Source organism: Polynucleobacter sp. Fuers-14 (assembly GCF_018882045.1).
Classification (GTDB): Bacteria; Pseudomonadota; Gammaproteobacteria; order Burkholderiales; family Burkholderiaceae; genus Polynucleobacter.
This window is the reverse complement of sequence record NZ_JACVPG010000005.1, coordinates 226981-341303: the sequence shown is the minus strand read 5'-3', so window position 1 is coordinate 341303 and position 114323 is coordinate 226981. Positions and strand designations below refer to the sequence as shown.

Here is a 114323-nt window from a genome sequence, read left to right as displayed (position 1 = left end):
TATACCTTCCCGACGCTCTTAACCGAGTATGTGATGAAGAATACCCATGTGCCAGTTGGCCCATGGCGCGGCGTGAACACGAACCAAAATGGCATCTTCATGGAATGCTTTATGGATGAGTGTGCCAAGGCGGCAGGTAAGGATTCTGTAAAATTTAGGCAGGCCCTCATGCAAAGTCATCCAAAGCATTTGGGTGTACTGAATGCTGCTGCCAAAAAAGCGGATTGGGATAAACCATTGCCAGTAGGGACCTATCGAGGCGTTGCTCAGTTCATGGGCTATGCCAGTTACTCTGCATGCGTTGCTGAAGTGACAGTGCAGAATAATGTGGTGAAGGTTACACGCTTGGTATTTGCCTTAAATTCGGGGCATGTCGTCAATCCCTACTTAACCCGGGAGCAAATTGAAGGCTCTGTAGCGATGGCATTAGGCGCAATCTTCTTGCCGGAAATCTCTGTAGAAAATGGCCGCATCAAACAGCAGAATCTGGATACTTACCCGCTGTTGAAATTATCAGCTACGCCAAGGATCGAAACAGTCTTGGTCCCTAGTTTTGATTTTTGGGGTGGAGTAGGTGAGCCAACAATCTGTGTAGTTGGTCCCGCTGTTGCGAATGCCATTTCTGCTGCGATAGGTAGACCGGTTCGAAATTTCCCGCTGAGCAAGGAAGGGCTGAGTTTGGCTTAGTCCTAGCTTAAGTTCAGATTAAGCACGAAACGCACGGCAATTGATTAAACGACCCCATTGATTCTGAATCGCTGGGGTCGTTTAATATGGCTTATGAATTTGATTAAGACATCGGCCTTCTTGCTTTCTTTACTACCGCTAGCCCGTTTAGTTTGGCTTGGCGACCACGAGGGCCTAGGTGCTAACCCAATTGAATTTATTACCCGATCCACTGGTACTTGGGCATTGGTTTTTCTGTGTATTACGCTGGCGATGACCCCTTTACGCTTGATGACGGGATTGACTGTTTGGGTAAAGTTGCGTCGTATGCTGGGGCTTTTTTGTTTCTTCTACGCCTGCATCCACTTTTCGATTTGGTTTTGGTTGGATCAGAATTTAAATATTCAATCCATGTGGAGTGATGTTGTAAAGCGCCCCTTCATTACGATGGGCTTTCTAACCTTGGTATTACTTGTCCCATTGGCGGCGACATCAAATCGTTGGGCAGTTCGTCAGCTTGGCAGGCGTTGGACTTTATTGCACAAGCTTGTGTACTTAATCGCATGTACTGCAATAGTTCACTATTGGTGGCACAAGGCAGGTAAAAATGATTTGGGAACAGTCTCGATTTATGGGGCAGTTATTTTTCTATTGCTGATGTGCCGTATCCCAGCAGTCAGAAATGTTCTCCAGAGTTACCGAAGTAATTCGCTTGGATGAAGTAATGACTGCTGCCATACAATGGGCCTTATGAATACATTCTTCTCGAGGTTAAGTTCAGTTCTGTTATTGATGGGTGTTTTGGCTTGTTCTCAAACCCCTCCCCAGCCCCCTGGGTCTGATACTTTTTCCCCATATACCCCCCAGCAGATCCAGGGCTTTAATAAGCAAGCTCTGTCGCCGGTAGAGGGGCCATTTGGCCCGGTCGATCCAAGAGCAGAAGATGCTCGTATAGCTAAAGAGCGTGCATTGGATGCGAAATTTTACAATCAACCACAGGGTGAAGAAGAGGCTGAGACACCAGAAACGCAATCAGTCGACCCCAATCGAGCCACGAAATCAGTCATTACTTTCTAGGCTAGCGTTAGCTCAGGAATAGAGTCTATTTGCAATAGCGCTTGCGCTTCCTCTGGTGTGGCATTTAGCCATGCTTTAAAAAGTTCAGGTCGCAAGGGAACCACAGTACGTTTCTCATCTTCGGCCTTATGCATTCGTTGCATTACTGGGTGATTACTAGCATCGATAGTGAGCATGGAAAATGAAACGATCAGTTCACCAGTTTCGGGCTCAGTCCAGGTATCCCAGATAGAGGCAATTGCCATTGGTTCGTAATTGGCTTGCTTGATAGCAGTTCGAACTGCTTTTCCAGATTCATAACAAGGCTCATAAAAAGTATCCGCCAAGGCTAAGGCGTAATGTCGCCTGGTCCAGGCAAACTTGTAAGAGGGTTTTTCAGCTACCGTTTCAATTCTCGCGTTATAAGTTTTTCTGCCGAAGGTTTCTTCTTTAGCCCGGGATGGTAAAAGGCCAAAGCGTGCTAAACCGATTGCGGTACGGTCAGTATTATGACTTTTGAGGATGATGGGTCCCGGATAGCTTGGGAATACATCATGAGCCATTGATATGGGTAATTCGAGGTCAAAGTGGGTTTTTACCCAATCAACATTTACGGTAGTGAGATATTGAACACACATAAAGCTATTTTACTGCGCCTTATTGCTGTTGACCCCATGCCTGCTGGTAGTATTGAGGCTAAATTTTAGAAAGATATCTTCCTTATGAAACCTTTTGTCTCTGTTTTGAATCCAATGATCGTTCGTTTAATCGCTGCAGGCTTGTTGACCGGTGCACTTGTTGGCGGTGCTTATGCCCAGCAGAGTGGTTTACCCATTAATGCTGCAGCCTCTGTTAATGGAATCATTATTACTAATGATATGGTGGAGCAGGGAATTAAAGTGGCGCTTTCACAAGGGCAAAAAGATTCTCCAGAGTTACGCAAAGTGGTGATCGAGAAATACATTGAAGTACTACTGCTTTCACAACAAGCAGAAAAAGATGGTTTAGCAAACTCAGAAAAAGCCAATACACAACTGATGATGATTCGTCAAAATTATTTGGCAGATTTAGAGCTGTCAACTTATATGGCTAAAAATCCAATCACCGAAGCAGATGTTCAGGCTGAATACAACAAGGAGATTGCCTCCTTGGGCCCTCAGGGCATGATTGCCGAATATAAAGTGAGTGATCTTGCAGTAGCTAGCGAAGCCGATGCTCAAGCTGCCTTGGCACGTATTAAGAAAGGCGAGCCATTTGATAAGGTTGCCAAGAGTGTTTCATTGGCCCCAAACAAAGTACAGGGCGGTGCAGTGGGCTGGGTTCAGCCTGGTCAAGTGGCTCCACAATTAGCTTCTGTATTGGCAACCCTTTCTAAGGGCCAGGTTTCACCAGCGCCAATTCAGATGCAACAAGGTTGGTATTTAATTAAGCTGGAAGATAAGAAATCAAGCAAGCCACCAACATTCGAGCAAGCTAAGGCGGGTATTCTTGCCGGCATGACACAAAGAAAGCAGTACGAATTCTTGGGCCAGATTGCAAAAGATGCAAAGATTGTGGTTCAGTAAAAGCGGCAATGCTTTAATGTGAAGAAGGACTCCAAGGAGTCCTTTTTTATTTCCGTTCTAGTGTAATGAAGCTAAAGTTAACATCACCTTCGGATCCAGGGGTGCGCTCTACTTCTTTCCAATCCGATTCATTGGGAACTTCAAAAAAGGTATCGCCACCCTCAATATCCATATCGATCTCAGTAATATAGAGTCGATCTGCTTTCGGAAAGGCCTGCGTGAAGAGTTGCTCACCGCCAATGACAAAAACACGTGAGAACTCACTTAAGCTTTTTAAAGCTTCATCGAGTGATCCGACTAATTCGCCGCCAGTAGCTTGATAACTTGCATTGCGGCTTACTACGATGTTGCGACGTCCAGGAAGTGGGCGTCCAATGGATTCCCAGGTCTTACGACCCATGATCACAGGGTGCCCCATGGTCACGCGCTTAAAGAACTGCAAATCAGCCGAGATCTTCCAAGGCATTTGATTGTCGCGGCCAATGACGTGATTGCTTGAGCGCGCAACAATCATAGAAATAGCAGGTTGAGTCATAAGTAGGATTCTTAAATGGCTACAGGAGCTTTAATGTGAGGATGAGATTCATAGCCGACGATTTCGAAGTCTTCAAACTCATAATCAAAGATTGAATCAGGCTTGCGCAAAATATTAAGCTTAGGTAAGGGGAAGAAGTTCCTCGATAACTGAAGTTCCACTTGTTCTAGATGGTTACTATATAAATGACAGTCACCACCCGTCCAAACAAAGTCACCCACTTCCAGGTTGCATTGTTGCGCCATCATATGCGTTAGCAATGCATAGCTGGCAATATTAAAGGGCACGCCCAAGAAGATATCCGCACTACGTTGGTAGAGCTGGCATGACAACTTGCCATCGGCCACATAAAACTGAAAGAAGGCGTGACAAGGTGCTAAAGCCATGCGAGGAATATCCGCTACGTTCCATGCGGAAACAATAATGCGACGCGAGTCTGGATTCTTTTTAATGGTCTCCACTACTTCTGAGATTTGATCGATATGCTGACCATTCGGCGCAGGCCATGAACGCCACTGATAGCCATAGATGGGGCCTAAATCACCATCGGGTGCTGCCCATTCATTCCAAATCGATACGCCGCGCTCTTTCAACCAGTTATTGTTTGTGCTGCCCTTGAGGAACCAGAGTAATTCATAAATGATTGACTTCAGGTGAAGCTTTTTGGTGGTCACCATGGGGAAGCCATCGGCCAAGTTAAATCGCATCTGGTGCCCAAATACGGAGACTGTGCCAGTTCCAGTCCTGTCGGACTTTTGAACCCCTTTGGCGAGAACTTCTTTCATGAGATCGTGATATTGATGCATATAGATTGGCTAAAAGTGGTTATGTATTAACGAATTAAGGATAGCTTACTCGAATGTGGATGACTTCACCCCCAAGGCTTTGTGAAGCTTGGGGGAGGTGGTTGTGTACTGGAGTTGAATCTGTTTTTCGGGGTTTAGGTATGCTGCCGCAGCAAAGGCGGCAAGAGCTGCCTCATGAAATCCAGACAGGATCAATTTTTTCTTACCGGGGTAGACATTGATATCGCCAACAGCGTAAATCCCAGGAGTACTGGTTTGAAATTTCTCGGTATCAACGCAGATTTGTTTGCGATCGATATTTAGACCCCATTCGGCGATCGGGCCTAACTTAGGAGAGAGTCCATAAAATACCAAAAGATCATCTAGGGGAATATGTCTAGATTCGCCACCAATGTTGGTGAAGACTATTTCAGTGAGACGACCCTCTTTTGCTTCGAAGCCGGTCACTTGTCCGATGAGAAGGTGCAGCTGTTTGTTAGCGCAAAGTTCGCGCATTCTAGCAATCGATTTTGGCGTAGCCTTGAAGTCATCACGACGATGAATTAAGGTAACGCTAGCCGCAATTTCAGAAAAATGAATTGCCCAATCTAAAGCCGCATCTCCACCACCACAAATCACAATTCTTTTCCTCGCAAATTGCTCGGGATTTTTAACGTGATAGAAGAGTTGTTTGTCCACAAAGGCATCAATGCCCTCAAGGTTGATGGTACGTGGCTGAAAGGCCCCAACACCACCAGCAATGAATACAGATCTACTTAGAAAGTGATTGTCTTGCGAGGTGCTAATGAGAAAGCGGCCATCGGCTTGGGGTTCAACCTTGGTAACCTCTTGACCCAAATGAAATTGAGCGCCAAAGGGTGCAATTTGCTTTAGTAAATTGTTGGTGAGTTCGCGACCAGTACAGACTGGTATCGCAGGAATATCGTAGATGGGTTTATCTGGGTATAACTCAATGCATTGACCACCAACCTCTAGGAGTGAATCAATCACATGCGCTTTAATTTCTAAGAGGCCTAATTCAAAAACCTGAAAGAGACCCACAGGACCGGCTCCAATGATGACAGCATCGGTTTCTATAGGTTTATTCGACACCAATTTCTTTGGCTAGAAAATTACTTTACTAGCTGATCAAGTTTGTTTTTAACATCTTTCCATTCTTCGGCATCCGGAAGAGCTGCTTTGGACTTAGTAATCGAAGTCCAAGAAGGGGAAAGTTCAGCATTGAGTTTGATGAATGCCTGTTGGTCACCAGGGACATCATCTTCAGCGTAAATAGCGTTAACAGGACACTCTGGAACGCAAACTGCGCAATCGATGCATTCATCTGGATCAATCACTAAAAAATTAGGACCTTCGCGAAAGCAGTCAACTGGGCAAACATCAACGCAGTCGGTGTATTTGCAACGGATACAGGCTTCGGTAACAACGTAAGTCATGGTGGTTTTGTTTCAAGAGCCCCAAAAAGCCGGGTGCTTAGTTATAAAACCTCAATTTTAGCTGAAATAGCCTATTTTTCAGGCGAAAGGGTCTATTTAGTTGAGGTAAAGTTCCCACTATGAATACACAGCCCAATAGCCTAGTTAATCAGCAAAAACCCAAGATTTTGGTGGCAAGAGCCATTTTTCCAGAGGCATTAGCCAAATTAGAGGAATCTTTTGAGGTGAGATCCAATCAGGAGGATCGGATTTTTAGTCCTGAAGAGTTGCAAAAAGAACTCTCTGGGGTTGTAGGGGCTTTAGTTGCAGGTAGTGAAAGAATTGATGCAAACGCCTTAATGCATGCCAAAGATCTAAAAATTGTGGCCAATATTTCTGTGGGATATAACAATTTTGATGTTCCAGCAATGACTGCTGCTGGTGTGTTGGCAACGAATACGCCAGATGTTTTAACTGACACAACAGCTGACTTTGGCTTTGCCTTATTGATGGCGACCGCAAGGCGTATAACTGAATCTGAGCACTGGGTGCGGGCAGGGCAGTGGGACAAATGGTCGATTGTGAATAATCCCCTTGGCATGGATTTGCATCACAGTACAGTAGGCATTATTGGTATGGGCCGAATTGGTCAAGGCATTGCAAAGCGCGCATTGGGTTTTGGTATGAATGTGATTTATCACAATCGCAGTCATTTATCAGAAGCTGATGAAAAAGCCTGTGGCGCTACATATGTTTCTAAAGAAGAATTGCTTCGCACCGCTGATCACGTAGTTCTGGTGTTGCCTTATAGCGCCGAGAGTCATCATACGATTGGCGCCAAAGAAATTGCCCTTATGAAACCAACGGCAACCCTGATAAACATTGCCCGTGGTGGCATTGTGGATGATGCGGCTCTGGCTCAAGCTCTCAAGGAGAAAAGAATCTTTGCGGCTGGCTTAGATGTATTCGAAGGCGAGCCCAAAGTGCATCCCGAGTTATTGAAATTGAATAACGTAGTACTTGCTCCACACATTGCTAGCGCTACAGAAAAAACACGTAGAGCGATGGTGGATTTAGCGGTAGATAATTTACGTGCAGTGCTTGAAGGAAAAAAACCACCCAGTCTTATTAATGCAGAAGTCTACAAAGCTTAGTAAAAAAATAAAGCCGAGCATTACTCGGCTTTATTGCTTGGAAATAGCTCCGAATATTGAATTTTTACTCGGCGTCAATTTCTTCTGGCAATTCGCGTAACGCTAATTCAATACCGCCGAATTTTCCAGCAACCCAGTTATAGACTTTGCAGGCAATCCACAACAATCCAAACCCGAGCAGGGCATTGAGAATAAGCGCGGACAACACAGTAAATCCTGGGATAGCACCGTCACGAATGAAGGCTACAAATAGAGCCAACAATACAATCGGTACAGAGAAGCAGAGGTAAACCAAAACTAAGGTTTTGGCGGTATGCATTGGGTCTAGAAAGACGAGTTCTTTTTTGCTAAGTTTCATGATGACGCAATCTTAAAGCAGTCCATCAAAAAGCGCTATATCTAGCCAGTCTCCAGGGGCAACATTTCCCTGTTCGTGAGCTAGGATCACAAAGCAATTAGCTTCACTCATCGAGCGCAAAATCCCAGCGCCCTGGCTGCCAGTCAGAAGTACCGTTGGCTTGCCATCGGCTCCACGCCCCAGAATAGCGCGCTGAAATTCTGTTCGGCCTGGCTTTTTCCGAATGGGTGCTTCGGCAATAGCCTGGGTAAGAGGTGGTTCAGTTTGATTGGCACCATTGAGCTGTAAAAGTGCTGCTCGAACAAATTGATAGAAGGTCACCATGACCGCCACTGGATTTCCGGGTAAACCAAAGAAGAGTGTTTTGCGAGCAGGGAATTTTCCAGAGACTGGTTTGAGAACTCCAAACGCCATAGGGCGTCCTGGGCGCATAGCGATTTTCCAGAAACCGACATCACCCAACTCTTGCATGATCTGTTTCGTGAAATCTGCTTCACCAACCGAAACGCCCCCAGAAGAAATCAATACATCTGCTTTGCTAGCTGCCTCAATAAAGGCTTGCTTCAAAGAGACGGGATCATCGTGCACAATTCCGCAGTCAATGATCTCTAAATTCAGGCGATTGAGTAAACCAGTAAGACTGTAGCGGTTACTGTCATATATGCTGCCTGCATCCAATGCTTGGCCTAGCGCGCGCAATTCATCACCGGAAGACAAAATGGCTACTTTGAGTTTGCGCTTTACTGGTAAGGAGGCAATACCAAGTGATGCAGCTAGACCTAGATCAGAAGGGCGCAGTAAGCGACCCGCAGCAATTGCAGGTTTACCCTTTTTAAGATCCTCGCCACGTAGGCGTCTGTTCTCACCTGGTCTTAATTGATCTTGTTTGAATTCAATTACATTCTCATCTTCAGCGCTTGTGAATTCTTGTGGAATGACGGTATCACAGCCAGCAGGCATCACGGCACCCGTCATGATCTTTAGGCATTCCCCAGGACCAATGCTGCCTTCAAAGGGTTTGCCAGCAAGCGCTGTACCAATCACTCTTAAGGTGATGGCCGTGCTGTTGGTGTCGAGACATTTGCCATCAAATGCAAAACCATCCATAGCTGAATTGTCTGCAGCCGGAACATCAATAGGTGAAAGTAAATCGGCTGCCAATATCCGATTAATCGCTTGATCCAATGCAACAGTTTCAACATCTGCAGGATCATTAATCGTCTTAGATTCTTCAATGAGATCTTCTACCAACGCAGCAATTGCCTTACGTGCATCATCAACATGTAGTGACGAGGTCAAGAGAATTGCTTGGTTTGGGGAATGACTCATGCCGATACTTCTTCTAGTGACTTTAGCTCTTTAGGGGTATTTATATTGGCGAATACCTGCGGATCTTCAAAAACCACAGTGCTACTTCTCAACCCTTTAAACCAACGATCAATTTTGAGATCCCCTTTTTGGAGGAATTGATCCAATGAATCTTGCAAGTTACTACGCATAAGACAAAAAACAGGCTGCGCCCATACTTTGCCATCCGCTTCTTTGGTGGAGGCGTACACCAATTGAAAATCACCTCGCTCCATCTCAGCAATTAATAACTCTGCGAGATTATTGGGTAACAGGGGGGAGTCGCAAGGTGAAGTTAGGAGATAAGCCGTCTTGCAGGACTTCAAGCCTACAGAGAAGCCCGCTAATGGCCCTGAAAAATCTGGCGTTTCATCCATGATCACTGGATACCCATAGCTCGCATACTTTGTGATGTTGCGGTTGGCATTAATCACAATAGTTTGCACCTGGGGCTTGAGCTTTGTAATAGTTGACTCAATGAGTGGTTTGCCATGGAAAGGAATAAGACCTTTATCGATGCCACCCATGCGTTGCGCGCGTCCACCAGCAAGTATGAGTCCAGTAATGTCTTTAGTAGAAATCATTAACCACCAATGTAAGACATTTCAACCTTGCGGTTACCAGATAACAGATTCGCGGTATGCGAACCCCGAATTTCTGAATAGTGATCGTCGCGAGTTGACCAGGTATTCATTACCGCATTAGCGATTTCTAAATCACTCTTGCCAGAGCGCAATAGGGTTTTGAAATCAAAACCTTCATTGGCAAAAAGACAAAGATACATTTGCCCATCTGTCGAGATGCGCGCTCTAGAGCATTCGTGACAGAAAGTTTGAGTAACACTGGAGATCACGCCAATCTCGCCAGAGCCATCGACATAGCGCCAGCGCTGTGCAACTTCGCCGGTATAGTTGGCTTCAACAGGCTCCAGAGGAAAAGCTTCATGAATTCTGGCAATGACTTCTTTGGATGGAAGAACCTGCTCCATATTCCAGCCATTAGAGCTGCCCACATCCATAAATTCAATAAAACGCAGAATGACGCCGCTACCTTTAAAGTGCTTAGCCATTGCAATAATCTCATGATCGTTGGTACCTTTTTTCACCACCATATTTACTTTGATGTTCTGGAAGCCTGCTTCTTGTGCTGCGGCAATTCCGTCAAGTACATCGGCAACTGGGAAATCGACATCATTCATTTTCTTAAAGATCGCGTCATCCAAACCATCAAGACTCACTGTCAATCTTTGCAGGCCGGCTGTTTTTAAAGCAACGGCTTTCTTGCGCAAGATGCTACCGTTAGTAGTCAGAGTAAGGTCCAGCGCTTTATCTTCTGGTGTGCGCACTTTGGCCAACATCTCAATCAGCACTTCTAAGTTCTTGCGCAGCAAAGGCTCGCCACCGGTTAATCTAATTTTTTCAACGCCTAATGTGGCAAAGATAGAAGTGAGGCGAGTGATTTCTTCAAAGCCCAGTAATTCTTTATGAGCTAAGTAAGGATAGTTTTGGTCAAACACTTCCTTGGGCATGCAATAGGTACAGCGGAAGTTACAGCGATCAGTCACTGAGATACGGAGATCTCTTAGGGTACGTCCCCGAGTGTCTTTCGTATGACCGTGAGGAGTGACGAGTTCGACACCAATGGGTGGCGTTAGGCCTTTGCCTTCGTCTATTCGGATGGGGATTACTTTTTCAACCATATACGTAATTATGGCTGTGAAACGGGGTTTCTGCCAAACCGCCAAATATCCTTTTGGGATAAATGGCGGTCTGGAGAAAAAGCTTCAATAAGCGTTAAACCGTTTTTTCTTGGCCGCCGGTTTCTACTAAAACCATTGGACCATCGTGAAGACTAACGGCCGGTTTAGGTGCCCTACCCAAGTTATCAGCAACAGGCTCTGCCTGAATCTGACTTTGAGCATCAGCATGCTTTGAAGAGTCGGTAGCGACCCAAATCATGCCGGCTGATTGCACAACGCTGTGCAATGGAGTTTCTTCAAGCGCCTGGAAGGCAACCTTAGGAAGCTCTGGTGCAGGTTTGGCAATTACTTCTAACGTGGCAGCCGCAACAGCAACTGGTGCTGGAGTAGATGCGGGAGCAGAGTTTTGTGCAGGACGATTTGATTGACGTGGAGCACGTGGTGCGCGCTCTTGTCTTTCTTGTTTCTCTGCTACAGGTTTTGCGTTACCAAAGCTGTTCGCAATGTTCTGAATAGGCATGCTTGCAGATGCACCAGCCATACCTACTGGAGGGCCTGCAAATGGGCTTGCTGCCACAGCTGTTGCTGGTGTATTAGCAACATCATTGCCACCTTCAGTACGCTCGCCACGTTGACCACGACCACGACCACGACGGTTGCGACCACGACCGCGACGCTCTTCACCCTCAGCGCCTGGAGTAGTTTCGCTACCAGGAGCGGCTTCAGTTGCAGGCGTTACTGCTGCTGGATTAGCTTGATTGCGGTTCGCATCTTGACGTTCTGGCTTCGGACCATTTTGATTGCCCTGGTTACGATTGCCGTTACGGTTGTTGCGGTTGCGATTGTTGTTAGCACCTTCTGTTGGAGTACCTTCAGCTGCAGCCGCTGCTGGGCGCTCAGTACGCTCGCCACGACGGTTGCGACCACGATTGCGATCGTTACCATTGCGGCCTTGATTACGGCCACGCGGGTTGCTTGGTGCAGGCTTCTCTTCAACTGCTGGGGATGAGGAGAACAGCTTCTTGATAAATCCAAAGAGACCGCCAGAACTTTCAGTCACCACTTTTTCAGTACGTGCAGGACGTGGCTGACTGACTGGTGCAGGTTGTGTCGGAGTGATGCCTTTAACTGCTGCTTCTGGACGTACTTTTACATCCGCATCTTTTTTGCTAACTGTTGTGTCTGTCTCGAGTTCGCGAGCAGCTTCTTCCGCCATCACATAGCTAGCCTTCTGGTCGTCAAGACGTGGGTCGTCATGACGCAAGCGCTCTAGTTTGTAATGTGGAGTTTCTAAATGCTTGTTAGGAACCATCAAGACGTTCACTTTGAAGCGAGTCTCGATCTTGATGACTTCAGCACGTTTTTCATTCAGGAGGAAGGCAGCCACTTCGACTGGTACCTGTGTATGAATCGCTGCTGTGTTTTCCTTCATCGCTTCTTCTTGGATGATGCGCAGAACTTGCAAGGCAGAAGATTCAGTATCGCGAATGTGGCCAGTGCCGTTACAACGTGGGCAGGTGACATGGCTGCCTTCAGACAATGCAGGACGCAAGCGCTGACGAGACATTTCCATCAAGCCAAACTTGGAGATTTTACCCATCTGAACACGAGCACGGTCATGACGCAGAGCATCGCGTAAGCGATTCTCAACATCTTTCTGGGCCTTGCTCGATTCCATATCAATGAAGTCGATCACGATCAAGCCACCCAAGTCACGTAAACGTGCTTGACGGGCAATTTCATCAGCAGCCTCTAAGTTGGTACGAGTTGCAGTCTCTTCGATATCAGAGCCACGGGTTGCACGTGCTGAGTTGACGTCGACTGAAACCAAGGCTTCAGTATGGTCGATCACGATTGCGCCGCCAGATGGCAATGGCACAGTGCGTGAGTAAGCAGTTTCAATTTGATGCTCAATTTGGAAGCGAGAGAACAAAGGCACATCGTCTTGATAGCGCTTTACTCGTGGCAAATTGTCAGGCATCACTACAGACATAAATGCTGCAGCTTGTTCGTAGATGTCATCGGTATCGATGAGGATCTCACCAATATCAGGCTGGAAGTAATCCCGAATCGCACGAATCACTAAGCTAGATTCGAGGTAGATTAGCAATGGAGCAGAGTTGCCTTTAGCAGCTTCATCAATTGCTTTCCACAATTGCATGAGGTAACTTAAGTCCCACTGCAATTCAGTAGCATCACGACCAATACCAGCGGTACGAGCAATGATGCTCATGCCATCTGCTACTTCTAATTGAGCCATCGCTTCGCGGAGTTCTTGACGGTCTTCACCTTCAATACGGCGGGAAACGCCACCTCCACGTGGGTTATTCGGCATGAGAACCAAATAACGACCTGCCAAGGAGATAAAGGATGTGAGGGCTGCGCCTTTTTGGCCGCGCTCTTCTTTTTCTACTTGAACAATGATTTCTTGACCTTCGCGCAAAGCATCCTTAATGGAAGCATTGCGGACGTCGATACCTTCTTTAAAGTAACTGCGAGCTACTTCCTTAAACGGCAAGAAGCCATGACGCTCTTCGCCGTAATTAACAAAGCAGGCCTCAAGTGAAGGTTCAATACGGGTAATGACACCTTTGTAGATATTGCCTTTGCGTTGTTCACGGCCGGCAGCTTCGATATCGATATCAATGAGTTTTTGACCATCAACGATGGCAACTCGCAACTCTTCTTGTTGAGTTGCATTAAACAACATGCGTTTCATAACACTCTCCTATGGGGGAGGGCGTCGTTGCGCGCTGCGTTAGGGGACAAGTTAGATACCACTTGGGACTAAGCCCAAGGCGGTTTATGAGTGTGGATCATGCAAATCTAGACATTTTTTGCCTAGTTCACCAGCTTAACTGTTGGTTAATTTGGTGCCACACCTGACGATCGCCGCAGAGACCTCCTTTAGGTCATCAATGCAGGCGCGCGCCTGAAAACTGTCTTCTAATCGCGGGTCGCGGCATACGGCACACCAACCCTGCGCCTCATTAAACGGGGGAGGGGCAACCCCGGGAGTCTTTTAAAGGGCGACTCCAAGCTCCACGATTCAAACCTGACTTCAGGCTGGTCTCGGGCCAATAAATTGGCTAGAGCGTTGATTATACGGCACAAGTTGCGTGACAATGGGGTATTGTTGAGTCCCTTGTCATCCCCTGGTGGGGTCACAAGAGAGATAAATCATGAAATCCGAACCCATTTCCAAGCCCTTAAAGGCGAAAACACCCACTACTGCAGCGCCTGCTGCAGTGCATCTTCAGACCATTGGTCCCGAAGAGGCCGGTCAACGCCTAGACAACTATTTGTTGCGTTGGGCTAAAGGAGTTCCCAAAAGCCATGTTTACCGAATTATTCGATCTGGCGAGGTCCGAGTCAATAAAAAGCGGGCTGAGCCAACAACCCGTCTGATTGAGGGGGATGTGGTGCGGCTGCCCCCGGTTCGAATTGCTGAACCTGCCCAAATGGCTGCTGTCAATAGCGCTCAAACCAAATCTCGGGCACATGGCTACTCAGACAAAATGCCGATTCTTTTTGAAGACGAAGCACTCTTAATAGTAAATAAGCCAACGGGTCTAGCGGTGCATGGTGGCTCAGGCATCGCACTTGGTGTCATTGAGACCCTGCGCATTACCCGTCCAGAGCTCAAGTTTTTGGAATTAGTTCATCGCTTAGACCGTGACACATCAGGCGTTTTACTCTTGGCTAAAAAGCGGAGCGCTTTGGTGGAGCTGCATCGTCAAATTCGTGAGGGTCAAACGGATAAGCGCTATTACTTGCTTGCACATGGTGAAATTGTCCAGGGCGCTCAAACTATGCAACTCAAATATCCGCTGCATAAATATCTTCTGCCTAATGGCGAGCGTCGCGTTCGCGTGGATCCAGATGGATTACCAAGCCATACCTCTTTAAGAGTGACTAAAGTACTCAAGCGTGAGGGCGCATCAATTACTCTCGCTGAGGCGCAACTCAAGACGGGGCGCACTCATCAGATTCGGGTGCACTTGCAAAAATTGGGTCACGCAATTTTGGGTGATGATAAGTATGGCTTTGAAGATTTGGATAAAGTAGTTAAATCCAAGCGCTTGTATCTACACGCTCATCTGGCTGGTTTTACTCATCCGCGTACTGGCGAAAAGATGCGGATTGAGTCGCCATTGCCCGCAGAATTTACCGCCATGATGAAAACCTTTGAGCAGTAAATATCACAATGTCTCAAGCAAATAAATCGAATCGACCCTATGACCTGATTGTGTGGGATTGGGATGGAACCATCATGGATTCCACACCAACCATCGTGCATTGTATTCAGCAAGCCTGTCGCGATTTGGGCTTTAAAGCGCCTGACGACACATTAGCGAGTTCAGTCATTGGTTTGGGAATACAGGATTCATTGCGCAGAGCTGTGCCTTGGATAGAGCCGACCCATTTCCCAAAGCTGACTGAGCGTTTTCGTTATCACTACTTAGCCAAAGATCATGAGCTCGATTTGTTTGTAGGCATTCGAGAACTTTTAGAAGAGTTGTATGCTAAACAGTATTTACTAGCTGTTGCCACTGGAAAGTCACGCGTCGGATTGGATCGCTCGCTTGGGCATCATCAGATCGGCCATCTCTTTCATGAGACCCGTACAGCAGATGAATCTTTTTCTAAGCCTCATCCAGGAATGTTGCTTGAGCTGTCGGATGTGACTCAAGTGCCGACACGTCGCATGCTGATGATTGGCGACACAACCCACGACCTCGATATGGCGGCAAATGCTGGGGTTGATGCTGTAGCTGTGACTTATGGCGCTCACCCACCTGATACTTTAAAAGCTTCACCATCATTAACGCATGTGGATGATGTCGCGCAACTCTCGCAATGGCTTAAAAATAACCTGCAACACTAAGGAAGCAAAAAGATGGAAAACAACCCAAACCCGAATTGGGAGCGTCAAGCTCTCGAACATCTCTTGTTGGAGAATTTAAAAGAGACCCGTAAAGCGCGTCGTTGGAAAGCGGTACTGCGAGTACTTACCTTGTTAGTTATTGTTGGCGCACTGCTTTCGATATTTGACTTTCACCTTCCAGGCAAGGGCATGGGGGTAGAAAAGCACACTGCATTGGTAACGCTTGAAGGAGAAATTTCTTCCAGCTCGATGGCTAATGCAATGGATATCAATTCATCTTTACTATCTGCATTCGAGAATGAGCACAGTGCTGGGGTTGTGTTGCGCATTAATAGTCCTGGAGGTTCGCCAGTTCAAGCCGGCATGATCAATGATGAGATCCACCGCTTGCGCAAGCTCTATCCCAAAAAACCGTTTTATGTCGTTGTCGAAGACATCTGCGCATCTGGTGGTTACTACGTGGCAGTCGCTGCGGATCAAATCTTGGTTGATAAAGCCAGCTTAGTGGGATCTATTGGCGTGATCATGGAAGGTTTTGGTTTTACAGGCCTCATGGATAAGTTGGGCGTTACTCGTCGCATGATTACCTCAGGCTCTAATAAGGGCATGATGGATCCGTTTAGCAAAGAGAATCCAAAGCAAGTTGAAATGGTCAAGACTATGATTGATGAGATTCACCAGCAATTTATTGCCGTGGTGAAAGAGGGCCGCGGCGATCGCTTAAAAGACGTACCAGATTTATTTTCTGGCCGTATTTGGAATGGCGAGCAAGCAGTCAAGATTGGTTTGGCTGATGGGTATGGCACAGTAGATACCGTTGCCCGCGACATCTTTAAGGCGCCCGATATTCTGGACTACACCATGAAAGAGAATTTCGCTGAACGGGTTGCTAAACGCTTTGGTGCTGAAGCTGGAACTGCTGCTGGTAAAGCGTTGGTAAAGACACCTGACCTTAAATAGAAATAAGAAAAAAGCAAAACTAAAGCATTGAAGAGTTAGGCCAGCAGTAGAAATACTGTTGGCCTATTTTGCAATGAAGCACAATCGGCTTCATTCGGATAGCGTTTACGCCAATCTGCAATTGATAGGGTGGCAATCGTTTCTGATGGCAGACTAAGGTCCACACCGAGGCATAGCAGGCTTTGCGGTGCCAACGAATGGATACAAGCCATGAGCATGGCAGTATTGCGATAGGGTGTCTCAATCCAAATTTGAGTTTGTTGTAATTTACGAGATTCAACTTCGAGTTGCTTAAGTTTGGCAGTGCGCTCATTGGTGTCGTGAGGCAAGTACCCCTGAAAAGCAAAGCGTTGGCCATTGAGTCCGCTTGCCATCAGGCCTAACAAGATAGAGCTCGGTCCAACCAGTGGCTTCACTTGGGCGCCTAGCTTATGTGCCGCTAGCACTAACTCTGCACCAGGGTCTGCAACGCCAGGGACTCCTGCTTCAGACATCAAGCCCATATCGTTTCCAGCAAGCAAAGGCTTGAGTAAATCTGCCGGCTTAACCGCATCACCATACTTTGCATTGCGCGCAGCTCCACGCCATTCACTCATTTGCATGTCTTGAATAGTGCATGCTAACGGAGAGACAGAATCGATTGCTTTTAACAACGCTCGCGCCGTCTTGGCATCTTCAACAATCCAGTGCTTTAACTTGGCTGTTTGCGTAATCGTTTCAGATGGAAGTACCCATGGTAATTGCTCAGCCCGACCATCATCACCCAAGGTATTGGGAACTAAATACAGGGTGCCGAGTTTGCTCATGAATTATTTTTCTAATGAATCTAGTTATTAATTTTTACTTTATTTTTTTGATGGAATTGCATAGCCAGCATCGCGTAGCATGCTGGTTAATGCAATCAGCGGCAAGCCAATTAAAGCGGTTGGATCATCGCTCTTGATCGACTCTAGCAGGCTGATGCCTAGGCCTTCTGACTTGGCGCTGCCAGCGCAATCATAAGGCTCTTCAGCCAGTAGGTAAGCCTCTAGGGTGCTGTCTGGAAGTTTGCGAAAAGTCACTTCAGTAGGAACACATAAAGTTGTTTGGGTATCACCCTTCATCAAACATAGCGCCGTTTGAAAGGTCACCACTTGACCACGCATGAGTTGTAGCTGCGCTAAGGCTCTTTCAAAATTACCAGGCTTACCAATCGCTGCACCACAAAGATCGGCGACTTGATCAGAGCCAATGACCCAAGCATCAGGATGCTCTTTAGCAACTGCAGCTGCTTTTGCTTGAGCAAGTCGTAGTGCCAAATCAAGAGTGCTCTCTCCAGTAAATGGGGTTTCATCTACCTTTGGTGAGATGACTTCAAAGGGGATGCGTAGGCGCTCTAAAAGTTCACGACGGTATACCGAAGTGGATGCCAAGATGAGTCTTGGATTTTGAGGTGTATTTGTGGAGGTACTCATTTTTGCTGTGCTTTCTAAGGCGCCTTCATTTAGACTGATGCCATGAATCGTAATCAAGTTTTACCTCAAGTCGAACTATCTCCCGAGCCTAGCGCCTTAAAGAGGGTAGATTTTTGTGCCCCCCAATCTTATGCAGGCACCGGTTTTTTAAGCTTGTCAGACATGCCAAGGGTGGCCGAGGAGGCGTCAACCGTTAACCCAGCCGATGGCTTTAATTGGTCTGTGAGGACCCATTTTGAGGATTCCCCCGGGAGTGAACCCCATCAAATCCTCGAATTAGGGCTAAAAGGACGTCTGCACCTAGTTTGTCAGCGCTGTTTGCAAGATTGCGCGGTGGATTTGGACGAAAAACGTCGATTTATTCTGGTTTTGACAGATTCTGAAGCAGATGAATACCCTTTGGAGGATGAGGAGCAAGATCCTCTGGTCGTAAATCAGCACTTCAACCTCCTGGAAACGATGGAGGATGAGGTTTTGCTGTCTTTGCCCCTGATTCCAAAGCATCCAGATGGGTTTTGTGAACCTCATGCATCTACCTTTGGGGATGAGGCTGATGAGGAGCCGTCAAATGAGCGGGAAAACCCCTTTAACATATTGAAAAATATGAAGAAAAACTGAAATTAGGGGCCTGATTTCAGTTGTTGTTTTAAGTATCTTTTGTCAATAAATCAAGCATTTAGGCGCATTTCCATGCTAGAATATCGCCTTGCTTAGGAGTTCAATATGGCCGTTCAACAAAACAAAAAATCACCTTCCAAACGTGGCATGCACCGTGCGCACGACTTCTTGACCGCACCTGCTACGGCTGTTGAGGCCACAACTGGTGAGGCTCATTTGCGCCACCACATTTCACCTAACGGCTACTATCGTGGTCGTAAAGTTGTTAAAACTAAAAACGACTAATTTTTTAGTCTAAACAGATAGAAGCGGCTCCAGTAAAAGCCGCTTTTTTCTTGGATAAATCACTTGCAGCAATCAATGAGCTTATGAGCGTTACTCTTGCTATTGATGCCATGGGCGGAGATCATGGAGTCGTCGTGACGGTTCCGGCTGCCTGCGATTTTTTAGAAAAACACGCTGACGTGAAGATTACCCTCGTTGGTGATCCCGATTTAATCAAGCAAGTCTTGAGTAAATCCCCTAAAGCTCCTATGGAGCGAATTCAAATTATTTCCGCTAGCGAAGTTGTCTTAATGGATGATTCCATTGAGATTGCTCTGCGTCGCAAAAAAGATTCTTCTATGCGCGTTGCCATCATGCAAGTGAAGGAGGGCGCCGCCGATGCAGTGATCTCTTCTGGCAATACTGGCGCACTCATGGCGATCTCTCGCTACATTCTCAAAACGCTTGATGGTGTTGATCGTCCTGCGATTGCTACCGCGATCCCCAATGAATTAGGGCGCGGGACAACTATGCTGGACCTCGGCGCAAATGCCGACTGTGAACCAATGCACTTGGTGCAGTTTGCTCAGATGGCAAACGTGATGGTGCAAGTGGTGGATGGCAAACAAAACCCTTCAATTGGCCTTCTCAATATTGGTGAGGAAGTGATTAAAGGGAATGAAGTTGTTAAGCAAACCAGTGAGTTACTTCGCCAAACCTCTTTAAACTTTTACGGCAACGTAGAAGGCAACGATATTTTCAAGGGCACTACGGATATCGTGGTGTGCGATGGTTTTGTTGGCAATGTCGTTCTGAAAGCCAGTGAAGGCTTGGCAAAAATGATGAGTGGTTTGATTCGCCAAGAATTTAATCGCTCATGGCTTACCAAGTTAATGGCGATCTGTGCAATGGTGCCATTGCTAAGAGTACGTAAGCGTGTTGATCATCGTCGTTATAACGGCGCAGTATTGTTGGGTTTACGTGGTTGTGTAATTAAGAGCCATGGTTCTGCTGATCGCTTTGCTTTTGGCTTTGCCTTGGATCGCGCCTATGAGGCGGCTAAGAACCGCATGGTAGAGCGTATTGCTGCAGCCTTTGTAGTGGAGATAAAAGTATGAGTATTTTTGCAAGAGTAGCGGGTACCGGAAGTTATCTTCCTGAGTTGCGCTTAACTAATCAAGACTTGGTGGAGCGTCTTGCTAAAACTGGCTTAGAGACCAGTGATGAGTGGATTAAAACGCGTAGCGGTATTTCTGCACGTCACTTTGCCGCTGAAAATGAGTTAACTAGTGATCTGGCTGTCAAGGCGGCACAAGCTGCATTAACTAGTGCCGGCATTACCTCTGAAGATTTAGACCTCATCATTTTGGCCACTTCTACTCCAGATCATTTGGGTGGTTTTCCAAGTACCGCTTGCGTTGTACAAGACAAATTGGGCGCACACACTGCTTGTGCTGCTTTTGATGTGCAAGCAGTCTGTGCTGGTTTTACTTATGCGCTTGCCATTGCAGATGCATTTATTCGATGTGGCTCATACAAAAAAGTATTGGTCATTGGCGCAGAAACATTCTCCCGTATTCTAAATTTCCAAGACCGTGGCACTTGTGTCTTGTTTGGCGATGGTGCTGGAGCTGTTGTACTTGAGGCTTCTAAAGAAGCCGGCATTCTCTCTACTGCATTACATGCCGATGGTAGTCAACGCGATATTTTGTGTGTTCCTGGGCGTGCAGGTAATGGCGAAGTGTGTGGTTCCCCATTTATGACTATGGATGGTCCAGCGGTCTTTAAGCTTGCTGTGAAGGTCTTAGAGCAGGTAGCTCACGAGGCACTCGAAAAAGCAAACCTCAAGGCTGAGCAAATCGACTGGCTAGTACCCCATCAAGCCAACATTCGTATCATGGAAGGTACGGCTAAGAAGATGGGTATGTCCATGGATAAAGTCATTGTTACTGTGCATGAGCATGGCAATACTTCGGCTGCATCCATTCCGTTGGCATTAGATGCTGGCGTGCGCTCTGGGCAGATTCAGCGTGGACAACATCTCTTGCTAGAGGGTGTTGGCGGCGGGTTCGCTTGGGGTGCGGTTGCGATTAAATACTAAGAGCGGCACACTATTTTTATTCATTCATCTCTTTAATTTCTTTTCAGCGAATTAATCACATGACATTTGCATTTGTATTTCCTGGTCAAGGCTCTCAATCCGTTGGCATGCTCAATTCCATTTCTGAGCGTCCAGAAGTACGCGCAACATTGCAAGAGGCTTCTGAGGCATTAGGTGAGGACGTTGCAAAGCTGATTTCTGAAGGCCCTGCAGAGATGCTGTCATTAACCACGAATACTCAGCCTGTGATGTTGACTGCAGGCGTTGCTTTTTATCGAGCCTGGCTGGCAGCAGGTGGATCTGCGCCTAAGGTAATGGCAGGTCATAGTCTTGGTGAGTACACTGCCTTGGTTGCATCTGGCGTTATTTCTTTTAAAGATGCCGTTCCATTGGTGCGCTTTCGTGCTGAAGCAATGCAAACTGCTGTGCCGGTAGGTACAGGCGGCATGGCTGCGATTCTCGGCTTGGATGATGCAATCGTGATTCAGGTGTGTGCTGAAGCAAGTGCTGTTTCTGGTGGTGTTGTTGAAGCCGTCAATTTCAATGCCCCCGGCCAAGTAGTGATTGCTGGTGCAAGTGATGCCGTTACTAAGGCATGTGAATTATTAAAGGCTGCTGGCGCTAAGCGTGCTTTGCCATTGCCAGTTTCTGCACCGTTCCACTCTTCTTTGCTGCAACCAGCCTCTGAAAAATTGAAGGGCTACTTAGCCAGCATTGAATTTAAAGCACCAACCATTGCCGTGATTAATAACGTGGATGTTCAAATCTTGAATGACCCGATTGCAATTAAAGATGCCTTAGTGCGTCAAGCTGCTAAGCCTGTACGTTGGCAAGAAACCGTTCAGGCTATGGCCTCTCAAGGCATTACTCGGGTAGTAGAGTGCGGTCCTGGCAAAGTATTAGCAGGCCTTACCAAGCGCATTAATGATCAAGTCACTGGTGTGCCGGTATTTGATGAAGTCAGCTTGAATGAAGTTCTGGCAAGCTTTCAATAAAACAAACGTTATAGCGGAAGATAAAAATGAATCTCGACTTAAGCGGACAAATTGCTTTAGTAACTGGCGCCTCACGCGGTATTGGTCAGGCAATCGCGGATGAGCTAGTCAAGTGTGGCGCCAAGGTAATTGGAACGGCTACATCCGAGAGTGGAGCTAAAGCGATTGATGAGCGTTTAAAAGCTTCAGGCGGTGCTGGCAAAGTATTGAATGTGACTGCGCCAAATGCTTGTGAAGAAATTATTGATCTGATCGTCAAAGAGTATGGCGGCATCAATATCTTGGTGAATAACGCCGGCATCACTCGTGACAATTTAGCAATGCGCATGAAGTCTGAAGAGTGGACTGATGTGATTGATACCAACCTCAGTTCAGTCTTCCGTCTTTCTCAAGCAGTAATGCGTCCCATGATGAAGGCCCGTGGTGGCCGCATTATTAATATCACTTCAATTGTTGGTCATATGGGTAATCCTGGTCAGGCAAACTACGCAGCTGCAAAAGCAGGCGTTTCTGGAATGACCCGTGCCTTAGCCCGTGAAATTGGTAGCCGCAATATCACTGTGAATTGCGTAGCTCCTGGATTTATCGACACTGATATGACCCGCGCCTTGAGCGAAGAACAGCAAAATGCCCTAAAAGTGAACATTCCTTTGGCGCGTTTGGGTAGTCCTGAGGATGTTGCCCAAGCGGTGGCCTTTTTGGCCTCTCCAGCGGCTGGCTACATTACGGGTAATACCCTGCACGTCAATGGCGGACTCTATTTAGCCTAACGGCAAAGCCAGGATTTGGTCATTTTTAGGCGAATTTGCTAATTCGGTCCGCCAAACTGATAAAATCCTTTCATCGTTTTTACAACCCCTGGGGAAATTAATGGACAACATCGAACAACGCGTTAAGAAAATCGTCGCTGAGCAATTAGGCGTCGCAGAAGGAGACATCAAGAATGAATCTTCTTTCGTGAACGACTTGGGCGCTGACTCTCTTGACACTGTTGAGCTGGTTATGGCCTTGGAAGATGAATTCGGCATCGAAATTCCTGATGAGGAAGCTGAAAAGATCACCACAGTTCAGCTCGCGATCGACTTCGCTACATCAAAAGCTCAGGGTTAATTCCCTAGCCTAGGTATTACTGTGTCAGCATCAAATGGCCGACGCCGGGTAGTAGTCACCGGCCTTGGTCTTATCTCACCTGTTGGTAATTCAGTTGATGTAGCTTGGTCTAATTTGCTTGCGGGCAAATCAGGCATTGCTACCATCACTAAGTTTGACCATACTCCGCTTAGCGTTCATTTCGCTGGAGAGGTAAAAGATTTCAATGTCGAAGAATATGTTTCTGCCAAAGAGGCGCGCCACATGGATACCTTTATCCATTACGGCATTGCTGCTGGTACACAAGCTATTCGCGACAGCGGTTTAGAGATCACCGAACAAAACGCCGAGCGAGTTGGTGTCATGGTTGGCTCCGGTATCGGTGGCTTGCCAATGATTGAAGAAACGGGCGCTGAGTTATTGGCTCGTGGCCCTCGTCGTATCTCCCCTTTCTTTGTTCCAGGCTCCATCATCAATATGATTTCTGGCCACCTCAGCATCTTGTTTGGTCTCAAAGGCCCAAACGTGGCTGCGGTAACAGCCTGTACAACGGGTTTACACAGCATTGGATTGGCTGCACGCTTAATTCAGTACGGTGATGCTGATGTCATGGTTGCTGGCGGTGCTGAATCCACTATCTCTGCATTAGGGGTTGGTGGCTTTGCTTCTGCAAGAGCGCTTTCTACACGCAATGATGATCCTGCAACTGCATCACGCCCCTGGGATAGAGACCGCGATGGTTTTGTGCTGGGTGAGGGCGCAGGCGTAGTGGTGATTGAAGAGTATGAGCACGCTAAAGCCCGTGGCGCAAAAATCTATTGCGAATTACTGGGCTTCGGCATGAGTGGTGACGCTTATCACATGACTGCCCCAAATATGGATGGCCCCCGTCGTTGCATGCTTAATGCAATGCGCGATGCAGGCCTAAATGCTGATCAGATTCAATATATTAATGCTCACGGCACTTCCACGCCTTTGGGTGATAAGAATGAAACTGGCGCTATTAAGGCTGCTCTTGGCGACCACGCTAAGAAGACTTTAATTAACTCCACCAAGTCTATGACTGGTCACCTCTTGGGCGGTGCAGGTGGCTTGGAGTCTGTTTTCACGATTTTGGCTCTTCATAACCAAAAATCACCACCAACTATCAATATTTTCAATCAAGATCCTGAGTGCGACCTGGACTACTGCGCCAATACCGCTAGGGATGTGAGGATTGACCATGCAGTCAAAAACAATTTTGGCTTTGGGGGTACTAACGGTACCTTGATTTTTGGCAAACTGACCTAATATTCTTAATATCTTCATTGTTGGTTTTCACCAAGTAGGTCTATAGCATCATGAAAAAGTACTTCATTGCACTCTTGGCTATATTTAGTCTAGGACAAGTCGCCTTTATTCCATTTGCTTCTGCGCAAAATCCCCGGGTCACGATTCCTGACTTTGCGGATTTGGTTGAACGCGCAAGTCCTGCAGTTGTCAATATTCGTACCACTGAAAAAGTAGTAGTGCAGCAAGCGCAAGGTGGCATTCCCGGAATCCCAGAAGATCAGGCGGAATTTTTCCGCCGTTTCTTTGGTGTACCTATTCCAGGAACTCCAAATGGACCTAAACCAGCGCAACCTAATTTAGGCAAGCCGCAAGAAGCGGATCGTGGAGTAGGCTCTGGTTTCATTATCGAATCCAATGGTTTGATTTTGACTAACGCTCACGTTGTTGAGGGTGCCACCACTATTTATGTAACCCTGACTGATAAGCGCGAGTTCAAAGCAAAGTTACTGGGCATGGATAAACGTACCGACGTTGCAGTGGTCAAAATTGAAGCACGTGATTTGCCAAAGCTACCTTTAGGTGATTCATCGAGGGTGCGAGTAGGTGAATGGGTGCTAGCAATTGGCTCCCCGTTCGGCCTTGAGAACACGGTGACTGCAGGTATTGTGTCGGCGAAGAGTCGCGATACAGGCGACTACTTGCCTTTTATTCAGACTGACGTTGCTGTGAATCCAGGAAACTCTGGAGGGCCGCTTTTAAATACTGCTGGTCAAGTGATTGGTATCAACTCACAAATATTTAGTCGCTCTGGTGGCTATATGGGCATCTCTTTTGCAATTCCGATTGATGAGGCAATGCGTGTGGCAGATCAATTGCGTACTAATGGCAAGATGACTCGCGGCCGAATTGGTGTTGCTTTGGGCGAGATGACAAAAGAAGTTGCTGAGAGTCTCGGTTTAGGTAAGCCTCGCGGCGCATATGTACGCAATGTCGAGCCAGGTGGACCAGCGGCAGCTGGTGGTATTGAAGCAGGTGATGTGATTCTGAGTTTCAATGGTCGTGAGATTTCTAAATCAACCGACTTACCAAGAGTGGTTGGCGAAACGAAGCCAGGCACTTCGGTGTCAGTACAAGTTTGGCGTAAAGGTGGAACCCGTGATTTAACGGTTACCGTAACTGATACCGAATCTACTCAGGCAGCCAATAAAAAGACAGATGCCCCTGCGGCAAATGGCAATAGCGCTAATGCCTTGGGAGTTATTGTTAGTGAACTATCGGATGCCAAAAAGAAAGATTTGAATATCAAGGGCGGTGTTGAGGTGACCGGTTTAGGGGATGGCCCTTTGGCAAAAGCGGGGATTCGACCAGGTGACGTCATTATTCGGGTGGCAGATGCCGATATTACGAGCGTTAAGCAGTTTGAGGTTCTAGTTAAGAGTTTGGACGCCAATAAGGCTGTACCGGTCTTTATCCGTCGCGCTGACAGCACTTTAGTCGTTCCCGTAAGGCCTAAATAACCCCATTTTGGGCCTAAAAAGGGGTTTGGCGCCTTTTAGGCGCAACCCATTACAATCACTTTAAGACGACTTTTTGCAGCGCATCATCGTGGTGCGTTCTGACAAGGCGTTTTTTGAATGACCTATTAAGACGCTATGGATTTAATCCGCAATTTTTCTATCATCGCCCATATCGATCACGGCAAATCGACGCTTGCTGATCGCATTATTCAGCTCTGTGGCGGTCTCTCCGATCGTGAAATGGAAGCCCAAGTTCTAGACTCAATGGATATTGAGCGTGAGCGCGGCATCACTATTAAGGCGCAAACCGCAGCTTTAAATTACAAAGCCAAAGACGGCAAGATTTACCATATCAACCTGATTGACACCCCGGGACACGTCGACTTCTCTTATGAGGTCAGTCGCTCTTTGTCTGCCTGTGAAGGTGCGTTGTTGGTCGTAGATGCGAGTCAAGGTGTTGAGGCGCAAACGGTTGCCAACTGTTACATGGCGCTTGAGTTGGGCGTTGAGGTTGTACCAGTGCTCAATAAGATTGACTTACCCCAAGCCGATCCTGAGCGCGCTAAAAAAGAAATTGAAGATGTGATTGGTATTGATGCTTCTGAGGCCGTCACCTGCTCAGCCAAAACAGGTTTGGGTGTTGCGGATGTCATCGAGGAAATGATTGCTCGGGTACCGCCGCCAAAGGGTAATGCAGAAGATCCATTGCAAGCTTTGATTATTGACTCCTGGTTTGACAATTACGTAGGCGTAGTCATGTTGGTGCGTGTTGTGAATGGCACCCTAAAACCAAAAGAAAAGATTACCTTGATGGCCAATGGTTCAAGCCATTTAGTCGAGCATGTAGGCGTGTTTAGTCCGAAGTCAGTAGATCGTCCAGAGTTATCTGCTGGTCAAGTGGGTTTTGTGATTGCCGGCATTAAAGAATTAAAAGCTGCCAAGGTTGGCGACACCGTGACACATACGCCTGGGCAGCAAGGGCGAGTTCCTGCAGCCGAGCCACTGCCCGGTTTTAAAGAAGTGAAGCCCCAAGTTTTTGCTGGCTTATATCCAGTAGAGGCGAGTGAATACGATCAGCTGCGCGAGTCCCTTGAAAAGCTCAAGTTAAATGACGCCTCACTCTTATATGAGCCAGAGGTTTCACAGGCTCTTGGTTTTGGATTTCGCTGCGGCTTCTTGGGTTTGCTCCATATGGAGATTGTGCAAGAGCGTTTAGAGCGTCAGTACGGCATGAATCTCATCACGACCGCTCCAACGGTGGTGTATCAAGTGGAGCAGTCTGATGGCACGCTCATGATGGTGGATAACCCGTCGAAGATGCCCGAGGCTAGCAAGATCAATACCATTCTTGAGCCGATTGTGACGGTCAATTTATACATGCCGCAAGAGTATGTAGGGGCGATGATTACTTTGTGTGTAGGTAAGCGCGGCATTCAGATGGACATGAACTACTTAGGTCGTCAGGTCAAACTCACTTATGAGTTGCCGATGGCCGAGATTGTTTTGGACTTCTTTGACAAAATGAAATCCATCTCACGCGGATATGCCTCAATGGATTACGAGTTCAAAGAATATCGCCCGGCAGACGTAGTTAAGGTCGACATCCTCATTAATAGTGAGCGGGTTGATGCCCTCTCAGTGATTGTTCATAGAAGCAATAGCCAACATCGTGGGCGCGAAGTGGTAGCCAAAATGCGCGGCATTATTCCTCGTCAAATGTTTGATGTGGCTATTCAGGCGGCTATTGGAAGTAATATTGTTGCGCGTGAAAACGTCAAGGCATTGCGTAAAAACGTATTGGCTAAATGCTACGGTGGTGACATCTCCCGTAAACGTAAGTTATTAGAGAAGCAAAAAGAAGGTAAGAAACGTATGAAGCAAGTTGGTAACGTGGAAATTCCACAAGAAGCCTTCTTGGCTATTCTGCAGGTGGAGGATTAATGAACTTTGCTCTAGTCCTTTTTATCTTGGTGATTGTTTCTGGAATCGCTTGGGTTGCTGACAAATTGCTCTTTGCCCCGCAAAGACGTTTGGCTGGTATTGACCGTATGCCTTTGTGGCTTGAATACACAGCAGGTTTCTTCCCAGTAATTTGTGCCGTATTTGTATTACGCTCTTTTATCGCTGAGCCTTTTAAGATTCCTTCTGGCTCAATGATCCCTACATTGCAAATCGGCGACTTCATTTTGGTTAATAAATTTACCTATGGAATTCGTTTACCGGTGCTCAATCAAAAAGTCGTTGACTTGGGCTCACCCAAACGCGGTGATGTTGTTGTGTTTCGCTATCCACGTGATGAATCGGTGGATTACATCAAGCGCATAGTGGCCTTGCCAGGTGACGAAATCACTTATGAAAATAAGCGTCTGACTATTAATGGTCAGCCTCTGCAATATAGCGGTGGCGAGCCGTATCTCGATCCTGAGAATATGCGCTATGCCAAACGTTTCACAGAGACTTTCCCAGCAGACTTGGGCGGTAATCGTCATGACATCTTGAATGACCCTGATCGTCCGGCTACTGTATTTCCGACTGAGCGTTTTCCGGGTTCTGAGTTCTGCCAGTACCAGCAGTCTGGCGTGACTTGCAAAGTACCTCCAGGGCATTACTTCGCGATGGGCGATAACCGTGACAACAGTGCAGACTCACGTTATTGGGGCTTTGTACCGGATAAAAACATTGTCGGTAAGGCCTTCTTTGTGTGGTTGAACCTGGGTAATCTTGGCCGCATTGGCGGATTCGAGTAAATATTATGAATGCGCGCGCCGTTATCGAAACTGGACCGCTGCAAGAGCGCCTCGGCTATACCTTCAAGAAGCCAGAGCTACTAAATCAAGCCTTGACTCATCGCAGTCATAGTAAGAAAAATAACGAGCGCTTGGAATTTTTGGGGGACTCTATTCTGAATTGCGTTGTTGCTGAAATGCTCTATGAGCGTTATTCGGACTTAGATGAGGGCGACCTCTCTCGCGTACGTGCAAACTTAGTAAAGCAACAAGCTTTATACGAAATTGCCCAAACTTTATCCTTGTCGGATTACTTAAGACTGGGTGAAGGTGAGTTGAAGAGCGGTGGCTTTCGTCGCCCTTCTATTCTTGCTGATACCTTAGAGGCAGTGACTGGCGCAATCTTTATGGATGGTGGTTTTGAAGTGGCTAAGGCCAGTTTACGTAAGCTGTATTCCATTATCTTGGCAAACGTAGATCCTAAAACCTTAGGTAAGGACGACAAAACTTTATTGCAAGAATGCTTGCAAGGCTATCAATTGCCATTGCCGACCTATAACGTTACCGGCACTACTGGTGCTGCACACAACCAGCAGTTTGAGGTGGAGTGCTTGATCCCTAGCCATAAAGTGGCGGTCAAAGGTGAGGGTGCTTCGCGTCGTGCTGCTGAGCAAGCCGCGGCAAAGTTAGCCTTGATTGCTATGCTCAAGGCTTTGCCGCAAGAATCTCGTAAACCCAAGAAGACTCGATCGGCCAAAAAGAAGGCAGCCAAAAAAGAAGTGACCGAAGAGCAGTTCAATCTTAAGCTGAAGGGCTAATCGTGTTTAGATGCGGCACCATCGCCATTGTTGGGCGTCCTAATATGGGTAAATCAACTCTTCTGAATGCGTTGGTTGGTCAGAAGATCAGCATTACCTCTCGTAAAGCGCAAACTACACGCCATCGTATTTTGGGAATTCAGAATCGCGAAGAAGTGCAGTTTATCTTTATCGATACCCCAGGCTTTCAGACGCGTTTAATGAATACATTAAACAAGGCGTTAAATCGTACTGTCACCACTGCCTTACAGGACGTGAATGTCGCTTGCTTCGTGGTTGAGGCTGGCTACTTTGGTGAAGATGATAAAAAGGTATTAAAGCTACTGCCAGATGACTTGCCGGTTGTACTGGTTTTAAATAAATTAGATTTGTTTAATAGTCGCTTTCAGACTCCATCAGAACGTGACCAAGCACTCCTTAGCTTCATTAAAGAAATGGCTCGCCCTTGGTGTGAACTAGGTGGCCATGAAGATCAGAAGTGTGAGTTTGTTGAGATCGTGCCGATGAGCGCCAAGAGTCCTGGTGATATTGAAAGATTGTTAGATGTCCTTGAGGGCTACCTGCCTGAGGCTGAGGCTATCTATGATGGCGACACTATTACCGATCGCAGCGAGCGCTTCTTAGCTGCTGAGATTCTCCGTGAAAAAGTATTCCGCTTTACCGGTGAAGAACTGCCTTACACCAGCACGGTAGTCATCGATCAGTTCAAGATGGATGGCAAGATGCGTCGCATTGCCGCAACCATTTTGGTTGATCGGGATAGCCACAAGGCAATGATCATTGGTCAAAAGGGTGAGCGTCTCAAGAAGATTTCAACTGATGCTCGTATCGATATGGAAAAGCTCTTTGACGGCAAGGTCTTTTTAGAGACTTGGGTTAAGGTCAAACGTGGCTGGGCAGATGATCGAGCTGAATTGCGAGCTCAAGGTCTGGAATAAGTTTCATGGCCTCGATTCGTATTGCTGACGAGCCTGCTTTTGTATTGCATAGCATTCCCTATAAAGAGACCAGCTTAATTCTGGATGTCTTTACTCGGCAATATGGCCGTATGGCTTTAATTGCTAAGGGCGCTAAGCGTCCACACTCCACTCTAAGACCAGTATTGCAGCGCTTTCAACCGCTCCTCGTTTCTTGGAGTGGTAAATCAGAGCTCCGCACTTTAACGAAGTCAGAGTGGGTGGGGGGTACACCTTCTTTGGTTGGCGATGCTTTGCTCTGTGGCTTTTATCTCAATGAATTGCTCGTCAAGTTTTTAGCGCGTGAAGATGATTACGAAAAACTCTACGATCGCTATTTCGAGACTATTAATGCTTTATCGAATCTGGAGTTCGAGTCTAAGGGCTTAGAAGAGATTTTGCGTCCATTTGAGTTATCACTCTTGCAAGAGACGGGTTATGCGGCTGCCTTGGATCGCTGTGTTGAAACCAATGAGGCGCCCATGGCTCAAGAGCAATACATCTATCAACCAGAGCGGGGTGTTCGCCCAGTTCAAGCGGATGATCCAGGGCATTGGCCCGTTCTTACCGGTAAATCCCTTTTAGCGATTGCAGCGGGAGATTTCTCAGGCCCTGAGACTCTTTCTGAGAGTAAGCAATTAATGCGCTTTCTTCTTGGCCTACATTTACAGGATCAGGTCTTGACTACTCGTCAGATTTTGATTGATCTGAAGAAAATCTAGTAATCTACAGAGATGAGCAGCCATCCAAGCCTTGAACTGGGTATCAATATCGATCACGTCGCCACTTTGCGTAATGCAAGGGGCACGGTCTATCCTGATCCACTGAGAGCAGCAGCCCTTGCTGAGGAGGCTGGCGCTGATTTAATTACCCTGCATTTACGAGAAGATCGTCGCCACATTAAAGATGCAGACTTGCTGGCACTTCGCCCGCTCATCAAAACCCGTATGAATCTAGAGTGCGCAGTGACGCCAGAAATGATTGATATTGCGTGCCAAGTAAAGCCGCATGACGTCTGTTTAGTCCCAGAGAAACGTGAAGAGGTTACTACTGAAGGTGGATTGGATGTATTGGGTCACTTCGAGGCCGTTAAGGCTGCCACAAAAAAATTAGTAGATGCTGGTATTCGGGTATCCCTGTTCATTGATCCAGAAGAAAAACAAATTCAAGCGGCTAAAGAAGTTGGGGCAACCGTAGTGGAATTACATACCGGTCGTTACGCCGATTTATCTGGTACTGCGCAGTTGACAGAGCTTGAGCGCATTCGTAAGGCTGCAATCTTTGGGAAAAGTATCGGCCTGAGAGTCAATGCCGGTCATGGTTTGCATGAAGGTAATGTGAAACCGATTGCGGCAATTGCAGAATTATCCGAGCTCAATATTGGCCACGCCATTGTTGCTGAGGCTTTGTTCAAAGGGTGGCAAAAAGCAATCATCGATATGAAAGCCTTGATGGCCCAAGGCAGAGCCAGCGCTTAAGAGCTAACAACAAAACGATTTACATCACATGATCATTGGTATCGGCACAGACATTCTGCAGATTGAGCGCTTACAGGCAGCTTACGATCGCACTAATGGCCGCTTAGCTGAAAAAATTCTGGGGCCAGACGAGATGCTGGTATTTCAGCATCGCCTTGCCAGAAACCATAAGCGGGGCATTGCGTTCTTGGCCACACGCTTTGCAGCCAAGGAGGCCTTCTCAAAAGCGATTGGCTTGGGAATGAGAATGCCTATGACTTGGCGTTCACTCCAAACCCTAAATGAGCCTAGTGGCAAACCAATTACTTCTTACTTAGGAGCTTTGGCGCTATTTATGATAGAAAAAAATTGGGAAGCTCACGTTACTGTGAGTGATGAACAGGATATGGCAATTGCGCATGTCATCGTTACTCAAAAGTAAATAAAAAATACAGTTGAAATAGAGGAAGAAATGAGTAAGTCAACCATGGCCCCCGGCCCAGTCACTCTGGATGTAGTTGGTCTGGAATTAAATGCCGAGGATCGTCGACGCATCTTGCATCCCCTGACTGGCGGCGTTATTTTATTCGGTAGAAACTTTGCTAATCGTCAGCAGCTCATTAAATTAACTGCTGCCATTAAGAAGCTGCGCCCTGATGTGCTTATTTCCATTGATCATGAGGGTGGTCGAGTGCAGCGTGCAAGAACAGACGGCTTTACCCACTTACCAGCTATGCGTAAATTGGGTGAATTATGGAGCGCTAAAAATAAATCAACCCATGCTGCAGAATCCGCTGCTATCGCAATGGCTGCTGCAACAGCTTGTGGATATGTACTTGCTGCTGAACTGCGTGCTTGTGGAGTTGACTTCAGTTTTACACCGGTGCTGGATTTAGATTTTGGTCGCAGTGGAGTGATTGGCGATCGCTCATTTAGCCGCGATCCACAAATAGTCTTTGCGTTGTCAAAGAGCCTGAATGAAGGTTTGCGTCTTGCTGGCATGGCCAACTGCGGCAAGCATTTCCCTGGGCATGGCTGGGCTGAGGCTGATTCACACGTGGCCATCCCAGTGGATGAGCGTCCTTTAAAAGAAATCTTGAATGATGATGCCAAGCCTTACGAGTGGTTAGATCTAAGTCTGGCATCAGTAATGCCTGCACATGTAATTTATCCAAAGGTAGATAAGAACCCAGCAGGATTTTCTAAGATTTGGCTTCACTCCATTCTGCGTCAAGAGTTGGGTTTTGAAGGCGTGATCTTCAGCGACGACCTATCCATGGAAGGTGCAAGCGTTGCAGGATCGGTAGTGAAGGGTGCAGAAATGGCGCTAGAGGCTGGTTGCGATGCGGTATTAATCTGCAATCGCCCAGACCTTGCAGATCAGCTATTAAGTAAGCTAAAGGTATCAAAAGCTAAGCAGGAAGAGTCAAAAGCGCGTTTAAATAAGTTAATGCCGACAGCGCTTGCATTGGGTTGGGATGAATTGCAGAACGAGGCTCAGTACCAGCACGCTAAAGGCCTGCTTGTGCAGTTAGGTTTGATTGCTGAGTAAGTTAAATTCATTTGTAGAAATAAAAAAGCCCGGCATGCCGGGCTTTTTAACATCTGTAGCCAGCTAATTAGTTAGCGCGGCTACGATATTCGCCGGTGCGAGTATCGATCTCGATCTTATCGCCAGTATTGCAAAACAAAGGAACTTGCAATTCATAGCCAGTTGCTAATTTTGCGTTCTTCAATACCTTACCTGAGCTGGTATCACCTTTAACTGCTGGCTCTGTGTAAATGATTTCACGAACCAATGAGTTAGGCATTGCTACTGAGAGTGCTTTACCTTCGTAGAACACCACTTCGCATGGCATGCTTTCTTCAAGGTAGTTCAATGCATCACCCATGAACTCGGCTTCAACCTCGTACTGGTTGTATTCAGTATCCATAAACACATACATTGGATCTGCGAAATAAGAGTAAGTACATTCTTTCTTATCGAGAATCACAACATCAAACTTGTCATCCGCTTTGTAAACGCCTTCGTTCGGTGCACCAGTTAACAAATTCTTAAATTTCATTTTCACAACAGAGGAGTTGCGGCCAGAGCGGCTATATTCGGCCTTTAAAACGACCTGGGCATCGGTGCCGATCATCACTACGTTACCAACGCGGAGTTCTTGTGCTGTTTTCATCTTGCTATTCCTGGGGGCAGAGCTAATTTTCTGCGGTTTTTATCAAAAACAAGATTGTAACCGCCCGCAAGCCTTTATTGCTTGGGATTAGGCGACAAAGCGGATTAAACGCGCTGGCAAGCCGCCATCTGCTTGTTTTTCAAGTAAATGGGTGCGCCAGTGCTTGGCATGCGCATTCCAGCGGTTTAAGTCCCTAAACCATTCGCTGGGCATAGCCCAAGTCATGGCGGCAATCGTAGCTAGCCTCAATTCTTGGTTGGCCTCTTCCAGATAGAGATCCAGAAAAGCTGCTAATTTCACTTCATGGGCGCGGTCTTCTTGAGGGTAGATATGCCAAATAAATGGTTTGCCAGCAAGTTGAGCGCGCACAAAAGAATCTTCTCCACGCACAATATTAAAGTCGCATTGCGATAGCGCCCAGTCATATTCATCCTGAGATACAAATGGCATTGAGAGCAGTTGGAGATTGTTGGGTAGAGAGATGGGGTTCTCTCCATAAAGACTGAGTTGCTCAGCATGACCATGGGCAAGCAAGACATCAACATCTTCACCAAGACGGCCTAAGTCAGCTAGCCATTTTTTAAGTGGCGCACCTGGGTAGCAAAAGATGCTGATCCGTTTTGCACCAGGACGTAACTTGGACCATGTAGCCTTCAGATCGTCAGTAATATTTTTTGCCACAAGATGGCCTTCTGCTGGAATGGGGTCCAGCAATAGCCCACCCACCTCATCCTGAAAGCCGGGAAAGAAAAAATATTTCGGAATGCCGTGTGACTGAGGTGACGCTTTGCCATGAAAATCAATTACCCAGGGCTCTGCGCTCAAGTATTCCAAGTTAATGATGATAGGTTTGACCGGGGCGATAAATAGGCCTGCCAAGTAACGTTCTGGTAATTCACAGCCAAAGGCCTCAATCACAACATCGGGTATTTGTACTGGGTGACGAGCATTAGCATGGCTAGCCTCCCATGGCCGCATATCAATTTTTTGCTTAATGGATGGGTCTACTCCAGATGCGAGTAAATTAAGGGTTGGCAGATCATCGCAAAAAATACGAACCTCTTGCCCATGAATGCTTGATAAGCTTCGGGCTAGACGCCAGCAAACACCGGCATCACCATAGTTATCGACGATTTGGCAGAAAATATCCCAACGCATGAGTAATTCGCTTTTTGAAACCCTTCAGCAGGATGTTAAACGGCTACCCGGATTACCGGGGGTATATCGCTTTTTTGATGAAGCGGGACATATTCTGTATGTAGGCAAAGCGCGCAACCTCAAAAAGCGTGTCTCTAGTTATTTCCAGCGCACCCAGTTATCACCGCGTATCGAGCTGATGGTGGGCAAAATTGCCCGCTATGAGACAACGGTAACACGGACTGAAACGGAAGCCCTCATTCTAGAGAATAATCTTATTAAAGAGTTGGCTCCCCCATTCAATATTCTCTTTCGTGATGACAAGTCTTACCCCTATGTGATGTTAACTGGACATCAGTTCCCAAGGCTAGCCTCGTACCGAGGAAAAGTGGATAAGCGCAATCATTACTTTGGACCATTTCCGAATAGCTGGGCAGTGCGCAATAGCGTGCAGATTCTTCAAAAAGTATTCCGCTTAAGAACTTGCGAGGATTCTGTTTTCAAGAATCGCAGCCGTCCTTGCCTCTTGCATCAGATTCATCGCTGCAGTGCCCCATGCGTCGGTCGCCTTAGTGTTGAGCAGTATGGGCAAGATGTTGCTCAAGCTACCCGCTTTTTAGAGGGCGATCACAGCCGAGTGTTATCCGAGCTTGAAAAAGAAATGCACAAGCATAGCCAAGCAATGGAGTTTGAGATGGCTGCGGTGTTGCGAGATCGCATTGCTGACTTATCTAGTGTCTTGCAGCAACAGTCGATGGATACCGTTGCCGAAGGTGAGGGTGATGTGGATGTGATCGCTGTAGCACAAATGGAGGGTATGGTTTGTGTGAACTTAGCTATGATTCGTGGCGGCCGTCACTTGGGTGATAGAGCCTATTTCCCTAAAGGTTTGCGCTCCACTTCCGGCGAGTTGCCATCCCCAGCAGAAATACTAGAAGCCTTTATTACTCAGCATTATTTAGAAGAACATGCCGATGAGACTGCTGCGAATTTAATTCCACCGGTTCTCGTTCTAAATCATGCCCTGCAATCAGCAAGTGATGATTTGACTCAACTCAATGAATCTCCCCCAGAAGATTTACACGAGTTATTAAATGCACAAGCCGGCAGAAAAATTACTTTCTTGCACCAACCTCAAGGTCAAAGACGTCACTGGCTTGGAATGGCAGAGGGAAATGCGAAGATTGCACTTACTAAACGCTTAGTTGAGACGGGTGGGCAGTTGGCTAGGGCACGTGCATTAGCTGATATCTTGAGCCTCGAATTGGAAAGTCTTGAGCAGCTGCGCATCGAATGTTTTGATATTAGCCACACCTCTGGTGAGGCAACCCAAGCATCTTGTGTGGTGTATGCCAAAAACGCAATGCAGTCGAGTGAGTATCGACGGTTCAATATTAATGACATCACACCAGGTGATGATTACGCAGCTATGCGACAGGTCTTGCAAAGACGCTACGCCAATTTTCAAGAACTGCCTGTTGAAAAGATTCCTCAAGTGATTTTGATTGACGGCGGCAAAGGCCAGGTAGAAATGGCAAGACAAGTTCTTTCTGAATTTGGCATGGATGTTGGTTTGATTGTGGGCGTTGCTAAGGGTGAAGGCCGTAAGGTTGGACTGGAAACACTCATTTTTGCAGATGGACGTAAGGCGTTGGAGTTGGGTATAGATAGTGCGGCATTGCTATTAGTAGCTCAGATACGGGATGAGGCGCACCGCTTTGCGATTACTGGCATGCGAGCTAAACGCGCTAAGGCTAGGACAATCTCCCGTCTAGAGGAGATTGAGGGCATTGGTGCCAAGCGACGTCAAAAGTTGTTGGCTCGTTTTGGCGGCTTAAAGGGCGTCTCTAATGCCAGTATCGAAGAGATTGCCAGTGTTGAGGGTGTCTCCTTAACGCTCGCTGAACAGATATATCGTCAGCTTCACTAGGAGCATTGACCGTTCTTGGTTTATGCTTATCCAATGCCTTTTAATCTTCCGATCGCTCTAACCTGGTTGCGTGTTGCAGCGATTCCGCTGTTGGTAGCTATTTTTTATCTTCCCAATTCTTGGCTTACTCCGTTTGATAAGAATCTGATTGCAGCAATCATCTTTATCTCTGCTGCCATTACTGATTGGTTGGATGGTTTCTTGGCCCGCCGTTTAAAACAAGAGTCTGCATTTGGCCAATTTTTAGATCCGGTTGCAGACAAGCTGATTGTTGCAGCTGCACTATTGGTTTTATTGAATATGGATCGCGTTCAAGTTTGGGTTGCACTCATCATCATTGGTCGTGAAATCACGATCTCCGCCCTGAGAGAGTGGATGGCTTTATTGGGAGCCGGAAAAAGTGTGGCAGTTCATATGGTTGGTAAGCTCAAAACGACTGCTCAACTCGTAGCCATTCCCTTTTTATTGCTCAATGACACCTTATTTGGTTGGTTAAATTGTGCGCAAGTAGGTACCTGGTTAATTTGGATTGCCTCCTTTTTAACGCTTTGGTCGATGTTCTATTACATGAAAAAGGCCTTGCCTCAGCTCGCTGGAAAAATAGACTAAGCGTTCCAAATCCCAGCCAGTTAAGCTTTTCAGGGAGATTGGGTTCCCTTGGTTTTTTGGTTTTTCTGGGAATAATGCTTTCTTGCAGATTGTTTGTTAAACTACTGCCCTGTTATGCGGGAATAGCTCAGCTGGTAGAGCGATACCTTGCCAAGGTATAGGTCGGGAGTTCGAACCTCCTTTCCCGCTCCAAGTTCGATGGGAAGCCCTCAAAAGCTTCCCATTTTTGATTCAAGAGTATGGCGCGTTGGCCGAGTGGTTAGGCAGGAGCCTGCAAAGCTTCGTACGGGGGTTCGATTCCCTCACGCGCCTCCAGTAATTTGTCTTGACGAATTAGGTGCATCACCTAAAATACTTTTAACTATCGTAAGTAAAAAGTGTCAACCACCTTAATCAAGCACAACCCACATGATCACAATTCAAACTTTGAAAATCAGTGCCCTCGCATTATTTTTATCAGCACTCTTGGGTGCATGCGCTAGTTCGGGAGATTCTCCTACCGGTACAGCAGAAGAGATTCAAGAGGTGCAGTCCCAACTTTTGGGTGACATGCCTTTACCGCAAGGCGCACGACTGTCTGGTGGTGATTCCATCATTATTGGCCGTGGCAACGAATGGGTTGGTAGAGCGGTAGTCAATGCACTTCAAGGTGCAACTGATGTCTACGCATTTTTCCAATCAGAATATCCAAAGGGTGGCTGGACAATAGTGACTGCTGTGAAAGCAAAAACGAGTATTTTGGTTTTCACTAAAGGCGATAGAACTGCTACTGTTGAAATCGTCGATGGATCTCTCGGCGGTCCTAAGTCAGTCATCATCGTGACCTCTTCACCAAAGAATGCAAACGTAGTTGCTCCAACTCGTAAATGATTTGACTGAGTAAGGCGGTAAATAAAAAAGGCCTCTAACAAGAGGCCTTTTGCTTTAGGGGCTTGAGCTTAAAGCCCTTCAGCCCTTATCAAGCCAACTGCCTGGCCTTCAATGGCAAAGTTGGGCTGACGATCGTCAACCAAAATGTTTTTGAAGTCTGGGTTCTCTGCTTGTAATTCGATGACCATGCCGTTCGCAGTTTTCTTTTGTTGCCAACGCTTCACAGTCACTTCATCATCAAGGCGAGCAACAACAATGTCACCGTTGCGAACTTCGGTTGTCTTTCTTACGGCTAAATAATCGCCATCCAGAATGCCGGCATCGCGCATACTCATGCCTTTTACTTTTAATAAGTAATCAGCACCTTTGCTAAATAAATTTGGATCAACCGGAACATGCTTTTCAATATGTTCCACAGCCATGATTGGGGATCCAGCGGCAACACGACCAATTAATGGCAACGTGAGTTGTTGTAATGCGCCTGACGGTAAAGAAAGCTGGCGGTATTTATTGCTATTGTGCGATTGATTAAATCGTTGCGGAATCCGAATGCCGCGTGAAGTGCCGGGCGTTAATTCGATATAACCTTTTTTGGCAAGTGCGCGCAGATGTTCTTCGGCAGCATTGGCAGAGGCAAATCCGAGTTGGGTGGCTATCTCTGCACGGGTTGGCGGCAGGCCGCTTTCATCGATGGCCTTAGTAATCAACTCCAAAATCTCATTCTGACGTGGAGTGAGCTTGGGGAGGGCAGTCAGCTCCTCCGGAAAATCGACTGTGTTTATGTCCATACTGGGATTGTATACAGCAGTATTTGATAGATCAAGCTATTTAAGGGGGATAATGGGGCATGAGCTCCCAACAAAATACTCCCGAAACTTCACCCCACATCTTGGTGTTGGGTATGGGCGGCACGATCGCCGGTTTGGCGCCGAGCCCGGCAGATAAACCTATGCAATATGAAGCTGGCCAGGTCGAAGTCGCCTCCCTGCTTACCCATATTCAGTCTGCCGTTCCTGAGGGCATTAGCTTAGTTTCAAGGCAGGTTGCCAACATCAATAGTCGCAATCTGACAGAGCCCTTATTAACAATTTTGGGTGAAACTGTGAGAGAGGCCCTTGCTAATACCTTGGTTAAAGGCATAGTGGTCACTCACGGAACTGACACGATTGAGGAGGCAGGTGCCTTTTTGCAGCTGACTTGCGGTAAATATGCTCAAAATTTAGGCAAAAGAGTTATCTTAACGGGCGCCATGTTGCCGTCCAATGCCCCTAAAGCGGACGGCCCATCTAACTTGCTGGATGCTATTCGTTGGGCATCTAGCCCATTAGATGATTGCCCGGGCGGCATATATGCCGTAATGGATGGCAGAGGTTGTTTGGCCATGGACCTAGCAAAACGCCACGGTAGCGCCCTCAATGCGCCCATCCAAGCTTCTCCTAGCAGCTCAGTTGGGTTGATTAATCCATCCTGGTTGTCGGGCGTGAAGGCAGTTCAGGCCCTTTGGAGTGAGGATTTGCCTATTCCTAAGGAGGGTGAATGGCCTTGGGTAGAGATATTGACGAGCCATGCAGGCGCTCGCTCAGAAACGATTACCCATTGGCTAAACTCCAAAGTAAAGGGCTTGGTCCTTGCGGGTTCGGGTATGGGGGGGCTTCATGATGCGTGGAGAGATCCCCTGGGGGTAGCAGTAAAGCATGGAATTGCCTTGGTGAGAACTACTAGAACGGGCGCGGGTGAAACCCTGTCCGATTTGCCTGAAAAGGACATTGGCGGGTGTTTGGCATCAGGCAGTCTTACTGCTCCTAGGGCCAGAATTGCACTCCAGCTAGCGTTGAATGCCGAAAAACAGGCTCAAATAGCTGGTAAATCCTTGACTTGGCAGGATTTTTTTGCTAGAATAGCGGTCTTGCCTGTAATACGGTAAGTGCTGAAAAGCAGTTGTAAAAGTGTTGTTAGCAGTACCTACAATTTGTTACTACCTTGTCACACTGGCGCTGAGTTCACAACCATCAGAACTTAGCAAGACGCCCAGGTGACTCTATCCTTAAGGAGTGTTAGATGCGTCATTATGAAATCGTCTTTATCGTCCATCCGGACCAAAGCGAGCAAGTGCCAGCGATGATCGATCGTTACAAAGCTACATTAGCAGCTGCGGGCGGCAAAATTCATCGTATGGAAGACTGGGGTCGTCGTCAGATGGCTTACATGATCGACAAGCTTGCTAAAGCCCACTACGTTTGCATGAACATTGAGTGCGACCAGAAAACTCTGGAAGAGCTCGAGCATGCGTTCAAATTTAACGATGCTGTTTTGCGTCACCTCATCATCAAGACTAAGAAAGCTGAAACAGAGCCTTCCATCATGATGAAAGAAGTGCAACGTGAAGAAGCGCGTAAATCTGCTCAAGCCGACGCTCCTGTAGCGACAGCCTAAGTTAGAAATTTGAAGAGGAATACACAGACTAGAAAACGTATCAGAGAAGCGGAGCGGCGTTGAATCATTTCACCCTCACTGCAATCTTGGTATCTAAAGACGCGATTCGATTTACACCAGCAGGAATACCGGTGATGCATTGCCAGCTAGAACATAGTGGCCAAGCAAACGAGGTAGGAGTGGCAAGGAAAATTCAGATGAACGTTGAAGCCATCACAATCGGTCCGATACAAAAGGACTTAGAGCGAATGGATTTAGGAGCTGAGGCAGTGTTTGAGGGATTCTTAGCACCCAAGACTCTACGTAATCAAAGACTTGTTTTCCATATTACCCATATTCAATTGAAAAATTAAAGAGGAAATCATCATGGCGTTTGGAAAGAAACCCGATTTCAAAAAGAAACCAGCTCAGAACCCATTGTTCAAGCGTAAGCGTTATTGCCGTTTCACTGTTGCTGGCGTAGAACAGATTGACTACAAAGATGTAGATACATTGAAGGACTTCATTGGCGAAAACGCCAAGATCACTCCTGCTCGTTTGACAGGCACAAAAGCAAAGTATCAGCGTCAGTTAGACACTGCTATCAAGCGTGCTCGTTACTTGGCTTTATTGCCATTCTCCGATCAACATAAGAAATAATTGGGAGCCCTCAATGCAAATCATTCTTTTAGAAAAAGTAACTAACCTGGGCAACCTTGGCGACGTAGTTCGCGTTAAAGACGGTTTCGCTCGTAACTTTTTAATCCCACAACGCAAAGCCCGTCGTGCAACTGAAGCAGCAATTGCTGATTTTGCAGTTCGTCGTGCTGAGTTGGAAAAATTAGCTGCTGAGAAATTGGCTGCTGCTGAAGTAGTTGGCGCAAAGCTTAAGGACTTGGTTCTCGAAATTGGTCAAAAAGCGGGTGTTGACGGTCGTTTGTTTGGTTCTGTAACCAATCATGACATCGCTGATGCTTTGAAAGCTAAAGGCTTCACAATTGAGAAGTCTTCAGTACGCATGCCTACTGGCCCATTGAAAATGGTTGGTGATCACCCTGTAGCGGTTGCTGTTCATACCGACGTAGTTGCAGACATCACTATTCGTGTAGTTGGCGAGCAAGCTTAAGTTTTAGATCTGTAAACTAGCCACATGGCTGAATCCCGTTCACGTTCCGTTACGCTGAATCCCGGCATGATGGGTTCTGGGGATGCAGTCGTGCAGGCTTTAAAAGTTCCGCCGCATTCTGTAGAAGCCGAGCAATCACTGCTCGGCGGTCTACTGATCGATAACTCTTCTTGGGATAACCTGGGTGGAGTATTAAACGATAAAGATTTCTATCGCCCCGAACATGCTTTGATCTACAAGGCAATTGCTCGTTTGGTTGGCGACAATCATCCCGCTGACGTCATTACTGTTCATGATGCAATTAAATCTGAACAGGGTGGTGATTTGGTTGGTATTGATTACCTAAATTCATTGGCGCAAAACACTCCCAGTGCAGCGAACATTAAAGGCTATGCCGATATTGTTCGTGACCGCAGTATTTTGCGTCGCTTGATCGAAGTTTCGGACAGCATTGTTAATTCTGCATTCGTTCCTGAAGGACGTACGGTAAGAACTTTGTTGGATGAAGCTGAATCACGCATTCTTCAGATTGGCGAAGAAGGTAGTCGCAAGGCCGACTATCTAGAGATTGAACCTTTGCTGAAGGCTGTTGTTGCCCGCATTGATGAGCTCTATAACCGCCAAGGTGGAAGCGACATCACCGGTATTGCAACTGGCTTCATAGATTTAGATAAGCAAACTAGCGGCCTGCAAAAAGGTGACTTGGTGATTGTTGCGGGTCGTCCTTCTATGGGTAAAGCTCAGCCTCTAGATGCAAAAGTGAAAACGGTTGATGGCTGGAAGTTGATGGGTGATTTGCGTTTTGGCGATCGCCTGGCTTCCGTTGATGGCCAGCATTCGATGGTGACTGGCATCTATCCGCAGGGTATCAAGCAAATATATAAAGTAACTTTTTCTGATGGTCGTCAAGCTGAGTGTTGTGATGAGCATCTCTGGCGGGTGATGTATCGCGATTGGTCCGAGCCACGCGTTGTCAATACCACCCGATTAATGGAAATGCTGCAATGTGTTCGATATAAAAATAGATTGTGGATTGATCCTGTTTCGGGTGACTTTGGCCACTCGAATGCATTGCCAATTCATCCATGGGTTTTAGGTGCGTTGCTAGGTGATGGCACTCTAGCCCTTTCTCATGGATCAGTTATGTTTTCAACTAAGTCACCTGAGCTTGTAGAACGCATGAATTTGCTTGCGAACTATGAGATGGAGTTGGTGCATGCTAATGCATACGACTGGAGATTGGTTTCGAAAGAAAGAATTGCCGCTAATGGTCAAAGAGCAGCTGTAAAGACAAATTATTTTAGAGCTGCTTTAGGTGAATTAGGCGTACTAGGTTGTAGAAGTTTTGATAAAAATATTCCTGCTACTTATCTAGAGGCGAACAAGACTTCTCGTCTCGCATTATTCCAGGGATTGATGGATACCGATGGGTGGATTGAGAAGTGGGGTTCTATTCGTTTCTGTACGGCGAGTAAGCAATTGTCTGAAGATGTTGCAACTTTAGCTAGGTCATTAGGAGGCTTTTGCTCAATAGCACAAAAGCAAGCCAGCTACACCTACAAGGGTGAAAAGAAGCAAGGCCGCTTATCTTATGTTTTAAATATGAGTTTTGGTCCCGGTTTTCAAGCTTTTACTCTGCCCGAAAAGACTGAAAGATTAAGAGCAAGCTGGGATCGCCAACGTAGACTTTCATTTCAAAGTATTGAGCCTTCCAGGATGTCTGAGGCGCAATGTATTTCAGTTAGTCACCCACAACGAACTTACGTAACGAATGATTATGTCGTTACGCACAACACTGCATTTGCATTAAATATCGCCGAGAACGTTGCGCTTGCTGAAGGCTTGCCTGTTGTGGTGTTCTCTATGGAGATGTCAGGCGAACAATTGGCTGCCCGTTTGCTTGGATCAGTAGGGCGCGTAGACCAAGGTCGTATGCGTACTGGTAAGTTGCAAGACGATGAGTGGCCACGCGTCACAGATGCAATTGCTCGCTTAAGTAATACCCAAATTCTGATTGATGAGACTGGTTCTTTATCAAGCTTAGAGTTGCGTGCACGCGCACGTCGCATTGCCAGAAACTTTGGTGGCACCCTTGGTCTAGTAGTAATTGACTACTTGCAGTTGATGAGTGGCTCCGGTTCTGAAAACCGCGCAACCGAGATTTCAGAAATCTCCCGCTCACTCAAGTCACTCGCAAAAGAATTGCAGTGCCCTGTAGTTGCACTGTCACAGTTAAATCGTGGTCTTGAGCAACGTCCTAATAAGCGTCCGATCATGTCAGACTTGCGTGAGTCAGGCGCGATTGAGCAAGATGCCGACTTAATTATGTTCATCTATCGTGATGAGGTTTATCACCCAGACACTACCACCGATAAAGGTATGGCTGAGATCATCATTGGTAAGCAACGTAATGGTCCAATTGGAACTGTACGCTTAAGCTGGCAAGGTCCGTATACCAAGTTTGATAACTTGGCGATGGGCTCTGTTGGATATTCATCTGGTGGATACGAGCCGTTCTAAAAAAATTAAAGAATATTAATAAGAAGTAAGCAATAAAAAGCCTCGCATTGCGAGGCTTTTTTACTACAGAAAATGAATCGGATCAAAAAGGTTAAATAACCAATCTTATTTACCGCCTTCGCATTTCTTGATTGAAGCAGTTTTGGCTGCGCCATACAAAGGTTTGCCATCTTTGCTCACTGCTTTAGCTTCGCAGTCATTTGCTTGAGCTCCACCCATACATTTTTTAATGGAGGCATCCTTGGCTGCGCCATAGAGGGGTTTACCTTCTTTGCTAACTGCTTTGGCTTCACAGGCTGCTTGATCAGCAAAAGCGGAAGTAGAGAGTGCAAAACTAAATGCAATACTTAAAGCGATGATGATTTTTTTCATGACATCTCCAATTGTGAGTACTTCAGTTCGTGGACTACTTAATAAAATACTGTAATCTAAATTAAGATATTAGGAAACATGGGGAAAGTGCTATTAACCCTAAAGAATGTCAATATCAGGGCACCATACGACGTGCTTCAGTAAATTTAGCTGCCCAATAGGGTGATGTGATGTAGTCTAGGCGCACGGTTCCTCCGGCACTAGGGGCATGAACAAACCTGCCTTGCCCAACATAGATTCCGGCATGGGAATATTTTTCACCAGTGGTATTGAAGAATACTAAATCACCTGGTGCGGGAGGCTGCCCTTCAATGCTTCTACCTTTGGTGCTCATCAATTGAATAGTGCGCGGTAGTTTTACCCCAGCCGCTTTGTTATAGACATACACAATCAGACCGCTGCAATCAAAACCGCCTTTTGGGGTATTGCCACCATATCGATAGGGCACGTCCACTAAGCCTACGGCTGCAATGGAGATATCTTCAGTGCCGACACTAGTATCTTGCTTAAATTGAACAACTTTGGAAGGGGCTCCTGATTTACCGCTGAATGTGCTGCATCCGCTTAGGATGAGTAAGCTGCAAATAAAAATGCCGCACCCTAAAAGAGTGCGGCATGAGAGGGATTGCTTAGAGTGCGTCAGCAGCATGATCCGCAAGACGTGAGCGCTCACCGCGAGCCAATGTCACATGACCACCGTGACGCCAGCCTTTGAAGCGGTCCACCACATAAGTTAAACCGGAAGAACCTTCTGTTAAGTAAGGCGTATCAATCTGGGCGATATTACCTAAGCAAATGATTTTGGTTCCAGGGCCTGCACGGGTTACCAAAGTCTTCATTTGTTTTGGGGTTAAGTTTTGCGCTTCATCGATGATCACAAATTTGCTCACAAAAGTTCTACCGCGCATAAAGTTCATGCTCTTTACTTTGATGCGGGAGCGAATTAACTCTTGAGTTGCAGCACGACCCCATTCACCAGCGCCGCCATCTTCGTTGCGCTGTAATACCTCGAGGTTATCGTCAAATGCACCCATCCAAGGTTGCATCTTTTCTTCTTCGGTACCTGGGAGGAAGCCGATATCTTCACCTACAGGGACAGTGGCACGTGTAATGATGATCTCGTTATAGCGTTTGCTGTCGAGGACCTGCTCGAGGCCGGCAGCCAGTGCTAGCAAGGTTTTACCAGTTCCCGCTTGACCCAATAAAGTCACAAAATCCACATCTGGGTTCATCAGTAGATTCATGGCAAAGTTTTGTTCGCGGTTACGCGCAGTCACACTCCAAACATTATTTTTCTGATGAGAGAAGTCTCTGAGTGTTTGCAAGAGAGCAGTCTTGCCATTAATTTCTCTAACCTGAGCATAGAAAGGCGTGGAACCATCAGGATTTTCTTGATAGACAAACTGATTGACTAGCATGCTTTGTACGGAAGGTCCAGTCACTCGATAGAACATCGTGCCGGATTTAGAGTCAGCCCAGCTTTCCATATCCTTGCCATGTTTGGGCCAAAAGTCGGCATTTAGTTGCATGACTCCGGCATACATCAAGTCGCGATCTTCTAAAACTTGGTCATTGAAATAATCTTCAGCCGGTAAGCCAAGTGCGCGGGCTTTGATGCGCATATTGATATCTTTGGATACCAATACTACTTCTTGACCTTTGCGAGTTTTTTGCAGCTCACTCACTACCGCCAAAATCATATTGTCACCCTTACCTTCAGGTAAGCCTTCAGGTAATGCTTGTGTAGAGAATTTGGTTTGGAAGAAGAGGCGCCCAGTCACATCTTGGTTGCCTAGCTTATTTAGGGGGATGCCTTCATCCAGAGTGCCACTAGTACCAGCAATCAGTTGATCCAGGGATCTGCTAACAGTACGAGCATTGCGGGCTACCTCAGTCATGCCTTTCTTGTGATTGTCCAACTCTTCTAGAGTGGTCATCGGCAGATAGAGATCGTGCTCGGAGAAACGGAATAGCGAGCTTGGATCATGCATCAATACGTTGGTATCGAGAACAAATAAGCTCGGCGGTCCAGTACGAATCACGCGTTTTGGTTTTGCGGGTGTAGGTGCTTTGCTTTCGTTTCGTGCATTGGAAGTGGGGCGATGATCCGCTTTGATCTTCTCAAGAGCTACTTCTGCAGCGGATAAATCTTCCTCTGCGTCATTAGTCCAATCAACGGCTTCCACTACCACCGGTTTTGCTTGAGCAGGGCGTTTCTTTAAGTCGGGAGTATCTTTGCGACTGAGTTTGACTTGATCAGCAATTTGAGTGGGGATTGGGGGCAGTGGCATGGACTCTCCTAAAAGAAAAAACCGCCAAGCGGATTGCATTGACGGTTTATTACGAAACTGGTTGTATTAAGGTCTGAAAAACGGAGGGGGTTACTCCCCGTACCTGATCTGAGATATTCAGGTTTCTGATTCAAACGGATTGTCAGACTTTCCCGTCGTTTACGGTGCATATGAACCACTTTACCCCAAATTTTGGGGTTTGCAAGCACCTCAGATCAAATTATTGTAAAAATTATTTAGTAGCTTGAGCAGCTTGTAATACCTCTGTCACATGACCCGGAACCTTAAGGCCACGCCACTCTTTTGCTAGTTTGCCGGATGAGTCAAATAGGAAGGTGCTGCGCTCGACGCCACGAACTTGCTTGCCGTACATATTCTTCATTTTCATGACGCCAAAGATCTGACAAAGCGTTTCTTCGGTATCAGCAACCAACTCAAATGGGAGTTCTAGTTTGCTGCGGAAATTGTCATGTGACTTGAGGCTATCTCGTGAAACGCCTACCACCAGGGTATTGGCTTTGGTGAATGCTTCAATATTGTCTCTAAATTCTCCGGACTCAGCTGTGCAGCCCGGAGTCATATCTTTAGGGTAAAAATAAAGAACCAATTTTTTACCTTTTGCAGACGCAGGTGAAAACATCAATCCAGAGGTTGCTGGAATTGTGCACTGTGGCATAGGTTGACCGATGGCTACTGTCATGATGATCCTTCGTTGGTTGTTATCTCTGAGTTCTAGTTATTTTGAATGATTAAATCACCGCTACGATTGGGTATCTCTCCCCAGGTCAGCGGTAATACAGCTATTTTATCGAGTTGCTTGGTGGCTTCCCAGGATTTATGAAGCTCGCCCATAGTGACGAGCTCATGACCTTGATTTAGCCATCCAGCTAGCAGCTGCTCGAACGCAGGCAATAGCTTTTGCCCCTCTAGTTCAGCGTGCAGTGTGAAGACTTGGTCATTTGGATTGCTTTGGGTGATTTCTAATAACTTTTTGACTGCGCCAAATTCATCTGCGCCATCGATGCCAATAAGTTCATCAAAGGTCGGGAGTGTTGTTGGGTACTGAACATGCTTCGCTTTTCCTAAAGGCAGTGCAAGGCGATAAGGCATGAGATTGGGTTCAGCCCTACCATCAGAGGAGTAAGCAATACCCCATTGATCGAGTTGCTCAAAGGCGGCATCGTTCATTTGCCAACCAGCTGCACCATAGGTTACCGGTGCATGCCCAAAGATTTCTACAAAGCGATCCCAGCTTTTTTGCATCATCGCTTTTGTCCAAGACGCATCTTGGTCACGCACTGCATCTTGCCAAGCAACATGATCCCAAGTATGAATACCTGTCTCATGACCTGCTTTATCAATGGCACGCATTTCTGCAGCAGCTTTCTTGCCGATATCGGGGCCAGGAAGAAGTACGCCGTATAAGAGCGTCTTAATGCCGTAGTGCTCTACAACAGAAGTGCGGCTAACTTTTTTTAGAAAGCCAGGGCGGAAGACGCGCTTTAAGGCCCACCCTGTATGGTCAGGGCCAAGGCTAAATAGAAAGGTGGCTTTAAGGCCAAAACGCTCTAGAGTGCGAGCTAGATTGGGAACACCTTCTTTGGTTCCGCGTAAGGTATCAACATCAACCTTGAGAGCAATCTTAGCCATGTACCTTTGAATTTACTTTCGCTTATTCTTTATCAACTAAAGTGCGGGCTTTTTCTACGTCTTCACGATAGGCTTCAAAGATGTTCTTGAGCGCATCAGACATCGTAGTAGTAGGTTTCCAGCCTAGTTCACTCATCGTGTTATCTATTGCTGGAACACGATTTTGAACGTCTTGATAGCCTTCGCCGTAGTAAGCGCCAGAGGTAGTTTCTACAATCTTTACTTCATTCGCATTCTTTGCGTACTCAGGAATGCTGCGAGCGATTTCCAGCATCTGATTAGCGAGTTCGCGAATGGAGTGATTGTTCTTTGGATTGCCGATGTTGTAGATCTTGCCGTTAGCAACACCATCTTTGTTATCGATAATGCGCATCAAAGCATCGATACCATCATCAATATAAGTAAAGGCACGTTTCTGGGCGCCACCGTCAACAACATTGATGGATTCGCCGCGAACGATGTGACCCAAGAACTGAGTCACAACACGGGATGAGCCTTCTTTGGGTGTATAGATACTATCTAAGCCAGGGCCAATCCAGTTAAATGGGCGGAAGAGAGTAAAGCGCAACCCTTCCATGCCATAACCCCAGATCACACGGTCCATTAATTGCTTAGAGCAAGCATAGATCCAGCGTGGCTTGTTAATTGGGCCATAAACCATATTGGATTTAGTAGGATCAAATTCACCATCCTCACACATTCCATAGACTTCCGAAGTTGATGGGAATACCAAATGCTTTTTGTACTTAACAGCAGAGCGCACGATTGGGAGATTGGCTTCGAAGTCGAGCTCAAATACCTTGAGTGGTTGCTGAACATACGTAGCTGGCGTTGCAATCGCCACTAAAGGCAAGATGACATCGCATTTGCGAATGTGATATTCAACCCATTCTTTATTAATTGTGATGTCGCCTTCAAAGAAGTGCATGCGAGGATGATTAACTAAATCACCAAGACGATCGTTTTGCATATCCATGCCGTAGACATCCCAATCGGTTGTCTCAAGAATGCGCTTCGAAAGGTGGTGACCAATAAAACCATTAACACCAAGAATGAGTACTTTTTTCATCTCTACAGCCTCGTTTTAATCTAATTTGCTATTGCTGAATTTTCTGCTTATTTGCTTGCTGGAAACCATTCCAAAACTTCAACTGCTTGATGGTCGCCACAAATACCGAATACCCGATTATCAACCACTTGGATGCCGCAAACCCCAAGATCGAGCTTGTCTGGAAATGGCCCATTTAGGCTGGTGCGGGCCACAATCATGGTTTTGCCATCATGGTCGCAAAAGGCGCCTGGATAAGGGGGTGCGACAGCCCTAACCAAGTCGTGGACCTGTTTAGCAGTCTGATTCCAGTGAATTTGCCCGTCTGCAGGCTTTCTACCGCCAAAATAACTGCCTTTTTGGAGCTCGTTCGCCTTGCGGGGAACAATTCCTTTTAGAAGGCTGGGCAAGACTTGATCGATCACGCTGACGGCAGCCTGACTGACTTTAGCAAATACATCGGTAGCGGTCTCATCTGGGTCGATACTGACGGTTGCTTGCCCAACAATATCTCCTGCATCCGGTTTCGCTTCCATGACATGTAAAGTTGCGCCGGTCTCTGTTTCTCCATGCAGAATGGCCCAATTCACTGGCGCACGTCCACGATATTTTGGGAGTAACGAGCCATGCATATTGAGTGCGGCAATTTTGGCGCAAGCCAAAATCTGCTCCGGAACCATGAATCGATAGTAGAAAGAAAAAATGTAATCTGGTGCTAGCGCTTGAAACTTCGGAATTAAAGTTGCTAATTCATTAGCGCTTGGAGTGATGTAAGAAATATTTTTTTCTTGACAGAGCTTTTCAACGCTTCCAAACCAAACATTCTCATTGGGGTCATCTTGATGGGTAACGACTAGATCAACTTGTATGCCCGCATTGAGAAGTGCCTTGAGGCAGTTGACGCCAACATCGTGATAAGCAAAGACGACTGCGTGCAATTATTTTTTCTCTAAAACGGTTTGCACCACATAGCGTGGACGTTTACGGATTTGCTGGTAGATGCGACCAATGTACTCACCTAACAGTCCGAGCCCAAAGAGCATCACACCAATCAGGAAGAAGGTCAGGGCGAAGAGGGTGAATACCCCCTCAACCTCAGCACCTAGAAGGAAGCGGCGAACCAGTAGGTACGCGAACAAGCTACCAGCAGCAAGGGATAGCAGCATGCCGAGTATTGAGAAAATCTGCAACGGCATGACAGAGAAGCCAGTGACTAAGTCAAAGTTCAGGCGAATTAGCTGATACAAGCTGTATTTGGATTCACCCGCAAAACGCTCTTCGTGTTTGACAGTAATTTCTACTGGGTTTGCAGAGAAGGTATACGCCAGTGCTGGAATAAAAGTATTGCTTTCATCGCATTGACGGACTAAGTCAACAATGCGGCGACTGTACCCACGCAACATACAACCTTGATCAGTCATCGTGATGCGGGTAATGTTTTCGCGCAAGCGATTCATTGCGCGTGAAGCGAATTTTCTGAAGAAGCTATCGCGCCGATCGGCGCGAATAGTGCCTACGTAATCATGACCCTTTAAGAACTGCTCAGTTAAAGCATCAATTTCTTCGGGAGGATTTTGTAGGTCTGCATCCAAAGTAATGATGTGTTCGCCTTTGGCGTATTCAAAGCCAGCCATGATGGCCATATGTTGACCAAAGTTGCTGTGAAATAAAACTGCACGGGTTACATCAGGCCGTAACTCCACTTGCTTTGAAAGAATGCCGGCGGAACGATCTTTACTACCGTCGTTAACAAATACGATCTCATAGGTGATCTTGCGTTTGGCAGCCAGGGTATCCAATGCTGGATAAAGGCGATCAAATAGAGCCTTTAATCCGTCCTCCTCGTTGTAAACGGGAATAACAATGCTGAGTGTTGGGTTGGCAACTAAATTTGCGGTCATGCTGCAATTTTGCCTGATTCTTTGGGTTTAACCCAGGAACGCTAGTTTTTGCGGTATTTCTGCAAAATTCCGACCAATCCACTGGCTATACGGTCAATATCTTCATCTGCCATTGCCGGAAATAAGGGGAGGGTAAGAATGGATCGACCGATGCGTTCGGCAATCGGAGTATCTGAAGTTTTGTAGCCCTGGTTTTTATAGAGGGTGAACCCAGTAATTGCGGGGTAATGAACGCCAGTGCCAATGCCCAAATCTTTTAATTCCGTCATCACTTGAGCGCGATCCGTATTGAGCTGCTCGAGTGGCAAAACAACTTGAAACATGTGCCAGTTACTATCCGTGAAATTTTCTACTGGAAGCTCTAATTTCAAGCCCTCCAATCCAGCCGATTTTAATTTGGCGCGAAGCACATCAAAGTATTGGTGCGCGAGTTCAGCACGACGTGTTTGATAAGAGGGAAGTTGCTTGAGCTGTTCAAGACCGATAGCTGCATTTACATCGGTCAAGTTATCTTTGCCGCCCAATACATCCACATCCATACCATCCATGCCTTGACGGGTTAATCCTTGTAGACGGAATTTCTCAGCCAGTTTTGCTTCGTCTTGGTTATTGAGAACAAGGCAGCCACCCTCAACAGTGGTGAGGTTCTTGTTGGCCTGGAAGCTAAAGCTCACCAGGTCACCAAAGCTACCAATCTTCTTACCTTGCCACTGAGAGCCAAAGGCCTGCGCTGCATCCTCAATCACGCGAAGCTTGTGTTGTTTGGCTAGAGCATAGAGTTGATCCATATCAACAGGTAATCCAGCTAAATAGACTGGCATGATCGCGCGTGTCTTTGGTGTGATTGCAGCAGCCACTTTATTTAGATCAATATTGCGTGTAATGGGATCGATATCCACAAATACTGGTTTCGCGCCAACACCCAAAATCACATTAGAAGTTGCTACCCAAGAAATTGGAGTGGTGATCACTTCGTCGCCATCGCCAATACCAGCAACTTGTAGAGCGATTTTCATGGTTGCGGTGCCATTGGCAAAACAGCGTACCGGACGACCGCCAAAGTATTGGCTTAAAGCAGCTTCAAACTCGGCCAATTTCGGTCCAGATGTCACCCATCCTGAACGCAATACCTCTGAAACAGCGTCAATGGTTTCTTGATTGAAGCTAGGGCGCGTGAAGGGGATGAAGTTTGACATGGTGTCCTATATTACTGCGAGATATCTGGATGCTTGACAATGACCCTGCGTGAATCACGATCGACTTCCTGCATTGGGAAGCCCTGAGTATTAAGCGCATCAAATTGCTCTGGAACCATCATGGCATAAGCTGTTTGATCTTCTTCCCAGCGGGTAATAAAGGCGTCTAATGTCGGCATCCAAAGTTCTGGCTCTTGATTAACCCCAAACTCAAGCTCATCGGGTGATTCAACCATGATCATCGTTCTGCCTAAATAGAAAGGCACGGTGTGATCCAAAAGACGCACTGAATAGAAGTTCACTTTTTCTGGAATAGAGGCTTTGACTCGCTCGACTAGGTCGATACCAGAAACTGCGCGGCCCAATGTCTCGTGACCTGTTCCTGTGATGATCGCGCAGAGAAAGAACCCACAAGCAAAGCTGACGATGCTTTGAATGCCATTGCGCTTGCTTTGCCATGCAGCGTAAGCGCTAAAACTGACAAGCGCTACTAATGCAGCAATCACCCAATAGGTATATTGCGCATAAGCTTTAATCTCATCAGGTCTTGCTTGTTTACCAATGGCATCTAAAAAGAAAAATCCAACACACCCCAAAATTGCAAAGCAAAGTGTCTGTAATTTCCATGGTAATGCCATGGTGTTAGTGTGACCCAGTAAGCGATCTAAACGATTGCCAATAATTAAAGCGAGCGCTGGGAAAACGGGGATGATGTAACCCGGTAGCTTAGAGTGCGATACGCTAAAGAATGCAAAGATCACAGCAAACCAGCAAACTAATAACCAGCCCGCTGAGAATTCGCGACGGCGCTCGCTCCATGCTTGTGCAAACGCCCCAGGGACCTGCAGAATCCAGGGGAGTAGGCCAATGAGGAGGAGTGGTACAAAGTAGTAAATCGGGCCAGTTCTACTGTGATCATCTTGTGTGAAGCGTTGTAGATGTTCATGAATAAAGAAGAACTCTAGAAACTCGGGATTGCGTTGCGCTACCAATACAAACCAAGGGGCAGTGATAGCTAAGAACAAAATAGTTCCACTAAATAAACGCAAGCGAGCCCAGATTTTCCAGTCCCATGTACTAATGGAGTAAGCAATAAACACCATTGCAGGAATCGCTACGCCAATAACACCTTTGGATAGTGTTGCTAGCGCCATAAAAATCCAGCAAGCCCACATCCAGTTGCGACAGTTATTTTTGTTATGCGAAGTTTGTGCAAGCAAGAGGCTACAAAGAGCCGCCACTAAAAATGAGGACAAGCCCATGTCGAGCGAATTGAAGTGACCACTGATAATCCACATCGGACTCGATGCCAATACAACAGCAGCCAACCATCCTGCTCTCGCGTTGAAGATGCGCGCACCAGTAAAGCCGACCAAAAGAATAGTTAGGAAACCCGTTAGCGCTGTCCAAAGGCGCGCTTGCCAATCGCCAATACCAAATGCCTGAAATGCGGCGGCAGTTGCCCAAGCTTGAAGAGGGGGTTTTTCAAAATACTTATAACCGTTGTAACGCGGAGTAATCCAATCACCGGTAACCAGCATTTCTCGTGCTATTTCTGCATAGCGGCCTTCGTCGGATGGGATGAGGTGGCGGTAATTGAGGGTGCCAAACCAAAGCAGGCCGTAAATAATGACCAGCAGCAAAATCTTGCCTGGGTGCAGGGCTGATGACTGCCGAATCTGGCCAAATTGCATTAAGTGGGTTCCACAATCAGGGCAAGCACGACCTGACGACCCTCACCGACTAGGATGTTGTAAGTGCGGCAGGCGGCTTGAGAATCCATGATTTCAAAGCCAATTTTGGCTTCAATCAAGGATTTAAGGAGTTCTGGCTTAGGAAAGCGCTGGCGGCTACCGGTCCCGATGAGGATTAATTCTGGTTTTAAATCAACCATTTGCGCGAAATGACTAGCTTCTAAGCTATCAAATGTTTGCGCAGACCAGTTAGAGATGGCGCCGTCCGAGCTGAGTAGGACCGCATGGTCGTAAGGGATCTTATTGATCTCTACGTAGCCATCGCCATAGCCAGTGATCGTATTCGCTCCGGAATGGGGGTCAGATTGAAGCTTCAAGTGGACTCTCTGTCATAATTATGTGGATTATAGCTAGCTGTTTTTTCTCATATTTCAAGAACTTACCCTTAAATTTATTGTGAAACCGATCCTAAAGTCCCAAAAGCTCGATAACGTCTGTTATGACATACGTGGGCCGGTGCTTGAGCTTGCTCAGCGCATGGAGGAAGAGGGCCACAAAATCATCAAATTAAACATCGGAAACGTAGGGGTTTTCGGTTTTGATCCGCCTGAAGAGATTCAGCTGGACATGATTCGCAATTTAAGCAATGCCTCAGCTTATTCTGATTCCAAGGGAATCTTTGCTGCTCGCAAAGCCATCATGCAGTATTGCCAAGAAAAGGGTATTCAAGGCGTGACCCTGGATGATGTCTATACCGGCAATGGTGTTTCTGAGCTCATCGTTCTGTCGATGAACGCCCTCTTAAATGATGGCGATGAGGTATTGGTCCCAACACCAGATTACCCGCTTTGGACTGCTGCAGTCAGTTTGTCGAGTGGCACACCAGTGCACTATCTTTGTGATGAATCCAAAGAGTGGGCGCCAGACTTAAACGATCTCCGTAAAAAAATTACACCGCGTACCAAAGCGATTGTGGTGATTAATCCAAACAATCCTACTGGTGCAATTTACTCCAAAGAAGTGCTGCTGGAGTTAACTCAAATTGCTCGTGAACATGGTTTGATTTTGTTTGCGGACGAGATTTACGACAAGATGTTGTACGACGGTGAGAGGCATCTCTCGTTAGCTTCTTTATCTACTGATGTAGTCATCATTACTTTCAATGGTCTTTCTAAGAATTACCGTTCCTGCGGCTACCGTGCCGGCTGGATGGTGGTTTCAGGCGATAAAGAAATGGTCCGCGACTATATCGAAGGGCTCAATATGTTGGCCTCAATGCGCTTGTGTGCGAACGTGCCAGGTCAGTATGCGATTCAAACAGCATTGGGTGGTTACCAAAGTATTAATGATTTAGTGGGTGAGGGCGGCCGCCTTGCAAAGCAACGTGATCTTGCATGGAAGCTCATTACAGATATTCCAGGTGTCACTTGCGTGAAACCAAAATCTGCTTTGTATTTATTTCCAAAGCTAGATCCTGAGGTTTATCCAATTGCAGATGATCAGCAATTTGTAGCCGATCTTTTAAAAGAAGAAAAAGTATTGTTAGTGCAGGGCTCTGGTTTCAACTGGGGCAAGCCTGATCACTTCCGTGTAGTGTTCTTGCCTCACGAAGATGTGCTCAAGGAGGCTATTAGCCGCCTTGCTCGTTTTCTGGAGCGTTATCGTAATAAGCACAGCCGTAAGGCTTCTTCAACTGCAGCAAAGGCATCATGAAACCGATTCAAGTAGGTCTGTTAGGTATTGGCACTGTTGGTGGTGGCGTATTCACTGTTCTCGAGCGTAACCAAGACGAAATTACTCGTCGTGCTGGGCGCGGCATTCGTATTAATACAGTTGCTGATTTAAATGTAGAGCGTGCCAAAGAGTTGGTTAAAGACCGCGCGCAGGTGGTGAGTGATGCTCGTGCCGTGATCAATAACCCAGAGATCGACATCGTTGTTGAGCTTATTGGTGGTTATGGCATAGCTAAAGACTTGGTTCTTGAGGCAATTGCGGCAGGTAAGCACGTAGTTACAGCTAATAAAGCATTGATTGCTGTTCATGGTAACGAAATCTTTAAGGCGGCGCATGCTAAAGGCGTGATGGTTGCCTTTGAAGCTGCTGTTGCTGGTGGCATCCCCATTATTAAAGCGTTGCGTGAAGGCTTAACAGCAAACCGTATCGAATGGATTGCCGGCATCATTAACGGCACAACCAATTTCATCTTGTCAGAGATGCGCGACAAAGGTTTGGATTTTGCAACAGTACTTAAAGAAGCGCAACGCCTAGGCTATGCAGAAGCGGATCCGACTTTTGATATCGAAGGTGTTGATGCTGCGCATAAAGCGACCATCATGAGTGCGATTGCATTTGGTATTCCAATGCAGTTTGAAAAAGCACACATCGAAGGCATCACTAAATTAGATGCAATTGATATTAAGTATGCAGAGCAATTAGGCTATCGCATTAAGTTGCTTGGTATTGCCAAGAAAACGTCAACTGGTGTCGAGTTGCGTGTCCATCCAACTCTCATTCCTTCCAAGCGTTTGATTGCAAACGTTGAGGGCGCCATGAATGCCGTGCAAGTATTTGGCGATGCCGTTGGAACAACTTTGTATTACGGCAAAGGTGCAGGCTCTGAGCCAACTGCTTCCGCAGTGATTGCTGACTTAGTAGATATCACTCGTTTGCTAAGCGCTGACGCTGAGCATCGCGTGCCTTACTTGGCCTTCCAGCCAGATGCTGTCCATGACACACCAGTGCTCCCTATTGGCGAAATCACTACTAGTTACTATCTGCGCTTGCGTGTAGCTGATCAAGCTGGCGTATTAGCTGACATCACTAAAATTTTGGCATCGCATGGTGTTTCTATTGACGCACTTTTGCAAAAAGAAGCTGATGAGGGTGAAAGTCAAACTGATTTGGTGGCTTTAACTCACGAGACTAAAGAAAAGAACATGCTTGCAGCAATTAAAGAGATTCAAGACCTCAAAACTGTCGCCGGTGAAGTAGTGAAGATCCGTTTAGAAAATCTGTCTTAAGTAAAACTCAGTAAAACTCAGCAAAACACATGCGTTACCAATCTACTCGTGGCAATAGTCCACAACAATCCTTCTTAGAAATTTTGTTGGGTGGATTGGCGCCTGATGGCGGCTTGTATTTACCTACCCAATACCCGAAGGTCACCGCAGCACAATTAGATTCTTGGCGTGGCTTGTCGTATGCCGATCTCGCCTATGAAGTATTGAGTTTGTACTGCGACGATATTCCTGAGGCGGATTTGCGTGCAATCTTGCGTAAAACCTACACCGAGCAGGTTTACTGCAATGGCCGTGCACAAGATAACGCCAAAGACATCACGCCTTTGCATTGGCTTGGCGAAGAGCAGGGAACACGCATTGGGCTCTTGAGTCTTTCTAATGGCCCAACATTGGCTTTTAAAGATATGGCCATGCAATTGCTGGGCAATCTTTTTGAGTACGCTCTCAAGAAAAAAGGTCAGCAGCTCAATATTTTGGGCGCTACATCTGGTGATACGGGTAGCGCAGCTGAATATGCGATGCGCGGTAAAGAGGGCGTGAAGGTATTTATGCTTTCTCCCCGCGGCAAGATGAGTGCCTTTCAGTCTGCACAGATGTATTCCTTGCAGGATCCCAATATTTTTAACTTAGCAGTAGCTGGTGTCTTCGATGATTGCCAGGATATTGTTAAGGCAGTTAGCAATGATCACGCTTTTAAAGCGAAGAACCAAATTGGCACCGTGAACTCCATTAATTGGGGTCGTGTAGTGGCTCAGGTGGTGTACTACTTTCAAGGCTATCTACTGGCCACTAAGTCCAGCTCTGAAAAAGTCTCATTCACTGTGCCTTCCGGCAATTTTGGTAATGTCTGCGCTGGCCATATCGCCCGCATGATGGGTTTGCCTATCGAGCATCTCATCGTTGCTACCAATGAAAACAATGTATTGGATGAATTCTTTTCCACAGGCATCTATCGTGCACGTAAGTCTGCTGAGACCTTGCATACTTCCAGCCCTTCGATGGACATCTCTAAGGCTAGTAACTTTGAGCGCTTCGTATTTGATTTTATGGGTCAAGATGGTAAAGCGACTGCAGCTATGTTCAAGCAAGTAGATGAAGCAGGTGGTTTTGATATCTCAAAAGAGGCAGTCTTTAAAGAACTGGGTAAATACGGCTTCCAATCTGGCCGTAGCACTCACGAGAATCGCTTAGAAACAATTCGTGATATTGATCAACGCTATGGCGTCATGATTGATACCCATACCGCTGATGGCGTGAAAGTAGCTCGTGAGCATTTGCAAGCCGGAATCCCGATGATCGTGCTCGAGACGGCGCTCCCCATTAAGTTTGAAGAAACAATTGAAATTGCTTTAGGACGTCCAGCTGAGTGTCCACCAGCATTTAAAGACATTAAATCTAAGCCGCAGCGCGTAGAAAATATCGATGCCGACGTGAATCAAGTTAAAGCGTTTATTACTTCACATCTAAGTTAATTCTTAACTTAGAAAATTTAAGCAATAAATAATTACTCTATGACAAAGCCACCAATGTTGACTGCGCAGCAGGCTTTAGATCACTTACTTTCGCATGCTCAAACTGTTGGTGAGATTGAGAAGGTTGCCATGCAGGCCGCTTTAGGCCGTGTGCTCGCTGAAAACGTCAATAGCCTTGTTGATGTGCCTCCACTTGATAACACTGCGATGGATGGGTATGCGGTTCGCTCTGCTGATATTGCTACTCCAGGAAAATCACTCAAGATTGCTCAGCGCATTCCGGCTGGATCGATGGGAACCCCCTTGGAGTCAGGCACTGCCGCTAGAATTTTCACAGGAGCCCCCGTACCTCCTGGTGCGGATGCAGTCGTGATGCAAGAGGATTGCGCGCTAGAGGGTGAAAGCGGTCAAGTAACTATCAATACCGCTCCAATAGCAGGTCAGTGGATTCGTCGCAGAGGAGAAGATCTCACTGCTGGTAAAACTGCTCTTACTGCAGGCACTTTCTTGCGCCCACAAGAGTTAGGTGTAGCTGCTTCAGCAGGTTTGACTCACTTAAGCGTTAAACGTCGCGTCAAGGTGGCCGCCTTTTTCACTGGCGATGAATTAGCCCTTCCTGGTGAGCCATTAAAACCAGGCGGCATTTATAACTCTAATCGTGACACTTTATTGGCCTGCCTTAAATCTCTGGGTTGTGATGCCACTGATTTGGGTATCGTCCCAGATCGCTTAGAAGCAACCCGTGCAGCATTGCTTAAAGCCAGCAAGGACCACGATTTAATTATTACCTCTGGTGGCGTCTCAGTTGGCGAAGAAGATCACATCAAGCCAGCAGTTACCGCTGAAGGAAGATTGGATCTATGGCAGATCGCGATTAAGCCAGGTAAGCCATTGGCATTTGGTGCAGTCCGAAAATCAGACGAACCTAAGGATGGTGAGGCTTGGTTTATTGGTCTGCCAGGCAATCCGGTATCCAGTTTTGTAACTTTCCTATTGTTTGTACGTCCTTTTATTCTGAAGTTGCAGGGTCGTGAAGTGAGTCTTCCTCAGTCGTATTTAATGCGCGCAGATTTTGATTGGTTGAAAGCCGATCGACGTAATGAGTTTCTGCGTGTCAAATTGAATAGCAACTGCGGCTTAGATTTATTTCCTAATCAAAGTTCTGGCGTGCTCACTAGCGCCTCTTGGGGTGATGGTCTGGTTGATTGTCCGCCAAACCAGCCAATCAAAGCTGGCGATTTGGTGAAGTACATCCCATTTGATGCACTTCTCAAATAATCGGTTTACGATTAGCTCATGAAACTCGAATTACGATTCTTTGCCTCATTGCGTGAAGCCCTTGGTGTCTCGCAAGAGAGCATCACCATTCCTGCATCAGTCAAAACCATTGCTGATCTTAGGTCGTATCTTATCGAGCGCGGTAGCCCTTGGGCTGAGGTCTTAGCGGATGGCAAAGTCTTGCGTTGCGCCTTGAACCAGCACATGGTTGATGCAAATACAGCATTGCAAGATGGTGTAGAAGTTGCTTTCTTTCCTCCGGTGACTGGGGGCTGATATGCCAATCAAAATTCAAGAGAGCGATTTTGATGTTAGCGCAGAAATATTGGCATTACGTAAAGATGATCCGCGAGTAGGCGCGGTAGTTTCTTTCTTGGGCACCGTACGAGATATGAATGACGGTAGCCAAGTAAAAGGTATGACGCTTGAGCATTACCCCGGCATGACTGAAAAAGCACTCCAAGAAATTCTGGATCAAGCTAAATCACGCTGGGACATATATCAGACATTAGTGATTCATCGTGTTGGACCTTTACTGACCGAAGATCAAATCGTATTAGTGGCTGTTACCAGCGCACATCGCGGTGAGGCCTTCTCTGCCTGTGAGTTCATCATGGACTACCTCAAGACGGCAGCACCATTTTGGAAAAAAGAAGATACTCCTGAAGGGGCTCGCTGGGTTGATGCCCGTGTTACCGATGAAGTGGCATTATCTAAATGGAAAAAATAATTAAAAAACATATAACTAGAAACCTCTATATTTGCCTATCGATCATGCTTACAGGCGGACTATCCGGTTGCGGTGCTGGCGATAGTGTGCAAGCACAATCAACCCCATCTACTTTGGCAACAAAAGATCTTTCTGCTTTTGTGGATACGTATTGGTATGTGCCTACGGATTATTTGCTGGCCTATACCTATAGCTCTTCCGGAAATCCAAAGACTAGTGCGGTAAACGATCAGACTATTTGGCATATCACTTCTGTAAATCAGGGATTTTTATTGGGCTGCTCTTTTGCTAGCACCAATAATGGCGCTACTTGGTCTGCATCAACTATTGTGGGGTCTGTAACAGCCAATAATTCGGTATCTATTGGTTTTTATGGATCATCTCTAACCGTAGGTTCTGGGCAGTTAACTACATCTAGCGGTCAACCTGCATTTTTGATGCAGATGTCAACCGGAAATGGAACAGCCGGTCTCACGCACTGGGCTTATATGCTGCCCGTAACCTCATCTAATCCTGCCTGGTCTAGTTTGCCTGGCACTAATAGTGTGAGCGTCCCTACGGCAACTGCTTCGGGGTGCTAGATCAAATTCGTTTTATAGAAGCAGATGCCTGTTTGAAAAGATGAGCCATCCTTAGGGGTGGTTTTATTTTTATTGGTGCATCAAGCTGCATCAAAATAAGCGCTTCTGCACCATATCAGGGAATTCCTTAGTAATTACCCGAAAATTTAGATCAAAATGCACTAACAAAAGCATTTTAGAAATTTTGATTAAACAAAGCTCAGGAGATTTACATGACAACAGCAGCATTGAGTACGGAAAGTACTAGTAGCAACCCCCTAAAGTCGAAATGGGTGCAATTGGCATTAGGCGTCATTTGTATGATGTCCATATCCAGCCCTCAATATGTTTGGGCTTTATTTACTAAGCCAATCATGGGTGAGCTCGGTGTTACTTTGACTGAGTTGCAAATTACATTTTCGATTTTGATTGTGTTGCAGACTTTCTTCTCACCGTTTCAGGGTTACTTGGTTGATAAGTTTGGCCCTCGTCTTTTGTTATCCATCGGCACTATTCTGACGGGTGCAAGCTGGGTTCTTTCGGCTAACCTGACTACCGTATCTCATCTCTACCTCACCTATGGTGTGTTAGGTGGCTTGGGTACCGGTATTGTTTACATCGGCGTTGTTGGCTTGATGGTTCGTTGGTTCCCAAATAATCGTGGATTTGCAGTAGGCATGGTTGCTGCTGGTTATGGTATCGGTGCATTGCTGACGACCTTCCCAATCTCCACTAGCTTGACTGAGGCAGGGATTCAAGGCACGTTGACGTTCTTTGGCTACATCATTGGTGCTGTTGGATTATTGGCCGCTCAAGGCATTCGCGTTCCGCACGCCGATCGTGCGCAAACGGCTGATCAAATCGAAGCTGCTGCATCGGGAGTTGCACCAAAGGTAATGTTAAGGACACCAGTTTTTTGGCTCATGTTTTTGATGATGTCCATGATGTCTACATCGGGATTGATGGTGATCTCCCAGATGGGCGCATTTGCAAAAGACTTTGGTATTACATCGACTATGGTTTTTGGTATGGCCGCCTTACCTTTGGCCTTAACAATTGACCGCGTTACCAATGGTTTAACTCGACCAATATTTGGCTGGGTATCTGATCGTATCGGTCGTGAATACACCATGACGATTGCTTTTGGTTTAGAAGCAGTTGCTATGTTTGCATGGGTAATGACACGCTCGGATCCTGTCATGTTCGTATTGCTCTCAGGTATTGTGTTCTTTGGTTGGGGTGAGATTTTCTCCTTATTCCCATCTACTTTGACTGATACTTTTGGTCAAAAGCATGCCACTACAAACTATGGTTTCCTATACATGGCTCAAGGCATTGGCTCTATTGTTGGCGCACCAGTTGCAGCCTACATTCATGGTGGTACAGAAAGCTGGATACCAGTATTTGGCATCATGATCGTACTGGATGCTACTGCGGCTATTCTGGCATTCTTCGTACTACGCCCAATGCGTGCTAAGTATTTGAAGACGCGTGCTGCATAAGCGCTAACTCAGTGGTAATTTGAAATTTGAAGTTAGAAAAAAGGCTACCAACTTGGTAGCCTTTTTTAATGCCGTCTAATTGTTGCTGCATTGAGAGGTATTAGAAAGCGCTCACAGCCCCATCACTTCTAGGATCCCATCCGCCTTGTAGCGTGCCTGATGGATCACGAATGATGCAACCCGCATGACCAACGGTTTCGTCAAATGCATCGAGCATTTCAATCTCATGGCCTAAAGCGTGAAGCTCTTTAGCTACCCATGGACTAAAGCGCGACTCTAATTTAAGACTATCGCTGGTTTGCCCCCAAGTTCGTCCAAGTAACCAACGTGGACGACTGATGGCATCCTGTGGATCAAGGCCATAAGTTGCTGTTCGAGTAAATACTGCGCACTGGGTTTGTGGTTGACCATCTCCACCCATCGTTCCATAAACCATTGAGCGACCATCTTTAAATAAGGCCATCGCTGGGTTAAGAGTATGAAAAGGCTTGCGATACGGCTCTAGGTGATTGAGTGTATTTGGGTCGAGAGAAAAGCTGCAACCGCGGTTTTGCCAGTTGACACCTGAGGTAGGAAGCACAATGCCTGCGCCAAACTCATGATAGATGCTTTGAATGAAAGAAACACAATTGCCGTCGCCATCAATCACACCCATCCAAATAGTATCTGCAGGACCTTTACCCTGACCCCAAGGGAGTGCTTTTTCTGGATCAATATTCTTGGCTAACTTTTTCAGGAATGCGGGTGATAAGAAAGATTGCGCATTCTTTGTCATATATGCAGGATCTGTTACAAACTGATCGCGTATCTTAAATGCTTGCTTGGTGGCTTCAACGCAGTGATGTACGTATTCCGGACTATCTATTTTGAAGCGTTTTAAGTTCAATTGATCCAAGATGCCAATAATCATCAATGAGACCACGCCTTGTGTGGGCGGTGTCATGTTGTAGACATTACCCATGCTATGTTTGAGCTCTAGAGGGTCTATGAGTTTTGCCTTATGACGGTGTAGGTCGTCTAATCTCAGTGGACTTCCTAACTCAGCGAGTTCTTTTGCTAGTGATTGAGCTAGTTCGCCGCGGTAATAGTCATCCGTACCTTTTTTGGCAATCTGACGTAAGGTTTTAGCAAGACGTTCTTGCTTAAAGATGCTGCCAACAGCGGGCGCTTTGCCATTTACTAAAAAAGTCTCTGCAAAGCCTGGTATTGGATTCAGTTCTTGACGCTTCTTTTCTGTGAGGCTTGATTGGCTGAAAGTAACTGGTGTGCCAGATTCTGCATAGTGAATCGCATCAGCCAATAGGCGTGAAAGTGGTAGCTTGCCGCCTAACCCTTGTTTGGAGAGTTGGTGCGCTGCGCCCCAGCCAGAGATAGTTCCAGCAACGGTATTAGCTGCTACTGCACCACGAAATGGAATGGCCTTAGTGATGCCACGTTCTGCGTACCACTGCTTTGTCGCCAAACCAGCAGCCGCTCCACAAGCATCAATTCCACCCATGGCCTTTCCAGGAGAATGAACTACCCAGAAAGAGTCACCGCCTATGGAGTTCATATGAGGGTAGACCACTGCAATAGTTGCAGCAGCAGCTACCATTGCTTCTAAGGCGTTGCCACCTTCTCGTAAAACAGCTAAAGCAGATTCTGATGCTAGAGAATGTGGCGCTACCGCCATTCCTCTGGTTCCCCATTTTGGTTGCATGATTGTTGTCCGGTTAAATAATTGGTTTTGTTATAGCTATATTGTATTGCTGGCTCATAGATTGCTCTGACTAACTGTGCCCAGTTTTGGTGGTGATCTCAGTCTCAAAAAAGGCTAGCTTTTCAGACCTTGGTAAACGCTTTAAGCGGAGCTCTGCTTTAGAGGCTTCAGAACGGTCAGGGTGCTTTTGTGTTGCTAAGAGGACAACTGGTCCGCGCGATCTTGTATAGCGAGCGCCTTGCCCTGAGTTATGGGCCTCTAAGCGATGTTCTAAGCGGTTAGTAATGCCGGCATAGTAGGTGCCATCTGAGCATTCAAGGAGGTAAACAAGCCAGGTCAAAATAGGGAAAATTAGGGTTAAAAGTGCGGTAGATGCTTGAAATTATTAATATTGCCCTTATATTCTATAGATAGATAGACGGAGCTCAAAAATGAGAATAGATAAATTAACAACCAAATTTCAAGAGGCCTTAAGTGAGGCCCAAAGTATCGCTTTAGCCAAAGATAACCAATATATTGAGCCTGCCCACTTGTTGCTGGCCATGTTGCGTGATTCCGATGGTGGCGCCAAGAGTTTATTGACTCGAGCAGGAGTCAATGTCCCTAGCCTTGAAAAAGGCGTAGAGAAAATCATCAGCAATCTCCCCGAAGTGCAAGGAACTAGTGGAGAAGTGCAGGTGGGCCGTGATTTAAGTAATTGGCTCAACCTATGTGAAAAAGAAGCCAATAAACGCAATGATCAATTTATTGCAGGCGAATTGTTTTTGCTTGTGGTGGCTGATGACAAGGGCGAGCTCGGTAAAGTGGCTCGTGAAAATGGATTAAATCGCAAATCGTTAGAAGCGGCTATTGATTTAGTGCGCGGAGGAGAATCAGTGAATAGTGCAGATGCTGAAGGCCAACGTGAAGCCTTAAAGAAATACACAGTGGATTTAACTGAGCGCGCTCGTATGGGCAAGCTTGATCCAGTCATTGGGCGTGACGATGAGATTCGTCGCACCATTCAGATCTTGCAACGTCGCGGTAAGAATAACCCTGTACTCATCGGTGAACCTGGTGTGGGCAAGACTGCCATCGTTGAGGGCTTAGCGCAGCGCATCGTTAATGGTGAAGTGCCTGAGACTCTGAAAAATAAGCGTGTCCTAGTCTTGGATATGGCCTTACTTCTAGCTGGCGCTAAGTACCGCGGTGAGTTCGAAGAGCGCTTGAAAGCAGTTCTCAGTGATGTCGCTAAAGATGAAGGTCAAACAATCATCTTTATTGATGAAATTCATACGATGGTAGGCGCTGGTAAGGGTGATGGTGCAATGGATGCTGGAAATATGCTCAAGCCTGCTTTAGCTCGTGGTGAATTGCATTGCATCGGTGCAACTACCTTAGATGAATACCGTAAGTACATTGAAAAAGATCCTGCCCTCGAGCGTCGTTTCCAAAAAGTGATGGTGGAGGAGCCTACCGTCGAGGCAACTATTGCCATCTTGCGAGGCCTTAAAGAGCGCTATGAACTACATCATGGCATCGAAATTACTGATCCAGCGATTGTTGCGGCTGCTGAGTTATCGCATCGCTACATTACGGATCGTTTTTTGCCAGATAAGGCGATCGACCTGATTGACGAAGCGGGTTCGCGTATTCGGATGGAGATTGATTCTAAGCCTGAAGTGATGGATAGGCTGGAGCGTCGTCTCATTCAATTAAAGATAGAGCGCGAAGCGGTTAAGAAGGAGAAGGACGATGCTTCGCAAAAACGCCTAGGTCTCATTGAGGATGAAATTAAACGTCTGGGTGCTGAATATGCTGATTTAGAAGAGGTTTGGAAAGCAGAGAAGGGCGCTGTGTTAGGCGCAGCTCAGCTGAAAGAGGAAATTGAAAAAGTAAGGGTAGATATTGCAAAGTTACAACGCGATGGCAAGCTAGAAAAGGTTGCGGAGTTGCAATATGGGAAGTTGCCTGAGCTAGAAGCTAAGTTGAAGTCTGCTGCTGCAGCGGAAGCCAAGGGCGACAAAGATGGCGTGTTGAAAAACAAGTTACTTCGCACTCAAGTTGGCGCAGAAGAAATTGCGGAAGTAGTTTCTCGTGCAACAGGTATTCCAGTGTCGAAGATGATGCAAGGCGAACGCGATAAGTTGCTCAAGATGGAAGAGCTATTGCATAAGCGCGTGGTTGGTCAAGAAGAGGCTATTCGCGCAGTATCAGATGCTATTCGTCGTTCCCGCGCTGGTTTGGCTGAAGAGAATCGTCCTTATGGATCCTTCTTATTCCTTGGGCCTACCGGTGTTGGTAAGACTGAGCTCTGTAAAGCCCTGGCGGGCTTCTTGTTTGATAGCGAAGATCACCTCATTCGTATTGATATGAGTGAGTTTATGGAGAAGCATAGCGTGGCTCGTTTAATTGGCGCGCCTCCGGGCTACGTTGGTTACGAAGAGGGTGGTTATTTAACCGAGCAAGTTCGCCGTCATCCATATAGCGTGATCTTGTTTGATGAAATTGAAAAAGCACACCCAGATGTATTTAACGTACTCTTGCAAGTTTTAGATGATGGTCGCCTCACCGATGGTCAAGGCCGTACTGTGGACTTTAAAAACACTGTCATCGTAATGACTAGTAATATTGGATCACATTTGATTCAGTCGATGGCTGATAAGAAGCAGGCGGAAATTAAAGAAGCGGTATTTGAAGAGCTGAAGAATCATTTCCGTCCTGAGTTCTTAAACCGTATTGACGAAATCGTAGTGTTCCATGGTTTGGATAAAGGCAATATCGCCAATATTGCGAAGATCTTGCTGAAGAACTTGTCAGATCGTTTGGCAAAAGTGGATATGCAGCTTGAGGTCAGTGATGCCGCCTTGAATAAGATTGCTGAGGTGGGTTTTGATCCAGTCTTTGGAGCAAGGCCTCTGAAGCGGGCGATTCAGCAGTATATTGAGAACCCAGTCTCCAAGATGATTTTGGAAGGTAAATTCGGGCCCATGGATGTGGTACCTGTGGATGTAGATAAATCAGGTGAGTTTAGCTTTAGCCGTCAGGTTCATTGAGTAGTCCTAAGTAGCAAATACGTAGTTCAGCAGGAATATTCCTGCCCTAGTAAACTCGGCACATGACTGTTGCGCTTAGTAGGCGTGCCAGTGATGTCCGGGTTATTAGTCTCATTAGCCTAGCTCACGGCAGCTCTCATTTCTTTCATTTAGTGCTTCCTCCCATGTTTCCATGGCTGAGGGACGCTTTTGCATTGAGTTATGCCGAACTCGGCTTACTCATGTCAGTCTTCTTTGTCGTGTCTTGTATTGCTCAGGCCACATCTGGTTTTTTAGTGGACCGTATTGGAGCTAGGCCAGTTTTATTTGGCGGTATTGGCCTGCTTATACTTGCAGCACTAGTGTATTCGCAAAGCAAAGGTTATGCCATGCTCTTATTGGGCGCGGTCATTGCCGGTTGTGGAAATGGTATTTTTCACCCCGTTGATTACACACTCATCAATCACAAGGTATCGCCACCCAATCTGCCATACGCCTATTCGATGCATGGTGTCACCGGATATCTAGGTTGGGCTGCTGCGCCAGCCTTCATGGTGGCGATTGCTCAATTTTCTGATTGGCGTATTGCATTCTTGTCGGCAGCCCTGCTAGAGGCTTGTGTCTTGGCGATTCTTTGGGTAAATAAAAATTATCTCTTGGACAATGTCAAAGAGCGTCACGAGAACACGCATGCAAGTACCCGGGCGGCTAATCCTGGTGCTACTCAGGAGAGTCCATTTGCATTCTTGCGATTGCCAGCCGTTTGGCTATGTTGGGTTTTCTTTTTCTTTAGCATGGCCTCCACATCGAGCTTGCAATCTTTTGCGCCAAGTGCGCTCTTTAGTATTTACGAGGTTCCTATAAATGTGGGTAGTTACTACATTACGCTTTTGGCGTTAGGCAGCGCTGCAGGTGTTTTATTTGGAGGCTATTTAGCAGCTAAGTTGCAGGCGCCAGAAAGAATCGTCTCCACATGTCTATCTATTACGGTAGTAATGTGTTTGCTGCTATCTACGGGATTCATTTCAATTGATCTCATTCCCATCATTTTCTTTGCTCTGGGATTCGGATATGGAGTGGTAGCACCTTCGCGAGACCTTTTGGTGAAAAAGGCAACCCCACAAGTTGTAGCTGGACGTGTTTATGGAATCGTTTATTCAGGGATTGATTTAGGGGCGGCAGTTGGCCCATTTATTTTTGGTTTCTTTATGGATGCTGGTTTGCCCAAAGCCTTGTTCCTTGGAATCGTTGTATTCCAGCTCATGATTATTCCAACCGTTTTTCAGGTGAAATCTAAAAGCCGGCAAGCCGTCTAAATTAATGCGGCCTTAATCTTTTTCGCAAATTCAACTGCATGCTGATTGTCGCCATGAATACACAGGGTATCGGCCTGGATTTTGATTTCACTGCCATCAATTGCAGTTACTTTCCCATTCCTTGACATATCGATCGCTTGATTGAGCGCTTCGGATTCATTCTCAATGACAGCACCTTCCTGACTTCGCGGAACCAGAAAACCTTCTTTAGTATATTTGCGATCTGCGAATACCTCTTGCCATACCGGTACATTCAATTCTTTTGCAGCATCGATCATGCAGCTTCCTGCTAAACCATACAAAATGACTTCCGGGCCTAAATCTTTTACTGCCCGCGCTATTCCTCTAGCAAGTTTCATGTCTTTGGCTGCTTGGTTGTATAGGGCGCCATGGGGTTTGACATGATGCAATGTATTTCCGGCGGCCTTAACAAAAGCTCTTAAGGCACCAGCCTGGTAGAGAACGTAGTTATAAGCATCTTGCTCAGATATAGCCATCTCTCGTCTTCCAAATCCCTCAAGATCTGGAAGGCCGGGGTGCGCCCCAATAAGCACGCTTTTCTGAGTTGCCATTTCAACCAATTTCGTCATGCGGGCTGGATCGCCAGCATGCCATCCACAGGCAATATTGGTGGATGTAATGTAGTTAAGTAATAAGGCATCGTTACCCATTTCCCAGGCGCCAAAGCCCTCGCCCATATCGCTATTAATGTCCATTATGTATTTCCACTGGTTTGAATCATTGTTTGAATCGAGTTAATGGTTGATTGTTGTAACTTTAACGCTTTCGTATTCAAAAGATCTGCCTCCTGAATATCAACGGGAATAAATTGTATTTTTTCGCCCGGCCTAACTTGCGCTAGCTTCACCATATCGGAGCGAATAATTTCAGCTAAGCGCGGATATCCGCCGGTAGTTTGGTGCTCTGCAAGCATCACAATAGGTTCATGTGATGGGGGGAGTTGTAAGGTTCCAAACGTAATTGCTTGCGATGGGATGTTGGGCAAGTCCTTTTTTACCTTGAACTCACCTTGAAGACGCAGACCCATACGATTGCTTTGATTGCTCACCGTCCAAATGGTGGACCAAAATAATTCCCGCTCTTTGATTGAGAGGAAGGATAAATGTGGGCCTGCTAAACAGTAGACTGGGGTAACTGCTGTTAGAGGCGCAAAAGGTGATCTCACATGCCATTTTGTATGGCATGGCAAATGATCCTCTTTAAATAGGGACTTCAAGAAGGTGGATTTGAGTGGCGCATGAGGATTTGTGAGTGATAAGACTTGGCCCTTTTCAATACGCTTTGGTCCAATATCTGCGCTAATGTGTGATCCTGAGCGACCTAAAATCTCTGGTAGCTGCAGTCCACCACCGATCGCTAATAGCGCTCGGAATCCGGAATTGAACGGCAAGAATTTAAGCGCACTTCCCTTTGCTAACCAAACGGGTCGATTTCCGGGGATGCGTTGCCCATTCACAATGCCATCGCAATCTGCCCCAACCCAGGCGATACAAGTTGCTTGATGAAATAGAAGAGTTGGACCGCTAGACGTCATTTCTATAGCAGTCGTTCCTATTGGATTGCCCACTAAAGCATTGGCAAGATGCAGTGAGGATAAATCGCATGCACCTCCAGGGCCCACTGCCCAGTGTGAAAATCCTAATCTGGGCTCATCCTGAATACTCGTAAAAGTTCCCGACTGCAAAACTTCAATAGACCCTTGAGCATTGTTTTTATCTGGCGTGCGGATAATTTCTTGATGTGTATTTTTATGATCTAATTTTTGAAACTCATCTAATGTAATTTCTTCAATTTGCATTTGGTCGCCCGCCATGAATAATCCTGGCGGATGATTTTGAATATCAAACATTTGATTAGGAGATCTACCAATCAGATTCCATCCTCCAGGTGTAGTTCGTGGATAAATTGCAGTTTGTAACTCTGCAATTGCCACGCTACCTTTAGGCACTATTGACCGGGGAGAAGGTAGGCGAGGTAGGAGCAACTTAGGGTTAAGGCCGCTGAAGTAGGCAAACCCAGGCATAAAGCCCAGAATATCTGCCGTATAAAGATTATTCTTATGAAGACGGATGGTCTCTTCAATGGATAGTTTGCAGGCCTTAGCGATGTCATGTAGATCTAATGCAACATCTGGGTGATAGCAAACTTGAATGCGGTGAATCTTAGCCGGATAAGTTGAACGCTTCTTTTGTTTCACTTGTTGCTTACCGATTTTTTCGAGATCTGCGAAAGCTTGCTGGCGCGTGAAGCTTGCTTCCTCAATGCCACTCTGCAACTGGATAACCAATGAATCCAGTCCAGGCACGATTTCAGCAGCCCATATGGGTTTTTTGGCTAAGAGCAATTTGCTAAGCTCGTGAACATCTCTTAAGGCTTGCTTTGATTTTGAGAAATCAATCGATATGCTGTGGTCGCCAATTAGTGTGCAATGCATCATGATGGAGTATTAAGGGTTTTCTCTAGTTTGCTCTACAGGATGAATAATTGAGTTATAAAGATGGTACTCATTCATTAATTTAAAGCCTAAAAAATAAAGGAGACAAAATGAGTCAGCAACCGGATACCAGTCTGACTGGTTTTTACAAAGTCATGAATCCCAAGGAGAAGAAAACCTTTTGGGGTTGCTTCTTAGGCTGGGCATTAGACGGCATGGACTTCATGATTTACCCCTTAGTAATTGGAACCATTATTGCAGTATGGCAGGTTGATCGTGGTATGGCCGGTCTTGCAGTAACGGGAACTCTTTTAGCCTCTGCTTTTGGTGGATGGTTTGCGGGTTATTTGGCTGATCGAATCGGTCGCGTTCGCACTCTTCAGTTCACGATTCTTTGGTTTTCTACCTTCAGTTTGATTTGTGCATTTACTCAAGACTTTAATCAACTCATGATTGCTCGCGCACTCTTGGGTTTTGGTTTTGGGGGTGAGTGGGCTGCTGGAGCAGTATTGATGGGTGAAACAATTCGTGCTGAATATCGTGGTCGCGCAGTGGGTACCGTCCAATCTGCCTGGGCGATTGGTTGGGGCGCTGCAGTCCTCTTGCAAGCCATTATGTTTAGCTTGTTGCCGCCTGATATGGCTTGGCGTGCAATGTTCGTAGTTGGCTTCTTCCCTGCTGTTCTTTTGTTATACATTCGTCGCCATGTCGAAGAACCAACAATTGCTAAGCTTGCTCGTGAAAAAGTAGTAGCAGCAGGTCAATCACCCTCCATTCTAGAAATCTTTAAACCTGGTTTATTGAAGACTACGATTTGGGCTTCATTACTCACGATGGGTGCACAAGGTGGTTACTATGCAATTACCACTTGGGTTCCTACATTCCTCAAGACGGAGCGTAAATTGACGGTAGTTGGCTCTACTGGTTATTTAGCATTTCTTATTGCGGGTAGTTTTATAGGCTACTTGGTTGGCGCGTGGATGGCTGACCGATTTGGCCGTCGGAAATTATTCATCACCTTTTCAATTGGTGCGATTGTTTTGGTTTTGGCTTATACCCAGCTAGAAATTACCAATGAAATGATGATGTGGCTCGGCTTCCCATTGGGATTCTTTGCTAGTGGATATTTTTCCGGTATGGGCGCTTTCTTGACAGAGCTATTTCCAACTCGCTTACGTGGATCCGGACAAGGCTTTTGCTATAACTTTGGTCGCGGAATTGGCGCTTTATTTCCAGCCTTAGTAGGATATTTTTCAGCGCAATATGGATTGGCAATGGCAATTGCTATTTTTGCTGTCATTGCTTACGGAGTTTTCTTGATCGCTGCTATTGTGCTTCCGGAAACACGTGGTCGCGAGTTACAAGCAAACTAAATAAAGATCCTAACGTTGGAAAAAGATATTTCGTTTTGCCCAGGGCCGCCCGAACATCAAGGCGGTCCTTTTCCTTTTGTGATGCCTAAAGGTGCGGTCGATACACACGCCCATGTGATAAGCGCTGCCAGTCTCGTTCCTGGCCGCTCTTACACTGCGCCAGAAGCAACGGGTGAGCAATATATAGAAATGCTCGATGAGGTGGGTATGACCTATGGTGTTTTGATTCAGGTCAGCGTCAATGGGCAAGACAATGAGCCCATGCTAAGGGTGTTAGACCAACACCCCAAGCGGTTGCGGGGAGTAGCGGTCCCATTGCTTGGGCAGCCCGATGCTTACTATCAAAATATGAAAGATAGGGGTGTAGTAGGAATTCGAGTCAATGTCATGTTTGCTGGAGGTGGTTTAGATTTATCAAATCTCGAGGAATGCGATGCGCTTGCTCAAGATTGGGGGTGGCATATTCAGTTCTTATTGGATGCAAATGATTTGCCCGCTCTGATGCCGCGCATGCAAAAGATGAAATCTACTTTAGTCATTGATCACATGGGTTTCCTGAAAACTTCAGTCGGCGTTCATTCTCCTGGGTTTATGGCATTGGTGGAATTGGTGCGCGAGCGCGCCTGGGTAAAAGTCTCTGGCGCATATCGCTTGAGTGAAAAACACCCAAGCTACGATGATGTAGTTCCGTTTGCAGAGGCATTGATTGAGGCTGCGCCTAATCGTTGCGTTTGGGGATCGGATTGGCCTCATGTAGCTACTTATGGGCCAATGCCTAGCATTGCACACCTGCTAGATTGTTTTGCGCTCTATGCCCCAACAGAGCCCATTCGCAAGAAAATCCTGTGTGATAACCCTCAGCGTCTATACGGTTTTTAAAATCCGACTGATGAACTTTGTTGTATTTCATCATATGAAATCTCATTACGCTGCGTAAAATACAGCACAACATCCTTGGATGGTTTTGATTTCGATAGGTGGATGATTATTCCACATTGTAAAAATAAATATATAAGTTATTGAATTTAAATAACTAAATATTTTTATTAAATTCTTAAATTTCGCTTGCTTGCTTTTTTGAACTGTCTAAACTCTTATATAAGACATAAGACTAAACTCAGTCTTAAGAGTCCTCAAATTTTGAAGTACTTGTTTAACTTAGGGAGAAAAACATGGCAGATCGCAAAGCAGAAATCGCAGCATTACAAAAAGACTGGGATACCAATCCACGCTGGAAAGGTATCACTCGTGGTTACACGGCTGAGGACGTAGTGCGTCTTCGTGGTTCATTGAAGATTGAGCACACCTTAGCCAAGCATGGTGCTGAGCGTCTCTGGGAATTGGTAAATAACGAAGCTTACGTTAACTGTTTAGGTGCTTTGACTGGTGGTCAAGCAATGCAACAAGTTAAAGCTGGTGTACAAGCTATTTACTTGTCAGGCTGGCAAGTTGCTGCCGACGGTAACTCTTACGCAGCAATGTACCCTGACCAATCTTTATATCCAGTAGATTCAGTTCCTAAGATGGTTGAGCGTATTAATAACTCATTCCAACGTGCTGATGAAATTCAAACGGCTAAAGGCATCAACAAAGGCGATGCAGGTTACATCGAGTATTTCGCTCCAATCGTTGCTGATGCTGAAGCTGGTTTCGGCGGTGTGTTGAATGCATTTGAATTAAGCAAGGCTTTGATCAAGCAGGGCGCTGCTGGTGTTCACTTTGAAGATCAATTGTCTTCTGTTAAGAAGTGCGGTCACTTGGGTGGCAAAGTATTGCTGCCTACTGCCGAGTCGGTCCAGAAGTTGATTTCTGCACGTTTAGCTGCTGACGTGATGGGTGTTTCTACTATTATCTTGGCCCGTACTGATGCTGAAGCTGCCGACTTGTTGACATCTGACTACGATGCAAATGACAAGCCATTCTTGACAGGCGAGCGCACTCCAGAAGGCTTCTACAAAACACGTAAGGGCTTGGATCAAGCGATCTCACGTGGTTTGGCTTACGCTGCATACGCTGATATGGTTTGGTGTGAAACTGGTACACCTGACCTGGAATTTGCTCGTCAGTTTGCTGAAGCCATTCGTGCGAAGTTCCCAGGCAAGATGTTGGCTTATAACTGCTCACCATCTTTCAACTGGAAGAAAAACTTGGACGACGCAACCATTGCTAAATTCCAACGTGAATTAGGCGCAATGGGTTACAAGTACCAGTTCATCACATTGGCTGGTATCCACTCTATGTGGTACAACATGTTCGACTTGGCTCAAGACTACATGCAGCGCGGTATGACTGCATACATCGAGAAAGTACAAGAGCCAGAATTTGCTGCTCGTGACCGTGGATACACATTCGTTTCACATCAGCAAGAAGTTGGTACTGGTTACTTCGACGACGTAACTACCGTTATTCAAGGTGGCAAGTCTTCTGTAACAGCATTGACTGGTTCTACTGAAGAAGAGCAGTTCCATTAAGAATCCCTAAGTAGTGCGTTGTAAGCAGTAGTACCATACTGCAGCGGCGCCTAAATGACCCCACAAGGGTGACTTAGGCGCCGTTTTCGTTTACATTCTTCAAATGACTAATTGCGTACTTTGTAAAGACAAACTCAAGCCTGAAGATGGTCAACTCATTTGGCGCGGCGATGACTGTTGGGTTATGCTCGTAAACGATCCCGATCTACCTGGATTCTGCAGGGTGATCTGGAATCGCCATGTAGCCGAGATGACTGATCTGAGCTACGGAGAGCGTGAGCACATTATGACCTTGGTATTTGCTGTTGAAGAGGCGATACGCCACGTCATGCATCCAGATAAGATCAATATCGCCGCCTTAGGCAATATGGTTCCCCATCTTCATTGGCATGTCATTCCTAGATTTAAGGATGACGCATTCTTTCCTGGGTCAATATGGTCAGTAAAAACGCAGCAAACATCAAATGCAATGTTGGCTGCGAGAAGGCAAAGAGTGCTTGAATTGCCGGCGGCAATTCGGGTGGCAATTTCAGGATTATATTAAAGTAGTAGGTTGGCTCAAAAGCCAAATAGCAGTACTTATAATAAAAATAGACGGAGACTTTTGTGATTCAAAAAATAATGCCTAGCGTAGCTGAGGCTTTACGAGATATCGCTGATGGCTCGACTATCCTCGTTTCTGGATTTGGCGGTGCCGGCCTTCCCATTTTTTTATTGGATGCGCTCCATGAACAGGGCGCTAAAGACTTGACCATAGTTAGTAATAACGCGGGTAACTCAGGAGTGGGAATTTCTAAATTGATAGGAGCTGGGCGCGTCAGAAAAATGGTGTGTTCTTTCCCTCGTCAGCCAGAGTCTGGTGCATTTGATGATCTCTATCGTGCTGGCAAGATTGAATTAGAGCTTGTTCCACAAGGAACTTTAGCCGAACGGATTCGTGCTGGTGGTGCTGGTATTGGTGGTTTTTATACGCCTACTGGTTTTGGTACTGAGCTGGCCAAGGATAAAGATATTCGTGAAATAGATGGCGTTAATCATATTTTTGAGAAGGCTATTAAGGCAGATTACGCATTAATTAAGGCTGATAAGGGGGATCGCTGGGGTAATCTCACTTACCATGCCACCGGTAGAAATTTCGGTCCAATTATGGCTACAGCGGCACTCTGCACGATTGCTCAGGTGAATCAAGTGATTGAGCTTGGAAATCTTGATCCAGAAAATATTGTGACGCCTGGAATTTTTGTGAAGCGTGTTGTGAAAGTAGAGGTGTCATCATGATTGATCTTTCTAAAATCAAAAAACGTTCAACAGCAGATATTGCTAAGCGGATTGTTCAGAATATTCCCGATGGCGCTAGCGTGAATTTAGGCATTGGCCAGCCAATGACCATCTCTAATTACTTGCCAGAGGATCGAGAGATCTTGTTGCATAGCGAGAATGGTTTGCTTGGGATGGGGCCCTTGGCTACTGGCGATGACATTGATGAGGAATTGGTGAATGCAGGTAAGCAGCCGGTAACCATGCTCCCTGGTGCGTCGATTTGTCACCACGCCGACTCATTCGTAATGATTCGTGGTGGGCATATTGATATTTGTGTCTTGGGGGCTTTTCAGGTTTCTGTAAAGGGTGATGTTGCTAACTGGCGAACTGGCGACCCAATGGCTATACCAGCAGTGGGCGGTGCTATGGATTTGGCTTTAGGTGCCAAGAAGTTGTTTGTGATGATGGAGCACCTGACTAAATCAGGCCATTCCAAGTTGGTTCAGGAATGCACATATCCGCTAACCGCCCTTGCTGCAGTTGATTGCATCTATACCGATTTAGCAACCATCGAAGTGACGCCAAGCGGATTGCGTGTAGTAGATTGGGTGGATGAATTGAGTTTTGAAGAGTTGCAAGAAATCAGCGGGGTCCCACTGATGAATGCAAGGCAATGAGCCGAATATTTATTTCTCTGATTTTGCAGTCACTACTATTGGGTGGGAGTATTTCTACTCTCCATGCGGCGAATCAAGAGGGGGCATATCCCAGTAAGCCGATTCACCTGGTTGTTGGTTTTTCTCCCGGTGGTTCTGCTGATACTGTTGGTCGCGCTTTAGCGGATGGGCTTTCCACTCGACTTGGACAACCTGTGATTGTTGAGAATAAAGCTGGGGCAAATGGAAATATTGCCGCAGAAATAGTTGCACGCGCTGCCCCCGATGGATACACAATTTATTTTCCATCTATTGGGCATGCGGTCAATGCATCTCTATACAAAAAATTGCCATATGATCCAGTTAAAGATTTCACGGCAATTGGCGGAGTATTTTCTGCCCCCAATATGCTAGTTGTGCCGATGAATTCGCCTTATAAATCTGTAGCTGACGTGATTAGTGCTGCTAAGGCTAATCCTGGCAAGCTAACCTTTGCTTCTAGCGGTAGTGGCACCTCTGTGCATCTTTCGGCTGAGCTATTTGAAAAGATGGCAAAGATTGAAATGATTCACGTACCTTATAAGGGGACTGGTAGTGCAATGCCTGATGTTATTTCGGGGCAGGTTGATATGAGCTTTCCAAATTTGCCGAGTGCTGTACCGCAGGTAAAGGCCGGAAATCTACGCGCTTTAGGTATCACCACTGCGAAGCGATCTGCTGCAGCCCCAGGCGTCCCAACGATTGCTGAATCCGGTTTGCCTGGTTATGAAATGGCCACATGGTATGGATTGCTAGCCCCGGCAAATTTACCAATCGATATCCGCAATCGATTGAACAAAGAATTGCAAAGTATTTTGGCGGATCCAAAATTTAAAGATAAATTAATTGCACAGGGCGCTGACCCAATGCCGGGAACGCCAGAACAATTTTCTGGATTGATTAAAAGCGAAATTGAACGTTGGCAAAAATTAATTCTGCAATCCAAAATTACCATTGAGTAGTCTATTTATCCCCTAGGAAGATCTATGTCTTTTTCTAAAAATGCCTGTATCGCTGGAATCTATGAGCACCCCCTTCGGGTTGCACCTAACCATACGGTTGCTCAATTGCATGCTGAAGTTGCCCATGGCGCCTTGCAAGACGCTGGTTTGACAATAAATGATGTTGATGGCTATTTTTGTGCGGGTGATGCTCCAGGAATGGGGCCTGTTTCAATGGCTGATTACTTAGGTTTAAAGAACTTAAGTTACTTAGACTCAACTGATACTGGCGGATCGTCTTATTTAACCCATGTAAATCATGCGGCTCGCGCTATCAGCACTGGGCAATGTCGTGTAGCCTTAATTACTTTAGCCGGCCGCCCAAAGTCAGAGGGTTCTAGTGGCACCCAAGTGCGCAGTCAATATGCCAGCGCTCCAGATTTTGCTTTTGAAAAACCGTATTCCCCTGCACCATTAAATACTTATGCCATGTGTGCCATGCGCCATATGTATGAATTCGGAACTACTAGTGAGCAGCTGGCCTGGATTAAAGTGGCTGCCTCGCATCATGCACAGCACAATCCCAATGCGTTATTAAAAGATGTTTTAACTGTCGAAGATGTTTTGAATTCTCCAATGATTGCAGACCCATTACACCGTGCAGATTGTTGTGTGGTCACCGATAGTGGCGGCGCTCTAGTAGTGGTACATCCAGATATTGCTAAGACATTGACGAAGCCCGTGATTACGATGATGGGTGCTGGCGAGTCCACCAAAGGCCAGATGGGCGGTAAGGTTGATTTAACCTATTCCGGTTTAGCATGGGCTGCCCCGCGCGCGTTTGAAGAGGCGAAGTTAACGCCCGAGCAGATTCGATATGCATCTATTTACGATAGCTTCACTATTACCGTTCTGATTCAACTTGAGGATCTGGGGTTTTGTAAAAAAGGCGAGGGCGGTCGGTTTGTTGAGGATGGGCAGTTGATTTCCGGGAGGGGGAAGCTGGCTTTTAATACCGATGGCGGCGGCCTTTGCAATAACCACCCCGCAAATCGTGGCGGTATGACCAAGGTTATCGAGGCAGTGAGACAGCTCCGAGGCGAGGCTCATCCCGCGGTGCAGGTGCCCAATCTTGAATTTGCTTTGGCATCCGGTATTGGCGGCGCCCTAGGGACACGCCATGGTGCCGCAACTCTTATTATGGGGAGGTTGTAATGTTAGAAGGAAATCAAGCGGTTCATCGTCTGCCTAGTCCAATTATTAATCCAGAAAATCAGGTTTTTTGGCAGGCAGCCCAAGATGGTAGGCTGGTGTTAAAAGTGTGCAACTCCTGCAAGGAAGTGCACTACTACCCCCGAACAATTTGCCCTCACTGTGGTGGTAATGACACTACATGGCTTGATTCTGAGGGTGTTGGTGAAATCTATTCATACACGGTCATGAGGCGTGGAGTAGAGGTTCCTTTTGTAATGGCTTATGTTCTTCTAAAAGAAGGCATCTCTTTGCTGACGCACTTAAGCAATTGTGATTTTGATGCTATTCGGATTGGACAAAAGATTCGGGTGGTATTCCAAGAAACTCAGGACGGTCAGAAGACACATCTATTTGAGCCCTTGATTTAACTTCAAGAAAGTCTTGGCTACAAGTGTGGCCACTTTATTGGTTAACCTGAGTCGACTTAGTAGGCTAGGGAAGCTAACTACATCCTCTCAAAAACCAATAGGGGGAGCACTATGAGTCCCCCTATTGGTTTTACTGCGGCTAAGTACAGTTAAAGTTATTCAACTTCAATTTTTGCCTGTTGAGCAACTAACTCCCACTTCTTCTTTTCTGCAGCAATAAAAATTTTGGTATTGGCGGGTGTATCACCTACGGCCCAACCGCCAAGATCTTTCCATCGCTGCTTGATTTCTGGAGTTTCTAATGCCTTCTTAACAGCTAAGTACAGCTTGTCAATAATAGGTTTGGGGGTGCCGGCAGGCACAAATAGGCCAAACCAAGCGGTCACCTCAAAGTTGGGGTAACCCGATTGAATCATCGTAGGAACATCAGGCAACTCCGCAACACGATTTTTGCTGGTAACCGCTAAAGCACGTAATTTTCCAGATTTAATGTATTGCATGGAGCTGGGTAGATTGTCTACCATCATGCTAGTCTGGCCAGCAAGAAGATCTGCCAATGCGGGACCAGCCCCCTTGTAGGGCACATGAATAATGTCAATGCCAGCCTGTGCTTTGAACAACTCCCCGGACATATGGATTGACTGACCACGGCCAGATGATGCAAACGAATACTTGCCGGGATTGGCTTTGGCTAATGCCACAAGCTCGGCTACCGTTTTAGCGGGAACCTCTGGATTTACTACTAATACATTTGGATTGGCAATCACAATCGTTACCGGTTCCATATCTTCCATTTTGTACGGAAGATTTTTATAGAGACTGTAGTTGATTGCATTTGGGCCAATATTACCCATCGCCATCGTATAACCATCCGCTGGCGCAGAAAGTAGCGCTTGAATGCCAATAATGCCTGCTCCACCCGCTTTATTTTCCACAATCACAGTCTGACCGAGCTCTTTGCCTAGCAAGTCAGATAGCGCGCGCGAGGCAATGTCGGTTGTTCCGCCTGGAGCCGCAGTCACAATAATTTTGATCGGCTTATTAGGAAAGGGCTGGGCGAGAGCTGATTGACTCGCCAATATGGGGGCTACAAATAAGGCGGCAATAAATAAACATGCACGTCTAACAAGATTAAGTCTAAACATAGTTGTCTCCAACGCGGGTCGGTGTAATAGTAATAAAGGGGTCTTGCAAGCCCACTAGCCTAATATTAAACACATATGGCTATTCATTCAATCCTCCGACAATATCTTTTCTAGGTGCGGCGGTAGAAAAATTACCTTAAACATTATTGAGTCAGCGCTCCTCAGGCTGACTCAGTCCTCGCTGAAATGCATCATTGCCTAAGGATAGTTTTTAGACTGGCGACATTGTGTCATTAACCAATTCCATGTAATAAAAAATATCTAATTTAGTTCAATCATTGAATGCTGCAATCTAGACCGCCGTTAAAATGCGTACCTCAGCAATAGCTAGGTTCATAACCAGCGGAAAATCGATCATCCTGGAATTTTTGGGGCTGGATTAGAAGATTTAATAGAAGCTTCAGGGGCAGCGTGTGCCCATGAACTACTATCCCCATTTAATGCTACGATTATTCATTTTCATATTAATATCATGCGTAAATTATTTTGCACCTCTTTAATACTAGCAATCAATGTTTTGCTGGTGAGCCTTTCTTATGCGGCTGATATTCAGGTAATTACATCCGGTGCCTTTGCTGAAGCATTAAAAGATCTAGCCCCTGAATATGAAAAGCAATCCCCCAATAAAGTGATGATTTCTTACGGGTCGTCAATGGGCGCTGCACCCGACTCCATTCCATCGAGATTGGCTAGGGGCGAGCATTTTGATGTCTTAATTTTGGCTGCACCTGCATTGGATGACTTTGTAAAGAGCGGAACTGTTCAATCGGGGACTAAGCTTGATTTAGTTGCCTCGGTAATGGGTGCGGTAGTAAAGGCAGGTGCACCAAAGCCTGATATCAGCACAATGAATGGATTGAAATTGGCTTTATTAAATGCAAAGTCGGTTGCTTATTCGGCAAGCGCAAGTGGAGTTTATTTATCAACCGAGCTTTTCCCGAAAATGGGGATTTCGGAGCAGATGAATAAAACTGCAAGAAAGATATATAGCGAAAGGGTTGCTTCAGTTGTGGCTAGGGGTGATGCAGATTTGGGCTTTCAGCAAGTCAGCGAGCTACTCCCCATTCCTGGTGTTGACTTTATAGGTGAGCTACCGCCAGAAGCGCAAAAGACAGTGCTATTTTCTGCGGGCATTACTAGCGATACACAGAATCTCGCTGCATCAAAAGACTTGATCAAGTATTTAGCTTCAAACAAAGCGGTTGCAACGATTCAAAAAGCAGGATTAAAGCCAGTATTGCCAGCAATACCTTGGTAGGATAAAAAGGACCATAGAAATGAAGTGTTTTACAAAAGCCGTTCTGATGACATTCTTATCTTTAGCATTTGGACCGGCGTTTTCTGCTGACCCTTGGCCCAATCACCCCATTAAATTTGTTGTTGGGTTTGGTCCTGGCGGTGCTAACGATACTGTTGCCAGGGTGGTTGCTGAGGCTGCCTCAAAGCAATTAGGTCAACCTATTATTGTTGAAAATAAACCAGGCGCTGGTTCTATATTGGGTGCGGATTTTGTAGCAAAGAGTGCGCCAGATGGGTACACCTTCTTTGTTAGTGCTGGTGGCATTATTACTAATCCCATGATTAAGTCTTCTATGCCATATAAGGAAGGCGACTTAGTTCCGGTGGGTTTGTTAACAATCAGTCCCTCTATTATTGTTGTTTCAGCAGACTCCAAAATCAATAATATGAAGGATTTGCTCGTGCTGGCCAAAGATCCCAAGGGGCTTAACTTCTCGACTGCTGGTACTGGGAGTACTCCACACTTCGTAGCGGAGATGTTGAAAGTAAAAGCAGGCGGTAAATATGAAATCATTCCTTATAAGAGTGGTTCCGAAGGAATGGTGGCTGTTATCTCCAATCAGGTTGATGCAACCTCAGAGGCAAGTGTTGTAGTAATTCCGCAAATCCAAGGCGGCAAATTAAAAGCAATTGCTTCCACTTGGAATAAAAGAATTACGGCCCTGCCTGGTGTTCCAACAACTAAAGAGCAGGGATATCCTGAAGTCTTCATTGGTCACTGGGCAGGCGTCTTTGCGCCCAAGGGAACGCCTGATGCTATCTTGGAGAAAATGAATCAGGCGATTAATGCGGGTCTTAAGACTGCGGCTGTTCAGAGCCGCTTAACACCACAAGGTATTGAGCCATCGCCTGGAACGAGAGCCTCGTTTGCTAAATTCCTCGCAGATGAGAAAGCAAGGCTAGAGCCAATAGTGAAGCGTGCCAATATGAAAGAGGATTAAGCCAATTTCTTCAGGGCTTCTAAATACTTCTCTGGGTTAAGCGGCTGGCCTTCACGCTGTGCTTCCCACATCACTTGCCCTAGGCATTCCATCATTACGTGCTGGGCCTCATGCATTGAACCCAACTTCAGAGATAGCTTGTCTGCAATCTCTTTAATGCCTGGTGGTTGATTGATTGAGATCTGCTCACTAATTGAAAGGTGCATCGATAAATGCAAGAAGGGGTTGGTTTCGCCACGTTCCGGCGTGTAGTCCTGAGCAAGAGCGCCCTCTGGATCCTTGAGTAAGTCGTGATATTCGGGATGCTCAACCATCCAATCGCTGGCCAACGTCTCCATCGGATCAAGAATATGATTCTCGATCTTCTTTTTCCAGGTGTCACAGAAAAAGCGACGCACTTCTTCACGGGTTGGATTAAATATTGCCACGAACTTTTCCTTTACCAGTTTTTTGTTTAAAGCCGCATAGTGGTTCTACTATGCATTGTGCACAATCTGGGTTGCGCGCCTTGCAGGTATATCGGCCATGCAGAATAAGCCAGTGATGGGCATCTAATAAGTATTCCTTAGGTACCCGCTTAAGCAATTGCTCTTCCACTTTGATTACATCTTTGCCGGGCGCCAGCCCAGTTCGGTTAGATACCCTAAAGATGTGCGTATCTACCGCAATCGTAGGTTGCCCAAAGGCAGTATTCAGAATGACATTCGCAGTCTTTCTGCCAACACCAGGTAGAGCTTCTAATTCTTCGCGAGTCTGCGGAACTTCTCCGCCATGCTTCTCTAGGAGTAGTCGACAGGTCTCCTGAATATGTTTACCCTTGGAGTTGAATAAGCCAATATGCTGAATAAAGGGTCTAACACCATCTTCACCAAGATCTAAAAGGGCTTGCGGGGTATTGGCAACCTTATAAAGCTTGCGCGTTCCCTTGTTAACTGAGACATCAGTTGCTTGTGCCGATAGTAGTACCGCAATTAACAGCTCAAATGGCGAGCTATATTCCAGCTCAGTTTCTGGTTTGGGATCATTGGCTTTGAGCTGCTCAAAAAAAGCACGACGCTTTTCTAGATTCATCATTTCTTTTGTTGGGCTCGTGCAATGGCCGCTGCAATGATGGCACGCTTACGTTCTTGCTCTTTAAGCTCGTCTGCTGATGATGGGCTCTCAGCATTGACCGCCGCCAATTTAGTTGCAGCCTTTTTGGCTAGGCGATCATCATTATCTTTTTGTTCTCTATCGAGCCGTTTTTCACGATCGTGATAACGCCGACGCGAGATGTTTGCCAAGTCTTGAGACCAGGCATCCCAACCAGTTTTATTGCCGGTGACATCAATCATACTGATGCAATCTACTGGGCATGGCGGAATGCAGAGGTCACAACCAGTGCACCACTCAGTCAGAACCACATGCATTTGTTTTGAGGCTCCAACGATCGCATCAACAGGACATGCCTGAATGCAGAGTGTGCAGCCAATGCATTTCTGTGGATCGATGAACGCTACTGGCCTGGGGCGCTCAACGCCACACTCTGGATCGATGGTGGGGTGTAGCTCAAAGGCATCTTGGGGGTAGATGGGTATCAGAACCTTACTTAGGCGCTCAATACCCTCAACCCCACCAGGCGGGCAGCGATTTGGGAGTGCATCTCCAGAGGCCATCGCCTCAGCATACCCACGACAGTCTGGGTAGCCGCATTTAGTGCATTGGGTTTGCGGAAGAATATCCTCAAGTTGGTCGATGAGGTTATTTGCTTGGCTCATGGAAAGGGCTTGTTGGATTCTTCTTAAAATTAAAGGCTCCGAAGAGCCCTTAATTTATGCAGACTTGGTAGTCCGTGTAGCAGTTTTCTTCGTATTCTGATGCTCACGAATGAACGTCTTAATCTTTGGGTAAACCTTTTCACGCCAACGACGACCAGCAAAGATGCCATAGTGACCAGCACCAGCAACTTCATAGTGGTCTTTACTATCTTTTGGAATGCCTGCACATAAGGCATGTGCTGAACGTGTTTGACCACTTCCAGAGATGTCATCCAGCTCGCCTTCAATAGTGAGGAGGGCAGTCTTTTTAATATCTTGCGGCTTCACGAGTTCGCCGGCAACTTCCCAAGTGCCATTTGGCAGTGAGTAGTCTTGGAAAACAGTCTTGATAGTGTCTAAATAGAACTTAGAGTCTAAATCCAATACCGCGTTGTACTCATCGTAAAAGCGGATATGTGATTCAGCATCTTGCTCGTCACCACGCACTAAGTTTTGGAAGTAATCCCAATGAGACTGTAGGTGGTTCTGAGGATTCATGGCGATAAAGCCAGTGTGTTGCAAGAAGCCTGGGTAAACTTTACGGCCAGCGCCTGGATAGTTAGGCGGAACGCTATAAATCACATGGCTCTCGAACCACTCGAATGATTTTTGATCTGCAAGGTTATTTACTGCAGTCGGTGACTTGCGTGCATCAATTGGACCGCCCATCATAATCATGGAGGCTGGCGTTGCTTCACCAGCAGAAGCCATCAATGAGATTGCGCCTAAAGTTGGAACGGTAGGTTGGCAAACGGAGATCACATGTAAATCTTTAGCGCCAATGGTGCGAATGAATTCTTGTACATAATGAACATAGTCATCAAGACCAAATTCACCATCTTCTACCGGTACCAAACGAGCATCGATCCAATCGGTGATGTAAACCTTATGGTCTTGCAAGAGGGTGCGTACTGTGTCGCGCAGCAAGGTGGCATGGTGACCAGACATTGGAGCAACTACTAGTACAGCTGGATCTTCTTTGAGGCTCTTGATGGTTTCCACATCATCAGAAAAGCGCTTAAAACGAATTAGATTGCAGAAAGGTTTTGAGATGACCGTTCTTTCATGAATCGCAACTTCGTGACCATGTGCTTTAACAGAGCGAATGCCAAATTCTGGCTTCTTGTAGTTCTTACCTAAGCGATAGAGGAGTTCATAACTAGCAGCCAATCGATCCGATCCCGGAACCTTAGAGGCGGGATTCGAAGCATTGATAAAAGCTTCTGAAGCAGCGCGTGCCCAAGAACTAACTGGTTGAAGTAAGGCTTTTTGAAACTCATGTAACTGATATAGCATGGTACCTCCGGTAATTCAGTGTATCCGCTTATTACGCCAATACGCGGGCGATTGCTTTAGCCACTTTATCAATATTTTTGGTATTGAGGGCTGCAACACAAATGCGTCCAGTCGAGAGGGCATAAATGCCATCCTCTTTCTGTAAGCGATCAACTTGCTCAGCTGTTAAGCCTGAGTAAGAAAACATGCCACGTTGCTTCTCGATAAAAGCAAAATCTTGCTTTACACCAGCAGCAGCGAGTTTTTCAACCAAGCCATGACGCATTGCTTTAATACGGTCACGCATTTCTGCCAACTCATCTTCCCAGAGCTTACGTAATTCTGGTGAATTCAAAACAGCAGCAGCAATTGCAGCGCCGTGAGTTGGGGGATTGGAATAGTTAGTGCGAATGACGCGCTTCAATTGTGAAAGTACGCGAGTCGATTCATCTTTGCTTTGTGTGACGATAGACAATGCACCAACACGCTCACCGTAGAGTGAGAATGATTTGGAGAAAGAGCTTGATACAAAGAAAGACATCCCTGAATCAGCAAAGAGGCGAACTGCAATACCGTCTTTCTCAATCCCATCAGCAAAGCCTTGGTAGGCCATATCCAAGAAGGGGATGAGACCTTTGTTCTTGCAGATATCAATCACTTGGCGCCATTGTGCTTCTGTAATGTCTGCACCAGTTGGGTTGTGGCAGCAAGCGTGCAACAACACAGTTGTGTTCTTTGGGAAAGACTCTAAGGACTTCACCATACCGTCAAAATCTACGCCACGTGTTTTGCCGTCAAAGTAGGTGTACTCGACAACATCAAAACCAGCAGATTCAAAAATGCCGCGATGGTTTTCCCAGGTTGGGTTACTAATGGCGCATGGTGCATTGAGGTTCAAGCGCTTGATGAAATCTGCGCCAACGCGCAATGCGCCGGTACCACCGAGACACTCAGCAGTTACAACGCGACCATCTTTAATGAGCGCAGAGTCAGCACCAAACAATAAATTTTGCACTGCACTGTTGTAAGGGTTTGGACCTTCGATTGGAATGTAGCTACGTGGCGAGTGCTTTGCAACAATCGCCTCTTCAGCTTTAATCACCGCCTTAAGAAGTGGAACTTTACCTTCGTCTGTGTAATACACGCCAACACCTAAATTCACTTTGTCAGCACGTTGGTCTGCAACGTAGGCTTCTGTAAGGCCAAAAATAGGATCTTTAGGGGCTAGCTGGACTGAGGCAAACAGGGTCATTTGAGTTTGAAAGTGGTAGTTAGGGGGTGATTAAGGATGGTTTTGTTTGTTGTTGACGTTATATTCAGTTTAATTGTCGGTTTTTGAAGCCAGAATCAACTATTTCCTAAGAAAAACGGCAAAATCATTGTTTGTACAAAATTCGCTGTGAATAACTCTCACAGGTGAAATGATAGCCGAGATGCCCCCTAAGTTGCCCAAAACTGGTCTAAATGTTGAAGTAAAAGAAGTGCAAAAAACCCCTGTGGCAGATCCCTTGGGTGAGGCGGGTCACGACCTCGATCCGGCCAAGTTTGTAAGCTTCCCAGACTCCCCCTATCAGCTCTATCAGCCATTTCCGCCTGCTGGAGACCAGCCCCAGGCCATTGACGCCCTGGTTGAGGGTATTGAAGATGGTCTGACGTTTCAGACACTCTTGGGCGTTACAGGGTCCGGAAAGACCTTCACGATGGCGAATGTCATCGCCAGAACCGGCCGTCCTGCCATCATTTTTGCCCCGAATAAGACCCTAGCTGCCCAGCTTTACAGTGAATTTAGGGAGTTTTTCCCGAGAAACGCCGTTGAGTACTTCGTCAGCTATTACGACTACTACCAGCCAGAGGCTTATGTACCTCAACGCGACCTCTTTATTGAAAAAGATTCCTCTATTAACGAGCACATCGAACAGATGCGTTTGTCTGCAACCAAGAGTTTATTAGAGCGTCGAGACGTCATTATTGTTGCGACCGTATCTGCAATTTACGGCATTGGTAATCCTGGTGACTATCACAGCATGGTGATGACATTACGTCCTGGTGACAAGATGAGTCAGCGCGATATTTTGATGCGCCTCATTGCGATGCAATACGATCGGAACGAAACGGATTTCAAGCGCGGTGTATTTCGAGTGCGTGGCGACACGATTGATATTTTCCCGGCTGAACATAATGAGTTAGCAGTAAGGGTGGAGCTGTTTGATGATGTCGTGGAGAGTTTGCAGTTCTTCGATCCTCTTACTGGCAAGATTCGTCAAAAGATTCCACGCTTCACTGTTTACCCAAGTTCTCATTACGTTACACCTCGCGATACTGTTCTGAAAGCAATTGAAACCATCAAAACAGAATTGCGCACTCGCTTAGATGAGTTTGTGAAGGATGGCAAACTGGTTGAGGCACAACGTCTCGAGCAACGTACTCGTTTTGATTTAGAGATGCTCAATGAGTTGGGTTTCTGTAAAGGTATTGAGAACTATTCTCGCCACCTGTCTGGTGCCGCTCCGGGCGATGCCCCGCCGACGCTAGTCGACTATTTGCCGAATGATGCCTTGATGTTCTTGGACGAAAGCCATGTCTTAATCGGGCAGCTTAATGCAATGTATAACGGCGATAAATCTCGTAAACATACTTTGGTGGAATTTGGATTCCGTTTGCCTTCAGCGATGGATAATCGTCCGCTCAAATTTACTGAGTTTGAAACCAAGATGCGTCAAACCATTTTCGTTTCTGCAACACCGGCTGATTATGAGAAAACGCATCAAGGACAAGTTGTCGAGCAAGTGGCTAGACCAACTGGTTTAGTCGATCCAGAAATTGAAGTGTTGCCAGCAAGTACACAGGTTGATGATTTGTTAGATCAAATTCATGCACGCGTCAAAGTGCATGAGCGAGTTCTAGTTACTGTATTGACTAAACGTATGGCTGAGCAATTAACGGACTATCTTTCTGATAATGGTGTAAAGGTGAGGTATGTTCACTCAGACATCGATACAGTTGAGCGAGTAGAAATTTTGCGTGACTTACGTTTGGGCGTCTTCGACGTACTGGTCGGTATTAATTTATTACGCGAAGGCTTGGATATTCCTGAGGTATCTCTTGTAGCCATTTTGGATGCCGATAAAGAAGGCTTCTTACGTTCAGAACGCAGCCTGATACAGACCATTGGCCGTGCTGCTCGTAACGTTCGTGGCAAAGCCATTTTGTACGCCGATCGCATTACCGACTCCATGAAACGCGCAATGGGCGAGACCGAAAGACGGCGAACCAAGCAAATTGCCTTCAATAAGCTTCATGGGATTGAGCCTAAGGGCGTCAAAAAGCGCATTAAGGACATTATTGATGGTGTCTATGACGTCAAAGAGAAGCGTCAGGAGATGCAGGTTGAGCAGGAGCGGGCTCACTATGAAGATATGGGCGAGAAGGACTTGGCAGCAGAAATTAAGCGCCTAGAGAAGCAAATGAACGCTGAAGCCAAGAACTTAGAGTTTGAAAAGGCTGCCAGCACCAGGGATAGACTCACTAAGGTTAAAGAAATGGCTTTTGGGGCCAGATCTAGGGACTCTGTCTAAAGATTCGGCGGCCAATTCCTGGCTTCCATTGAGGTTTTTTGGGATAATTCCCGAGCAATTTGATAGGGAATATGGTAAAGTTGAGTGGAATGGTCGGGTATTACCTGCCCGACTGTTAGCTGTCCATAACAATCCATTACCAAGGTGACATATGAGACTTACAACCAAAGGTCGTTTTGCAGTAACCGCAATGATTGATTTAGCCCTGCGTGAAACGCATGGTCCCGTAACTTTGGCCGGAATTAGCCAGAGACAAAAGATATCCCTTTCTTACCTCGAGCAATTGTTCGGCAAATTACGCCGTTTCAATATCGTGGAGAGCACACGTGGTCCTGGTGGTGGTTATACCTTGGCACGTCCGTCCTCTGAGGTGAGTGTCGCTGACATTATTGTTGCTGTCGATGAACCTCTCGATGCAACCCAATGTGGTGGCAAAGGTAACTGTCATACCGATGAAGAAAATCATGGTCGCTGTATGACGCACGATCTCTGGAGCAATCTCAATTCCAAAATGGTTGAGTACCTGAGTTCGGTGAGCCTAAAAGACTTGGTTCATCAACAAGAAGGGCGCGGCATTGTGATTCAAGATATGCGTCAAAAGAAAATTAAAGTTGAAAGCTCTAAAGCAGATAAGCCTGCTACAGCACTTGCAGCTAAAAAAGAAGTAGCACCTAAAGCGCCATTAGTGAATTCCGTATTCAATTTGGCGCGCCAAAGTTAATAACGTATTACCTACCGATAAATAAACCATGAACGCACCACAAGACCTTCCAAAGCAACCGGTTCCCATGTTTAGCCCTAAGCATTTTCCGGTGTACATGGACTATTCAGCTACGACGCCGATTGATCCGCGTGTGGTCGATAAAATGTTGCCTTATTTACGTGAGCAGTTTGGTAACGCCGCTTCCCGTAGTCATGCTTATGGCTGGGCTGCAGAAGAAGCGGTTGAGTGGGCGCGTTCAGAAGTTGCTCAATTGGTACACGCTGATCCAAGAGAGATTGTGTTTACTAGTGGTGCCACTGAGAGTATTAACTTGGCATTAAAAGGCGCGGCACATTTTTACAAAGATCGCGGTAATCACATCATTACCGTTAAGACCGAGCACAAGGCAACTCTAGATACTTGTCGCGAGCTTGAGCGCGAAGGTTTTGAAGTGACTTATTTAGATGTATTGCCTAATGGCCTGATTGATTTTGCGCAGCTTGAAGCTGCCATGAAGCCGGGCACGATTTTGGCTTCAGTGATGTATGTCAATAATGAGATTGGTGTTGTGCAAGATATTCCTGCCATTGGTGAGTTGTGCCGTTCACGTGGAGTGATTTTTCATGTGGATGCAGCGCAAGCGACTGGCAAAGTAGATATTGACCTAGAAAAGATCAAAGTGGATTTAATGAGCTTTTCTGCACACAAGACTTATGGTCCTAAAGGTATTGGCGCTTTGTTTGTGCGTCGTAAGCCACGTATTCGTATTGAGGCGCAGATTCATGGCGGTGGTCATGAGCGCGGTATGCGTTCTGGAACTCTTGCAGTTCACCAGATCGTAGGCATGGGTGAGGCTTTCCGCATTGCTCGTGTTGAGATGATTGAAGAGAACAAGCGTATTCGTGGACTGCGTGACCGCTTACTCAATGGTTTGAAAGATATTGAAGAAGTCTATGTCAACGGCGACATGGATGATCGTGTTCCACATAACCTCAACATTAGCTTTAACTATGTTGAAGGCGAGTCTATGTTGATGGCGCTAAAAGATTTAGCGATCTCCTCTGGTTCAGCTTGTACCTCAGCATCGTTAGAGCCTTCTTATGTATTGCGTGCGCTGGGTCGCAACGATGAGTTGGCGCATAGTTCCATTCGCTTTACCTTGGGCCGCTTTACGACCGAAGAAGAAGTGGACTTCACTATCAAGTTGGTAAAAGAAAAGATTGCCAAGTTGCGTGAGTTATCCCCGCTCTGGGAAATGTATAAAGACGGAATCGATATCAGCACGATTCAATGGGCTGCACACTAAAAGATATTTAAAGATAAAGAAATTAAAGAGGAAATACCATGGCATATAGCGAAAAGGTCATCGACCACTACGAAAATCCCCGTAACGTTGGTTCATTTGAAAAGGGCGACGACAGCGTAGGTACTGGTATGGTTGGAGCCCCAGCCTGCGGCGACGTGATGAAGTTGCAAATTCGTGTGAACGATCAAGGCGTGATTGAAGATGCCAAGTTCAAGACTTATGGTTGCGGTTCAGCGATTGCTTCTTCTTCCCTGGTAACCGAATGGGTTAAGGGTAAGACTTTGGATCAAGCGCTAGAGATCAAGAATTCACTCATCGCTGAAGAGTTGGCTTTGCCCCCTGTAAAGATTCACTGCTCTATCTTGGCTGAAGATGCCATCAAGGCAGCAGTAGCGGATTACAAAGAAAAGCACCCAGCGAAATAAGCAGATAAAACTATGGCAATTACCTTAACTGACAAAGCAGCTGCACACGTAAACCGCAATCTTGAGAAGCGTGGCAAGGGTTGCGGCTTGCGCTTGGGTGTTCGCACAACAGGTTGCTCTGGTTTGGCATATCAGCTTGAGTATGTAGATGAGCCTGCTGCTGAAGATCAGGTATTTGAGTCCAATGGCATTAAGGTATTTGTAGATCCAAAAAGCTTGGCTTACTTGGATGGTACGGAGCTAGATTTTGTGCGCGAGGGTTTGAACGAGGGATTCAAGTTTCAAAATCCAAATGTAAAAGATGAGTGTGGTTGTGGCGAATCCTTCCGCGTCTGACGATTACTTCCACTTCTTTGGATTAAATCAGCAATTCAAAATCGATTTGCCTGCTCTAGATCAGGCGTACCTGGCGATTCAGAAGGAAGTGCATCCTGATCGCCATGCGCGTGGTAGCGATGCAGAGCAACGCCTTGCTATGCAGATGGCTACCTTTGCTAATACTGCCGTTCAAACACTAAAAAACCCCATCCAACGTGGCCTCTATATTTGCCAGCTTCATGGCGTTGATGCCAAGCTGGAAACCAATACTGCCATGCCTGCCGCTTTTCTGATGAAGCAAATGGAATGGCGTGAGAATTTAGATGAACAAGCGGAAGACTTGCCGGCGCTTGAAGCCTTGATGGCTGAAGTAGAGCAATCAAAACAAGATACCCTTGCAGAAATCGCTCAAGCCATTGATGGCGCCAAAAACTATTTACGTGCCGCAGAGCTACTTCGTGGCTTGCTCTTCATCGATAAATTTGCGGTTGAGCTTGATGACACCATCGCAGCCTTAATTTAGTCCTTACTCAAGCTAAACTCTATCTCCTATGGCCTTATTACAAATCTCTGAACCCGGTAAATCGCTGGCGCCCCATCAGCGCCGTATTGCTGTGGGTATTGATTTGGGAACCACTAATTCTTTGGTGGCCATTGTGCGTGATGCCTTGCCTAAGGTGTTACCAGATGCGCAGGGGCGCGAGCTGCTTCCTTCCGTTATTCGTTATTTGCCTAATGGCAGAACTCAAGCTGGCTTTGAAGCACTTGAGAGTGTGGTCATTGACCCAAAAAACACTATTGTTTCAGTAAAGCGTTTTATGGGTCGCGGCTTGCTAGATGTGGAAAATATTGAAAGTGCGCCATACGATTTTGTTGATCAACCCGGCATGCTCAAACTCAGAACGATTGCTGGGGATAAGAGTCCAATTGAAGTCTCCGCAGAAATCTTGGCACGCTTGCGTCAACTAGCTGAAGATTCTGTATCTGATGACATTGTTGGCGCTGTAATTACTGTCCCCGCATACTTTGATGATGCGCAACGTCAAGCAACCAAAGATGCTGCTAAGTTAGCCGGCATTGAAGTTCTTCGTTTATTGAATGAGCCGACTGCTGCTGCAATTGCCTACGGATTAGATAATGCCTCTGAAGGCATCTACGCAGTCTATGACTTAGGTGGCGGTACCTTTGATATTTCCATATTGCGCATGAGTCGCGGTGTATTTGAAGTGCTTGCTACTGGCGGTGATTCTGCTCTAGGCGGCGATGACTTTGATCACCGCTTGTATTGCTGGGTCATTGAGCAAGCCAAGCTTCCTCCTTTATCCATTCATGATCATCGTACGCTCCTGCAAGCCTGTAAGCATGCCAAAGAGCTGCTGAGTCATAACCCTCTAGCACGCGTGCATGAGACGCTGGCAGATGGTACGGTGGTTAATGTTGGTGTTAGTCAGGCACAACTCTTTGAAATAACTCAAAACCTAGTTGCCAAGACTTTGATGGCTTGTAAAAAAGCGTTGCGCGATGCTGGCCTTAAGGCGGAAGGCGTTAAAGGCGTAGTGATGGTGGGCGGTTCAACTCGCATGCCGAATGTGCAGCGTGCTGTAGGTGAGTTGTTCGGCACTCAACCCTTAAATAATTTAAATCCTGATCAAGTCGTTGCATTAGGTGCGGCGATGCAGGCTGACTTATTGGCTGGCAACCAGAGTAAGGATGACGAGTGGTTGCTTTTAGATGTCATTCCGCTATCGCTTGGTATTGAAACCATGGGCGGCTTAGTGGAAAAAATCATTCCACGCAATACACCTATACCGGTAGCTAGAGCGCAAGACTTCACTACTTTTAAAGATGGGCAGACTGCATTGGCCATTCAGGTAGTGCAGGGCGAGCGCGAACTTGCTCAAGACTGTCGCTCATTAGGTAAATTTGAACTACGCGGCATTCCAGCAATGGCTGCGGGTGCAGCCCGTATCCGGGTCACCTTTCAGGTGGATGCGGATGGCTTATTGTCTGTAAGCGCCGTAGAGCAAGGCTCTGGCGTAAAAGCATCCATTGATATCAAGCCTTCTTACGGCCTAACTGATGCAGAGATTACACGCATGCTGCAAGACGGTTTTGCATCTGCTAAAGAGGATTTGCTTTCTAGGTCTTTGCGTGAAGAACAAGTGAATGCTCAGCGCTTACTAGATGCGGTACAAACCGCGTTAGCGAGCGATAGTTCTTTATTGAGCGTGGAAGAGCAGAAAGAGGTTGATCAAGAGATGGCAACCCTACAAAAAATCTTAAATGAAGAAACAGATAGCGCCATTGTTCGCAAGGCCGTTGATCATGCCGCCAAAGCTACCGATGACTTTGCGCAAAAACGCATGAACGCTAGTATTCAAAAAGCTCTATCTGGCAAGAACGTTGCTGAAATTTAAGTAAACGAAATACAAACTGAACGTAAATAGAAAAGAATCATGACTCAAATCGTTGTACTACCGCATAGTGAGTATTGTCCTGAAGGCGCAGTTGTTGAGGTTGCCCCCGGCACTTCGATTTGCGAAGCCTTGTTAGAGAATGACATTCCCATTGAGCATGCTTGCGATATGGTGTGTGCGTGTACTACTTGCCATGTGCTTGTGAAGGAGGGCTTTAACAGCCTTAATCCTCCTGATGAGAATGAGGAAGATATGCTCGATCGTGCATGGGGGCTAAACCCGCAATCCCGTTTATCTTGCCAAGCCATTGTTGCCAAACAAGATTTAGTGATTGAAATCCCTAAATATTCAATCAATCACGCCAAAGAGAACCACTAATGCACCAAAACAATGCATTAATGCCTACAATCATGCATCCCTAATACGGAGAGATTTCTAGCGGGACTAATATGAAGTTGTAGTTCATTCTTTAGGTAGTACCTCCAAAAAAATCTTTTAAGCCATCCTTCGGGGTGGCTTTTTCTTTTCCTTCTTAAGAAATGAAAAAGCCTCGCAATGCGAGGCTTTGTAGTGACGTATATCAGAATTTACTGTGCAACCGCCTCACGAATCATACCAGCGGCGACAGTATGATTGGTCGCCTCATCAATCAAGATAAATGCACCAGTACGCTGAGATTGATCAAACAAGTCAGCAACAATCGGCTTTTGCAGGATGAAATTAACTCGACCAATCTCATTGGTAGATAGCGCTTGGATATCACTTGCTTGAGATAGTGTTTGTACATCCAGGACTTGTTGAATGTTCTTTACTTTCGCACCAACGGTATTAGTGGTGTGACGTAAAGCATACTTACGACTCAAGGAAAGCGGCTCACTATCTAACCAGCATAAGTCGGCTGATAGTTGTTTGCTCAGTACCGGCGGATTGCTATCTTCCGCGCTAACAAATAAAGAGCCACGAGATACATCAATATCTTCAGACAATTGAATCGCTACGGCTTGACCAGTTTCGGCAGAATCCACCGCATTATTGCCATTAGTTTGCTTGCTGCTAGAGCGATTGCCTAAATAAATCTCGGTAACAGTCGCTTCATACCCGCTTGGCAGAACTTTAATCTTTTGGCCCTTGCGAATGCTGCCTGACTCAATTTCACCAAGGTAACCGCGGAAGTCATCTGAAGCACTACCATCCTGACGGGCAACGTATTGCACTGGGAAGCGTAGTGCTAGTTTTTCAGACTCAGGGCTAGTATCCAAACTCTCTAGCCACTCCAAAAGGGTGGGTCCTTTATACCAAGGTGTATTTTTGCTGGAAGTAACGACGTTGGCGCCAAGTAATGCGGAGATTGGAATCAAGGTTGGCTTTGGCAACCCAATTTTTTGAGTCAGATCTTCAATCGCAATCTTGATGGTGTTAAAGACTTTCTCATCAAACTCATATAAGTCCATCTTATTAACAGCAAATACCACATGACGTAGTCCCAATAAATGCACAATTGCTGCATGACGCTTAGTCTGCGCTAATAAAGTAGCTGGAGTGGTAATGAGATCAACACGTGTTGCATCAACCAAAATGATGGCAACATCAGATTGGGATGCACCAGTCACTAAGTTGCGAGTGTATTGCTCATGGCCTGGGGCATCAGCAACAATGAACTTACGCTTTGGGGTAGAGAAGTAGCGATAAGCCACATCAATAGTGATGCCTTGCTCACGCTCAGCCTCTAGACCATCCGTTAGCAGCGCTAAATCAACGCCTGCATCAGAGGAGGTGACGCGTGCATGTTTAGTTTTCGAGAGAGACTCCAATTGGTCTACCAAGATAGACTTGGTGTCATATAGTAAGCGCCCAATTAGAGTGCTCTTGCCATCATCTACGCTACCTGCGGTAATGAAGCGAACGACGTTTTGATGTTGATTGACAGTCATCAGAAGTAACCTTCTTTCTTACGGCGCTCCATGGAGGCCTCGTTGGTTTGATCGTCCATGCGGGTTGCGCCACGCTCAGTGATTTCAGTAATGGCAGTTTCTGCAATGATCTCTAAGGGAGTAGCTGCAGTGCTCAATACAGGGCAGGTGCAGCTGATGTCGCCAACAGTTCTAAAGCGAACACTGAGTACTTCGCTTACATCGCCAGGTGCCTTTGGTGTTACATCAGTGACTGGAACCAATAAATTATTTTTCTTTACCACTTCGCGTTGGTGTGTGTAGTAGATGCTTGGTAGTTCTAATTTCTCGCGAGAAATGTATTGCCAGATATCGAGCTCAGTCCAGTTGGAGATTGGGAATACGCGCATATTCTCGCCTTTGGCGATCCGAGCGTTATAGAGGTTCCAGAGCTCAGGGCGTTGTGCTTTAGGGTCCCATTGGCCGAATTCATCACGGAAGGAGAAAATGCGCTCTTTAGCGCGGGCTTTTTCTTCATCACGGCGGGCGCCGCCCATCAGGGCATCGAATTCATATTCGGCAATAGCCTCGAGTAGGGTTACGGCTTGCGCAGCATTACGTGAGTCAGTTTCTTTGCGCAGGCGAACAGTACCTTTTTTGATAGAGTCTTCAACGTGTCCCACAATCAGCTTTACACCAGTCTTTTCCACTACAGCATCACGATAGGCGATCACTTCGGGATAGTTGTGACCAGTATCAATATGCAAAATAGGGAAAGGCAGCTTTACAGGGCGATCGCCAAATTGAAATGCCTTGCGAGCTAAGTGGAACATCACGATAGAGTCTTTGCCGCCGGAGAACAGCATGGCTGGGTTGGAGCACTGCGCCACCACTTCGCGGATGATGTAGATCGATTCGGCCTCAAGCCAATCTAAGTGATCATCAAGTAATTTTTGTTCTGACATTCTGTAAGTTGTTTCTACTAAGTTTTAATGTTGAATTTGCTATTTGTTAACGTGCAGGCCGCACTCTTTGCTATCGTTTTGCAGCCACCACCAGCGACCAGCGCGAATATCTTCACCCTTCTTCACCTGACGGGTGCAGGGCTCGCAGCCAATGCTGGGGTAGCCCTTGAGGTGTAGCGGATGAATAGGAACGTTTTCTTGCTTGATATAAGCCCAAATATCCGCTTCACTCCAATCAAACAAAAGATTGAACTTTGCGATGCCTCGCGCATCATCAAGCTCTTCTAAATTGAGTTCTGTTCGTGTAGTAGATTGCTCGCGACGTTGGCCGGTAATCCAGGCATCTGCGCCAAGTAATGCCGCATTTAGCGGTTTAATCTTGCGCGCACCACAACATGCTTTCTTGGGGCCTTCGCCATCGTAAAAACCATTCATGCCATATTGCTCGATGAATGCTTGTACATCCTCATCTTTTGGATAAACCTTTTCAATCGATACGCCGTAGCAATCTTCAGTAGTCTTAACCATATCTATGGTTTCTTGATGAAGGCGACCTGTAGCTAAGGTGAATAACTTAATTTTGGCGCTAGCCTTTGCGATAGCATCGGTAATCACCATGTCTTCTGCAGCGAGACTGGTTGCAAAGCGAACATCAGAAAAGCGTTCTGAAACACCCACTAAGCGTTGCTTAAGGGTGGCGGTTTTCTCGGCAAGCTCTGCAGTAGTAAGAGTGCTTAGTGGAATAGACCAAAATTCAGGGGCAATCATGATGTAACTAATTTAATTCCAACTAAAAATAAGGTTGCAGCAAGGGTAGTTCTGGTTGCGCGTTCTGATAGAGTGCTGGATAACTTGGCGCCGAGCCAAATTGCAGGCACTGAACCAAGCAACAGGCCGAATAATAAGTCAAAGTGTACGTTACCAAGCCACCAGTGGCCCGCACCTGCCAAGGCTGTTAGCGGTACTGCATAGGCTATATCGGTACCGGCAACTTGGGCAGGCTTGAGGTACGGATAAAGAACCAAAATGAGCGTTGCACCAATTGCACCTGCCCCGATTGAGGAAATGGTTACTAGCACACCAATCACAGCACCAACAGTAATGGTCGCGATTTTTAAATTGGCACCACTAGGCAAAAAGTTGGGGTTGTCTTGAACCCATTTCAAAATCTTAGTCCTAAACAAAAGTGATGCTGCTGTTAACAAGACTGAAATGCCAATTGAAATGCTAATCAAGTGATTAAAATTCTTTGAAACGGGGCCTACATATTTCAGGACAAGAATTGAGATTACGGCTGTAGTAAGACTACCTAGGCAGAGTAGGCGCACTATATCCCAACGCACATTTCCATGAAGTCTATGAGCGGCGGTACCAAAGCCTTTAGTAATTGCAGCAAAAGCCAAATCCGTTCCAACAGCCGTAGTTGGCGCAACTCCAAAAATAATGGTGAGAAGAGGCGTCATAAGAGAGCCTCCGCCTACGCCGGTCATTCCTACTAGCAGACCAACAAGTGCACCAGAAATAATAAATTGGGAGGAGTCTAGAAAAAATTGGATCATATTGAATGGCTAACTAGCCTGTATTAAGCGAAAGATTGTTCGAACTCTTCGAGCTTGATGGCGTTCATGAGAAACAGAATTTGGCGCTGAAAACGTTTGCGCTCATCAATCTTGTCATGAGGCAGGCGATCGTGTTCACGCAGCAAGCTAGTAATAACTGGATTGAAGTATTCTCTAACCGGTGACATCGCATTTCCTTGGTAAATATCTCGTTATAGACAATGTACCAAGGGGTCTATATATCCACAAGGAATATATAGCGATATCTAAATTACTTCTAGATATATAGAGCTGAGTTATTCACTTCTCTACGAATGCGCGTTCGAAGACGTAGTCACCCATCTGGCCAAGGCTCGGCGAGACTTTGAAGCCCTTGGCATCCAGCATCTCGGAAGTTTCTTTGAGCATAGATGGGCTGCCGCAAATCATGGCTCGATCCACTGCTGGATCGAGTGGCGGAAGGCCAATGTCTTTAAAGAGTTGGCCAGATTCAATTGCAGTCGTTAGGCGACCAGTGTGTTTGAATGCTTCACGTGTCACTGTGGGGTAATAGATCAGTTTTTCACGAATGAGTTCACCCAAGAATTCATCTTGAGTGAGTTCGTCACGGATGTAATCGGCATAAGCTAACTCGCTGACTAGACGAACGCCGTGAATGAGAACAACCTTCTCGAATTTTTCATAAGTTTCTGGATCGCGGATGATGCTCATAAATGGAGCCAAACCAGTGCCAGTACTAAATAGGTAGAGATGCTTACCTGGGTTCAGGTCATCCAGCACCAAGGTACCAACAGACTTTTCGCTCACCAAGATTGGATCGCCTACTTGAATCTTCTGGAGGCGTGATGTCAACGGACCATCTTGTACTTTAATACTCAAGAATTCCAAATGCTCTTCATAGTTTGGGCTAGCAACGCTATATGCGCGCACTAAGGGCTTGCCTTCAACCTCAAGACCAATCATCAAAAAGTGACCGCTACGAAAGCGTAGGCCCTTATTGCGGGTGGTAGTAAAGCTAAAAAGAGTGTCGTTCCAATGGTGAACGGTTAAAACGGTTTCAGTGTTGTATGCGGCCATAAAAAGCTTTGTAAATTTTGCAAAACCTTGATTATCCTCAAAAATCACCCTATTTCTGAGGGATTGACGGATTAACTTTTTATATCCAATGCACTTTTAGTAATAAAGCCAAGATTTAGGGCTCCAAAGGCTGATGCCGCTATGATTGGGTAATGACTAGAGCCCAATATTTATTCCTTTCCTTCCTAAGTCTAGGCTTGGTAGCTTTTGCGGTGGTATTGCAGCAAGTGGGCTATCAAGGAGTTAGTTTCTTGCCATGCCCTTTGTGTATTTTGCAAAGAGTGGGGTACCTAGGCGTAGCCATTACCTGCTTTCTGGCAGCTAGCATTCCAACGCTCAGGAAGCTATTTCATGGTTTGGCGATCTTGGCTGCTGGATATGGGACGGCAATAGCTGGCCACCATGTATGGCTCTTATCTCACCCTGGCGAATCTTGTGGAATAGATCCCTTGGAGCTGTGGATCAACCAGTTTCAGGTGGCTAATAAGCTGCCTTGGCTATTTAAGGCAGACGGATTATGTTCTGCAAAGCTTCCGGCAATTCTTGGTCTGCAAGTTCCAGAGTGGTCTTTGGTTTGGTTCACGATATTGCTGCTGGTTTTGCTAATCACCTTCTTTAAGAAGCCGCGAGCCTAATATTCCATAGAATTATTGGTGCTTAACTAATAACTATGTCCTCTTTTACAAGTATTGTTTTAACTCTTAAGATCTCCATCAAACTCATTTTTTGTAATAAGGAATCCTCATGACTTACTTTACTGACAACTCTCAAACCATTGGTAAGACACCTTTAGTGCGCCTAAATCGCGTAACGGATGGCGCTAAAGCAACTGTACTTGCCAAAATTGAAGGTCGCAATCCAGCCTACTCGGTGAAGTGTCGTATCGGTGTGGCCATGATTAATGATGCGCAGGAACAAGGCATCTTGGGGCCAGGAAAAGAATTGGTTGAGCCAACTAGTGGCAATACTGGCATTGCTTTGGCTTTCGTAGCGGCAGCTCGCGGCATCCCTTTGACATTGACCATGCCAGAGACCATGAGTATTGAGCGCCGCAAGTTGCTTACGGCTTTGGGTGCCAAGATTGTCCTGACCGAAGGCCCTAAAGGCATGAATGGCGCGGTTGCTAAGGCTAAAGAGATTGCAGAGTCAGACCCCAAATACGTCTTACTACAGCAATTTAGTAATCCCTCGAATCCAGCGATTCATGAAAAGACCACTGGCCCAGAAATCTGGGAAGATACTGATGGCAAGATTGATGTGTTTGTAGCGGGTGTTGGAACTGGCGGAACAATCTCCGGTGTTGCCCGTTACATCAAGAACACTAAGAAGAAAAACATTGAGGTGGTTGCGGTTGAACCCACTTCAAGTCCAGTCATAAAGCAAAAACTCAATGGTGAAGAAATCAAGCCTGCTCCACATAAGATTCAGGGTATTGGTGCTGGCTTTATTCCGGAGAATCTGGATTTATCGGTGGTTGATAAAGTTGAGCAGGTGAGCAATGAAGAGGCTATAGAATTTGCCCGCCGTATTGCTAAAGAAGAGGGTATTTTGGTAGGCATATCCTGCGGTGCTGCAGCTGCAGTGGCGGTTCGTTTGGCTAAGAAGCCTGAATACGCGGGTAAAACAATCGTGGTGGTGCTTCCAGATACAGCTGAGCGTTACTTAAGCTCTGCCTTATTCGAGGGAATGTTTGACGAAAAGGGCTTACCTACCTAAGCGGCTCACTCAATATTACTGTCGGTAGGCTCTTTAGTCTGAATGGTTTATAAAGAGATTATGAAAAATACTTATAAGTTTTTTGCTCTCCTTTTAACCACATTTTCATTAGCTTCCGCCGCTAATGTCAGTGTCCCCACCGTTTACTTCAACGGGGACATCCTCACGATGGAGGGGGACACCCCTAAGTATGTTGAAGCGGTTGTTGTCAAAGACAACAAGATTACTTACGCCGGTGATATGCGCGAAGCCTTTTCTCAGGCTGGATCTAATGCCGCTCTACAGGATTTAAAAGGGCACACCTTATTGCCTGGCTTTATTGACACTTGGGGCCACTTTGCATTAATCGCCCAAGATACGCTCGGCGTCAATCTTGCCTACTTCTCTAGAAATCCTCCGCAGACTAGAGCCCAGTTAATTAACAGGCTGCGTTCAGAGGCGAAAGTATTTAATGGTTGGATTGTTGGTACAGGTTACGCTGAAGCAATGCTTTCTGATGGTGGATTAACAATCGCTGATCTTGATGTGGCATTTCCAAACCAAGCGGTGTTGCTGGAGAATATCTCTACGCTGACTGGCATGGTGAATTCTGCTGGCCTAAAGAAGTTAGGAATTACAAAAGCCACTAAAGCTGTATCTGGGTTTATTCCGGTGGACCCTAAAACTGGTCAACTCACAGGTGAATTGATTGGCATGCCTTATTTGGAGGCGGTTGCTAAAGCGGTTGGTAAGTATTCACAAGAGCTGACGTTTGAAACTTACCGCAAAGCTGAGAAGATCTATGTCTCCAATGGTTTTACAACGGCACAAAGTTACGAAGCCAGTATTGCGGATATGCACAATATGCGCTTAGCTATCGATAGAAAAATTGTCACTATCGATTTAATTGCTTTACCAACTTTCGATATCGTCGATCAAATGTTGGCTTCTAATCCAAATACCCAGTTTGGCGTTTATAGCCACGGAGATGGAGGATTTAAAGTTGCCGGAATTCAGGTGCCAACGGATGGAGCACCGCAACTGCGTTTGGCCTACTTCACTAAGCCCTATCTCGATACCACAGGTTTTCCAAAAGACTGGCGTGGCTTTGCCTATTACCCACAAGCCTTATTTGATAAGTACACCAAGTTGGCTTACGAGAAAAATATTCAATACTTTGGATATAGCAATGGTGATGCCGGTATTGATATGACTCTAGCGGCTTTAGCTAAAACAATTTCTGAGACTGGTATTACAGAAGATCGTCGTACCGTGATTGCACATTCGTTTTTTGCACGCGATGATCAGTTAGATGACTACAAGAAGAAAAATATCATGGCAGTGATGATGCCAAATGATACCTGGTTATATGGCGATGTTTATAACAAGGTCTTAGGCGGTGAAAGAGCGGCTAATTTAAGCCCTGCGAATAGCGCTAATGCAAAAGGTATAACACTTGCCCTTCATAATGACACCCCTTCGTCCGGCCCTAATGTACTCTTTTCAGTTTGGAGTGCCGTGAACCGTAAGACATTCTCTGGTGCAGTGTTGGGGCCAGAACAGCGGATTACTCCGTATTTGGCTCTACAGGGCTTTACTCGCAATGCAGCCTATCAATACAAGGAAGAGCTTAGCAAGGGATCGCTAGCGCCAGGAAAACTGGCTGATTTAGTAGTTCTTGATCAAAACCCCTTAAAGGTTGCGCCAGATGATATTAAGAATATACAAGTCCTTAAAACTATTAAAGGTGGCGTTGAGGTCTATGGCAATTAAGTTATTGCTGGTATAGCAATAAAAAAGAAGTTAAAAAAAGAGAGGCAGTTGCCTCTCTTTTTCTTTGCTGAAGAATTTATTCTTCAGCGCGCCGCAAGTGCGGGAATAGAATCACATCGCGAATATTAGGTGCATCAGTCAGTAGCATGACTAAACGATCGATACCAATACCGCAACCACCGGTTGGAGGCATACCGTACTCTAAGGCGCGGATGAAGTCGTGGTCAAAGTACATAGCTTCTTCATCGCCAGCTTCTTTTTGTTCTACTTGCTTACGGAAGCGGTTCGCTTGATCTTCAGCATCATTTAACTCAGAGAAGCCATTGGCAATTTCACGGCCGGTAATAAAGAGTTCGAAGCGCTCAGTAATGCCTGGGCGGGTATCGGATTCTCTGGCGAGTGGGCTGACTTCAATTGGGTAATCGATGATGTAAGTTGGCTCCCAAAGGTGTTCCTCAGCAACCAATTCAAATAGGGCGAGTTGAAGTGCGCCGATTCCTGCATTCTTGAGGGTTGGGGCGTCTGGGTTCTCGCCACCCTTTTTCAATTCAGTACGAATGAAGTTGATGTCATCCAACTGAGATGCATCATAGCTCTTGCCTGACTGGCCACAGTACTTGAGGATGGCCTCAGTAATAGTTAGGCGTTGGAATGGTTTGCTCAGATCGAGTTCACGACCTTGATGCGTTAATACGGCAGTGCCTTGAGCATCCATGGCGGCTGCACGAATCAAGCATTCTGTGAAGTCCATCAACCAGCGATAGTCTGTATACGCCGCATAGAATTCCATCATGGTGAATTCAGGGTTATGGCGTGGGCTTACACCTTCGTTGCGGAAGTTGCGATTGATTTCGAAAACACGCTCAAAACCACCAACTACCAAACGCTTGAGGTAAAGCTCTGGAGCAATACGCAAGAACATTTGCATGTCGAGAGCATTGTGATGAGTAATGAATGGCTTCGCTGCTGCACCACCAGGAATCGGGTGGAGCATTGGGGTTTCGACTTCCATAAAGTCTGCATCCAACATATGGCGACGTAATGAAGCGATTGCATTACTACGCGCTTTAAATGTATTGCGACTCTCTGGATTCACAATGAGGTCTACATAGCGCTGGCGGTATTTAGTCTCTAAGTCTGAGAGGCCATGGAACTTATCTGGTAGTGGGCGCAATGATTTGCTGAGTAAGCGTAAGTTGCTGCACTCAACAGACAGCTCGCCTTTATTGGTCTTAAAGAGATTGCCCTCAGCAGAGATGAAGTCACCCATATCCCAGTGCTTGAAGGCACCATGAACATCGGTACCGCTGAGCTCATCATTGATGTAGAACTGAATCTGCCCACTGCGATCTTGAATGGTGGCAAAGCTGGCTTTACCCATTACTCGCTTGAGTACCATGCGACCAGCTACTTTGACATGAACTTTCTTGGCGGCTAATTCTTCTTTAGTCAGACTGTCGTAATGAGCATGCAAATCAGCCGCTAAATGAGTGGGAACGAAGTCATTCGGAAATGCAACACCGCCAGCACGCAGCTTGGCCAGTTTTTCACGGCGCTCCGCAATGATGTGATTCTCATCAACTACTTCGGTAGCTGGAGCAGTATCTAAATGGGTTTTATCGTTCATATCTATAGTGGTGCAGTAATGAGAGTTAGTTTTTACACGCCTTGTTTTAGGCTGGCTTCAATAAAGGCATCGAGATCGCCATCTAATACTTTTTGAGTATTGGAAATTTCGACGTTAGTGCGTAAGTCTTTAATGCGGCTTTGGTCTAAGACGTAGGAGCGGATTTGATGGCCCCAACCCACATCGGTCTTGCTGGCTTCTAACTTATCTTGTTCAGCACGGCGCTTTTGCATCTCATGTTCGTAGAGGCGAGACTTGAGCATGCTCATCGCTTCAGCACGGTTGCGGTGCTGACTACGGTCGTTCTGACACTGCACCACAATTCCCGTTGGGATATGGGTTAAGCGTACTGCTGAGTCTGTTTTATTAATGTGCTGACCACCTGCACCAGAAGCGCGGTAGGTATCAGTACGAATATCGGCAGGATTAACGTCGATCTCAATCGAGTCATCAATCTCTGGATACACATAGATAGAGGCAAAGGATGTGTGGCGACCATTGGAAGAATCAAAAGGGGATTTACGCACCAAGCGATGCACGCCAGTTTCAGAGCGGAGATGTCCGTATGCGTATTCACCATCGACTTTAATCGTCGCACTCTTAATGCCTGCAACGTCGCCATCAGACTCTTCGAGTATTTCTGTTTTATAACCTTTACGCTCACAATACTTGAGGTATTGACGATAGAGCATGCTGGCCCAATCACAGGCTTCTGTACCGCCAGCCCCAGCTTGAATATCGATAAAGCAATTACATGAATCCATCTCGTTATGGAACATGCGGCGGAACTCTAGATCGCCAATAGTCTTGCTATAGCTCTCAACATCTTTCTCAATAGCGCCGATTGTTTCAAAATCGCTTTCTTCTTTGGCCATATCAAACAGCTCAAGAGCGCTAGTAATGTTGGTATTGAGATCGGTAAGAGTCGCCACTACGCCATCGAGCAATTTCTTTTCTTTGCCCAGCGCTTGTGCTTTCTTTTGATCATCCCAAATGGTGGGATCTTCCAGAATCGAGTTAACTTCGGTAAGGCGACGTGACTTTACTTCGAAGTCAAAGATACCCCCGAAGAGCTTGCTCACGGGTGAGCAGATCGGACAAGGTATTCGAAATAGTATTTAGTTGTTCAGCTTCCATGCCCTAATTATAAGGGGGTTATTGCCCTGGGCTCTTAGGTGTTGGCCATCTCATCATGGGCTTCAATCATTAACTGCACTCGGGCCTGACCCTGATAACGGTCAGTGACAAGGCGATAGGCTAATTTAGCTTTGGCGGGCAGGCTCTGAGTGCGGTTAAACCAAACGGCAGCGAGTGGCTTATTGATTGGCTTGAGTTCAGAACTGCCGATAGGGCGAACCATCAGTCGTAAATGCTTTTCTTTCATGAGACTTTGCTGGGTAATTTCAAATTCCCCATAGAAAACAGGCTGCGGGAAACCTTGACCCCAGATCTCTTCGGCTAGTAGGTCGCCTATTTCAGGAGTAAATTCAGAAAGCTCCAATGCGCCATCGTGGGCATGGCGGCGCTCTAGTAACTCATCCGTTAATAGGCTACTTGCTACCTCCTGAAAGCAGGTGTCAAACTTTTCAAAATCACTTTTTCGAATCGTTAGGCCTGCGGCCATCGCATGACCACCAAACTTCAAAATGAGTCCAGGTTCTCTTTTGGAAACCAGGTCTAAGGCATCTCTCAAGTGAAAGCCTGTCAGTGAACGACCAGAGCCACGTAATTCTTCACCGGTGCTGCCATCGGCAGGGGCAAACACAATCGCTGGGCGATTAAAGCGTTCCTTCAGTCGTGAAGCCACAATACCAACAACACCCTGGTGCCATTCTGCGTTCCATAAACAAATACTGGTGCGCTCAGCCATAGTGCCGTCAAGTTGATCTTCGGCAAGATGAGAGAGGGCAGTTTCTTGCATCCCCGTTTCAATCACTCGGCGTTCACGATTAATGCGATCGAGTTCATGTGCAAGATTGAGGGCTTCATCTGCATTGTCAGTGAGGAGCAAGCGAATGCCTAAAGTCATATCCGCTAGACGCCCTGCGGCATTGAGTCTGGGGCCGATGGCAAAGCCTAAATCAAAGGTATTAGCTTTGCGTGGATCTCGAGCCGCCGCCTGAAATAGCGCCTGAATGCCTGGTTGAGATATCCCTGCACGGATACGTTTTAAGCCATTAGAAACTAATACTCGATTATTGCGATCGAGTTGCGCTACGTCAGCAACTGTTCCTAAGGCAACAAGATCTAATAGGTTCTCTACCTTGGGTTGAGTTTCATTGGTAAACTTACCGCGCTTGCGAAGTTCAGCGCGTAATGCCACCAGCATATAAAACATCACACCAACACCAGCAAGAGCTTTGCTTGGAAAGCTGCAACCTGGTTGGTTTGGATTAACGATTGCTAGCGCCTTCGGTAAGTTATCTCCAGGTAGATGATGGTCGGTCACAATCACCTCCATACCCAGTTCACGAGCACGATCAACGCCAGCCTCACTAGCAATGCCGTTATCGACAGTGATCAGGTATTTCGGTTTAGGCGTTTGTTGTGCTGCCAACTCAACAACCTCGGGTGTGAGGCCATACCCCATCGTAAAGCGGTTCGGAACTAGAAACTGAATTGGTGTATCAGGTCCGCCCAGCATGCGCAGACCTCGCAGACCTACGGCACAAGCGGTTGCGCCATCACAGTCATAGTCTGCGACGATGAGCATGGGCTCTTTTTTCTCAAGGATATCGGCGAGTAAAGAGGCGGTGCTGATGCAATTCTTTAGTTCAACTGGTGAAATCAGTTGCTTTAAATCGAGCGAGAGTTCTTCTGGAGATTGCAGGCCTCGAGCAGCATAGAGTCTAGCCAGTAGCGGGTGTAAGCCACTCTGCGCTAACCAGGCGGCAGTGCGCTCTGAGAAGGGGCGTTGTAAAAATAAGCTCATATGAAACTCATGCGTAACTCATGGCTGACTAATTTCTTTCCAAGTCAGTGGCTCTGCTTTTTTCCAGAAGGCCCAAGATTTTTTATTGAGGTCTTTAGCGGTGAAAATACGTTCGCGTACCTTTCCCAGCAGAAAGTCGATGATGACAACCTCATCCAGTTGTTTGCTATGCAGTGCTGCACTTAACTGAGGCCAGGCTGCTTGTGGTTGATCAAGCCAGGCAAAGGCGCCAACTAAATTTTTATCATCTAAATGGATTTCATGTGGAAGGCTTAATAGCTTGGATAGGCCAGCCAGAATGGGGTGTGAGCCGATGAGACGCTGAGATTGTTTTAATAATGCAGGCGCTTGAACGTCATTGAGCTTACCGATGCCGCTAATCCAGATTGAGTTGATGCTGGGCATACCACGTTGTCCGCGCTCTTCATTAACGGGGCCAATATGCCAAAGCATTTGGATTTCATTTTGAAGTTTGCGCCAACGTTTCGCGATACCTTCTTCTTGAGTATCACGCGGCATCCACCAATCAATATTCCGGCCATGAGCCTGGTCCACACTGTAACTTGCTAGGCTGGAAAATGGGCCGGCAGGAATAAACCAATAATGCTGGTTATAAAAAAGTACAGAGCTCTGAAAATCTTCTTCAATAAAAGGTAGTGCTGCTTGCAAAAGCTTAGCTGACTCTTCGGGGGTCAGATCAATCTGATTTTGCCCCATCAAAATAAGATGATCTCGAGTGGCATGCAGATGAACGGGCTGTAAGCAGGCAATGACTTCGTTTGGATTGACGGCTTGAGCGGATTGCCCAAGAAGTAAGACCGGGGCGAGAGGGAGCAATTCGCCGAGCAAAAAGCGCTCATGAGGCAGTCCCTTATGGGGGCTATTTCTACTTTCGAGCTCATCTAGTGCATCTTCCCCTGAAAGCATCAGGGTGAAGCGGCGTAGCGGGGCCTTAGAGGGGGTGGAATTTGCGGTCATTCCCCTGATTTTAGGTGGCATTTAAGTATTCCATCAGTTTGTCTGCGCGATTCACTAAACTGTGGCTATGTTAAGACTTCCTATTGAGCTAGAAATTGGCCTACGCTACACCCGATCCAAGCGTCGTAAGACCGTGGGGAAGCGTGATGGTTTCCTATCCTTTATCTCCGGGATTTCTACTGCTGGTATCGCCTTAGGGGTTGCCGCGCTGATTGTGGTTCTTTCGGTGATGAACGGTTTCCAAAAGGAAGTGCGTGATCGTATGTTGTCGGTGCTATCTCATGTGGAGATTACCGCTCCTGATGGACTGGCAAACTGGGAGCCACTGGCGCTGAAGGTTGCAGCTCAACCACACGTTATTGGTGTGGCACCCATGGTGAGTTCTCAAGGTTTATTGACTCGCGAAGGGGTAATGCGTGGCGTTGCTATTCGTGGCATCTTGCCTAGCGAAGAAGGTAAGGTTTCGGATTTACCAAAACAATTTGTTAACGGCAATATTGATGATCTAAAGCCCGGTAGTTTTGGTGTCGCTTTAGGCGCACAACTTGCGGCCATTGTTGGTGCACATGTCGGCGATCGTATTAATTTAATTGTTCCAGAAAGTGATTTAACTCCAGCAGGTGCTATGCCGCGGATGCGCACTTTGCAGGTAGTCGGCATTGTTGACAGCGGCCATTATGAATACGACAGTTCTCTAGCTATCATGCATTGGAAGGACGCTGCTGCCCTGTTACGCCTACATGATCCGTCCGGTCTGCGCGTCAAGGTAGATGATATGCAGCGGGCCCCAGAAGTCGCTAATGAGTTAGCAGCGATTGTTCCTCAGGCGCTTTGGGTCACTGATTGGTCAAGATCGAACCGCAATTGGTTTGCAGCAGTTCAGACTGAAAGAAAGATGATGTTCATCATTCTGACTTTAATTATTGCCGTAGCCGCATTTAATTTGGTATCCACCTTAGTCATGACAGTGAATGAGAAGCAAGCTGATATTGCCATTCTGAGAACCATGGGCGCAAGCCCTGGACTCATTCAAAGAATATTTTTAATTCAGGGATTGGCGATTGGTCTTTTGGGTTCCTTGGTTGGTGTTGCATTGGGTCTATTGATTGCGCTGAACATTGATGTCATCGTGCCGGTCATTGAAGCTATTTTCCGTGTGCAGTTTTTGCCGCGTGAGGTGTATTTCATTAGCGAATTGCCTTCTGATGTTAGGACTAGCGATGTACTGACTGTGGGATTAATGGCATTTGGTCTTTCTGTATTGGCGACGCTTTACCCAAGTCGTCGTGCTGCCAAGGTCCAACCTGCGGAGGCCCTGCGTTATGAGTAATTCAGCTATGAGTGATGTCAATAACTTAGTGCTGAAGGCCAGAGGCTTAGCCAAGACCTATGGTCAAGGACCCACTGGCGTAGAGGTATTAAAAGCGATTGATTTGGATATTTCTCCATCGGAGAAGGTGGCTATCGTCGGTTCTTCGGGTTCTGGCAAGAGCACCTTACTTCATTTATTGGGTGGTTTAGATACTCCAAGCGCTGGCTCCGTCATTTTGGCTGGTTCTAACTTGAATAACTTATCAGTGAAGAAGTTAGATCAACTGCGTAACCATAGTCTTGGGTTTATTTATCAATTCCATCATCTCTTAGATGAATTCAGTGCTGCAGAGAATGTGGCTTTGCCTTTGCGTATTCGTGGCCTTAGTAATGATGAGTCAATGGATCGCGCTAGTAAGATGCTTAAAGCGGTTGGCTTGGCTGCACGTGAAATCCATACTCCAGCTGAATTATCTGGAGGTGAACGTCAACGTGTGGCAGTAGCTCGTGCCTTAGTTGGTAATCCCGCTTGCGTTCTGGCGGATGAGCCAACCGGCAATCTCGATACTGAGACTGCAGACGGCGTATTTGATTTGATGTTGGACATCGCTCGAGATCAAGGCACAGCCTTTGTGATCGTGACGCATGACCCGGTACGCGCTAAACGTTGTGATCGGATCTTGCATTTAGAGCGTGGAGTATTAAAACCATTCTCTGTGTGAGTGGACATCCCATGTGGATCGATACCCATTGCCATCTAGATGCCCCTGAGTTTGCGGATTCATTGGACACAGTTATTCAGGCGGCCACTGAAAAAAACGTTAAAGCAATACTGTTGCCTGCTGTGAAGGTGGCTGACTGCACTCACGTTAGAGAGTTAGCCCATCAATATAGTCAAGAAATCCCGGGTTTGGTATATACCTTGGGAATACACCCGCTCTATACCAATCAAGCCCAAGAGGGCGACATCGAAACACTTGAGAAAAGAATTGTTGAATCTCTATCTGATCCTCGCTTCGTGGGTATAGGTGAAATTGGCTTAGATTATTTTGTAGAGGATTTAGACCCTCATAAGCAGGAGTTCTTTTTCAATGCGCAATTGGATTTGGCTCAGAAATATCAATTGCCCGTAATTCTGCATGTGCGTCGTTCTCAGGATGCAATCTTAAAAGCCTTGCGTCGTCGAAATATCCCCAGTGGAATTGCGCATGCTTTTAATGGCAGCTTTCAGCAGGCCGAGCAATTTATTGAGCTCGGACTTAAATTGGGATTTGGAGGAGCGGCGACTTATGAGCGCGCTTTGCAAATCCGTAGACTTTTAAAAGAATTGCCGCTTGACAGTATTGTGACTGAAACAGATTCTCCCGACATCCCACCAGCATGGCTCAGAGGGGAGGGTATTGCTTTTAATGAGCCTGCTTTTCTACCGCGGATTGCAAAAGAACTTGCCTTAGTTAGGGGTGTCAGTGATGCTGAATTTGCTTCGGCGGTATGGGGTAATGCAATGCAAGTGTTGCCACGCTGGTCTGCCCTCTGCGTAGGTATTCCTCAGCTCTCAAGTCTCAACTTAGCCTCTTAATTAATTGCGATTAGCTATTGCGGCATTCATTGCCGGGGGATTGCTCCTTTTGCTTTTGCCGCAATTGCCAGAATATTGGCTCATTTCCTGCATTACTTTTAGCGTAGTTTGTTTGCTGACAATTCTGCTTTCTAATCCAGAATCTTTTCTGAAGAAATTTGCAGTGATTGGCCTGCTATTTGTAGTGGGGTTTGCATGGAATGCTTTGTATGCTGAAAATCGCCTAAAGAATGTTCTTGCCACAGGGTTGGAGGGTAAAGAGTTAACGCTCCAGGGAAGAGTTGCAGCATTGCCGCAAAGTAATTCATCGGGCGCTAAGTTTGCCTTTGAGGTCGATGAGGTCCTCTCTGGAAAAGAAGCCCTGAATCACTTTCCAGAGAGAATCTATTTGGGTTGGCAGCCTGCTTGGAGAAATCCTCAAGCGATTCCAGAGCTAATTCCTGGACAGCGCTGGAAGATCAGGGCAAAGCTAAAGCGACCTGTTGGTTCCTTAAATCCACATACCTTTGATTTTGAGCGTTGGTCTTTTCATCAAGACTTTGGAGCTAGCGGATCTGTAAGGTCTGGCGAGTTATTGCTGGATAAAGATATCTCTTGGACAGAGTTTGAGTTACGCATGGAGCTTGCTAGATGGCATCTGCGAAAAAAGATTCAGTCTATGCTGCCGGATGATGCGAGGTATGTCGGTGTTTTGATTGCTTTGGTAATGGGTGATCAGAACGCCATCGATCAAGATGACTGGCAAGTATTTAATGCAACGGGTATTGGGCATCTCATCTCTATATCTGGACTCCATGTAACGATGTTGGCAGGAGTTGGCGCTTCATTTGCTGCGTTTATATGGCGTCGACGCACGTGGCCACTGATTGCTCCAGTCAGCAAGGTAGCGGCAGTAGCGGGATTTGTGACTGCGTTTATCTATGCGTGGTTGGCAGGCTTTCAGATTCCAGCGCAAAGAACGATGTATATGGTTGGGGTAGTGGCATTCGCTTTATGGACCGGCCGAAATCCATGTTCTTTTGATATCTGGTGGTGGGCTCTGGCATTCGTGTTGCTTATTGATCCTATGGCTCCCTACACACCAGGCTTTTGGTTATCCTTCGGTGCAGTGGCCGCTATTCTGTATGCCATGGGGGATTCTTCTGGTTTATTGGGCATCCCTACGGGAAAAGAATTGGAAACGCATTGGATGCATCGTATGGGACAAGCCCTTCGTGAGGCGTGCCGTGTCCAGGCTGTTGTCACACTGGCGCTGCTGCCATTGACTTTGTATTGGTTTTACCAAGTTTCAATTGTTTCACCACTAGCTAATGCATTTGCTATTCCGCTGGTCAGTTATATCGTGACTCCGCTGGCAATTGCCGGTGCCTTACTCCCAGAATTTATCGGCCGCTGGCTCTTATTGCCGGCGCATGCATCCATGGAATATCTTGCAGTCATCCTGGAATGGATGGCGAGTTGGAGTTGGTCTGTGGCTTGGTCAAAACAGTCTGAGTGGTGGATGCTGGTGATTGCTGGATGTGGAATTGTGTATGCAATTCGACCTGGTCCGATTGGTGAAACATGGAGAGGTCGATTGCTTGGCATCCTTTTATCTATCCCCTTATTTTTTTGGCCAAGCCAATTATTTGGAGATGTACATCTCGCTCAAGGAGAGTTCAGGGCGAGTGTTTTTGAT

Annotated in this window: 116 protein-coding genes and 2 tRNA genes (2 of these 118 only partly in view); 72 read left to right on the top strand and 46 right to left on the bottom strand. The window is 46.4% G+C overall.

The window, feature by feature from the left end:
* From ICN40_RS04650 to ICN40_RS04640, 3 genes are all read left to right on the top strand, one after another.
* Positions 1-687 carry the 3' portion of a molybdopterin cofactor-binding domain-containing protein gene (locus ICN40_RS04650; protein WP_308281767.1) on the top strand. Its footprint begins 1545 nt before the window's first position, so 687 of the gene's 2232 nt are visible here — the last part of the coding sequence; its start codon lies beyond the left edge, outside the window; its stop codon occupies positions 685-687.
* A 93-nt stretch (positions 688-780) separates the two neighbouring features.
* The gene (gene msrQ, locus ICN40_RS04645) at positions 781-1386 is read left to right on the top strand and encodes a protein-methionine-sulfoxide reductase heme-binding subunit MsrQ (protein ID WP_216242438.1); all 606 of its coding nucleotides are present in this window, start codon (positions 781-783) and stop codon (positions 1384-1386) included.
* A 30-nt stretch (positions 1387-1416) separates the two neighbouring features.
* On the top strand, positions 1417-1743 hold the full coding sequence (locus ICN40_RS04640) for a hypothetical protein (RefSeq protein WP_255561172.1): 327 nt from the start codon (positions 1417-1419) through the stop codon (positions 1741-1743).
* Here the strand turns inward: ICN40_RS04640 and ICN40_RS04635 are convergent.
* Positions 1740-2360: an SOS response-associated peptidase gene (locus tag ICN40_RS04635; protein WP_216242436.1), complete on the bottom strand. Its 621-nt coding sequence runs from the start codon at positions 2358-2360 to the stop codon at positions 1740-1742. The genes ICN40_RS04640 and ICN40_RS04635 overlap by 4 nt on opposite strands.
* A gap of 84 nt (positions 2361-2444) precedes the next feature.
* Between ICN40_RS04635 and ICN40_RS04630 the strand changes: the two genes are divergently transcribed.
* Positions 2445-3287: a peptidylprolyl isomerase gene (locus ICN40_RS04630; RefSeq protein WP_237767757.1), complete on the top strand. Its 843-nt coding sequence runs from the start codon at positions 2445-2447 to the stop codon at positions 3285-3287.
* 46 nt (positions 3288-3333) lie between these two features.
* On the opposite strand, the gene ICN40_RS04625 is transcribed toward ICN40_RS04630, so the two are convergent.
* From ICN40_RS04625 to fdxA, 4 genes are read right to left on the bottom strand one after another with little or no spacing between them, the layout of a single operon-like run.
* Positions 3334-3822 carry a dihydrofolate reductase gene (locus tag ICN40_RS04625; RefSeq protein WP_216242434.1) on the bottom strand — a complete coding sequence of 163 codons (489 nt, stop codon included), beginning with the start codon at positions 3820-3822 and terminating at the stop codon, positions 3334-3336.
* Between the two features lie 11 nt (positions 3823-3833).
* Positions 3834-4628, bottom strand: a complete 795-nt coding sequence (locus ICN40_RS04620; protein ID WP_216242431.1) for a thymidylate synthase — start codon at positions 4626-4628, stop codon at positions 3834-3836.
* A 45-nt stretch (positions 4629-4673) separates the two neighbouring features.
* Positions 4674-5720, bottom strand: coding sequence for an NAD(P)/FAD-dependent oxidoreductase (locus tag ICN40_RS04615; protein ID WP_216242429.1), 1047 nt, complete (start codon positions 5718-5720; stop codon positions 4674-4676).
* Between the two features lie 20 nt (positions 5721-5740).
* Positions 5741-6064: a ferredoxin FdxA gene (gene fdxA, locus ICN40_RS04610; protein ID WP_216122099.1), complete on the bottom strand. Its 324-nt coding sequence runs from the start codon at positions 6062-6064 to the stop codon at positions 5741-5743.
* A 119-nt stretch (positions 6065-6183) separates the two neighbouring features.
* Between fdxA and ICN40_RS04605 the strand changes: the two genes are divergently transcribed.
* On the top strand, positions 6184-7197 hold the full coding sequence (locus tag ICN40_RS04605) for a D-glycerate dehydrogenase (protein WP_216242427.1): 1014 nt from the start codon (positions 6184-6186) through the stop codon (positions 7195-7197).
* A gap of 64 nt (positions 7198-7261) precedes the next feature.
* Here ICN40_RS04605 and ICN40_RS04600 read toward each other — a convergent pair whose 3' ends face one another.
* The 5 genes from ICN40_RS04600 to ICN40_RS04580 all read right to left on the bottom strand — a co-directional run bounded on the left by ICN40_RS04600 (position 7262) and on the right by ICN40_RS04580 (position 13320).
* Entirely contained in the window at positions 7262-7555 is a 294-nt protein-coding gene (locus tag ICN40_RS04600) for a hypothetical protein (protein WP_072583151.1), read from the bottom strand.
* Between the two features lie 12 nt (positions 7556-7567).
* Positions 7568-8884, bottom strand: coding sequence for a gephyrin-like molybdotransferase Glp (gene glp / locus ICN40_RS04595; protein WP_216242426.1), 1317 nt, complete (start codon positions 8882-8884; stop codon positions 7568-7570).
* A complete protein-coding gene (mobA, locus tag ICN40_RS04590) occupies positions 8881-9486 on the bottom strand; it encodes a molybdenum cofactor guanylyltransferase MobA (protein ID WP_216242425.1) in 606 nt (201 codons plus the stop codon). The genes glp (ICN40_RS04595) and mobA overlap by 4 nt, the downstream gene beginning before the upstream one ends.
* On the bottom strand, positions 9486-10601 hold the full coding sequence (gene moaA, locus ICN40_RS04585; RefSeq protein WP_216242424.1) for a GTP 3',8-cyclase MoaA: 1116 nt from the start codon (positions 10599-10601) through the stop codon (positions 9486-9488). Before moaA ends, mobA begins: the two co-directional genes overlap by 1 nt.
* Before the next feature lie 94 nt (positions 10602-10695).
* On the bottom strand, positions 10696-13320 hold the full coding sequence (locus tag ICN40_RS04580; protein ID WP_216242423.1) for an Rne/Rng family ribonuclease: 2625 nt from the start codon (positions 13318-13320) through the stop codon (positions 10696-10698).
* 463 nt (positions 13321-13783) lie between these two features.
* Between ICN40_RS04580 and ICN40_RS04575 the strand changes: the two genes are divergently transcribed.
* Genes ICN40_RS04575 through sppA form a run of 3 tightly spaced genes read left to right on the top strand, consistent with a single transcriptional unit; the run spans position 13784 to position 16449 of the window.
* Entirely contained in the window at positions 13784-14800 is a 1017-nt protein-coding gene (locus ICN40_RS04575; protein WP_216242422.1) for an RluA family pseudouridine synthase, read from the top strand.
* A gap of 8 nt (positions 14801-14808) precedes the next feature.
* Entirely contained in the window at positions 14809-15489 is a 681-nt protein-coding gene (locus ICN40_RS04570; RefSeq protein ID WP_216242421.1) for an HAD-IA family hydrolase, read from the top strand.
* A 12-nt stretch (positions 15490-15501) separates the two neighbouring features.
* On the top strand, positions 15502-16449 hold the full coding sequence (gene sppA / locus ICN40_RS04565; protein WP_216242420.1) for a signal peptide peptidase SppA: 948 nt from the start codon (positions 15502-15504) through the stop codon (positions 16447-16449).
* Positions 16450-16484: 35 nt separating this feature from the next.
* Here sppA and ICN40_RS04560 read toward each other — a convergent pair whose 3' ends face one another.
* The gene (locus ICN40_RS04560; protein WP_216242418.1) at positions 16485-17255 is read right to left on the bottom strand and encodes an SAM-dependent methyltransferase; all 771 of its coding nucleotides are present in this window, start codon (positions 17253-17255) and stop codon (positions 16485-16487) included.
* Between the two features lie 39 nt (positions 17256-17294).
* Positions 17295-17903: a Maf family nucleotide pyrophosphatase gene (locus tag ICN40_RS04555; RefSeq protein WP_216242416.1), complete on the bottom strand. Its 609-nt coding sequence runs from the start codon at positions 17901-17903 to the stop codon at positions 17295-17297.
* Positions 17904-17945: 42 nt separating this feature from the next.
* On the opposite strand from ICN40_RS04555, the gene ICN40_RS04550 reads away from it, so the two are divergent.
* From ICN40_RS04550 to nagZ, 17 genes are all read left to right on the top strand, one after another.
* A complete protein-coding gene (locus tag ICN40_RS04550) occupies positions 17946-18521 on the top strand; it encodes a DUF177 domain-containing protein (protein WP_216242414.1) in 576 nt (191 codons plus the stop codon).
* 105 nt (positions 18522-18626) lie between these two features.
* Positions 18627-18806 carry a 50S ribosomal protein L32 gene (gene rpmF / locus ICN40_RS04545; RefSeq protein WP_011902241.1) on the top strand — a complete coding sequence of 60 codons (180 nt, stop codon included), beginning with the start codon at positions 18627-18629 and terminating at the stop codon, positions 18804-18806.
* 83 nt (positions 18807-18889) lie between these two features.
* Positions 18890-19903, top strand: a complete 1014-nt coding sequence (gene plsX, locus ICN40_RS04540) for a phosphate acyltransferase PlsX (protein ID WP_216242413.1) — start codon at positions 18890-18892, stop codon at positions 19901-19903.
* A complete protein-coding gene (locus ICN40_RS04535; RefSeq protein WP_216242412.1) occupies positions 19900-20886 on the top strand; it encodes a beta-ketoacyl-ACP synthase III in 987 nt (328 codons plus the stop codon). Before plsX ends, ICN40_RS04535 begins: the two co-directional genes overlap by 4 nt.
* 59 nt (positions 20887-20945) lie before the next feature.
* Positions 20946-21881 (top strand): ACP S-malonyltransferase, encoded by a 936-nt coding sequence (gene fabD, locus ICN40_RS04530; protein WP_216242411.1) that lies wholly within the window; start codon positions 20946-20948, stop codon positions 21879-21881.
* A 26-nt stretch (positions 21882-21907) separates the two neighbouring features.
* Positions 21908-22651 (top strand): 3-oxoacyl-ACP reductase FabG, encoded by a 744-nt coding sequence (gene fabG / locus ICN40_RS04525; RefSeq protein ID WP_215359376.1) that lies wholly within the window; start codon positions 21908-21910, stop codon positions 22649-22651.
* 100 nt (positions 22652-22751) lie between these two features.
* The gene (acpP, locus tag ICN40_RS04520) at positions 22752-22991 is read left to right on the top strand and encodes an acyl carrier protein (protein ID WP_011902246.1); all 240 of its coding nucleotides are present in this window, start codon (positions 22752-22754) and stop codon (positions 22989-22991) included.
* Positions 22992-23012: 21 nt separating this feature from the next.
* Positions 23013-24260: a beta-ketoacyl-ACP synthase II gene (gene fabF / locus ICN40_RS04515; RefSeq protein ID WP_216242410.1), complete on the top strand. Its 1248-nt coding sequence runs from the start codon at positions 23013-23015 to the stop codon at positions 24258-24260.
* A 50-nt stretch (positions 24261-24310) separates the two neighbouring features.
* A complete protein-coding gene (locus ICN40_RS04510) occupies positions 24311-25759 on the top strand; it encodes a DegQ family serine endoprotease (RefSeq protein WP_216242409.1) in 1449 nt (482 codons plus the stop codon).
* A gap of 135 nt (positions 25760-25894) precedes the next feature.
* The gene (gene lepA, locus ICN40_RS04505) at positions 25895-27700 is read left to right on the top strand and encodes a translation elongation factor 4 (protein WP_215359382.1); all 1806 of its coding nucleotides are present in this window, start codon (positions 25895-25897) and stop codon (positions 27698-27700) included.
* Positions 27700-28506: a signal peptidase I gene (gene lepB, locus ICN40_RS04500; RefSeq protein ID WP_216242406.1), complete on the top strand. Its 807-nt coding sequence runs from the start codon at positions 27700-27702 to the stop codon at positions 28504-28506. Before lepA ends, lepB begins: the two co-directional genes overlap by 1 nt.
* Positions 28507-28511: 5 nt before the next feature.
* Positions 28512-29303: a ribonuclease III gene (rnc, locus tag ICN40_RS04495; RefSeq protein ID WP_216242404.1), complete on the top strand. Its 792-nt coding sequence runs from the start codon at positions 28512-28514 to the stop codon at positions 29301-29303.
* A 44-nt stretch (positions 29304-29347) separates the two neighbouring features.
* The gene (gene era / locus ICN40_RS04490; protein WP_216860723.1) at positions 29348-30241 is read left to right on the top strand and encodes a GTPase Era; all 894 of its coding nucleotides are present in this window, start codon (positions 29348-29350) and stop codon (positions 30239-30241) included.
* Positions 30242-30246: 5 nt separating this feature from the next.
* Positions 30247-30981 carry a DNA repair protein RecO gene (gene recO, locus ICN40_RS04485; RefSeq protein WP_216242402.1) on the top strand — a complete coding sequence of 245 codons (735 nt, stop codon included), beginning with the start codon at positions 30247-30249 and terminating at the stop codon, positions 30979-30981.
* A 12-nt stretch (positions 30982-30993) separates the two neighbouring features.
* Positions 30994-31737: a pyridoxine 5'-phosphate synthase gene (pdxJ, locus tag ICN40_RS04480; RefSeq protein ID WP_216242401.1), complete on the top strand. Its 744-nt coding sequence runs from the start codon at positions 30994-30996 to the stop codon at positions 31735-31737.
* 28 nt (positions 31738-31765) lie between these two features.
* Positions 31766-32158, top strand: coding sequence for a holo-ACP synthase (gene acpS, locus ICN40_RS04475; RefSeq protein WP_072583130.1), 393 nt, complete (start codon positions 31766-31768; stop codon positions 32156-32158).
* A gap of 30 nt (positions 32159-32188) precedes the next feature.
* A complete protein-coding gene (nagZ, locus tag ICN40_RS04470) occupies positions 32189-33268 on the top strand; it encodes a beta-N-acetylhexosaminidase (RefSeq protein WP_216242400.1) in 1080 nt (359 codons plus the stop codon).
* Positions 33269-33335: 67 nt separating this feature from the next.
* Here nagZ and efp read toward each other — a convergent pair whose 3' ends face one another.
* Both efp and earP read right to left on the bottom strand, forming a co-directional pair.
* Positions 33336-33896 carry an elongation factor P gene (efp, locus tag ICN40_RS04465; protein WP_072583128.1) on the bottom strand — a complete coding sequence of 187 codons (561 nt, stop codon included), beginning with the start codon at positions 33894-33896 and terminating at the stop codon, positions 33336-33338.
* An 87-nt stretch (positions 33897-33983) separates the two neighbouring features.
* A complete protein-coding gene (earP, locus tag ICN40_RS04460) occupies positions 33984-35054 on the bottom strand; it encodes an elongation factor P maturation arginine rhamnosyltransferase EarP (protein ID WP_216242399.1) in 1071 nt (356 codons plus the stop codon).
* Here earP and uvrC point away from each other — a divergent pair.
* The 5 genes from uvrC (at position 35053) to ICN40_RS04435 (ending at position 38442) form a co-directional block, all read left to right on the top strand.
* Positions 35053-36963 carry an excinuclease ABC subunit UvrC gene (uvrC, locus tag ICN40_RS04455; protein WP_216242398.1) on the top strand — a complete coding sequence of 637 codons (1911 nt, stop codon included), beginning with the start codon at positions 35053-35055 and terminating at the stop codon, positions 36961-36963. The genes earP and uvrC overlap by 2 nt on opposite strands.
* Positions 36964-36996: 33 nt before the next feature.
* On the top strand, positions 36997-37572 hold the full coding sequence (gene pgsA / locus ICN40_RS04450; protein WP_215359402.1) for a CDP-diacylglycerol--glycerol-3-phosphate 3-phosphatidyltransferase: 576 nt from the start codon (positions 36997-36999) through the stop codon (positions 37570-37572).
* Positions 37573-37688: 116 nt separating this feature from the next.
* Positions 37689-37764: transfer RNA gene (locus ICN40_RS04445), tRNA-Gly, on the top strand.
* Positions 37765-37813: 49 nt separating this feature from the next.
* Positions 37814-37887: transfer RNA gene (locus tag ICN40_RS04440), tRNA-Cys, on the top strand.
* A gap of 93 nt (positions 37888-37980) precedes the next feature.
* Positions 37981-38442, top strand: coding sequence for a hypothetical protein (locus ICN40_RS04435; protein WP_072583124.1), 462 nt, complete (start codon positions 37981-37983; stop codon positions 38440-38442).
* A gap of 68 nt (positions 38443-38510) precedes the next feature.
* On the opposite strand, the gene lexA is transcribed toward ICN40_RS04435, so the two are convergent.
* Positions 38511-39230, bottom strand: coding sequence for a transcriptional repressor LexA (lexA, locus tag ICN40_RS04430; protein WP_215362769.1), 720 nt, complete (start codon positions 39228-39230; stop codon positions 38511-38513).
* 59 nt (positions 39231-39289) lie between these two features.
* Here lexA and ICN40_RS04425 point away from each other — a divergent pair, with 59 nt between their 5' ends.
* The 6 genes from ICN40_RS04425 (at position 39290) to dnaB (ending at position 44500) form a co-directional block, all read left to right on the top strand.
* Positions 39290-40366 carry an asparaginase gene (locus ICN40_RS04425; protein ID WP_216242397.1) on the top strand — a complete coding sequence of 359 codons (1077 nt, stop codon included), beginning with the start codon at positions 39290-39292 and terminating at the stop codon, positions 40364-40366.
* Positions 40367-40500: 134 nt separating this feature from the next.
* Positions 40501-40875 carry a 30S ribosomal protein S6 gene (rpsF, locus tag ICN40_RS04420; protein ID WP_072583121.1) on the top strand — a complete coding sequence of 125 codons (375 nt, stop codon included), beginning with the start codon at positions 40501-40503 and terminating at the stop codon, positions 40873-40875.
* 59 nt (positions 40876-40934) lie between these two features.
* The gene (priB, locus tag ICN40_RS04415) at positions 40935-41228 is read left to right on the top strand and encodes a primosomal replication protein N (RefSeq protein WP_215321607.1); all 294 of its coding nucleotides are present in this window, start codon (positions 40935-40937) and stop codon (positions 41226-41228) included.
* 13 nt (positions 41229-41241) lie between these two features.
* Complete coding sequence (rpsR, locus tag ICN40_RS04410) at positions 41242-41514, top strand: 30S ribosomal protein S18 (protein ID WP_011902267.1); 273 nt, start codon at positions 41242-41244, stop codon at positions 41512-41514.
* Positions 41515-41527: 13 nt separating this feature from the next.
* Positions 41528-41980, top strand: a complete 453-nt coding sequence (rplI, locus tag ICN40_RS04405; RefSeq protein ID WP_072583119.1) for a 50S ribosomal protein L9 — start codon at positions 41528-41530, stop codon at positions 41978-41980.
* A 24-nt stretch (positions 41981-42004) separates the two neighbouring features.
* Positions 42005-44500 (top strand): replicative DNA helicase, encoded by a 2496-nt coding sequence (gene dnaB, locus ICN40_RS04400; RefSeq protein WP_308281766.1) that lies wholly within the window; start codon positions 42005-42007, stop codon positions 44498-44500.
* A gap of 105 nt (positions 44501-44605) precedes the next feature.
* Here the strand turns inward: dnaB and ICN40_RS04395 are convergent, their stop codons facing one another.
* From ICN40_RS04395 to ICN40_RS04345, 11 genes are all read right to left on the bottom strand, one after another.
* Positions 44606-44872, bottom strand: a complete 267-nt coding sequence (locus ICN40_RS04395) for a hypothetical protein (protein ID WP_216242395.1) — start codon at positions 44870-44872, stop codon at positions 44606-44608.
* A gap of 115 nt (positions 44873-44987) precedes the next feature.
* Positions 44988-45521, bottom strand: a complete 534-nt coding sequence (locus ICN40_RS04390) for a C40 family peptidase (RefSeq protein WP_216242394.1) — start codon at positions 45519-45521, stop codon at positions 44988-44990.
* A complete protein-coding gene (locus ICN40_RS04385) occupies positions 45502-47163 on the bottom strand; it encodes a PhoH family protein (protein WP_216242392.1) in 1662 nt (553 codons plus the stop codon). The genes ICN40_RS04390 and ICN40_RS04385 overlap by 20 nt, the downstream gene beginning before the upstream one ends.
* A 232-nt stretch (positions 47164-47395) precedes the next feature.
* Complete coding sequence (locus tag ICN40_RS04380; protein ID WP_216242390.1) at positions 47396-47863, bottom strand: peroxiredoxin; 468 nt, start codon at positions 47861-47863, stop codon at positions 47396-47398.
* Between the two features lie 32 nt (positions 47864-47895).
* The gene (locus ICN40_RS04375) at positions 47896-48813 is read right to left on the bottom strand and encodes a polysaccharide deacetylase family protein (protein ID WP_216242387.1); all 918 of its coding nucleotides are present in this window, start codon (positions 48811-48813) and stop codon (positions 47896-47898) included.
* 22 nt (positions 48814-48835) lie between these two features.
* The gene (locus ICN40_RS04370; protein WP_072583112.1) at positions 48836-49882 is read right to left on the bottom strand and encodes a bifunctional UDP-4-keto-pentose/UDP-xylose synthase; all 1047 of its coding nucleotides are present in this window, start codon (positions 49880-49882) and stop codon (positions 48836-48838) included.
* Between the two features lie 47 nt (positions 49883-49929).
* Positions 49930-50799 carry a formyltransferase gene (locus ICN40_RS04365; RefSeq protein ID WP_216242385.1) on the bottom strand — a complete coding sequence of 290 codons (870 nt, stop codon included), beginning with the start codon at positions 50797-50799 and terminating at the stop codon, positions 49930-49932.
* Positions 50800-51762 carry a glycosyltransferase gene (locus tag ICN40_RS04360; protein WP_216242383.1) on the bottom strand — a complete coding sequence of 321 codons (963 nt, stop codon included), beginning with the start codon at positions 51760-51762 and terminating at the stop codon, positions 50800-50802.
* A gap of 41 nt (positions 51763-51803) precedes the next feature.
* Positions 51804-52958, bottom strand: coding sequence for a DegT/DnrJ/EryC1/StrS aminotransferase family protein (locus ICN40_RS04355; RefSeq protein WP_216242382.1), 1155 nt, complete (start codon positions 52956-52958; stop codon positions 51804-51806).
* Positions 52959-52969: 11 nt separating this feature from the next.
* Positions 52970-54652: a glycosyltransferase family 39 protein gene (locus ICN40_RS04350; RefSeq protein WP_216242380.1), complete on the bottom strand. Its 1683-nt coding sequence runs from the start codon at positions 54650-54652 to the stop codon at positions 52970-52972.
* Positions 54652-55029: an Mth938-like domain-containing protein gene (locus ICN40_RS04345; protein ID WP_072583107.1), complete on the bottom strand. Its 378-nt coding sequence runs from the start codon at positions 55027-55029 to the stop codon at positions 54652-54654. Before ICN40_RS04345 ends, ICN40_RS04350 begins: the two co-directional genes overlap by 1 nt.
* Before the next feature lie 79 nt (positions 55030-55108).
* Here ICN40_RS04345 and ICN40_RS04340 point away from each other — a divergent pair, with 79 nt between their 5' ends.
* The 8 genes from ICN40_RS04340 (at position 55109) to oxlT (ending at position 63214) form a co-directional block, all read left to right on the top strand.
* Positions 55109-56365, top strand: a complete 1257-nt coding sequence (locus tag ICN40_RS04340; RefSeq protein WP_216242378.1) for a pyridoxal phosphate-dependent aminotransferase — start codon at positions 55109-55111, stop codon at positions 56363-56365.
* Complete coding sequence (locus ICN40_RS04335; RefSeq protein ID WP_216242376.1) at positions 56362-57672, top strand: homoserine dehydrogenase; 1311 nt, start codon at positions 56362-56364, stop codon at positions 57670-57672. Before ICN40_RS04340 ends, ICN40_RS04335 begins: the two co-directional genes overlap by 4 nt.
* A 29-nt stretch (positions 57673-57701) precedes the next feature.
* The gene (gene thrC / locus ICN40_RS04330; protein WP_216242375.1) at positions 57702-59144 is read left to right on the top strand and encodes a threonine synthase; all 1443 of its coding nucleotides are present in this window, start codon (positions 57702-57704) and stop codon (positions 59142-59144) included.
* 54 nt (positions 59145-59198) lie between these two features.
* Positions 59199-60422: a gephyrin-like molybdotransferase Glp gene (gene glp, locus ICN40_RS04325; RefSeq protein WP_216242486.1), complete on the top strand. Its 1224-nt coding sequence runs from the start codon at positions 59199-59201 to the stop codon at positions 60420-60422.
* 18 nt (positions 60423-60440) lie between these two features.
* A complete protein-coding gene (gene moaD, locus ICN40_RS04320; RefSeq protein WP_216242374.1) occupies positions 60441-60698 on the top strand; it encodes a molybdopterin converting factor subunit 1 in 258 nt (85 codons plus the stop codon).
* Between the two features lies 1 nt (position 60699).
* Positions 60700-61152, top strand: a complete 453-nt coding sequence (gene moaE, locus ICN40_RS04315) for a molybdopterin synthase catalytic subunit MoaE (RefSeq protein WP_216242373.1) — start codon at positions 60700-60702, stop codon at positions 61150-61152.
* 44 nt (positions 61153-61196) lie between these two features.
* Positions 61197-61733 carry a hypothetical protein gene (locus tag ICN40_RS04310; protein ID WP_216242372.1) on the top strand — a complete coding sequence of 179 codons (537 nt, stop codon included), beginning with the start codon at positions 61197-61199 and terminating at the stop codon, positions 61731-61733.
* 212 nt (positions 61734-61945) lie between these two features.
* The gene (gene oxlT / locus ICN40_RS04305; protein ID WP_216242371.1) at positions 61946-63214 is read left to right on the top strand and encodes an oxalate/formate MFS antiporter; all 1269 of its coding nucleotides are present in this window, start codon (positions 61946-61948) and stop codon (positions 63212-63214) included.
* A gap of 100 nt (positions 63215-63314) precedes the next feature.
* Here oxlT and ICN40_RS04300 read toward each other — a convergent pair whose 3' ends face one another.
* Together ICN40_RS04300 and ICN40_RS04295 are read right to left on the bottom strand one after the other, a co-directional pair.
* On the bottom strand, positions 63315-64913 hold the full coding sequence (locus ICN40_RS04300) for a gamma-glutamyltransferase family protein (RefSeq protein WP_216242370.1): 1599 nt from the start codon (positions 64911-64913) through the stop codon (positions 63315-63317).
* A gap of 70 nt (positions 64914-64983) precedes the next feature.
* A complete protein-coding gene (locus ICN40_RS04295) occupies positions 64984-65253 on the bottom strand; it encodes a GIY-YIG nuclease family protein (RefSeq protein ID WP_216122157.1) in 270 nt (89 codons plus the stop codon).
* Positions 65254-65344: 91 nt separating this feature from the next.
* Between ICN40_RS04295 and clpB the strand changes: the two genes are divergently transcribed.
* The gene (gene clpB, locus ICN40_RS04290) at positions 65345-67948 is read left to right on the top strand and encodes an ATP-dependent chaperone ClpB (protein ID WP_216242369.1); all 2604 of its coding nucleotides are present in this window, start codon (positions 65345-65347) and stop codon (positions 67946-67948) included.
* A gap of 62 nt (positions 67949-68010) precedes the next feature.
* Positions 68011-69243, top strand: a complete 1233-nt coding sequence (locus tag ICN40_RS04285) for an MFS transporter (protein WP_216242367.1) — start codon at positions 68011-68013, stop codon at positions 69241-69243.
* Here the strand turns inward: ICN40_RS04285 and ICN40_RS04280 are convergent.
* Positions 69240-69959, bottom strand: a complete 720-nt coding sequence (locus ICN40_RS04280) for a 5-oxoprolinase subunit PxpA (RefSeq protein ID WP_216242366.1) — start codon at positions 69957-69959, stop codon at positions 69240-69242. The genes ICN40_RS04285 and ICN40_RS04280 overlap by 4 nt on opposite strands.
* Positions 69959-71701: a 5-oxoprolinase/urea amidolyase family protein gene (locus ICN40_RS04275; protein ID WP_216242364.1), complete on the bottom strand. Its 1743-nt coding sequence runs from the start codon at positions 71699-71701 to the stop codon at positions 69959-69961. The genes ICN40_RS04280 and ICN40_RS04275 overlap by 1 nt, the downstream gene beginning before the upstream one ends.
* A 107-nt stretch (positions 71702-71808) precedes the next feature.
* Between ICN40_RS04275 and ICN40_RS04270 the strand changes: the two genes are divergently transcribed.
* The 9 genes from ICN40_RS04270 to ICN40_RS04230 all read left to right on the top strand — a co-directional run bounded on the left by ICN40_RS04270 (position 71809) and on the right by ICN40_RS04230 (position 80060).
* A complete protein-coding gene (locus tag ICN40_RS04270) occupies positions 71809-73071 on the top strand; it encodes an MFS transporter (protein WP_216242363.1) in 1263 nt (420 codons plus the stop codon).
* A gap of 15 nt (positions 73072-73086) precedes the next feature.
* On the top strand, positions 73087-73950 hold the full coding sequence (locus ICN40_RS04265; protein ID WP_255561153.1) for an amidohydrolase: 864 nt from the start codon (positions 73087-73089) through the stop codon (positions 73948-73950).
* 293 nt (positions 73951-74243) lie between these two features.
* Positions 74244-75542 (top strand): isocitrate lyase, encoded by a 1299-nt coding sequence (gene aceA / locus ICN40_RS04260; protein ID WP_072583092.1) that lies wholly within the window; start codon positions 74244-74246, stop codon positions 75540-75542.
* A 103-nt stretch (positions 75543-75645) separates the two neighbouring features.
* On the top strand, positions 75646-76086 hold the full coding sequence (locus tag ICN40_RS04255) for an HIT family protein (protein ID WP_216242362.1): 441 nt from the start codon (positions 75646-75648) through the stop codon (positions 76084-76086).
* A gap of 62 nt (positions 76087-76148) precedes the next feature.
* A complete protein-coding gene (locus tag ICN40_RS04250) occupies positions 76149-76820 on the top strand; it encodes a 3-oxoacid CoA-transferase subunit A (protein WP_216242361.1) in 672 nt (223 codons plus the stop codon).
* On the top strand, positions 76817-77479 hold the full coding sequence (locus ICN40_RS04245) for a 3-oxoacid CoA-transferase subunit B (RefSeq protein ID WP_216242360.1): 663 nt from the start codon (positions 76817-76819) through the stop codon (positions 77477-77479). Before ICN40_RS04250 ends, ICN40_RS04245 begins: the two co-directional genes overlap by 4 nt.
* On the top strand, positions 77476-78459 hold the full coding sequence (locus tag ICN40_RS04240) for a tripartite tricarboxylate transporter substrate binding protein (protein ID WP_216242359.1): 984 nt from the start codon (positions 77476-77478) through the stop codon (positions 78457-78459). The genes ICN40_RS04245 and ICN40_RS04240 overlap by 4 nt, the downstream gene beginning before the upstream one ends.
* 24 nt (positions 78460-78483) lie before the next feature.
* Entirely contained in the window at positions 78484-79653 is a 1170-nt protein-coding gene (locus ICN40_RS04235) for a thiolase domain-containing protein (protein ID WP_216242358.1), read from the top strand.
* On the top strand, positions 79653-80060 hold the full coding sequence (locus ICN40_RS04230) for a Zn-ribbon domain-containing OB-fold protein (protein WP_216242357.1): 408 nt from the start codon (positions 79653-79655) through the stop codon (positions 80058-80060). The genes ICN40_RS04235 and ICN40_RS04230 overlap by 1 nt, the downstream gene beginning before the upstream one ends.
* 155 nt (positions 80061-80215) lie before the next feature.
* Here the strand turns inward: ICN40_RS04230 and ICN40_RS04225 are convergent, their stop codons facing one another.
* Positions 80216-81205, bottom strand: a complete 990-nt coding sequence (locus ICN40_RS04225; RefSeq protein WP_216242355.1) for a tripartite tricarboxylate transporter substrate binding protein — start codon at positions 81203-81205, stop codon at positions 80216-80218.
* A gap of 472 nt (positions 81206-81677) precedes the next feature.
* Here ICN40_RS04225 and ICN40_RS04220 point away from each other — a divergent pair, with 472 nt between their 5' ends.
* Entirely contained in the window at positions 81678-82463 is a 786-nt protein-coding gene (locus ICN40_RS04220; protein WP_216242353.1) for a substrate-binding domain-containing protein, read from the top strand.
* A 46-nt stretch (positions 82464-82509) separates the two neighbouring features.
* The gene (locus ICN40_RS04215) at positions 82510-83445 is read left to right on the top strand and encodes a tripartite tricarboxylate transporter substrate binding protein (RefSeq protein WP_255561179.1); all 936 of its coding nucleotides are present in this window, start codon (positions 82510-82512) and stop codon (positions 83443-83445) included.
* Here the strand turns inward: ICN40_RS04215 and ICN40_RS04210 are convergent.
* From ICN40_RS04210 to ICN40_RS04190, 5 genes are read right to left on the bottom strand one after another with little or no spacing between them, the layout of a single operon-like run.
* A complete protein-coding gene (locus ICN40_RS04210; RefSeq protein WP_216242482.1) occupies positions 83442-83867 on the bottom strand; it encodes a DUF1841 family protein in 426 nt (141 codons plus the stop codon). The two genes, ICN40_RS04215 and ICN40_RS04210, sit on opposite strands and share 4 nt — an antisense overlap.
* On the bottom strand, positions 83860-84516 hold the full coding sequence (nth, locus tag ICN40_RS04205; RefSeq protein WP_216242481.1) for an endonuclease III: 657 nt from the start codon (positions 84514-84516) through the stop codon (positions 83860-83862). Before nth ends, ICN40_RS04210 begins: the two co-directional genes overlap by 8 nt.
* The gene (rsxB, locus tag ICN40_RS04200; RefSeq protein ID WP_216242349.1) at positions 84516-85202 is read right to left on the bottom strand and encodes an electron transport complex subunit RsxB; all 687 of its coding nucleotides are present in this window, start codon (positions 85200-85202) and stop codon (positions 84516-84518) included. The genes nth and rsxB overlap by 1 nt, the downstream gene beginning before the upstream one ends.
* Positions 85203-85256: 54 nt before the next feature.
* Positions 85257-86537 carry a polyhydroxyalkanoate depolymerase gene (locus tag ICN40_RS04195; protein ID WP_216242347.1) on the bottom strand — a complete coding sequence of 427 codons (1281 nt, stop codon included), beginning with the start codon at positions 86535-86537 and terminating at the stop codon, positions 85257-85259.
* Positions 86538-86568: 31 nt separating this feature from the next.
* A complete protein-coding gene (locus tag ICN40_RS04190; RefSeq protein ID WP_072583086.1) occupies positions 86569-87768 on the bottom strand; it encodes an amino acid aminotransferase in 1200 nt (399 codons plus the stop codon).
* Between the two features lie 169 nt (positions 87769-87937).
* Here ICN40_RS04190 and uvrB point away from each other — a divergent pair, with 169 nt between their 5' ends.
* The 8 genes from uvrB (at position 87938) to fdx (ending at position 95638) form a co-directional block, all read left to right on the top strand.
* Positions 87938-90091 carry an excinuclease ABC subunit UvrB gene (uvrB, locus tag ICN40_RS04185; RefSeq protein WP_374222779.1) on the top strand — a complete coding sequence of 718 codons (2154 nt, stop codon included), beginning with the start codon at positions 87938-87940 and terminating at the stop codon, positions 90089-90091.
* A 151-nt stretch (positions 90092-90242) separates the two neighbouring features.
* Positions 90243-90812 (top strand): Fe-S cluster assembly transcription factor, encoded by a 570-nt coding sequence (locus ICN40_RS04180; RefSeq protein ID WP_215321639.1) that lies wholly within the window; start codon positions 90243-90245, stop codon positions 90810-90812.
* A 28-nt stretch (positions 90813-90840) separates the two neighbouring features.
* Entirely contained in the window at positions 90841-92100 is a 1260-nt protein-coding gene (locus tag ICN40_RS04175; protein ID WP_374222778.1) for an IscS subfamily cysteine desulfurase, read from the top strand.
* Positions 92101-92138: 38 nt separating this feature from the next.
* Positions 92139-92525 carry a Fe-S cluster assembly scaffold IscU gene (gene iscU / locus ICN40_RS04170; protein WP_068322308.1) on the top strand — a complete coding sequence of 129 codons (387 nt, stop codon included), beginning with the start codon at positions 92139-92141 and terminating at the stop codon, positions 92523-92525.
* A 12-nt stretch (positions 92526-92537) separates the two neighbouring features.
* Positions 92538-92861, top strand: coding sequence for an iron-sulfur cluster assembly protein IscA (iscA, locus tag ICN40_RS04165; RefSeq protein ID WP_012357505.1), 324 nt, complete (start codon positions 92538-92540; stop codon positions 92859-92861).
* Entirely contained in the window at positions 92839-93366 is a 528-nt protein-coding gene (hscB, locus tag ICN40_RS04160) for a Fe-S protein assembly co-chaperone HscB (RefSeq protein ID WP_308281765.1), read from the top strand. Before iscA ends, hscB begins: the two co-directional genes overlap by 23 nt.
* A 28-nt stretch (positions 93367-93394) precedes the next feature.
* Entirely contained in the window at positions 93395-95260 is a 1866-nt protein-coding gene (gene hscA, locus ICN40_RS04155) for a Fe-S protein assembly chaperone HscA (RefSeq protein WP_216242343.1), read from the top strand.
* A 39-nt stretch (positions 95261-95299) separates the two neighbouring features.
* Positions 95300-95638, top strand: coding sequence for an ISC system 2Fe-2S type ferredoxin (gene fdx / locus ICN40_RS04150; protein WP_216242341.1), 339 nt, complete (start codon positions 95300-95302; stop codon positions 95636-95638).
* A 209-nt stretch (positions 95639-95847) separates the two neighbouring features.
* On the opposite strand, the gene ICN40_RS04145 is transcribed toward fdx, so the two are convergent.
* The 6 genes from ICN40_RS04145 to ICN40_RS04120 form a co-directional block, all read right to left on the bottom strand.
* Positions 95848-97191 (bottom strand): sulfate adenylyltransferase subunit 1, encoded by a 1344-nt coding sequence (locus ICN40_RS04145; RefSeq protein ID WP_216242339.1) that lies wholly within the window; start codon positions 97189-97191, stop codon positions 95848-95850.
* Positions 97191-98114, bottom strand: coding sequence for a sulfate adenylyltransferase subunit CysD (gene cysD / locus ICN40_RS04140; protein ID WP_216242338.1), 924 nt, complete (start codon positions 98112-98114; stop codon positions 97191-97193). The genes ICN40_RS04145 and cysD overlap by 1 nt, the downstream gene beginning before the upstream one ends.
* Positions 98115-98153: 39 nt before the next feature.
* On the bottom strand, positions 98154-98882 hold the full coding sequence (locus ICN40_RS04135) for a phosphoadenylyl-sulfate reductase (RefSeq protein WP_216242336.1): 729 nt from the start codon (positions 98880-98882) through the stop codon (positions 98154-98156).
* Positions 98879-99673 (bottom strand): sulfite exporter TauE/SafE family protein, encoded by a 795-nt coding sequence (locus tag ICN40_RS04130; protein WP_216242334.1) that lies wholly within the window; start codon positions 99671-99673, stop codon positions 98879-98881. The genes ICN40_RS04135 and ICN40_RS04130 overlap by 4 nt, the downstream gene beginning before the upstream one ends.
* A 23-nt stretch (positions 99674-99696) precedes the next feature.
* On the bottom strand, positions 99697-99861 hold the full coding sequence (locus ICN40_RS04125; RefSeq protein ID WP_216242494.1) for a hypothetical protein: 165 nt from the start codon (positions 99859-99861) through the stop codon (positions 99697-99699).
* A gap of 112 nt (positions 99862-99973) precedes the next feature.
* Positions 99974-100750, bottom strand: a complete 777-nt coding sequence (locus ICN40_RS04120; RefSeq protein ID WP_215359491.1) for a ferredoxin--NADP reductase — start codon at positions 100748-100750, stop codon at positions 99974-99976.
* Between the two features lie 152 nt (positions 100751-100902).
* On the opposite strand from ICN40_RS04120, the gene ICN40_RS04115 reads away from it, so the two are divergent.
* The 3 genes from ICN40_RS04115 (at position 100903) to ICN40_RS04105 (ending at position 104218) form a co-directional block, all read left to right on the top strand.
* Entirely contained in the window at positions 100903-101385 is a 483-nt protein-coding gene (locus tag ICN40_RS04115) for a disulfide bond formation protein B (RefSeq protein WP_216242333.1), read from the top strand.
* 109 nt (positions 101386-101494) lie between these two features.
* Positions 101495-102466 carry a cysteine synthase A gene (gene cysK / locus ICN40_RS04110; protein ID WP_216242332.1) on the top strand — a complete coding sequence of 324 codons (972 nt, stop codon included), beginning with the start codon at positions 101495-101497 and terminating at the stop codon, positions 102464-102466.
* 60 nt (positions 102467-102526) lie between these two features.
* Complete coding sequence (locus tag ICN40_RS04105) at positions 102527-104218, top strand: amidohydrolase (RefSeq protein WP_216242330.1); 1692 nt, start codon at positions 102527-102529, stop codon at positions 104216-104218.
* 76 nt (positions 104219-104294) lie between these two features.
* On the opposite strand, the gene lysS is transcribed toward ICN40_RS04105, so the two are convergent.
* The 4 genes from lysS to ICN40_RS04085 all read right to left on the bottom strand — a co-directional run bounded on the left by lysS (position 104295) and on the right by ICN40_RS04085 (position 109755).
* Entirely contained in the window at positions 104295-105845 is a 1551-nt protein-coding gene (lysS, locus tag ICN40_RS04100) for a lysine--tRNA ligase (RefSeq protein WP_216242328.1), read from the bottom strand.
* Between the two features lie 32 nt (positions 105846-105877).
* Positions 105878-106982, bottom strand: a protein-coding gene (gene prfB / locus ICN40_RS04095) for a peptide chain release factor 2 (RefSeq protein WP_215321673.1) whose coding sequence is annotated in 2 segments (ribosomal slippage) — positions 105878-106909 and positions 106911-106982 — 1104 coding nt in all. Because the reading frame shifts where the segments join, the coding sequence is not laid out codon by codon here.
* Positions 106983-107016: 34 nt separating this feature from the next.
* Positions 107017-108777, bottom strand: coding sequence for a single-stranded-DNA-specific exonuclease RecJ (recJ, locus tag ICN40_RS04090; RefSeq protein WP_216242326.1), 1761 nt, complete (start codon positions 108775-108777; stop codon positions 107017-107019).
* 18 nt (positions 108778-108795) lie between these two features.
* Positions 108796-109755, bottom strand: a complete 960-nt coding sequence (locus ICN40_RS04085) for a hypothetical protein (protein WP_255561134.1) — start codon at positions 109753-109755, stop codon at positions 108796-108798.
* 67 nt (positions 109756-109822) lie between these two features.
* Here ICN40_RS04085 and ICN40_RS04080 point away from each other — a divergent pair, with 67 nt between their 5' ends.
* The 4 genes in view from ICN40_RS04080 to ICN40_RS04065 are tightly spaced (at most 11 nt apart) and all read left to right on the top strand, a layout consistent with a single transcriptional unit that may run on beyond the window.
* A complete protein-coding gene (locus tag ICN40_RS04080) occupies positions 109823-111085 on the top strand; it encodes a lipoprotein-releasing ABC transporter permease subunit (RefSeq protein WP_072583053.1) in 1263 nt (420 codons plus the stop codon).
* Positions 111086-111092: 7 nt separating this feature from the next.
* A complete protein-coding gene (locus tag ICN40_RS04075) occupies positions 111093-111788 on the top strand; it encodes an ABC transporter ATP-binding protein (RefSeq protein WP_216242477.1) in 696 nt (231 codons plus the stop codon).
* A gap of 11 nt (positions 111789-111799) precedes the next feature.
* Complete coding sequence (locus ICN40_RS04070; RefSeq protein ID WP_216242323.1) at positions 111800-112645, top strand: TatD family hydrolase; 846 nt, start codon at positions 111800-111802, stop codon at positions 112643-112645.
* Positions 112646-112649: 4 nt separating this feature from the next.
* Positions 112650-114323, top strand: the 5' portion of a protein-coding gene (locus ICN40_RS04065; protein ID WP_255561131.1) for a DNA internalization-related competence protein ComEC/Rec2. It continues 807 nt past the right edge of the window; the window shows 1674 of its 2481 coding nt (coding positions 1-1674); it begins with the start codon at positions 112650-112652; the stop codon falls past the right edge of the window.

Coding starts and splice junctions, on each gene's coding strand:
- ICN40_RS04570 (WP_216242421.1), top strand. CDS start 14,809: ATGTCTCAAGCAAATAAATCGAATCGACCCTATGACCTGATTGTGTGG.
- dnaB (WP_308281766.1), top strand. CDS start 42,005: ATGGCTGAATCCCGTTCACGTTCCGTTACGCTGAATCCCGGCATGATG.
- ICN40_RS04350 (WP_216242380.1), bottom strand. CDS start 54,652: ATGCAATTTGGCCAGATTCGGCAGTCATCAGCCCTGCACCCAGGCAAG.
- earP (WP_216242399.1), bottom strand. CDS start 35,054: ATGCGTTGGGATATTTTCTGCCAAATCGTCGATAACTATGGTGATGCC.
- ICN40_RS04605 (WP_216242427.1), top strand. CDS start 6,184: ATGAATACACAGCCCAATAGCCTAGTTAATCAGCAAAAACCCAAGATT.
- fabD (WP_216242411.1), top strand. CDS start 20,946: ATGACATTTGCATTTGTATTTCCTGGTCAAGGCTCTCAATCCGTTGGC.
- era (WP_216860723.1), top strand. CDS start 29,348: ATGGGTAAATCAACTCTTCTGAATGCGTTGGTTGGTCAGAAGATCAGC.
- ICN40_RS04280 (WP_216242366.1), bottom strand. CDS start 69,959: ATGGACATTAATAGCGATATGGGCGAGGGCTTTGGCGCCTGGGAAATG.
- nth (WP_216242481.1), bottom strand. CDS start 84,516: ATGAATCTAGAAAAGCGTCGTGCTTTTTTTGAGCAGCTCAAAGCCAAT.
- aceA (WP_072583092.1), top strand. CDS start 74,244: ATGGCAGATCGCAAAGCAGAAATCGCAGCATTACAAAAAGACTGGGAT.
- ICN40_RS04220 (WP_216242353.1), top strand. CDS start 81,678: ATGCGTAAATTATTTTGCACCTCTTTAATACTAGCAATCAATGTTTTG.
- lysS (WP_216242328.1), bottom strand. CDS start 105,845: ATGAACGATAAAACCCATTTAGATACTGCTCCAGCTACCGAAGTAGTT.
- ICN40_RS04240 (WP_216242359.1), top strand. CDS start 77,476: ATGAGCCGAATATTTATTTCTCTGATTTTGCAGTCACTACTATTGGGT.
- moaE (WP_216242373.1), top strand. CDS start 60,700: ATGCCAATCAAAATTCAAGAGAGCGATTTTGATGTTAGCGCAGAAATA.
- pgsA (WP_215359402.1), top strand. CDS start 36,997: ATGCCTTTTAATCTTCCGATCGCTCTAACCTGGTTGCGTGTTGCAGCG.
- ICN40_RS04535 (WP_216242412.1), top strand. CDS start 19,900: ATGAGTATTTTTGCAAGAGTAGCGGGTACCGGAAGTTATCTTCCTGAG.
- ICN40_RS04285 (WP_216242367.1), top strand. CDS start 68,011: ATGACTGTTGCGCTTAGTAGGCGTGCCAGTGATGTCCGGGTTATTAGT.
- ICN40_RS04300 (WP_216242370.1), bottom strand. CDS start 64,913: ATGCAACCAAAATGGGGAACCAGAGGAATGGCGGTAGCGCCACATTCT.
- ICN40_RS04575 (WP_216242422.1), top strand. CDS start 13,784: ATGAAATCCGAACCCATTTCCAAGCCCTTAAAGGCGAAAACACCCACT.
- rplI (WP_072583119.1), top strand. CDS start 41,528: ATGCAAATCATTCTTTTAGAAAAAGTAACTAACCTGGGCAACCTTGGC.
- recJ (WP_216242326.1), bottom strand. CDS start 108,777: ATGAGCTTATTTTTACAACGCCCCTTCTCAGAGCGCACTGCCGCCTGG.
- clpB (WP_216242369.1), top strand. CDS start 65,345: ATGAGAATAGATAAATTAACAACCAAATTTCAAGAGGCCTTAAGTGAG.
- ICN40_RS04080 (WP_072583053.1), top strand. CDS start 109,823: ATGTTAAGACTTCCTATTGAGCTAGAAATTGGCCTACGCTACACCCGA.
- ICN40_RS04360 (WP_216242383.1), bottom strand. CDS start 51,762: ATGACCGCAAATTTAGTTGCCAACCCAACACTCAGCATTGTTATTCCC.
- ICN40_RS04180 (WP_215321639.1), top strand. CDS start 90,243: ATGAGACTTACAACCAAAGGTCGTTTTGCAGTAACCGCAATGATTGAT.
- glp (WP_216242486.1), top strand. CDS start 59,199: ATGTTGACTGCGCAGCAGGCTTTAGATCACTTACTTTCGCATGCTCAA.
- ICN40_RS04225 (WP_216242355.1), bottom strand. CDS start 81,205: ATGTTTAGACTTAATCTTGTTAGACGTGCATGTTTATTTATTGCCGCC.
- ICN40_RS04600 (WP_072583151.1), bottom strand. CDS start 7,555: ATGAAACTTAGCAAAAAAGAACTCGTCTTTCTAGACCCAATGCATACC.
- ICN40_RS04550 (WP_216242414.1), top strand. CDS start 17,946: ATGAATCGTAATCAAGTTTTACCTCAAGTCGAACTATCTCCCGAGCCT.
- thrC (WP_216242375.1), top strand. CDS start 57,702: ATGCGTTACCAATCTACTCGTGGCAATAGTCCACAACAATCCTTCTTA.
- oxlT (WP_216242371.1), top strand. CDS start 61,946: ATGACAACAGCAGCATTGAGTACGGAAAGTACTAGTAGCAACCCCCTA.
- ICN40_RS04355 (WP_216242382.1), bottom strand. CDS start 52,958: ATGTCAAACTTCATCCCCTTCACGCGCCCTAGCTTCAATCAAGAAACC.
- ICN40_RS04375 (WP_216242387.1), bottom strand. CDS start 48,813: ATGGCTAAGATTGCTCTCAAGGTTGATGTTGATACCTTACGCGGAACC.
- ICN40_RS04580 (WP_216242423.1), bottom strand. CDS start 13,320: ATGAAACGCATGTTGTTTAATGCAACTCAACAAGAAGAGTTGCGAGTT.
- uvrB (WP_374222779.1), top strand. CDS start 87,938: ATGATAGCCGAGATGCCCCCTAAGTTGCCCAAAACTGGTCTAAATGTT.
- ICN40_RS04245 (WP_216242360.1), top strand. CDS start 76,817: ATGATTGATCTTTCTAAAATCAAAAAACGTTCAACAGCAGATATTGCT.
- ICN40_RS04125 (WP_216242494.1), bottom strand. CDS start 99,861: ATGTCACCGGTTAGAGAATACTTCAATCCAGTTATTACTAGCTTGCTG.
- glp (WP_216242426.1), bottom strand. CDS start 8,884: ATGAGTCATTCCCCAAACCAAGCAATTCTCTTGACCTCGTCACTACAT.
- ICN40_RS04135 (WP_216242336.1), bottom strand. CDS start 98,882: ATGATTGCCCCTGAATTTTGGTCTATTCCACTAAGCACTCTTACTACT.
- ICN40_RS04085 (WP_255561134.1), bottom strand. CDS start 109,755: ATGACCGCAAATTCCACCCCCTCTAAGGCCCCGCTACGCCGCTTCACC.
- ICN40_RS04195 (WP_216242347.1), bottom strand. CDS start 86,537: ATGCTATATCAGTTACATGAGTTTCAAAAAGCCTTACTTCAACCAGTT.
- ICN40_RS04380 (WP_216242390.1), bottom strand. CDS start 47,863: ATGACAGTAGCCATCGGTCAACCTATGCCACAGTGCACAATTCCAGCA.
- iscA (WP_012357505.1), top strand. CDS start 92,538: ATGGCAATTACCTTAACTGACAAAGCAGCTGCACACGTAAACCGCAAT.
- ICN40_RS04145 (WP_216242339.1), bottom strand. CDS start 97,191: ATGACTGTCAATCAACATCAAAACGTCGTTCGCTTCATTACCGCAGGT.
- ICN40_RS04510 (WP_216242409.1), top strand. CDS start 24,311: ATGAAAAAGTACTTCATTGCACTCTTGGCTATATTTAGTCTAGGACAA.
- recO (WP_216242402.1), top strand. CDS start 30,247: ATGGCCTCGATTCGTATTGCTGACGAGCCTGCTTTTGTATTGCATAGC.
- rsxB (WP_216242349.1), bottom strand. CDS start 85,202: ATGAGCCAAGCAAATAACCTCATCGACCAACTTGAGGATATTCTTCCG.
- ICN40_RS04630 (WP_237767757.1), top strand. CDS start 2,445: ATGAAACCTTTTGTCTCTGTTTTGAATCCAATGATCGTTCGTTTAATC.
- ICN40_RS04335 (WP_216242376.1), top strand. CDS start 56,362: ATGAAACCGATTCAAGTAGGTCTGTTAGGTATTGGCACTGTTGGTGGT.
- ICN40_RS04070 (WP_216242323.1), top strand. CDS start 111,800: ATGTGGATCGATACCCATTGCCATCTAGATGCCCCTGAGTTTGCGGAT.
- nagZ (WP_216242400.1), top strand. CDS start 32,189: ATGAGTAAGTCAACCATGGCCCCCGGCCCAGTCACTCTGGATGTAGTT.
- ICN40_RS04640 (WP_255561172.1), top strand. CDS start 1,417: ATGAATACATTCTTCTCGAGGTTAAGTTCAGTTCTGTTATTGATGGGT.
- fabG (WP_215359376.1), top strand. CDS start 21,908: ATGAATCTCGACTTAAGCGGACAAATTGCTTTAGTAACTGGCGCCTCA.
- cysD (WP_216242338.1), bottom strand. CDS start 98,114: ATGTCAGAACAAAAATTACTTGATGATCACTTAGATTGGCTTGAGGCC.
- fdx (WP_216242341.1), top strand. CDS start 95,300: ATGACTCAAATCGTTGTACTACCGCATAGTGAGTATTGTCCTGAAGGC.
- ICN40_RS04390 (WP_216242394.1), bottom strand. CDS start 45,521: ATGCTGCTGACGCACTCTAAGCAATCCCTCTCATGCCGCACTCTTTTA.
- ICN40_RS04230 (WP_216242357.1), top strand. CDS start 79,653: ATGTTAGAAGGAAATCAAGCGGTTCATCGTCTGCCTAGTCCAATTATT.
- ICN40_RS04130 (WP_216242334.1), bottom strand. CDS start 99,673: ATGATCCAATTTTTTCTAGACTCCTCCCAATTTATTATTTCTGGTGCA.
- ICN40_RS04255 (WP_216242362.1), top strand. CDS start 75,646: ATGACTAATTGCGTACTTTGTAAAGACAAACTCAAGCCTGAAGATGGT.
- ICN40_RS04425 (WP_216242397.1), top strand. CDS start 39,290: ATGAGCTCCCAACAAAATACTCCCGAAACTTCACCCCACATCTTGGTG.
- ICN40_RS04115 (WP_216242333.1), top strand. CDS start 100,903: ATGACTAGAGCCCAATATTTATTCCTTTCCTTCCTAAGTCTAGGCTTG.
- ICN40_RS04175 (WP_374222778.1), top strand. CDS start 90,841: ATGAACGCACCACAAGACCTTCCAAAGCAACCGGTTCCCATGTTTAGC.
- uvrC (WP_216242398.1), top strand. CDS start 35,053: ATGAGTAATTCGCTTTTTGAAACCCTTCAGCAGGATGTTAAACGGCTA.
- ICN40_RS04235 (WP_216242358.1), top strand. CDS start 78,484: ATGTCTTTTTCTAAAAATGCCTGTATCGCTGGAATCTATGAGCACCCC.
- lexA (WP_215362769.1), bottom strand. CDS start 39,230: ATGGACATAAACACAGTCGATTTTCCGGAGGAGCTGACTGCCCTCCCC.
- ICN40_RS04275 (WP_216242364.1), bottom strand. CDS start 71,701: ATGATGCATTGCACACTAATTGGCGACCACAGCATATCGATTGATTTC.
- ICN40_RS04190 (WP_072583086.1), bottom strand. CDS start 87,768: ATGACCCTGTTTGCCTCAGTCCAGCTAGCCCCTAAAGATCCTATTTTT.
- ICN40_RS04120 (WP_215359491.1), bottom strand. CDS start 100,750: ATGGCCGCATACAACACTGAAACCGTTTTAACCGTTCACCATTGGAAC.
- pdxJ (WP_216242401.1), top strand. CDS start 30,994: ATGAGCAGCCATCCAAGCCTTGAACTGGGTATCAATATCGATCACGTC.
- ICN40_RS04555 (WP_216242416.1), bottom strand. CDS start 17,903: ATGAGTACCTCCACAAATACACCTCAAAATCCAAGACTCATCTTGGCA.
- ICN40_RS04370 (WP_072583112.1), bottom strand. CDS start 49,882: ATGAAAAAAGTACTCATTCTTGGTGTTAATGGTTTTATTGGTCACCAC.
- hscA (WP_216242343.1), top strand. CDS start 93,395: ATGGCCTTATTACAAATCTCTGAACCCGGTAAATCGCTGGCGCCCCAT.
- plsX (WP_216242413.1), top strand. CDS start 18,890: ATGAGCGTTACTCTTGCTATTGATGCCATGGGCGGAGATCATGGAGTC.
- ICN40_RS04625 (WP_216242434.1), bottom strand. CDS start 3,822: ATGACTCAACCTGCTATTTCTATGATTGTTGCGCGCTCAAGCAATCAC.
- rpsR (WP_011902267.1), top strand. CDS start 41,242: ATGGCGTTTGGAAAGAAACCCGATTTCAAAAAGAAACCAGCTCAGAAC.
- ICN40_RS04560 (WP_216242418.1), bottom strand. CDS start 17,255: ATGAGCAAACTCGGCACCCTGTATTTAGTTCCCAATACCTTGGGTGAT.
- lepB (WP_216242406.1), top strand. CDS start 27,700: ATGAACTTTGCTCTAGTCCTTTTTATCTTGGTGATTGTTTCTGGAATC.
- ICN40_RS04620 (WP_216242431.1), bottom strand. CDS start 4,628: ATGCATCAATATCACGATCTCATGAAAGAAGTTCTCGCCAAAGGGGTT.
- moaD (WP_216242374.1), top strand. CDS start 60,441: ATGAAACTCGAATTACGATTCTTTGCCTCATTGCGTGAAGCCCTTGGT.
- moaA (WP_216242424.1), bottom strand. CDS start 10,601: ATGGTTGAAAAAGTAATCCCCATCCGAATAGACGAAGGCAAAGGCCTA.
- rpsF (WP_072583121.1), top strand. CDS start 40,501: ATGCGTCATTATGAAATCGTCTTTATCGTCCATCCGGACCAAAGCGAG.
- ICN40_RS04385 (WP_216242392.1), bottom strand. CDS start 47,163: ATGCCACTGCCCCCAATCCCCACTCAAATTGCTGATCAAGTCAAACTC.
- rnc (WP_216242404.1), top strand. CDS start 28,512: ATGAATGCGCGCGCCGTTATCGAAACTGGACCGCTGCAAGAGCGCCTC.
- cysK (WP_216242332.1), top strand. CDS start 101,495: ATGACTTACTTTACTGACAACTCTCAAACCATTGGTAAGACACCTTTA.
- acpP (WP_011902246.1), top strand. CDS start 22,752: ATGGACAACATCGAACAACGCGTTAAGAAAATCGTCGCTGAGCAATTA.
- ICN40_RS04215 (WP_255561179.1), top strand. CDS start 82,510: ATGACATTCTTATCTTTAGCATTTGGACCGGCGTTTTCTGCTGACCCT.
- iscU (WP_068322308.1), top strand. CDS start 92,139: ATGGCATATAGCGAAAAGGTCATCGACCACTACGAAAATCCCCGTAAC.
- lepA (WP_215359382.1), top strand. CDS start 25,895: ATGGATTTAATCCGCAATTTTTCTATCATCGCCCATATCGATCACGGC.
- ICN40_RS04635 (WP_216242436.1), bottom strand. CDS start 2,360: ATGTGTGTTCAATATCTCACTACCGTAAATGTTGATTGGGTAAAAACC.
- mobA (WP_216242425.1), bottom strand. CDS start 9,486: ATGATTTCTACTAAAGACATTACTGGACTCATACTTGCTGGTGGACGC.
- sppA (WP_216242420.1), top strand. CDS start 15,502: ATGGAAAACAACCCAAACCCGAATTGGGAGCGTCAAGCTCTCGAACAT.
- fdxA (WP_216122099.1), bottom strand. CDS start 6,064: ATGACTTACGTTGTTACCGAAGCCTGTATCCGTTGCAAATACACCGAC.
- ICN40_RS04310 (WP_216242372.1), top strand. CDS start 61,197: ATGCTTACAGGCGGACTATCCGGTTGCGGTGCTGGCGATAGTGTGCAA.
- ICN40_RS04075 (WP_216242477.1), top strand. CDS start 111,093: ATGAGTGATGTCAATAACTTAGTGCTGAAGGCCAGAGGCTTAGCCAAG.
- ICN40_RS04435 (WP_072583124.1), top strand. CDS start 37,981: ATGATCACAATTCAAACTTTGAAAATCAGTGCCCTCGCATTATTTTTA.
- ICN40_RS04105 (WP_216242330.1), top strand. CDS start 102,527: ATGAAAAATACTTATAAGTTTTTTGCTCTCCTTTTAACCACATTTTCA.
- ICN40_RS04395 (WP_216242395.1), bottom strand. CDS start 44,872: ATGAAAAAAATCATCATCGCTTTAAGTATTGCATTTAGTTTTGCACTC.
- rpmF (WP_011902241.1), top strand. CDS start 18,627: ATGGCCGTTCAACAAAACAAAAAATCACCTTCCAAACGTGGCATGCAC.
- ICN40_RS04270 (WP_216242363.1), top strand. CDS start 71,809: ATGAGTCAGCAACCGGATACCAGTCTGACTGGTTTTTACAAAGTCATG.
- acpS (WP_072583130.1), top strand. CDS start 31,766: ATGATCATTGGTATCGGCACAGACATTCTGCAGATTGAGCGCTTACAG.
- msrQ (WP_216242438.1), top strand. CDS start 781: ATGAATTTGATTAAGACATCGGCCTTCTTGCTTTCTTTACTACCGCTA.
- efp (WP_072583128.1), bottom strand. CDS start 33,896: ATGAAAACAGCACAAGAACTCCGCGTTGGTAACGTAGTGATGATCGGC.